Source organism: Antrihabitans auranticaus (assembly GCF_016481275.1).
In the GTDB taxonomy this organism is placed as follows: domain Bacteria; phylum Actinomycetota; class Actinomycetes; order Mycobacteriales; family Mycobacteriaceae; genus Antrihabitans.
In genome coordinates this window covers 55,144-169,131 of sequence record NZ_JAEMNW010000003.1, presented here as the reverse complement: position 1 = coordinate 169,131, position 113,988 = coordinate 55,144, and the positions used below count along the sequence as shown (strand labels likewise).

The window sequence follows — 113,988 nt, the reverse complement described above, 5'->3', positions numbered from 1 at the left end:
GAACTTGCCCGGCTCGAGGTCCTTGTAGCGCTCGAAGAAGTGCTTGATCGCGGCCAACTCGTGCGCCGGGACATCCTCGAGTTCCTGGATGTGATCCCAGCGGTAGTCGCCGGCGGGGACTGCGAGGACTTTGTCGTCGCCACCCTTTTCGTCGACCATTTTGTACATGGCAACCGGGCGCACGAGGATCAGCACACCGGGGAAGACCGGTTCCGGCAGCAGGACCAGGACGTCGAGCGGGTCGCCGTCCTCGCCGAGCGTGTTCTCGATGTATCCGTAGTCGGCGGGGTAGACCATCGACGTGTAGAGGAAGCGGTCGAGGCGAACCCGGCCGGTCTCGTGGTCGATCTCGTACTTGTTGCGCTGCCCCTTCGGGATTTCGATAGTGACGTCGAACTCCACGCCGTACCTCTCTCTGTTCTCGTCTGTCTGCCACTCTCGGCAATTCGCTGAGGGAAGGTTAACTGGTCGAGGATATTGTGGGCGCAAAGGAGCGGTCGGGCGTTACTCGAGCGGAGGGTCGTTGACGGGCCAGGGCAAGAAGAATATCGGCGGATTGGCCGCCCGGCGTCAGCGAAAAGTACGAATCACGCTCATCGTCCTGGTGGTCGTCGCGTTGGCGGCCGCGTCCGTTCTCTGGCTTGCCCAGCGTCCGTGGGAAGCCGATGCCTCCGGCGCCAAGGTGACGACGGTCGCCGAACCACCGCCGGTCACTCCCGCACCGAACGTGGTCGCTGTCCCGGACAACGGACCGATTCCGTCGGGTGCCGCCATCGGCGCGGCGCTCGGTCCGGGTCTGGCCAATCCCGATCTCGGTCAGTTCACCGGTTCAGTGTCGGATGCGCTGACCGGAACGGTCCTCTGGAGTGCGGCAGAAGAGCGGCCGATGACGCCGGCGTCGACGACCAAGCTGCTGACCGCCGCCGCCGCGATGCTCGCACTGCCCATGGGGCACCGGGTGCCGACGACGGTCGTCGCAGGTCAGTCGCCGAACGAGTTGGTACTGGTCGGTGGCGGGGATGTGACGCTCACCGCGCAACCGGTCGGCGAGCCGAGCTTCTATCCAGGATCGCCACGCATCGACGACCTCGTCGAACAGATCCAGCGCAGTGGTGTCAAAGCCGACACGATCATCGTCGATACCGGTGCATTCACCGGACCGGGTCTCGCGCAGGGCTGGTCGCCGGGCGACATCGCCGGTGGCTACATCGCGCCGATCGAACCTGTGATGCTCGACGGCGGCAGGTTGAATCCCCTGCAGGACGAGTCCCCGCGGACCGCGACGCCCGCACTGGACGTCGGCCGCGTGCTCGCGTCGCGGCTCGGCATCGATCCGGCGAACGTCCGCATCGGAAATGCACAGTCGGGCGCGGCACCGATTGCGGGCGTACAGTCGGCGCCGTTGCGTGATCGGCTCGGTCAGATGATCGGTCGGTCCGACAACGTGCTCGCAGAAGCAATCGGCCGGGAGGTGGCTATCAAAGCGAACGCGGATCCGTCGTTCGCCGGCGCTGTGTCGGCTGTGAGTGACGCCCTGCGCGCGAACGACTTCGACCTCGCCGGTGTACTCCTCCACGATCTCAGCGGACTTTCGGTCGACAACAGAGTGCCGGCCCGCGTGCTCGACTCGATCCTGCTCGCCGCTGCAGGCGAAACGCAGCCGGCATTGCGACCCATGCTCGACTACCTGCCTGTCGCCGGTGGGACGGGCACACTCGAGGACCGTTACGCCGACGGCGACCGCGCGGGCGCCGGCTGGGTGCGCGCGAAGACCGGCACGCTCGCCGATACGAGCGCACTGGCCGGTTACGTGGTCGACGTGAGCGGACGCGTTCTGACGTTCGCCTTCATGTCACACGGCAGACCTCCTGAAGCGAGTCGTCCAGCATTGGACGCCCTCGCCGCAACCCTTCGATCGTGTGGATGTGTATGACAAGCAACGACAAAGCAGATACCGACAGCGCTGACAGCTTGGACGCGGAGGAGCAGGAGCAGGAGCACCGCAACAGCTTCGCGGGCGCGGTCGACTGGGGACTGGCCGCAAAGACCGGCGTGAAGCTGTCACCGCGTGGCCCGACGGCCTCCCGGTACACCGCCGAACAGGTGGTCAAGGAACTGTCCGAGGCTTCGATCCGCGCCGAGGGACCCGTTCGCGATGTGACGAAACTTGCTGATGGACTGCCGATTCCAGCCGCGCAGGTGGTGGACCGTGCAGGCTGGATCAGGGCGGCCGCGCAGTCGATGGCACACGTCACCGGCAGCGACGGCGAGAATGCCCCCAGTGGGCTGCTCGCGGGAAAGCCCGCCGGTGTTCAGGCAGGCGCGATGCTCGCCTATCTATCGTCGGCGATTCTCGGTCAGTACGACCCGTTCACGGGCGAGCACGGCACGTTGCTCCTCGTTGCACCGAACGTGGTCATGGTCGAGCGGGCATTGAAGGTGTCGCCCAGCGATTTTCGGCTCTGGGTGTGCTTGCACGAGGTGACGCACCGAGTGCAGTTCTCGTCGTCGCCGTGGCTCGCGCAGTACATGCAGGACGCGGTCGCCGTGCTCGGTGAGGTCGGCGAAGAGTCTGTCGCCGAATTGATCTCGCGCCTCGGCCAGGCAGTGAAGGCACGACGGCAGACGCCCGAGTCGGAGCAGTCGATGGAACAGCGCGGCATCGTCGGCCTGTTGCGCGCGACCCAAGCTCCGGCTCAGCGTGAGGCACTCGACCGCCTGCTGGTGCTCGGCACGCTGCTGGAAGGCCACGCCGACCACGTCATGGACGCGGTAGGTCCGGCTGTCGTTCCGACGGTCGATCAGATCCGGCAGGCATTCGACAACCGCCGCAAGCGTTCCGCCAACCCGCTGCAGCGAGTGTTGCGGGCACTGCTCGGCATCGACGCGAAGATCGACCAGTACGTCCGTGGCAAGAAGTTCGTCGACGCGGTCGTCGGCGAGGTCGGCATGCAGCAGTTCAACACCATCTGGACGAACGCCGAGACGCTACCGCTCCTGACCGAGATCGAGGCGCCCGACAAGTGGATCGCACGGGTGCTCGGGTAGGTGCTGTTTCCTGAAACGCCTGCGGTGCTGCGGCTTCGGCACGCGGTTCGGGCGTGGCTCGGGAGCTATCCCAATGCCGAAGTGGCCGTTGCCCTTTCCGGCGGTGCCGATTCGCTTGCGCTGACCGCGGCGGCGGTCGCCGAGGTGGGTGCGGTCCGGGCGTTCGTCGTCGATCATCGGTTGCAGGACGGGTCGGCCGGTGTCGCGCTCGAGGCAGTGCAGCGTGCGACGGCGCTCGGCTGTGTATCCGCGGAAACCCTGACTGTCCATGTCGACGGGGTCGGCGGTGTCGAGGCATCCGCGCGGCGCGCGCGATACGAGGCGCTCGACAATGCTCGCGGCAACGTCCCAGTGTTGCTCGGCCACACCCTGGACGACCAGGCCGAGACGGTTCTGCTCGGGCTGGCGCGTGGCTCCGGAGCTCGGTCGATCTGGGGTATGCGGGCGTACGACGCGCCGTGGGGCCGGCCGCTGCTGACCGTGGACCGCTCGACCACCCGGCAAGCCTGTGCCGACCTCGGGCTGACTCCACACGACGACCCGCACAACCAGAACGCGGACTTCACGAGGGTCCGCCTGCGGCTGGAAGTGCTGCCGCTCCTCGAGGATGTCCTCGGCGGAGGTGTGGCACAGGCGCTGGCCAGGACGGCCGAGCAGTTGCGTGACGACGGTGCCGTGCTCGACGACCTCGCCGACTCGCTGGTCGCGCGAGCGACGGTGCACGAAGCTCTGAATATCGAGATCTTGGCAGGTGAGGCGCCTGCGCTTCGGCGCAGGGCGATCCGTGCGTGGCTACTCCGAAGTGGCGCGAAAGCGGTCACCGAGAAGCATCTACGGGCGATCGACGAGCTTGTTGTAGCCTGGCACGGCCAAGGCGGGGTCGCCGTCGGTGGCGGTCGGCCGGGCACCAGATTGGTCGCAGCACGTCAGCATGGCAAGCTGACCCTGTCCTTCGCGAAAGCTGGGTCGGGAGAACTCGAGAACCAATGAAGGGACCGCAAGGCGTGTACGGAGACGACATCGCATCGGTTCTGTTGACCGAGGCCGAGATCCAGGTCCGCGTCAAAGAACTCGCCGCCGAGATCACCGAGCGATACCCAGCGGGTTCACCGCAGGGCGACCTACTTCTCGTCGGTGTGCTCAAGGGCGCGATCTACTTCATGACGGATCTGTCGCGCGCGATCGCGATTCCCACCCAGATGGAATTCATGGCGGTCAGTTCGTACGGCTCGTCGACCTCGTCGTCGGGCGTCGTGCGCATTCTGAAGGACCTCGACAAGGACATCGCCGGTCGCAACGTTCTCATCGTCGAAGACATCATCGACTCGGGTCTCACGCTGTCCTGGTTGATGCGCAACCTCTCGAGCCGCAACCCTGCGTCGCTCGCGGTCGTTACCTTGCTGCGCAAGCCCGACGCCGTCAAGACTGACGTCGAAGTCGCGCTGGTCGGTTTCGACATCCCGAACGAGTTCGTTGTCGGCTACGGCCTCGACTATGCGGAGCGCTACCGTGACCTCGCCTACATCGGGACGCTGGACCCGAAGGTCTACGAGGCCTGAGTCGCTAGGACGCGCGGACCGGCACCCAGCGCGCGCATGTCGGCTTCGGCGAGCCGGAACAGCGCGTAAGACAGCAGGAACGCGGCGATGCTACCCACGCACAGGATCCGCAGCGGCACGATGACGAGCTCGATGTCCCCTGCGTTGAGGAACGTCACGCCCGCGACACCGAACAACGGCACACCCGCCGCGACCGCGAGGTAGAAGTTTCCGCGGCGACGCCAACTTTCGAGGCGCCGTGCGTCGTCGTCGGTCACCTGCCCGTACGGCAGGAACGTCGGATACAGGCAGCGAATCGAATAGAACGTCAGAAGGAAGAACGGGTACGCGACAGCCATCGACGCAGACACGAATTGTGCGATCAGCGTGTGGACGAGCGCCGTCGGCGGAATCGATCCGACCCCGATCCGCTGGACGATTGCCGAGACGATCCACAGTGACAGGCAGACCGCGACAATCCGGTCGGCGAGCAGGACCGCGTCCGCCCGAGCCCGAGCCAGGACCTCGGGGCTGTACGTTCTCCCTCTGCGCAGCCCGATCGACACCCTGATCAGATATCGCGACAGATAGGCGATCAGCAGGCTGCCCAGCGAGAAGCCGACCACGTTGGTGATCATGTTCAGCATGTCTGTGCGCTGCTGAACTTTCTCCGACAACCTGCTCCAGATAAGTAGCTGGGTCTGCCCGATGATGTACAGGCTCGCGAGGCTGTTCGGAATCGCCACGCACGCTGCGACGATCGGAACGATCCACGGCCGCAGTCGGTAGCGCCAACTCTGGGGCGAAGGGTCGACGAGGTTGCGCGTCGGTGGGTTGAGACAGATTTCGAATTGCTTCGCCAGTTCGGCGCCGCTACTCCAGCGGTCGTCGCGGTCGGGCGCGAGGCAGGTCAGCAGGATGCGCCGCAGAGTCGGCGGCGTGTCCGGTGGCAGGTCGGCGAGCGCATCGTCGGTGATCCCGGCCAGCCGCAACGCGAGCATCTCGTCGAGTGTTGTGTGCTCCAGTGTCGGGAACGGCTTGCGACCGGTCAGCAGCTCCCACAGCAGCACGCCGAGAGAGTAGATGTCGCTGCGGGTGTCGAGTTTGGCAGCGGATTCTCTGTCGACCGCAGCGAGTTGCTCAGGCGACATGTAGGCCAGCGATCCGCCGAAATATGCGACAGGGTTCGTACCGGCAAGGTTGCGGGCGAAACTGATGTTGAAGTCGGCGAGTTTGGGGACACCTTCGGCGGTGAGCAGCACGTTGGCGGGTTTGATGTCGCGGTGCAGCACCCCGGCCTTGTCGGCGTAGTCGAGGGCTTCGGCGAGGCGTCGGCCGAGCCAGGCGACGGTTTCGGGCCAGGTCAGGCCGGCGAGTTCGGCGCGGACGCTGGAGTCGGTGGGGCGGATTTCGCCTTTGGCTTCCATCGCTTCGTCGATGGCGTCGAGGAGGAGTTGGCCGCTGCGCTGTGGGGTCCAGGTGGTCTTGCGGGCTTTGCGAAGGACGTCGAGAAGGGTGCCGCCGGGGAGGTACTGCATGTAGAGCAGGCGCAGATCGCGTTCAGGGAGGAGGCGTTGGTCGAAGACTCGGACGATGTAGTCGTGGTCGAGTTGGGCGAGGGTTTGTGGTTCGGTGCCGTGGTTCTCGCTGATCTTGACGGCGACGAGTCGTTGCATGGAGGTTTGGCGGGCGAGGAAGACGCGGGCGAAGGCGCCGCTGCCGAGGTTGGTCAGCAGTTCGAAATCGTCGAGTCGCTGCCCGACGTCGATCACGTCCAGCGGATCGAATGATGCTGCCGCCGTGACTGTTTGCTGATGCGTCGAGTCGAGGTCGTGGACGGTCGGGTCGTCGTTCCACACGAGGGCTGCCAGCTCCGCGACGGCCGGCAGCTCAGGGAATTCGGCGCGGTATGCCGAAAGCGGTTTGGTCAGTTCCGGCCGCTTGGCGCGCTGCTGCACATCCAGGCGAATGAGTTCGATCAAGATCTCCCGCCGCTGCGCGACCGCATCGGGTAGATAGGCAATCAGATCGGGTACTGATGCGTCTGTCGCGTCGGCGTTCTGCCATGCGGCCGCGAAGTCTGCGACTGCTCGAGCGGTCATCCGGTGGCAGTCACCGCGTGATCGGAACCGTGCGCGACAACCCGCTGCAGGGCGCGCAGATCATCCTCGAGCAGGCGGAAGAGCCAGTACGCGAGAACGAACGCGATGATTGCACCGACGCACAGAACGCGGACCGCAACGATCACCTTCGGGATGTCGTCCGGCGGGATGAACGTGACGCCTGCGACGCCAAGTAGCGGTACCGACGCGGCAACGGCGAGGTAGAGGTTGCTGCGCCGGTCCAGTTCGCGCAGCTGGCGGCCGTCGTCCGGGCTGGTTTCGCCATAGGGCAGGAATGCCGGATACACGCACCGCACGATGTAGAAGTTAACCAGGAAGAACGGGTACGCAACTGCGATCGCACCGCAGACGACCAGTGAGCCGACGAAGTGAACATAGGCGTCCGACGGCAGCGATCCGGAGACGATCCGCAGCGTGATCGGAAATGCGATACCCGAGATCACCCACGCGCTGAAGGCGACGAACACCGCACGATCGCATATTCGGAGCGCGTCGGCACGTGCGCGTGCCATCGTCGCAGCATCGAACGTCTTGCCCTCGCGCAACCCGCGCAGCACCCGGAAGACGTAGCGGGACAGGTAGATGATGAGCCCGGCGCCGAGCGGGAAGAACGTGAAGTTGATGACCTGCGTGATGATCCCGAACTGCAGCTGCGCGTCCGAGGACAACCTGCTGATGATCAACGTCTGGTTGTGGTGGATGTTGTAGATGCTGGCCAAGATGTTCGGTATGCCGATCGCCAGCGCTGCGATCGGCAGAATCCAGCGCCGTAGGCGCAGTCGCCAGCTGTTCGGCGGCGGGTCGACCAAGTTGCGTGCGCGTGCATCGAGGCACAGATCGAGCTGCTGAGCCAGCTCGGTGCCGGTCGACCACCGGTCTTCGCGATCGGGTGCCATGCAGGTCGCCAGGACCCTCCGCAAGGTTGCGGGGCAGTCGGCAGGCAGATCGGCGAACGCTTCCGGCGCGATGCCTTCGTGCCTGCGCTCGATCATCGAATCGAGCGTTGTCGTGTCACCCGACATCGGTGCGCCCGCGCCGCGGCTGACGCCCTCGCTGCCGAACGGTTTCACCCCGGTGAGCAGCTCCCACAGCACGACGCCGAGCGAGTAGATGTCGCTGCGGGTGTCCAGATCCGCGGCATGGGCCGCGCGATCCGGATGGCAAGCCTCGAGCTGCTCGGGTGACATGTAGGACAGTGATCCGCCGAAGTAGGCGACCGGACTCGTGCCTGCGATGTTGCGCGCGAAGCTGATGTTGAAGTCGGCCAATTTCGGCACGCCCTCAGCCGTCAGCAGGATGTTCGCGGGTTTGACGTCGCGATGCAGCACTCCGTGGTCGTCAGCGTAATTGAGCGCATCGGCGAGGCGAAGCCCAAGCCACGCAACGGTTTCGGGCCACGTCAGGCTCGCGAGCTCGGCTCGGACGCTCGAGTCGGTCGGCCGGATCTCGCCTTTTTCCTCCATTGCGGCGTCGATCGCCTCCAGCAGAATCTTTCCGCTGCGTTGCTCGACCGGCGTCGCACGGACCCACTTGAGAACCGAAAGCAACGTTCCGCCGGGCAGGAACTGCATGTACAGCAACTTCAGGCCACGCCGCGACAGGCGGCGCTGATCGAAGATCCGGACGATGTAGTCGTGATCGAGTTGGGCCAGGGTCTGCGGCTCGGTGCCGTGATCCGCGGAAACCTTGACCGCCACCAGACGCTGCATCGACCGCTGTCGAGCTAGGAACACACGCGCGAACGCACCGCTGCCGAGTGTCGTCAGCAGGTCGAAATCGTCGATCCGTTGGCCGACTTCGATGTTGTCGAGCGAAACCTCTGCTGTCGGCGATAGTGGGTCCGTGGCCGATGCTGTCTGCATGGTCGACGACGCTTGCGTCATGGTGGCGGATTCGTCCGCGTAGCCGGTGTCGTCGAGGGAGAGTGCAGTCTCCTCATCGGCGTAAGCGGTGTCGTCGATGCTGTACGCGGTCCGGTCGCCGCCCGCCTGGGTTTCATCACCGCTGTATTCGGTCTCGTCGTCGATGTCATGGATCGCCAGGGCGGTGGCCTCGTCGTCATCGTTCGCAGCGAGTGCGGTGGCCTCGTCGATATCGCCGACGTGGAAGGCGGCCAGCTGAGTGCTCGGATCGTCGTCGGTGTTCAGCAACGTCTGCAACTGGCTGGCTTGTTCGGGAAATTCGACCAGGTAGTCCCGCGCGTCGACCGATTCGCCGCTGTGGCGTCGAATGACGAATTCTTCGTAGATCAGCCCCGCAGGTAGGTCCGCCGGTGCGAGTTCGGGAAACTCGGCGCAATACTGTGCCAGCCGTTTGCCTAGACCTGCTCGCAGCCAACGATGCTGCATGTCGACCCTGATCAGGTGTAGCAGGGCCGCCCGGCGGATTGTCGTGGCGTCGGGAACGAAGGTCGCAAGCTCGGGTGGTGTATCCGAGTCTTGCCAAGCCGCGATGAAATCGTCGACGACCGAGGTGTCGACAGCTCGGTCGCCGAGTTGATCCGCGCTCATGGTTCCCTTATCGGCTGAGACCTGTTGGACGTCACGCCCTCGAGCGTCGTGAGGTCGCTCTCCACTTTACGGAAGAGCCAATACGCGCCCATGAATGCGACAACACCGCCGATACACAAGATGCGTATTGCGACGATAACCGAACCGATCTCGTCGAGCGGGATGAACGTCGCGCCGGCAACACCGATCAGCGGCACCGCGGCCGCCACGGCGAGGTAGCGAACGCTGCGATCGTGCAGCCGGCGCATCTGCTCGGAGTCGGCGCCGGTGACCTCGCCGTGCGGCAGAAACGTCGGATACAGACAGCGAATCGCATAGAAGGTGACCAGGAAGAACGGGTACGCGACGGCGACGGCGGCACAGACCACCACGGATGCGAAGAAGTACAGATACCCGCGCGCAGGTATCCCGCCGATGTCGATTGCCATGGCCACCGCCCACGCTGCGCCGCAGACGAGCCAGATCCCGGACAGAACCACGAACACTCGGTCGCCGAGGAGGATGGCATCCGTTCGGGCCCGGGCGAGGATAGCGGCGTCGTAGGTCTTGCCTTTGCGCAGGCCATATGGAACGAGGACGAGGTAGCGGCGGATGTAGAGGATCAGCAGCGCGCCGACCGGGAACGAAACCAACGTGACTATCAACCACATCAAGTCGAAGCGCTGCTGCGCCTGGCGGCTCAAATCGTCGATCACGAGCGACCGCACGTTGTAGTAATTCAGATATGCGGCAAGCAGATTCGGCACGACGACGCCCAGTTCCATGATCAGTATCGACCACGGCCGCAATCGGTACCGCCAACTCCCCGGTGGCGGATCGACCAGATTGCGGGCTGGTGGATTGAGGCAGATGTCGAATTGCTGTGCGAGCTCGGCGCCCGTGCTCCAGCGGTCGTCGGGGTTCGGCGCGAGACAGGTCAGCAGAATGCGGCGCAGCGTCGGCGGAGTGTCCGGTGGCAGGTCGGCGATCGCGCTTGCAGTGATCCCTGCGGTGCGATGCGCGAGCATCGTGTCGAGCGTCGAGTGCTCGCCCTGCGTGGTCTGCTGGGAGGTCGGCGTCGCGCCCGCGGAATCGATCGAGCTCGCGCTCGGGAACGGCTTGCGGCCGGTCAGCAATTCCCAGAGCATGACGCCGAGGGAGTAGATGTCGCTGCGGGTGTCGAGATCGCCAGGAGTTGTCGCGTCCGCCGGATGGCAGGCGGCCAATTGTTCCGGGGACATGTAGGACAGGGAACCGCCGAAGTAGGCAGTGGCCGCACGGTCGGCATCCGGGCTCCGCGACGCGAAGCTGATGTTGAAGTCGGCGAGTTTGGGGACACCTTCGGCGGTGAGCAGCACGTTCGCGGGTTGGATGTCGCGGTGCAGGACGTGGTGTCTGCCCGCGTAGTCGAGAGCTTCGGCGAGGCGTCGACCGAGCCAGGCGACGGTTTCGGGCCAAGAAAGGCCGGCGAGTTCGGCGCGGACGCTGGAGTCGGTGGGGCGGATTTCGCCTTTGGCCTCCATCGCTTCGTCGATGGCGTCGAGGAGGAGTTGGCCGCTGCGCTGTGGGGTCCAGGTGGTCTTGCGGGCTTTGTGAAGGACGTCGAGAAGGGTGCCGCCGGGGAGGTACTGCATGTAGAGCAGGCGCAGATCGCGTTCAGGGAGAAGGCGTTGGTCGAAGACTCTGACGATGTAGTCGTGGTCGAGTTGGGCGAGGGTTTGTGGTTCGGTGCCGTGGTTCTCGCTGATCTTGACGGCGACGAGTCGTTGCATGGAGGTTTGGCGGGCGAGGAAGACGCGGGCGAATGCGCCGCTGCCGAGGTTGGTGAGGAGGTCGAATTCGTCGAGTCGCTGCCCGACATCGACGGCATCGAGCGCGTCGACCTTCCGCGGGAGTGCGGGTACGGTCTCGCTCTCGTCGCCGTGTCTTTGGGTGACGAATTCGTCGGCTGCAATTGCCCGACCAGCTTGGTGTCCGGGAGGCATGCGAAAACGATAACTCGCGAGGGCGGACTGGACGTCGCCCCTGATATCTGATAGCCATTAGCTATGGAGCCGCACCTGAGAGACCTGAGGTACTTCGTCGCGGTCGCCGAGGAATTGCATTTCACGAACGCAGCAGAGCGCTTGCATATTGCGCAGCCCACCTTGTCGCGCCAGATCCGCCAGCTCGAGCAGCAACTCGGCGCGACGCTCTTCGACCGCGACCAACGGACCGTCGCACTCACGGTCGCCGGCAAGGAGCTGCTCGAGGGAGCGCGCCTGATTCTGGCCCAGTGGGCCGAGATCCGGGCCGGACTGCTCGTCGCCAGCGAGACGCTGCGCGTGGGTCTGCAGACGGCGATCAGTGCCGGCGTCCTGACCGACCTCGAGGCTGCGAGCGGGCAACGGCTCGAATTCCACTCGACGGCCTGGAGCGACCCGACGTGCGGTCTCGCAAGCCGCGAATCGGATCTCGCCCTTCTGTGGCTGCCGCTGCCCGACGCCGACCGGTACCGCTGGCACGTCCTGCGCACCGAGCCGCGGTGGCTGTTGCTGCCCGAAGCGCATCCACTCGCCGAGAAAGACACGATTCTCTTCGCGGACCTCCTCGACGAGCCCTTCATCGCGCTCCCCGGCGAGGGTGGACCGGCGCGGGACTTCTGGCTCGGAAACGATGCGCGTGCGGGTCGGCGGCCTGTCATCGGCGCCGAGGTCGCGACCGTCGAGGAGAAGGTCGAGGAGATCGGTCTCGGTCGCGGCGTGTGCCTGGTCGCGGAGGACAACGTTCCGCTCTACCGCTGGCCGGGAATCACTGCTCGCAAGGTGAACGGTCTGAGCCCGTGCCAGCTCGCGCTTGCCTGGCGTGCAGACGACGACCGGGCGACCGTGCGAGATTTTGTCGCACACGCCGCCCGGCCGTAGTCGGAACATTCAGTTCTGGGTGATGCCCCGAGCTCGCTCTTCGTACGCGCGGCGGGCTTCGGTATCCACGTCTTCGAGGAAGACGTGTTCGAGGCCCAATGTCTTGCCCATGTACTCCGACGCCGCACGCGGCATGAACTTCTGCGACGCCACCAGGAAGCCCGCAAGCTTGGTCACGGATACTCTGCGGCGCGGCTTTTCGAGAAGGCTGACGATGGCATTCGCAATGTCTTCGGGCTCGGCGTTCTTGAGGCCCTTTGCGCCCTGAGTGCCGGAGACCAGTTCGGTATTTGTGAAGGTCGGCAGCACCGTCGAGAAGTGAACCCCGGTGTCCCGGTACTCGATTCGCGCGGAGTCGGTGAATCCGACGACGGCGAACTTGCTGGCGCAGTACGTGGCCAGCCCCGGCGTTGGGGTCTCGCCGGCCAGCGATGCGATGTTGATGACGTGCCCGCTACCGCGCTTCACCATCCGCTGCGCCGCAATCTTGCTGCCGAGGATCACGCCGTAGACATTGATGTCGAGGATGCGCTTCGTCACCGCATCGGATTCTTCGATCACCTTGCCGGCGGGCATGATTCCGGCGTTGTTGACCAGCACGTCGACCGGGCCGAGCTGGCGCTCGACGTCGTCGAGAAACGCGGTGAACGAATCGGAGTCCGTGACGTCGAGCTTGCCGTAGACCTGCAAGCCGAGCTCGGTAGCCGATTCCTTCAGCTTCGCTTCGTCGACATCGCCGATCGCAACCTTTGCACCCAGCTTGTGCAGGGTTGTGGCAGTTGCCAAGCCGATACCGCGCGCGCCGCCGGTGATGACGACGACTTTGCCTGTGACTGTCATATTCGTGCCCCTACTTACCGAGACCGAGACGACGGAGAACGCCGCGAGCGGCGGCCGCGCGCATGACGCCGATCGCGAATTTGAACTTCGGCGGTGAGTACGGGAACCAGATCAGTTCCTTCTTCTGCGTCGGCATGCGCGGAGTGGTGATGGCCTGCGTCCGGCAGTACTTGCGCACGCCGTAAGCGCCGCCCCAGCGTGACCCGACGCCGGATTCTTTCCAGCCGCCGTGGGGGAGGGCGTAGGAGAAGAGGTTGACCAACGCGTCGTTGATGTTCACTGCGCCGGCGTCGAGTTGGCGCGCGATGCGGTCACCGCGCTCCTTGTCGCCGGTCCAGACCGAGGCAGACAGGCCGAAGGTCGAGTCGTTCGCGAGCCGGATCGCCTCGGCCTCGTCGGCAACCTTGATCACGGGAATCGTCGGTCCGAACGTCTCCTCCCGGATGCACGACATCGAGTGGTCGACGTCGACCAGCACTGTCGGCTCGAAGAACGTTCCGACACCGGTCGGCTTGCCGCCGGTCAGTGCCCGCGCACCGGCCGCGATGGCCTCGTCGACATGGCGTTTGACCAGGTCGCGCTGTGCTTCGGTCGCGAGCCCGCCCTGATCGAATTTGAACCCGCGGTCGTCAGCGCCCTGCCGCAGTTCGTGCACGTTCGAGGCAAGCTTCGCGACGAATTCGTCGTATACCGGCGCTTCGACGTAGACCCGCTCGATGGACACGCACACCTGGCCGGAGTTGAACAGGCCACCGAAGGTGATGCCGTTCGCGGCGCGGTCCAGATCGGCGTCGGCGAGCACGATGGCCGGATCCTTGCCGCCGAGTTCCAAGCTGTACGGCACGAGGCGCGAAGCGCACGCCATCGCAACGAGCTTGCCGGTCTTGGTCGAGCCCGTGAACTGTACGTAGTCGACGTGGTTCACGAGGGCGGCCCCCGTTTCGGCCCGACCCGTCGCGACGGCGAAGATCGGCGGTGCGCCGATTTCTTCCCAGCCCCTGGCGAGTTCGACTGCGGAGAGCGGCGTGACCTCGGAGGGCTTGAGGAGCACCGCGGCGCCTGCCGCCAGTGCCGGGATCACGTCGAGGCCGGGCATCGCGAGTGGGAAGTTCCACGGCGTGATAACGCCGACCACCGGGTAGGGCCGGAACAGAGTCGTGAGGCGCTTCACCTTGCCGAGCGGGCTGTGCGGCGTCGGGTGTTCGTCGGCGAGGAACTTCTCGGCATTGCCGGACCAGTATTTGAGGAGGTCGGCAACCATGGGCGCTTCGATCGACGCGTCCGCGCGCGGCTTCGAGGTCTCGGACTGCAGGACATCGGTGAGTCGATCGGTGTTGTCGAAGATCCAGTCCTGGAACTTGAGCAGCCATTCCCTCCGGCCCTTGGGGCCGAGTGCTTCCCATTCCGGTTGTGCGGCACGCAGAGCGGCGATCTTTGCCACTACCGCTTCGGTCGATTCGTCCGGCACAGTGCCGACGATGCGGCCATCCGCCGGATTGTGTACCTGAACGTCCTCGCGCTGAACTGCTGGGGCCTCATCTAATGCGGTCAACGTCGACCTTCCTGCTACTGCCTTAGGGCATGTGTGAGCGATTGCACTAACTATGATGTTGGCACAAGGTTATTGTGCGCGCTTGGCCTGTTTGTTCAAGGATTCGGACGCGACTTGTATCTCGAGTACAAATCGAACGGGGTGGACGTGACGCAACCCGACGAAGGGGACCTCCGGGGCTGGCTGCGCGACTTCGTGATCGCAAATCTCGATCCCGAACAGGCCGGTGCGCTGGTCGAAACCCTGAACTCGATGATCATCGAGTCGGTACCGGAGCTGGCAGACGAAGAATTGGTGCGCGACCTCCGGGCGAGTACGACCGCGCAGCTACGGGTGTTCCTCGCCGGGTTGGTCGAGAACGATATTCCGGTGCCGCCACCCGCAGAAGCGCGCGCGCTGGCGCGAACCATCGCGCGCCGCGGGCTCGACCTTCGGGTTCTCATGCAGGTGTACCGGGCCGGGCAGCACGCGGCGATCCGCTATCTCAGCCAGACGGTCGCCGAGCAGGAACTGGATCAGGATTTCGAGCGCGCGCTCACCAGCCGGATGTACACGCAGGCGACGATGTGGATGGGCATTTCGCTCGAAGAACTGACCGACACCTACACCGAGGAACGTGAGATCGGGCTGCGCGACGTCTTCACGCGCCGCAGTGAGACGGTGCGCGCAATCCTCGGCGGTGACCCGATCGAGCCCGATGCCGCGTCGGTTCAGGTGAGCTACCGGTTGTCCGGTCGGCATCTCGGGTTCGTCCTATGGACCGACGGACCAGGCGAGGAGGACGTCATCGGTGTTCTCGACCGCTTCGCTCACCGAATCGCGGCCGCATTGGGGAGTGCAAAGGCACTGACCGTGCCGTCCGGCGCGCGCGGTATGTGGGCGTGGCTGCAGGCCGGTTCCGTCGCGGATCTCGGCAAGTTGGATGCCCTGCGCGCCGATGCCGCCAAGGACGCCCTGCGGGTGGCGTTCGGTGCTCGGGGTGACGGCATCGACGGTTTCCGGCGGAGCCATCGCGAGGCGCTCGCTGCCAGGCAGGTCGCTCAGAACAGCGGCACGGCCGAGTGGCTCACCGACTACCTCGACGTGGAACTCGTGCACCTCGTCTCTGCGGACGCAGAAGGGATGCGAGCACTCGTCGGGCGCGAACTGTCGGGTCTGCACGGGAACGATGCGAACGCCGCGCGACTACGCGAGACGTTGCGGACCTACCTTCGGTGTCAGCGCAGTCCCGAGGCCGCAGCGCGTGAATTGGGTGTGCACAAGAACACGGTCCGTTACCGGATTCAGCGGATCGAAGAGTTGCTCGGGCACGACATCGACAGTCGTCGGCTGCACCTCGAACTAGCACTCGAATGCGCGGACGCCTTTCCTGCTCAGGCCTTTCCGCGTAACCGCTGATCAGACGTGCGTGTGGGGGTGTGCGTGATCGTGGGTGTGCGGGTGCTCGTGACCGTGGATGCGACGCAGCGGCGGCAAGTTCTTCGGCGGCACCCGGCGCTCGGGGAGTTCGTCGAGCAACCGCGCCGTGATGGCCGCGATTTCGGCGACTGCTGCTTCCACCGCAGGCCGCGTGCTTGCGGAGATGCTCGACAGGCCGCCGACCTTGCGCACGTACTGCAGCGCGGCGGCGTCGATCTCTTCCTGGGTTGCGGCCGGCTCGAGGCCGCGGAGGGCGGTGATGTTTCGGCACATGAGATTCAGCGTACGACGGTCTTTGCTTCGGCGACGGCGTCCAAGTCGTACCCGGCCACCCGAAGCAGGGCCCGTACATCCTCTTCGAGGCGCCGGAACAGCCAATATGCGCCGAAGAACGCGAAGACGCTGCCGACACACAACACGCGAATCGGAATGATCACGTCCGCGATGTCGGCCGGCGAAATGAACGTTGCGCCTGCGACTCCGATCAGCGGCACCGCAGCCGCGCCGGCGAGGTAGAGCGTGGCCCGCCGGTCCAGCCGGGCAAGCGCAACCACGTCGTCTCGGCTGATCTCGCCGTGCGGCAAGAAGATCGGATACAGGCAGCGAACCGCGAAGAAATTGACCAGGAAGAACGGGTAGGCGAGTGCGATCGCGCCACAAACCAACTGCGCCGCGATGAAATGAACGTAGGTTCCGAAGGAGATCTCGGACCCGGAAAGTTGCAGCGTAAGCGGAACGCCTATGCCTGCCACCACCCACAACCCGAAACACATTGTGGCGCAGCGTTGCCCGAGCAACAGCGAATCGCGCCTGGCACGGGCGAGCGCGGTGGCGTCGTAACTCTTGCCGTGCCGAAGTCCGCGCGAAACCCAGAACAGATAGTTGACCGCGTAGGTCGTCATGGCGAACCCGAGCGGGAAGGCCACCGCATAGGTGATCACGGTGAGTAGCTCGAAGCTGTGCTGGGCCGAAGCGTCGAGCTTGTCGATGATCAGCGTCTTGTTGTGGTGATAGCTGTAGAGAATTGCGAGGGCATTCGGCACGGCGATCGCAAGGAACATGATCGGATGCACGAAGGGCCGCACCCGAAGTCGCCAGCTCTCTGGGGGTGGATCGACGAGATCGCGGGCATGCGCATCGAGGCACACGTCGAGTTGCTGGGCCATCTCCCCACCGCTCGCCCACCGATCGGCAGGGTCTGGGGAGAGTGCTTTGAGCAGCACTCGTCGCAGTGCGGTCGGGCAGTCGGCGGGCAGTTCGTCTTCGACGGGCTGGTCGCCGGCACGGCGGCGTTGCAACATCGCATCCAGCGTTGTGCGGTCACCCGCGTCTGTGGCACCGGCGTCGTCGAACGGCTTTCTTCCGGTGAGCAATTCCCACAGCACGACGGCAAGTGAATACAGGTCACTGCGGGTGTCGAGATCCTCGGCGTTCACCGCGCTGTCGGGGTGCAGGACCGAAAGTTGTTCGGGTGACATATAAGCGAGCGACCCACCGAAGTAAGCGACCGGACTCGACCCGGAGATGTTGCCGCTGAAGCTGATGTTGAAATCGGCAAGCTTCGGAATGCCCTCGGCGGTGAGCAAGACGTTCGCCGGTTTGACGTCGCGATGCAGAACCCCTTGGCGCCCGGCGTAGTCGAGTGCGTCCGCGAGTCGACGGCCCAGCCACGCAACGGTTTCCGGCCACGAGAGACGGGCGAGTTCGGCACGCACACCGGACTCGCTGGGGCGAATCTCGCCCTTGTCCGCGAGACCGGCGTCGATGACGTCGAGAACCAGTTGGCCGGAGCGGTCCGTTGCCGGCGTGTCCACTGCGCGCTTGAGCAGATTGAGCAGAGTGCCGCCGGGGACATACTGCATATAGAGCAGCCGGAGCTTGCGGCCCTCGAGAACGCGCTGATCGAAGACCCGGACGATGTAATCGTGATCGAGTTGCGCGAGCGTCTGCGGCTCCGTTCCATGATCCTGCGAGATCTTCACGGCAACCAGACGCTGCATCGAACGTTGCCGGGCCAGAAAGACTTTCGCGAACGCGCCGCGGCCGAGGTTCATCATCAGGTCGAAGTCGTTGACGCGCTGACCCACATCCACATCATCGAGCGCAATCGGTTTGCCCGAGTGCGCGACGAGTGTTCCCTCGTGCTCGTCGGTGGTGAGAATCGACGAAAGTTCTTCCGCCTGCTCGGGGTATTGGGCTGTGTATTCGGCCGCGTCGACATCGTGACCGGTCCGGCGGCGGACCTGAAACTCCTCGTAGATCAGGTCGGGCGGCAGTGGCCAGAGGCGTAGCTCGGGCAGTTCGTCGCAGTACTGCGTCAGGCGCTTGGTCTCGTGGCCGCCTGTCCAGCGGTGCTCCAGATCGATCTTGATCAGCTCGACCATCGCCGCGCGCCGCACGACCGGCGATTCCGGCAGGTAAGCAACAAGGTCCGGCGGGTCGTCCGCCGCGCTCCAGGCAGCAGCAAATTTCTCGACGACGTCAGCGAGCACGGTCCGCGCCGGTGCGCCGTCGCCCGGTGTCGCTGCCGTGGCGCCGATAGTTGCGACCTGTTGCGTCCCCCCAACTGGGACCATGTCGGAATCCTAGCCCGGCCGCGCCCGGCGGCCGGGGAGCTGGAGGGCCTCAGGATTTCGTGTGGTCGCGCAGCGCCTGACCGATCCGCGCTGCCTGCAGCGTGAGGTGATGCCGCTCGGCGAGGTTCTGGGCGGCCTCGGCGGCCTCGGCATACAACCGCGCAGCGACGGCTGTGTCGCCTGCCCTCTCGTGCAGGTACGCGGCGGCGGCGGTGTGGCGCGGCACGCCGGGATCCACGGTCGCCAACGCCGCGAGACCGGCCGCTGGGCCGTCTGCCTCGCCGATCGCAATGGCCCGATTGAGCTGCACGACAGGGCTGTCGTTGCGCCGGTGCAGCTCGTCGTACCAGCCGACGATCTGCACCCAGTCGGTCTCCTCGGCGCGCTGCGCGTCGGCATGCAAAGCGGCGATTGCGGCCTGTGCCTGGAACTCGCCGAGCCGGTCGCGAGCGAGCGCTGCCTGCAGTATCGCGACGCCCTCCGCGATGAGCGAGGTGTCCCAGAGAGTGCGGTCCTGCTCGGCGAGGGGAATCAGAGTGCCGTCGTGGTTGGTCCGCGCGGATCGGCGCGCGTGGTGCAGCAACATCAGCGCGAGCAGCCCCGCTGTCTCTTCGTCAGCGGTCATCGACGCCAGTTGCCGGGTGAGCCGGATCGCCTCGGCCGCGAGGTCGACGTCACCGGTGTAGCCCTCGTTGAACACCAGGTAGAGCACGCGCAGCACGGTCGCGAGGTCGCCGCGCTCCTCGAACCGCACGTCACGAACCGTGCGTTTGGCGCGGCTGATCCGCTGCGCCATCGTTGCCTCCGGCACGAGATAGGCCTCCGCAATCTGGCGTGTGGTCAAGCCGCCGACGGCGCGCAATGTGAGAGCAACCGCGGACGCCGGGGTCAGCGATGGATGCGCGCACAGGAAGAAGAGCTGCAACGTGTCGTCGGCTGCCTCCGTCGGCCCCTGCGGCGGTTCGGCCTCGGCCCGCTGTTCGCGGTCGCGCCGGGCAGCCTCCGAGCGGTGGGTGTCGACGAACTTGCGCCAGGCGACCGTGACCAGCCAGCCCTTCGGGTTGGCGGGCTGCTCGTCCGGCCAGGTCAGCGCGGCTTGGATGAGCGCTTCCTGCACGGCGTCCTCGGCAGTCGCGAAGTCGACACCGCGATGCACGAGGACACCGATCACGGCGGGAGTCAGCTCCCGTAGCAGCAATTCGTCCATTCCAGATCCGGCCCGGCCGCTCCTCTGACTATGTGTTGGATACGCAATGACCTGACCACTCGGTGTCGGTCGGCGCTGCCCCCATGAACGGGCGGATCTCGAGCCACTCGTGGATCGGCTTGCCGCCGGCGCCCGGCGCGGCCGACAGCTCGCCGGCGAGCTCGAGCGCGCGCTCGTAGGTGTCGACGTCGATCACCATCCAGCCCGCGATCAGGTCCTTGGTCTCCGCGAACGGCCCGTCGGTGACCGGCGGCCTGCCTGCGCCGTCGAAGCGGACGAACGTGCCTTCCGCCGAGAGCGCCTTGCTTTCTACGAACTCGCCCGTGTTTTCGAGCTTGGCCGCGAAGTCCGACATGTACTGGACATGGGCTTCGACCTCCTGCGGGGTCCACTGGTCCATCGGAGCTGCATTCACCGGCTCGGGTGCGCCGCGGTAGTGCTTGAGAAGCAGGTACTTCGCCATGGTGGATCTCCTCTCGATTGCACGGCCGCTGTGGCCGTATCTGCCCCTGGGACGGAGGCGCCGGACCGTTCTCGACATCACCGCCACAATATTCTTCGAAATTCTCCCGAAGCAGCACTCATCGCGGGCCCGCGCGTCCGGGAACCTCACCGCCGATGTCGGCGTTGTCCCATTAAGTCGTCAGTTCCGTCGCACGGCTGCCAGCTATCTGCGATAAACGCCCGCGCGGTAACCTGGTTTGTCCGGCGGGAAGACGAAGCACTCGAAGGACCTCAGTCTCGAAGGACCGAGTCACCGAAAGGACTGGCCATCGCGGCCGACGCTGTATGAACCGCAAGTCTGTTTTTCGCAACCTGGCCATCGTTGCCGGCATCCTGCTGGTGATCTTTGCGTTCAATTACTTCAGCAACGACACACGCGACTGGAAGAACGTCGATACGTCGGTTGCCCTGACTCAGCTGCAGGACAAGAACGTCGAAAAGGTTCAGATCGACGACCGCGAACAGCAGTTGCGCCTCACGCTGAAGAACGGCACCGACGCAACCGACGGCGACAAGCAGATCATCGCGAAGTACCCGACGGGAACCTCCGACGAGATCTTCCAGAAGGTCGAGAACTCCGGGGCCGAGAAGTACGACACGAACGTCACCAAGGACAGCTGGGTCACCTCGGTTCTCGTATTCGCCCTCCCGATGATCATCTTGCTCGGCCTGTTCATCTGGGTCATGGGCCGCATGCAGGGCGGCGGCCGCGGCGGGGTCATGGGCTTCGGCAAGTCGAAGGCCAAGCAGCTGTCCAAGGACATGCCGAAGACGACGTTCTCCGACGTCGCCGGTGCGGACGAGGCAGTCGAAGAGCTGTACGAGATCAAAGACTTCCTGCAGAACCCGACGCGCTACCAGGCGCTCGGCGCGAAGATCCCCAAGGGCGTGCTGCTCTTCGGCCCGCCTGGAACCGGTAAGACGTTGCTCGCCCGTGCCGTCGCCGGTGAGGCAGGCGTGCCGTTCTTCACGATCTCGGGCTCCGATTTCGTCGAAATGTTCGTCGGCGTCGGCGCGTCGCGCGTCCGCGACCTGTTCGAGCAGGCCAAACAGAACAGTCCGTGCATCATCTTCGTCGACGAGATCGACGCGGTCGGCCGCCAGCGCGGCGCCGGCCTCGGTGGTGGCCACGACGAACGCGAGCAGACGCTCAACCAGCTCCTCGTCGAGATGGACGGTTTCGGCGAACGGACCGGCGTCATCCTGATTGCCGCAACCAACCGACCGGACATCCTGGACCCGGCATTGCTGCGTCCGGGCCGTTTCGACCGGCAGATACCGGTCGGCAATCCGGACCTCGCAGGCCGACGCGCGATCCTGAAGGTGCACTCCAAGGGCAAGCCGATTGCTGCCGGCGCGGACCTCGAAGGTCTGGCGAAGCGCACGGTCGGCATGTCCGGCGCCGATCTCGCGAACGTCATCAACGAGGCCGCGCTTCTCACCGCTCGCGAAAACGGGTCACTGATCACCGGAGAGGCGCTCGAAGAAGCGGTCGACCGTGTCATCGGCGGTCCGCGTCGGAAGAGCAGGATCATCTCCGAACACGAAAAGAAGATCACCGCTTACCACGAAGGCGGGCACACGCTTGCTGCGTGGGCGATGCCGGACATCGAGCCCGTCTACAAGGTCACGATCCTTGCGCGCGGTCGCACCGGCGGTCACGCGATGACCGTGCCGGAAGACGACAAAGGCCTGATGACGCGATCGGAAATGATTGCCCGTCTCGTCATGGCCATGGGTGGCAGGGCTGCCGAAGAACTGGTCTTCCACGAGCCGACGACGGGTGCGTCGTCGGACATCGATCAGGCGACCAAGATTGCGCGCGCGATGGTGACCGAATACGGCATGAGCGCAAAACTCGGCGCGGTGCGCTACGGCTCGGATCATGGCGACCCCTTTCTCGGTCGCACGATGGGTACGGCACCCGATTACTCGCACGAGATCGCGCGCGAGATCGACGAGGAAGTGCGCAATCTGATCGAGGCGGCGCACACCGAGGCGTGGGCGATTCTCAACGACTACCGCGACGTGCTCGACTCCCTCGCCACCGAGTTGCTCGACCGTGAAACGCTGCACCGCAAGGACCTCGAAGCCATCTTCACCGACGTCGAAAAGCGTCCTCGCATAACGGCTTTCAACGACTTCGGTGGACGCACGCCGTCCGACAAACCGCCGGTGAAGACGCCGCGCGAGCTCGCCGTCGAGCGTGGCGATCCGTGGCCTCCCGAGGACGAGGACGTCGAGGACGTGCCGCCGCAGCAGCACCAGCCGGCCAACGGCTACCACGTGCCTGCACAGATTCCAGCGGGCCCGCCGCGCTCGACGGTGCCGCCGGGATCCCGGCCGGACTACGGTGCTCCGGCAGGCTGGTCGGCACCGGGTTGGCCGCCGCAGGAATCGGCCGGCCAGCACGCCCGCCCGGCCGATCCGGATTCGAGTCGCCGCGCTTGGAGCCCACCCCCGCGTTCCGGCGGCGGACCTCGCCACGGTGGTTCCGACCACTACGGCGATCCAGACCAGGAATGGGAAGGCCCCAACGGGCGTCGTTGATGGTGTCGTGAGCAAGTCGTAGTTGCCGTCAGGCCGACGGCCCCTGTGAAACTTCGGAGGTATGTCGTTGGCGATCGACTTTAGCGACAGTGATGGGTTGTTTCCCGGACCCTTGAGCCGGACGGCTCTCGCGACCGACGCACCGTTCGATCAAGAGCGTGCTGAAGCAGCTGTGCGCGAGTTGCTCATCGCGGTCGGCGAGGATCCGGACCGGCCAGGTCTGATAGATACTCCCGCGCGCGTTGCGCGGTCGTATCGGGAGATGTTCGCCGGTCTGTACATCGAGCCCGATTCGGTGCTCGATACGACCTTCGACGAGGGGCACCAGGAGTTGGTGCTCGTCCGCGACATCCCGCTCTACTCGACCTGCGAGCACCATCTGGTCGCGTTCCACGGTGTCGCCCACGTCGGCTACATCCCTGGGACCACCGGCCGCGTCACCGGGCTGTCGAAGATCGCACGGGTGGTCGACCTCTACGCGAAGCGCCCACAGGTGCAGGAACGCCTGACCAGCCAGATTGCCGATGCGTTGATGCGTAAGCTGTCGCCGCGCGGTGCGATCGTGGTGGTCGAGGCAGAACATCTGTGCATGGCGATGCGCGGAATCCGGAAACCGGGCGCGAGCACGACGACGTCGGCTGTGCGGGGCATCTTCCAGACGAGCCCAGCCTCGCGTTCCGAGGCTCTGGACCTGATTCTGCGCAAGTGAGCACGTTGCCGCGCGCGGACCCGCGCCGTCGGCTGGTGGTCATGGGTGTTCTGAATGTCACCGCGGATTCCTTCTCCGACGGTGGTCGCTATCTGAACCACGATGCCGCAATTGCGCACGGAATCGAGATGCATCGCCAGGGTGCCGACATCATCGACGTCGGTGGCGAGTCGACCCGGCCCGGTGCGGTCCGCATCGATCCCGCAATCGAGGCCGCACGGGTGGCCCCCGTGATCGCGGACCTCGTTGCGGAAGGCATCGCTGTGAGCGTCGACACGATGCGTGCGCCTGTCGCGGCTGCTGCGATCGAGGCCGGTGCGGCTGTCGTCAACGATGTTTCCGGCGGGCGTGCTGACGCCGACATGGCGGCAGTTGTTGCGGCAGCCGGTGTTCCGTGGATTTTGATGCATTGGCGCGGCGAGCCCGCAGATGGCCGTTACCTGCATTCGGGTGCGGCCGATTCCTACGATGACGTGGTCGACAACGTGTGCGCGGAATTGATGACGCAGGTCGAGCTGGCCGTCGGAGCGGGTGTCGACTCGGAGAACATCGTGCTCGATCCCGGCCTCGGCTTTGCCAAGAACGCGAAACACAACTGGACTTTGCTCGCCGCGCTGCCGGAACTGGTCGCACTGGGGTTCCCGATCCTCATCGGAGCCTCGCGTAAGCGGTTCCTCGGCACGTTGCTCGCCGACGGCGACACCGCGCGACCACCCGACGGTCGTGAGTTCGCGACTGCCGCCGTATCGGCGCTGGCTGCGGCGAACGGCGCCTGGGGAGTTCGCGTTCACGACGTCCAGGGGTCGGTCGATGCGCTGACCGTCACCGAGGCGTGGCGGCGCGGATCCAGTGCGGCGGTGCCGCATGGCTGATCGAATCGAGTTGATCGGGCTCGAGGTTTTCGGGCGGCACGGCGTCTTCGAGCACGAGCGCCGCGACGGGCAGACCTTCGTCATCGACATCGTTCTGTGGGTCGATTTCGCCGCGGCGGCGGCGTCGGACGACCTTGCCGACACTCTCGATTACGGCCGCCTCGCCGACCGTGCGGTTGCGATCGTTGCAGGTCCAGCGCGCAATCTGATCGAGACTGTCGCCGCGGAAATCGCTGCGGACGTGATATCCGACGCGCGCGTCCAGGATGTGGAGGTCACGGTGCACAAGCCGGGCGCGCCCATTCCGCACACATTTGCCGATGTGCGGGTCATTGCCCGGCGCACCCGAAGCGCCGACGACGCGAATATGGACCAGTGACGCGCGCCGTCTTGTCGATCGGTTCGAACCTGGGGGATCGGCTGGGACATCTGCAGTCGGTGCTCGACTCGCTCGGTGCGAATGTAAGTGCCGTCTCGGCCGTGTACGAAACGGCACCGTGGGGCGGCGTCGATCAACAGGACTTTCTCAATGCCGTTGTCGTAGCCGAAGATCCGGATAGGGACTGCGGGGGTTGGCTGCGCTTCGGGCAGGAGTTGGAGGCGGCTGCCGATCGCGTCCGCGAAGTTCATTGGGGTCCTCGAACGCTCGACGTCGACGTCGTCGACTGCGATGGGATTCGCAGCTCTGATCCGGTGCTCACGCTGCCGCACCCCCGCGCGCACGAACGGGCATTCGTGTTGGTTCCATGGCTGGACGCCGATCCTGCTGCCGAATTATTCGTCGGGGAGGGCTCTGTGCCGGTAGGGACGCTGGTCCAGAAGCTCGCCGACGTGGATCGGGCCGGCGTACGGAAGACAACGTTCACTTTGACCAGGAAGCCGATCGAATGAAGCCGACGCGGGTGTGGGATCTCATCGCGTTGTTTCTGTTCGCCGCGCTGGCGGCATGGTTGTTGGTCCGCGGCTTCTACGGTCAATTGCCACCGGTGCATATCTACGCCGGCGCGTCGCTCTACCCCGTCGCAGTGATCGAGTTCATCGCCGCATTCATGATCCGTTCGCGTATCAATAATCACGAAATTGGTCTCGGACCGCGGCAGTTACACCCGCTGACGGCGGCCAAAGCGGTGGCTCTTGCGAAGGCATCGGCGTTGGTCGGTTCGGCGAGCGCGGGAGTGTGGCTCGGCTTTCTGCTGTTCGTTTTCCCGCAGCGATCTACGCTCCAAGCTGCGGTTTCCGACAGCCCGGGTGCGATCGTGGGCCTCATCGCGGGCGTGGTCCTCGTGGCCGCGGCGCTCTGGCTCGAGCACTGTTGCAGAACTCCGGACGAGCCACCCGACGAACCCGCACACTGAGGTTCCATACGGGGAATCGCCGCCCGGGATGCCGCAGTCGCACTGGGTGGCCGGGTTAGGCTGGGTTTCATGACGTCTGCTGTCCGCACCAAAAAGCCGCGCCGAGGGCGCCGCAGTGCGGAGGAGATAGTCGTCGGAGGGCTCGTCGTTCTCGGCGTGATCTCGAGCGTTTTCCTGATCTTCAGTGAGAGTGTTCAGCTGCTTCGCCTCGGTCTCGTCGCCGCGCTGTGGGCCGCAATCGTCGGCGCGATCGCGATGACGAAGTACCGGCGGGAGTCGGCCGTCGACAAGGTCAAGGCCCGCGACCTCCAGAAGGTCTACGAACTGCAGCTCGAGCGTGAGATCTCCGCGAGACGCGAATACGAACTGAGCGTAGAAGCGCGCGTCCGGCACGAGGTCCGCGCGGATGCCGAAGAACTCGCCGGCCTTCGTGCAGAGCTGGTCGCGCTGCGTGCGAACCTGCAGGTGTTGTTCGACGGACAGCTACCCGTCGATCGAATTGCGCTACGCGCGGATTCGACCAGGATCGGCGAGATCGGCGCATCGCAGGGCCCGACCCCGTTGCCCGCGTACGCGACCGACAATCTTCATCGGCCGCGCTTCGCGACACCCTACGACGAACCGGTCACCGCTGAGACGTCGATCATTCTCGAACCGATCGTCCCGCCGTCGGCCGCGCAGCCGGAACCTGAGCCGAAGCCCGAACCCAAGCCGGAACCACGGCCCGAACCGGTGACCGAGATTCTGCCGGTCATTTCGGACGCGGCACCCGAAGAAGCGGCACCGGACGAGGACGAACCCAGTGACATCGAGCCTGAGCTGCCCGAACCGCGTCGCCGCCGACGCGCGGGTACAACGATCGAGGGCGCTGACGGGTCCCATTCTCAGGGCATGTCGGTCGCCCAGATTCTCGCGAACTTGAAGTCCGAATCCGAGGCGGACGCCGGCGCACACGGCCGGTGAGTGAGCGCTATCACCCCGCTCCGCCATAGATCGCACTGAACCCAACCGATATTCTTGTCCCAGGACGTCTGGTACCCGCACAGCGGGACTGGAACGAACGAGAGGACAGTGTTGACCTCCACAGGGTTGCCCTCACAGGGGTTTTCTGGTGGACCAGCGCCCGCGCGACTGACGGTAGGAATCGTCTCGGCGGGACGCGTCGGTACCGCCATCGGTGCCGCTTTGGAGCGGGTCGGTCACGTCGTATTCGGTGTTTCGGCAGTATCCGAGGCTTCTGTACGTCGTGCACACACGCGTCTTCCCGAGTCCGAGATTCTTCCGGTCGACGCCGTCGCCGCACGCAGCGAACTGCTCGTTCTCGCTGTTCCCGACGCTGAGCTGGCGTCGATCGTCAACGGCCTCGCATCGACGGGTGCGGTGCGCCCCGGCACACTCGTTGCTCATACCTCCGGCGCCAACGGCATAGGGATCCTCGCGCCGCTGACCGCGATAGGCGCGACGCCGCTCGCTATTCATCCCGCAATGACTTTCACCGGGCACGACGAAGACACGAAGCGCCTCGCGAATGCCTGCTTCGGAGTGACCGCCGCCGACGAGATCGGCTATGCGATTGCACAGGCCCTCGTCATAGAGATCGGCGGCGAGCCGATTCGCGTCGAAGAACAGAACCGGACGCTCTATCACGCCGCGCTCGCGCACGGCAGCAATCACCTCGTCACCCTCGTTGTCGATGCCGTTGCAGCATTGCGCGAGGCGTTGGCCGGCCAAGAGCTGATCGGCCAGCCGCACGTCGACGACCAGCCGGGTGGCATCGCGGAACGCATGCTCGAGCCGCTGCTGTCAGCAGCACTGGACAACGCGCTTCGTCGCGGGCCGTCTGCACTGACCGGTCCGGTCGCGCGGGGTGACGTCGATGCCGTGGCAGCTCACCTGGCTGTGCTGAACGAGGTCGACCCCCGGATAGCGGCCGGGTATCGCGCGCTTTCGCTGCGTTCCGCGCAGCGCGCGGGAGCCAGGCCTGCACTCATCGAATTGTTGGAGGGCCCATGGACATAGGTCGTATGAAAGACATGCGCGGGGCGTTCAAGCCCGGCGAACTGACGGTGCACCACGACCCGGCGGTCTTGAACTCGGTGTCGAAAGCGCTGCGCGGCGTCGGCCGGTCGGTTGCGCTTGTACCAACGATGGGCGCGTTGCACGACGGCCACCTCGAGATCGTGCGTCGCGCGCGCCGCAACCATCAAGCCGTCATCGTGTCGATCTTCGTGAACCCGCTGCAGTTCGGCGCAAACGAGGATCTCGACGCCTACCCGCGGACACTGGATGCCGACGTCGAGTTGTTGCGTGCCGAGGGTGTGGAGTTGGTGTTCGCGCCGACGGTCGCCGACATGTACCCGGACGGTCAGCGAACGACCGTCCACGCGGGCCCGCTGGGCGCCGAACTCGAAGGCGCAAGCAGGCCGACGCATTTCGCCGGGATGCTGACCGTCGTCGCGAAGCTCCTGCAGATTGCGGTTCCGACAACGGCGTTCTTCGGCGAGAAGGATTACCAGCAGCTTGCGCTGATCCGCCAGATGGTGCGCGACCTCAATTTCGACGTGAAGATCATGGGGGTCCAGACAGTTCGGGAACCCGACGGCCTCGCGAAGTCGTCGCGCAATCGGTACCTCGACGAGCAGGAACGCGAAACTGCGGCAACGCTGTTCGCGGCTCTGCTTGCCGGCGCACACTACGGGCCGCTCGGTGCCGACGAAGTACTGAAGGCCGCACGCAGCGTGCTGGCCGACGTATCCGGACTCGACCTGGACTACCTCGAACTACGCGGTGCCGACCTCGGTCCCGTGCCTGAAAATGGCGGCAACGCACGGTTGCTCATCGCCGCCCGCGTCGGCAGCACCCGGCTGATCGACAACGTCGGAGTCGCATTGGGTGCGACCTCCGACGAAACTACAACGTTGCGTCCACAAGACGCGGCGACCCGTTAGGAAAGGGCCAAAGATGTTCCGGACCATGATGAAATCGAAGATCCATCGCGCGACTGTCACGCACGCCGACCTGCACTACGTCGGTTCGGTGACGGTCGACCGTGAGCTGATGGAGGCCGCCGACCTCATCGAGGGCGAGCAGGTCTGCATCGTCGACATCACCAACGGCGCGCGCCTCGAGACCTACGTCATCACCGGCGAGCCGGGCTCGGGTGTCATCGGAATCAACGGCGCCGCAGCACATCTCGTGAATCCTGGCGACCTCGTCATCCTCATCGCCTATGGCGTCATGAACGAGCAGGAGTGTCGCGACTACAAGCCGCGCGTCGTGTTCGTCGACGAGGCGAACAAGCCCGTCGAGTTGGGCTCGGACCCGGCGTACGCGCCCGAAGGTTCCGGACTCATCACGCCCCGCAAGCTTTCCGTCGTCTAGCAGGCACCCAGTGTTGCTCACGATCGATGTTCGGAACACGAACATCGTCCTCGGACTGTTCACCGGCAGCGGCTCTCACTCGAAGCTGGTGCGCGACTGGCGAATGCACACCGATCCGCGCATGACTGCCGACGAATTGGCGTTGACCCTGCGTGGCCTGGTCGGCTCGAATGCGGACCAAATCACCGGTGTATCAGCGCTTTCCACCGTGCCCTCGGTGCTGCGCGAATTACGGGTGATGCTGGGCAGGTACTGGGCCGAGGTTCCGCACGTCGTCGTGGAACCCGGTGTGCGCACAGGAGTTCCGCTGCTCGTCGACAACCCGAAAGAGGTCGGCGCGGACCGGATCGTGAACAGTCTTGCGGCGCACCATTTCTACAAGGCTCCCGCGATCGTCGTCGACTTCGGCACGTCCACCTGCGTAGACGTCGTATCCGAGCGCGGCGAGTTCCTCGGCGGAGTCATCGGACCCGGCGTCGAGATTTCCATGGACGCGATGGCCTCGCAGGCTGCCGCGTTACGCAAGGTCGAACTGACGCGCCCGCGTTCGGTCGTCGGTAAGAACACTGTCGAATGCATGCAGTCCGGTGCTGTGTTCGGGTTTGCCGGAATGGTGGACGGCCTGGTCAACCGGGTGCGCGACGAACTCGAAGCGTTTTCCGGTGACGACGTCGTCGTCATCGCAACCGGCGACAGCGCAGGGCTGATCATGCCGGAATCGGAAACGATCTCCCACCACGAACCCGACCTCACCCTCGAAGGTCTGCGGCTCGTGTATGAGCGAAATCTCGCGAAGGGCCGTTTGCGTCTCGGCTGATACAAGCTATGCTTGCAAGCGTGTCTATCCGCATGAGTGCTCAGGAGTGTTGTCGAGGCTGAGGTCTGCCTTGACCATCCAACTCTGCTGCGGAGATCTCTCTCATGCTTGCTGTGCATTCTGCTTCTTCTGCCGTACTCCCATATCGCCCGGTGTCGTCGGTTCTGCCGACCAGACTGCGGCCCGCTGACCTCCTCCGCATAACCGATCAAGGTGCGGTCGACGTCCTCAACGGCCTCTACGACCATCTCCTCCCATCCGACGGAACGTGGCCGGTAGACAACCGGTGGGCCGTCCGGCTCAGCTCCGACGACGACGTCGACGTGTGGCTGATCAGCTGGGTGCCCGACAAATCGACAGAGTTGCACGACCACGCCGGCTCACTCGGTGCGCTGACCGTCCTCAGCGGCGCGCTCGCCGAATACCGTTGGACCGGTGCCGAATTGCGGCTGCGCACACTCTCCGCCGGAGACCAGGCGTCCTTCCCGATCGGCTGGGTGCACGACGTTATGCGAGCACCTGACCGGCCTTCCGAACCGGCAGAACCCACCCTCAGCGTCCACGCCTACTCGCCGCCGCTGACAGCGATGTCCTACTACGAAGTCACCAAAGAATCGTCCCTGCGCCGTACCCGCACCGAGCTCACCGACCAGCCCGAAGGGGACCCGCGATGACCACCATCGACCAGATGCTCGCCGACGCCCGCGCAACCCTCGATCGGCTGTACGCGTTCCAACTGCCCGACGCCGTTGCGCGAGGCGCAATCCTCGTCGACATTCGGCCGCAGGCCCAGCGCCAGCGCGAAGGTGTCCTGCCCGGTGCGCTGGCCATCGAGCGAAACCACCTCGAATGGCGTTGCGATCCAACAAGTTCGGCACGCATCGCCCTCGCCGTCGACCACGAAGTCGAGTGGATCATCGTCTGCTCCGAGGGCTACACCTCCAGCCTCGCAGCCGCAGCGCTCAAACAACTGGGCCTGCACCGCTCCACCGACCTCGTCGGCGGCTACAAAGCCCTGCAGGCCGCAGGGCTCCTCAACGTCGCCATCGGGAAGAAGCACTTCTCCCAACTCTCCGAAGTTGCAGCCGCGCACTGAGTGAATGGATCGCTGGGTGGGCCCTGTAGCGCGTGGCGACACGCCGAAGGCCCGCGCAGCCGCACCCCGACTCGGCAGTCGCACCCCGACTTGCCGAGCGACACGCCGAGGCCGCCCCGAAAAGGGGTGCGACGGATTGCAATTGGCTCAGTCGAGCGGCCGTCGAGTGCATAGTTTTCCTGGCCGAATCTAGAAAATCCGCCAGTAAAACCGTGCACTCGACGAGTTCCGCTCAGTGACGCGAGAATCGCGATTTCGATCTCGCGTCCAATTCATCCCCGCCCAGCCGTGATTCAGCTCAGGCCGGCGAAGAACTTGCGCACGTCGGCGACCAGTAGGTCCGGGGTTTCCAGGGCCGCGAAGTGCCCGCCCTCGTCGATGTCGGACCAGTGCACCACGTTGTACAACTGCTCGGCGTAGCGGCGGATCGCCACATCCTCCGCGAACACCGCCACACCTGTCGGCACCTGTGAAGGGGTGGGCCAGGCCCCGCCGTGCGTGCTCTCGTAGTACATGTTGGCCGACGAAACCGCTGTGCCCGTGAACCAGTAGATCGAGACGTCGGCCAGCAACTCTTCGCGCGGAACCGCGTCCTCGGGAAGGTCTTTGGCCGAGTTGGTCCACTCCTTGAATTTCTCGACGATCCACGCCAGCTGCCCGACCGGGGAGTCGTGCAGGCCGTACCCGACCGTCTGGGGCCGGGTGCTCTGGACCTTGAAGTAGCCGGTCATCTCCTCGTTCCAGCCGCCCAACCGACCCAGCCGGGTCAGCTCGACCTCGGACATAGTCGCCTGCTCCTCGTCCGACACCGGACCGAGCGGGATGAACCCGAAGCTGGCCGCATTGACGTGTACACCGATCACGTTTTCCGGCGCAACGCGACCCATGTCCGGGCCGACGAACGCGCCGTAGTCGCCACCCTGGACGCCGTACCGCTCGTAGCCCAGGGCCGCCATCAGGGTCGCGAATGCCTGTGCGTTGCGCATGCTGCCCCAACCCGCGTCCGACAGCGGCGCGGAGAACCCGAAGCCTGCCATCGACGGAATGACCAGGTGGTAGGCCTGGGCCGGATCCAGCCCGTGCGCTCGGGGATCGCTGAGCGGCCCGATGACGTTCAGGAACTCGACCACCGAGCCCGGCCAGCCGTGCAGCAGGATCAGGGGAGTGGCGTCGGGCTCAGGTGACTCGACATGCAGGAAATGGATCGTCTGCCCGTCGATCTCGGTCAAGAATTGCGGGTAGGCGTTGAGTCGCTGTTCCGTTGCGCGCCAATCGAACTCGGTCTCCCAGTACTTCGCCAGTCCGCGCAGGTAGTCGACCGGCACGCCGCGCTCCCATTCGGCACCCGGTAGCTGCTCGGGCCAGCGGGTGTTCGCCAGGCGCGACCGGAGGTCCTCGATCGCGCTGTCGGAGACCTCGACGCGGAACGGGCGGAACTCGAGCTTGGGTGTGCTGCTCATGTCTGCGAGCCTCTCGTTTGATCGGAACGTTCTGTTCTGTTCAAGAATAACTGAACGGATTGTTCTGTTCAAGGTCTACAATCCAAATATGTCGGAAACTTCTGCACCGCTGCGGCGGGGACGGTTCGCGGAGGCGCAGCGCAACGACGCCGTGATTCTGGACGCCGCGCGCGAGGTCTTCGTTGCCGATCCCACCGCGCCCATCTCTGCCGTGGCCAAGCGTGCCGGCGTCGGGATCGGCGCTCTGTACAACCGCTACAAGAATAAGGAAGACCTCCTCGGCACGCTGTGCGCGCACGGGCAGGACGTGTACCTCGAGGAGGTCGAGCGCGCGTTGGCGAGTGAACTCGAGCCGTGGCCGGCCTATGTGGAATTCCTGGAACGGATCGTCGAAGCCGATACGCACTCGCTGACGGTCCGACTTGCCGGCACGTTCGTCCCGACGGCCGAGCATGCCGCCAAGGCCGAGCGAATGCGGGAGCTTGGCGTCGCGCTCTTCGAAAAGGTCTCTGCCACAGGCAAATTACGTGCCGGTGTCACTTTCCTGGATGTGAGCTACCTACTGGAGTTGATCGCGAAGAGCACTCTGGGCGGACCCGCGCGCACTGCCGAACTACGCATGCGGCAGCTTGCGATAATTGTCGACGGGTTGCGAGCCGACGGGCACGATCCGCTGCCTGGAAGCGCGCCTACCTGGGCCGAGCAAACCGCCCGATGGAGCCGTGGGTAGCTAACGATAGGCTTGACGGTCGTGAGTGAAGCGACGGCTGATGTAACTGGTGCGACCGGGCTGACGCCGGAAGATGCCGCGGCAGACAACGAGCAGATTCGAATCCGGCGGGGCAAGCGGGACCGCCTACTGGAGCAGGGCCGTGAGGCCTATCCGGTGTCGGTGGGCCGAACGCACACGCTGGCGCAGGTGAGGGCGAAGTATCCCGAACTGGTTGCCGATACCCAGACCGGTGAAAAAGTCGGCGTGGCGGGGCGCGTGATTTTCTTCCGGAACACTGGGAAGCTGTGTTTTGCGACCCTCCAGGAAGGCGACGGGACGCAACTTCAGGCGATGCTGAGCCTTGCGAACGTGGGCGCAGAATCGTTGGCCGCGTGGAAATCCGATGTCGATCTCGGTGACTTTGTCTATGTATACGGCGAAGTGATCAGTTCGCGCCGCGGGGAATTGAGCGTTCTCGCGGACTCTTGGGAGATGGCTGCGAAATCGTTGCGGCCACTTCCTGTTGCGCACAAGGAGATGAACGAGGAATCGCGCGTGCGGCAGCGCTATGTCGATCTCATCGTGCGGCCCGATGCCCGGGAAATGGCACGCAAGCGCATTGCCGTTGTCCGTGCATTGCGAAATGCGCTCGAGTCTCGAGGTTTTCTCGAGGTTGAGACTCCGATGCTGCAAACCTTGCACGGCGGTGCGGCCGCGCGACCGTTCGTAACTCATTCGAACGCGCTCGACATCGACTTGTTCCTTCGTATCGCACCGGAGCTGTTTCTCAAGCGGTGTGTTGTCGGCGGCATCGAGAAGGTCTTCGAGATCAATAGGAACTTCCGAAACGAAGGTTCCGACGCGACGCATTCGCCGGAATTTGCAATGCTCGAAACGTACGAGGCCTACGGCACCTACGACGATTCGGCCAAGATGACCCGCGAATTGGTACAAGAGGTCGCGCAAGAGGCGTTGGGCACTCAGGTGGTCACGCTCGCGGACGGCACCGAATACGATCTCTCCGGCGAGTGGACGACCGTCGAGATGTATCCATCTCTGTCGGAATGTCTCGGGGTGCAGGTCACGCCGGAGACATCAGTCGCAGAATTGCTCGAGCTGGCGGACAAGGTCGGTCTCGAGATTCCGCCTGGCAAGGGCTACGGTCACGGCAAGCTGGTCGAAGAACTGTGGGAGCACCAGTACGGCGAGAAGCTCGTAGCGCCGACTTTTGTGCGTGATTTCCCAGTGGAGACTTCACCGTTGACACGCCAGCATCGTTCGAAGCCGGGCGTGACGGAGAAGTGGGACTTATACGTGCGTGGATTCGAATTGGCAACTGGCTATTCGGAATTGGTCGATCCCGTTGTTCAGCGTGAGCGTTTCGTCGATCAGGCTCGGCTCGCATCGGCCGGTGACGACGAAGCGATGGTGCTGGATGAAGACTTTTTGGCGGCAATGGAGTACGGTATGCCACCGACAACTGGCACTGGGATGGGAATCGATAGATTGTTGATGGCCCTAACCGGACTTGGAATCAGGGAAACCATCTTGTTCCCAATTGTGCGCCCGTTCACACGCTGATCGGGGCGCCATTCTTCCGGTATTTCCTTTATATTGAAAAATCACTTATTGGGGTACGCTTGGCGGCGAGTAGTGGGTCGATGTTAAAGAGGCCACTCCATTCGAGAGGAAAGCAAACACATGGCTAAGAAGGTCACTGTCACTCTCATCGACGATGTGGATGGGGAGGCGCCTGCCGACGAGACCGTAGAGTTTGGTATCGACGGTGTTTCGTACGAGATCGACCTCTCGGCGAAGAACGCCGAAAAACTGCGCTCGCAGCTCGAGATCTGGGTTTCGAGTGCTCGCAAGGTGAGCGGTCGCCGGCGTGCGGCCAAGCCTGCAATTGTGGTTGCCGGCACAAAGGCGCGCGTCTCTGTCGATCGTGAACAAAGCGCCGCAATTCGCGAGTGGGCCCGCCGAAACGGACATAAGGTATCCGCGCGTGGTCGGATCTCTGCGGAAATCACCGAGGCTTACAACAAGGCAAAGAAGTAACAGCCCCGCCTACGAGAAATCGAGCGCTTCGCTCACTGCTGTCGATTGTGCGTGGGTCGGTTTAGTCGCACCACCGATCGCGTAAACGGTATTTCCCACCGCCGCCACTGCCAGGCCATGCCTGGCAGTGCGCAACGACGGGAACGCTGCCCACGTTCCCGTACCGACGTCGAAGGCCTCCACAGTGTCGAGGACTCGCGTAGGTTCCTCGCCACCTACCGCAACTATGCGGCCATCCAGATACACCGCTCCCAGGCCGCCGCGCGCAGTTGGCATGTCGGCCAACGTCGTCCAGGTCGATGTCGCCGCGTCGAACCGCTCCACAGCTGCAGAGTTCTTGTCGGCAGACAGATCGCGGCCACCCAGCGCGTATACGAACGTACCGTCGGCCGTGGCCGCAAGATGTTCCCGTGGACTGGCAAGGCCGGCGGACGTGCGCCACGCGGTTCCGTCGAAAATGACGGTCGTCGTCGAGAGTTCGCCGTTGTTCTGTCCGCCCATCACGACGATCTTCTCGTCGACGACAGCCGCAGCACCTGCGGCGCGAGGCTCCGGCAGCCTCGGTAAATCCACCCACGCCCCGTTGCGGAGCGCGAGCACGCGGTCGGATGTCTTGGCTGTGAGATTCGGGCCCTCCGGCTCCCAGCCACCGATCACGATCAACTCGCCCCTGTACTCGACGGCCATCGGATGATTAAGGGCGGAAGGCAGATCAGGACCCGATTTCCAGGTGTCGATCGCCGGGTCGTAGCCCTGGACCTTCGATGTCGAACCGGCGTTGTCGAGGCCGCCGAAGACCCAGATTGTGCCGTCGGCCATCGTGGTCGCCGATTGCTGCCGGGCAATCCGGGCGTCCTTGAGCGGCCGCCAATCCGCCGCAGGCTGCGGTAAACGCGCCGGTAAAGCGAGTGCCTCCGCGGTGGCGGTCGATTCGGCGTGCGTCGGCCGGGTCGCGCCGCCGAAGGCGTAGATCCAGTTGCCGACCGCCGCGACGGAAAGTCCGTGCCTCGGGGTGTGCAACGGCGGCAATTCGCTCCAGGTGCGGCTGGCGATGTCGTAGGCCTCGGCAGTGCCGAGCACGCGCGTGGGCTCCTCGCCGCCGACAGTCACGATCCGGCCGTCCGCATACGCCGCACCGAGGCCGCCGCGCGCGGTCGGCATGGGTGGCAGGACGGTCCAGGCGTTCGTCGTCAGGTCGAATGCTTCCAGCGCAGCGGTGTTCTTGTCGGCGGACAAATCGCGGCCGCCGACCGCGTAGACGAACTTGCCGTCGGTGGCGGCGGCGACGTGCTCACGCGGGGTCGGCATCCCGGGCACGGTTGTCCATGTGGTGCCGTCGAAAACGTCGGCCGAGACCGACAGCTGCTTGTCCTGGTTCTGGCCGCCGAGTACGACGATCTTGTCATCGATGACGACCGCTGCTCCCGCCGCACGCGGCTCGGGCAGCTTCGCGAGGTCGACCCAGACGCCGTTGCGCAGCGCCAGCACACGGTCGGATGTCTTGCCGGTGAGGTTTGCGCCCTCGGGTTCCCAACCGCCGAGGACGACGAGTTCACCGCGGTATTCGACGGCCATCGGGTGGTTGAGCGCGAGCGGCAGGTCCGGGCCGGATTTCCAGGTGTCCAGCGCAGGATCGTAGCCCTCGACGATGGGCGTCGAGCCCTCGTTGTCGAGCCCGCCGAAGACCCAGACGACCCCCGAAGAGACGGTTGTCGCCGACTGCTGGCGGGCGATCGGTGCGTCGTCGAGCTGCCGCCAGTCCGCTACTTCGGGCAGGGTCGGCGTCGACGGATCTGCTGCGGGAAGAGCGCGCGGGTGGGTTCCGTTGTCGCGAAGCAGAACCAGACCGCCGACGCCCGCAAGCACCAGCAGAGCCGCGATAGCGAGCGCTCCGATGACGAGTCCTTTGCGATTGCGCGTATCTCGCTGGACCGGGCGCGGACTGGAATCGGACGGTGAGTACTGCACATGCTGCGGCCATTGGCCCGGACCCGAGGTTGCCGCCGCATGCCGACCGTACGGACCCGACGCCACCGCGATCGGATTGGACGACGAGCGGTCCGGTCGGAGGGCATAGTGCTCTGTCGGGGGCTCGGGTTCCGGGGGCAACGCCATGTCCTCGACCTTGAGCCCGTGCTGGCGTTCGGCTTCCCGCAGCACGTTGCCGAACTCGGCGGCGGATTCGTAGCGATCTTCGGGCTCGCTCGCCATCGCTTTTTCGATGGCAGCGCAAATGTCGTCGGGTATTCCGCTCGGTCGCAGGTCAGGGATCGCGGTTGTGCTGATGCGGATGAACTGGGCGATCAGTTCCTCGTCGGTGCGGCGCTCGTAGGCAGCGCGCCCGGCGATCAGGGCGAAGATCGTAGCGCCGAGGCCGTAGATGTCGGCGGCGACCGTCGGGGGCTTTCCTTTCAGCACTTCGGGTGCCGTGTAGGCCAGAGATCCGGTGAAGGCCCCGGTCGTCGTTTCGAAACCGCCTGCAATGCGGGCGATACCGAAGTCGCTCAATTGTGGTTCGCCGTAGTCGCCGACAAGGACGTTGCCCGGCTTGACGTCTCTGTGCAGCGTCCCCGAACTGTGTGCGGCCTGCAGCGCGCCGGCGAGCTTGACACCGATGCGGATCGCTTCGGGCCATTCGAGGTTGCCGTCCCGCCGAATCCGGCTTGCGAGTGAGTCTTTCGCGAGGTACGGCATCACGATGAACGGCCGACCGGACGACGTGACGCCGACCTGCAGGATGTTGACGATGTTGGGGTGGCCGGACAGCCGGCCCATCGCATAGCCCTCACGCAGGAACCGTTCCCGGTTCTCCCGATCCAGGTCCGAGGAAAGCACTTTGATCGCTACCGTGCGCCCGAGTGCTGGCTGCCAGCACTTGTAGACGACGCCGAAACCACCCCGTCCGACCTCGGTGGCGCCCTCGAAACCCGCCGCGGCCATCTCGACCGACAGACCCAGTGTCGAAGGGTGTGAATCACTCATCCCAGACACCTCTCGAGCGGCGGACAGTCAGCGTATCGCCTTTCGAAGATGGCCTTACGACATGAAGCGACGTTTCTATTGTGGCTGGTAAAGGGGTTGCGTGGGGGTGAGTATTTACTCCCCCTGGGGTGCCTAGTTCATTACGCCGGGGCCAACAAGGATCAGTTGTGTCAGGAAAGGCAATCCACCGAGGAGAAATCGAAATGCCAGTCGCACTGCAAGCCCCGCTCACCGCAAACGCCGCCGCTGGCGACGACGTCAACGATGACGACCTTGCCCGGCTGCGCGCAGAGATCGATCGCCTCGACGCAGAGATCCTCGACAACGTCCGCCGCCGCGTGGAAATCACCCGCCGTGCAGGTAAGGCACGCGTCGGCGTCGGCCTCCCGCAGGCAACCCGGCACGCCGAAATGGACGTTCTGCGCACCTTCGAAAAGCATCTCGGACGGGACGGTGTGAGCCTCGGAATGGTGCTCCTTCGCCTCGGCCGGACCGGCGTTCCCGGCCGTCAGAAGTAGTGCCTGCGCGACACGAAGTCTGACTATTTGCTGTTATAGCTGGTACACGGCACGATTGACCCCGACAAGAGAGGTCGATGTGTCTGTACTTGATGGGCCGTGCCTGCGATTTGCAGACGAGCAGGGGCGGCAGCAGGAGATTGTTCTTTCACCCGACGCGCCGCGTGTGACGGTCGGGCGATCGCCGCAGGCGGATGTTTCGTTGACATGGGACGACGAGGTGTCGCGTCTGCACGCTGCGATCGAATGGATCGGGACGAACTGGACGATCGTCGACGACGGGCTTTCACGCAACGGCACGTTCGTCAACGGTGAACGACTCGCGGGCCGTCGTAGATTGCGGGCAGGCGATCGAATCCGCATTGGGGGCGCGCTGCTCACATTCCACGAATTCGGAGCCGGATTCGACGATGTGACACGAGTTTCGTCCAATGCCGTGCCGACGCTTCGTTCGCTCACAGAAACGCAGCGTTCGGTGTTGATTGCATTGTGCCGCCCGTACAAGCACAGCGCCGCATTCGCGAGTCCGGCATCGAATCAGCAAATTGCCGGCGAGTTGTTCCTCAGTGTCGACGCGATCAAGACGCATTTGCGGGCGCTGTTCGCGAAATTCGGTGTGGAGGATCTGCCGCAGAATCAGAAGCGCGTGCGGCTCGCCGAATTGGCGCTGCAGAGCGGAGTCATCAACGAACGGGACCTCTAGGGTTCACGCACCGAGTCGGTGTTCGCGTGGGCTCACGCCGTGCTCCCGTTTGAATGCTGTGCTCAATGCGAAGGCGCTGCCGTAGCCGACCTGTCGTGCAATGGATTCGATCGGTGCATCGGATTCCCGCAGTAGGTCGGCTGCGAGTGCCAGCCGCCATTCGGTGAGGAAAGCCATGGGTGGTTCGCCGACGAGCTCGGTGAAGCGCTTCGCCAGCGCGGCGCGCGAGACGCCGACCTGTGCTGCGAGGCCCGCGACCGTCCATTGCTGCGTCGGGTTGTTCTCCATGAGTCGAATGGCTTTGCCTACCAACGGGTCCGCGTATGCGTGGTACCAGCCGGGCGCGTCGTCGCGGGAGAACCACGCGCGAAGCGCGGCAATCAGCAGGAGGTCCAACAGGCGGTCGAGTACGACGCCCTGTGCGGGATCGTCCTTGACCACTTCGCTTTCGAGCAGCGCCGGCAGCGGACCGCTCACCTGTCCTTCGTGCAGCACGATCAGCGGCGGAAGGGCGCGCAGCAGACGTGAACTCACCGCACCGGCCACCTCGTAGGTGCCGGTGATGAACATGGCAGCGCCGTCGGGATTGGTTCCCCAGCTGCGGACGCCGAGGTTGAGTGTCTCGCAGAGCACTTCGCCGTCGGGGGTCGTCGTGACCTGGCCCGGATGCAGGATCACATCGGGAGCGGTGTCCGGGTCGTCTGCAACCGTGTAAGCGTCTGGCCCGCGGAAGATTGCGATGTCACCGGCAACCAACTTCGTGGGTTCGCCGATATCGGGCACTACCCAGGCGTGGCCGCGAAGCGCTACCAGCACGGTGAGGGGCGCCTCGTCCTGAATCCGGATCGACCACGGCGGATCGAGAATCGAACGCATCAAGAACGCGCCGCGGGCCCGGGGGCCCTCGAGCAGGCTGGCGAGAACGTCCATGTGAAGAGGCTAGACGATCGAACATGAAATGAAGCGTTTCAGCGATGGATCGTCCAGCAAATTCCGACTGTACTGGTGTCACCGGAAAACAAAGACACTCGAAAGGCAGAAGGAAATGACTGTTCTGGTCGTTGGAAGCACAGGCAAGACGGGCCGGCGTGTGGCGGAGCGGCTTCAGGCAAAGGGCGTGGCGGTTCGCGAAGGATCGCGCAACTCTTCGATCCCCTTCGACTGGGAGAACCGCGAGACCTGGGGGCGGGCTCTCGACGGCGTCGACTCCGCGTACGTCACCTACTTTCCCGACCTCGCGGCGCCGGGTTCCATCGACGCGATGACGGCGTTCACGGCTCTCGCTGCCGCTAGCGGTTTGCGGCGACTCGTCCTGCTCGCGGGTCGCGGCGAGGAAGACGCCGAGGCATGCGAGCGGATCGTGCAAGGTTCGGGACTCGAATGCACGATCATCCGTGCGACCTGGTTCGCGCAGAACTTCAACGAGTCCTACTTCCTCGAGCCGATCCTTGCCGGCGAGATTGCCCTTCCGGTCGACGGAGTCCTGGAACCGTTCGTCGATGCCGACGACATCGCCGACGTCGCCGTTGCTGCCTTGACCGAGGACGGTCATGTCGGCAAGGTGTACGAACTCACCGGACCGCGGCTGCTGACGTTCGCCGACGCGATCGCCGAGATCGCACAGGCTGCCGGTCGGCACATCGAGTTCGTCTCGATCACGCCGGACGATTTCGCCGCGGGCATGCGTGAGCAAGGTGCCCCCGACGACGTCGTGGAGTTACTCGTCTACCTCTTCACGACCGTGCTGGACGGCCGCAATTCGGTGCTCGCCGACGGTGTCGCGCAAGCCCTCGGACGGCCACCGCGCGATTTCTCGGAGTTCGTCCGCGGCGCCGCCGCCGCGGGTGCTTGGACACCGGCAACGAGTCGGGTTGGGTGAGGGCATGAACACGCTCCGGACGATCGCGTTGCTCTTGGCAACGCTGACCAGCGGATTGCTTGCGGGTCTGTACTACGGCTACGCGAACTCGGTGATGCCCGCGCTCGGACAAGCCGACAACAAAACGATGATCGACGTGATGCAGAAGATCAACGTGGCGATCATCAACCCGGTGTTCATGCTGTCGTTCCTGGGTGCACCGGTCATCACGATCGGTGCGGCGGCGATGTTTCTCGGTAAGGACATGCGCAGCGTGCTCGGCTGGGTTGTGGCCGCAGCAGTACTCAACATTGCCGGCACCGTCGTCACGTTCGCGCTCAACATTCCGTTGAACGACCAACTCGACGCGGCCGGTGATCCGAATCAGATCACCGACCTCGCCGGTGTACGTGGCGACTTCTTCGACGCGTGGGTGCGGTGGAACATCGTCAGGTTGCTCCTCCACACTGCTGCGTTCGGCGCACTCGCGTGGTCGCTGATCCTGCTCGGACGGCGCACGGTCTAGGCGACGAGTGCGAGACGAGCGGCTCCGGCACAGTCGGGGCCGCTCGCTCGTGTGAGCATCCGGACGAGTGCGTCTGCGACCTGTGCAGGCTGCTCGAGGATGACCGAGTGCCCGGCACCGTCGACCATGACCAGGTCCGAGTACTCGACCTGCGCGGCCATGGCGACCGAATGCGAAGGCGGGGTCATGAGGTCCGCGGTGCCGCAGAGGACCAGCGTCGGGATCGCAGACAGCGACGGCATGGTCGCCGTCTCGTCGTAGGTCATGAACGAGCTCAGGAACGTCGCCATCGTCACGATCGAGGTTGCGTTGTGCATCGCGTTCGCCAGGGCCAGGACGCGGGGGCTGACCTTGCGATTGCCGAATTCCGCGGACCGGACGACGGGTGCGAACACCTTGCATGCGGCCAACTTGGCGCGACGCATCGCAGCAGGCGACTTGCGAACTGCGGCCTGGAACCAGGAGACGATCGGGTTCTGCAGCAGGCGGCCGTAGCCGGCTTCGGCAAGGCCGTTCGCGGCGGTCGCGATCAGTGCGATGCCGACGATCCGGGTGCCGATCTCGTGCGCGTACAGGCCTGCGTAGGTGATCGCGGTCATGCCGCCCATCGAGTGTCCGACGAGGACGACCGGACCGGTCGGCGCGACTGCCGCGAGGACGTCGTGCAGATCATGCCCGAGCTGGGTGATCGTGTAGGTCGCCGCTGCGGCTTCCTGCGATTCACCGTGGCCGCGGTGGTCGTAGCTGACGATCTTGGCTGCGGGGTACTGGGCTGCGAGCGCCTCTGTGACGAATGTCCACGACTCGGTGCTCAGGCAGTGTCCGTGCAGGAAGACGACGGTGACCGCGGCGTGCTGCGGGCCGGATTCACGGATCGCGAGGGCGACGCCGTCCCGAGTCGATACCCTCGCACGACGTTCCCCCAGCTTGGCGGTGGTGCTCGAGATCGACATTGCGGGCTCCGGTCGGAAGTGGGGTTGGTATGCACCACTCTTCGCTCAATGGCCGCGGCTGATAAGGGACCCGAGTGTTGGGCCGTCGACACCGCAGGGTGCACAGTTCGCACACCTTGGTGGGCCTGGTGGACGGCTGTTCGCTGCGGGCGTACAAGTAGGGGAAACGAATCCCTACGCTGCGACGTTATTCACGTAAGCCGGCAAAGACCGCCCAGGTAAATGGGTGGACGCGCGGCGGGTCGTACCCTGGCCAACTAGAGTAGTGGCGGGGGACTGGAACCTTGGCTGGGTTCCACCGGATCCGGAGCTGTGTGACGAACACCGAGGCCGGGCTAGGAGTGAGGGAGAGCGATGTTCGAGAGGTTTACAGACCGCGCACGGCGCGTCGTCGTCCTGGCCCAAGAAGAGGCCCGGATGCTCAACCACAACTACATCGGCACCGAGCACATCCTGCTCGGCCTCATCCACGAGGGCGAGGGTGTAGCGGCGAAGTCGCTGGAATCCCTTGGTATTTCTCTCGAGGGCGTGCGAAGCCAGGTCGAGGAGATCATCGGTCAGGGCCAGCAGGCGCCGTCCGGGCACATCCCGTTCACACCGCGTGCGAAGAAGGTCCTCGAGCTGAGCTTGCGCGAAGCGCTGCAGCTCGGCCACAACTACATCGGTACCGAGCACATCCTGCTCGGCCTGATTCGCGAGGGCGAGGGCGTCGCTGCCCAGGTTCTGGTGAAGCTGGGCGCCGACCTCAACCGGGTCCGGCAGCAGGTCATCCAGCTGCTCTCGGGCTACCAGGGCAAGGAGCCCGCCGAGTCCGGCAGCAGCCGTGGCGAAGCAGGCACTCCGTCGACCTCGCTGGTCCTCGACCAGTTCGGCCGCAACCTGACGCAGGCCGCGCTCGAAGGCAAGCTCGATCCGGTCATCGGCCGCTCGAAGGAAATCGAGCGCGTGATGCAGGTGCTGAGCCGCCGCACCAAGAACAACCCTGTGCTGATCGGCGAGCCCGGCGTCGGTAAGACGGCAGTCGTCGAGGGTCTCGCGCAGGCGATCGTCAACGGCGAGGTTCCCGAGACGCTCAAGGACAAGCAGCTCTACACCCTCGACCTCGGTTCGCTGGTCGCCGGTAGCCGGTACCGCGGTGACTTCGAAGAGCGCCTGAAGAAGGTGCTCAAGGAGATCAACACCCGCGGCGACATCATCCTGTTCATCGACGAGCTGCACACGCTCGTCGGCGCGGGTGCCGCCGAGGGTGCCATCGATGCGGCGTCGATCCTCAAGCCGAAGCTGGCTCGTGGCGAACTGCAGACGATCGGCGCGACCACGCTCGACGAGTACCGCAAGTACATCGAGAAGGACGCCGCCCTCGAGCGCCGGTTCCAGCCGGTGCAGGTCGGCGAGCCGACCGTCGAGCACACGATCAACATTCTGAAGGGCCTGCGGGACCGCTACGAGGCACACCACCGCGTATCGATCACCGACAGTGCTCTGGTGGCTGCGGCGACGTTGGCCGACCGGTACATCAACGACCGGTTCTTGCCCGACAAGGCGATCGACCTGATCGACGAGGCAGGCGCCCGGATGCGCATCCGCCGGATGACCGCACCGCCGGACCTGCGCGAATTCGACGACAAGATCGCCGACGCGCGCCGGGAGAAGGAATCCGCGATCGACGCGCAGGACTTCGAGAAGGCTGCATCGCTGCGAGACAAGGAGAAGACGCTGGTCGCCCAGCGCGCCGAGCGTGAGAAGCAGTGGCGTTCGGGTGACCTCGACGTCATCGCTGAGGTCGACGACGAGCAGATCGCCGAGGTGCTCGCCAACTGGACCGGAATTCCGGTGTTCAAGCTCACCGAGGAGGAGACCACCCGTCTGCTCCGCATGGAAGACGAGCTGCACAAGCGGATCATCGGCCAGGAAGACGCCGTCAAGGCCGTCTCGAAGGCGATTCGCCGTACGCGCGCCGGTCTGAAGGATCCGAAGCGGCCGTCGGGCTCGTTCATCTTCGCCGGGCCGTCGGGTGTCGGTAAGACCGAGCTGTCGAAGGCGTTGGCGAGCTTCCTGTTCGGCGACGACGATGCGCTCATCCAGATCGACATGGGCGAGTTCCACGACCGGTTCACCGCGTCGCGCCTGTTCGGTGCCCCGCCCGGATACGTCGGCTACGAAGAAGGCGGCCAGCTCACCGAGAAGGTGCGCCGGAAGCCGTTCAGCGTGGTGTTGTTCGACGAGATCGAGAAGGCGCACCAGGAGATCTACAACACCCTCCTGCAGGTGCTCGAAGACGGCCGCCTCACCGACGGTCAGGGCCGGACGGTCGACTTCAAGAACACCGTCCTGATCTTCACCTCGAACCTCGGTACGTCCGACATCTCGAAGGCCGTCGGCTTGGGCTTCTCGCAGAGCGCGGAAGGCTCGAACTACGAGCGGATGAAGCAGAAGGTCAACGACGAGCTCAAGAAGCACTTCCGTCCTGAGTTCCTCAACCGTATCGACGACGTCATCGTCTTCCACCAGCTGACGACTCAGCAGATCGTCCAGATGGTCGACCTGATGATTGCCCGTGTCGGCCGCCAGCTGGCGAGCAAGGACATGGCGATGGAGCTGACCGAGCAGGCCAAGGCATTGCTGGCCAAGCGCGGCTTCGATCCGGTCCTGGGTGCGCGGCCGCTGCGTCGCACCATCCAGCGCGAGATCGAGGACCAGCTGTCGGAGAAGATCCTGTTCGGCGAGATCGGTGCCGGCCAGGTCATCGAGGTCGACGTCGAAGGCTGGGACGGCGAAGGTGCCGGCGAGGATGCCAAGTTCACCTTCAAGGGCAAGCCGAAGGCTTCGCTCGTCAAGGTTGCCGCCGACGACGTTGCGACACCGGTGCTAGCCAAGGAATAAGAGTCACAACAAAACGGGCGGCCAGGGAAACCTGGCCGCCCGTTTTGGGTTCACCCGATTCGAGCCAGCACTTGCGCAAAATCGTCCGCCAATTCACCTGGGACGACCAGCTCGTCGATGCCCAGCCGGTCGCGCAGGTTGTACAACTCGGCGATCGCGGTATCCGGATCGGCGCTGAGCACGCCGGCCGCACCGGCTTCGCGCAAACCCGCCGCAGTGTGACCGAACTTTGTCGCCGTGAAGTACGGCAGTCTGTCGCCGATGCCGACGAGCTGGTAGGTGATCGGCAGCTCCCGCACCGACCGGACGGCGTCGGCCATCGGTAGGAGGTCGGCTTCGGTCGCCGCGGGCGGGGCTGCGAGCGAGACACGGTCGGCGTACCCGGCGGCGTCGGCAAGCAATCGTGGACCCGAGGCTGCGACGATGACCGGCGGCACCGGGTCGACGCTCTCGCGAACAGCCGCAACGGTTTCCGCAACCTTCGCGCGCCGCTCGCCGGGCGTTCCCCATGTCATGCCCAGCTTCGCGGCCTCACCGTCGCCGCCCGGGCGACCGGCACCGATGCCGAGTTCGAACCTGCCGTCGGAAAGCAACTGAAGGGCCGAAACTTCGCGAGCGGTCGCTGCGCGATGCCGCAACGGCGCGGACAGCACCCACGGCCGCAGTTTGATCGTCGACGTAACGGCCGCCGCGGCTGCCAGCGCCGGGAACGGCGACGGCGTGAACATGGTGTCCGGCAACAAGATTGCTGAGAATCCCTGGTCCTCCGCGCGTCGGACCTGCGCGATCCAATCCTTACCGCCGCGCGGCGTAATGATGACCGCGAAGGCGAAGTCGCTCATCGCCGCGTCTCCTGCAAGACCTTCAGCCGCGCACGATAGTCGGCCTCGCTGATCTCCCCGCGGGCGAACACGTCGCGCAACGTCCCCTCACCGGACCGCGCGTGGAATCGGCGGCGCGCGAAAATGACGACCGCGACGATCGTGATCCAGAACAGCAGCGGGATCAGGAAGAAGGCCGGCCACGGCGGGCCGACGCGGTCGTAGTGGTCGGCGAGGAAGTTCAGGGTTTCTGGTTGTGCGTGAATGTTCATGGCTCCAACCCTGCCGGGACGCGGATCGCCGCACATCGGTCGCGCGGCGCGATCCCGCATACGTCGCGACGCGTACTACTCCTGCCAGCCCGGGCGGACCAGGCCGAATTCGTACGCCATTACGACGAGTTGAGTGCGGTCACGAGCGTTGAGCTTCAACAAGATTCGACTGACGTGCGTGCGTGCCGTCGCGGGGCTCATGAAGAGCCGCTCACCTATTTCGGCGTTCGTCAGGCCCTCGGCGACAAGGCACATCACTTCCCGTTCACGATCGGTGAGGTCGTCGAGCACGGGGGAACGAGGGGCCTGTTTGGCATGCGCGGCAAACTCGGCAACGAGGCGCCGAGTCGCGCCGGGCGACAACAGCGCTTCGCCGGCTGCGACGACGCGGACCGCTCGAACGAGGTCCGCCGGCTCGGTGTGTTTGACCAGAAAGCCGGTGGCACCGGCACGCATTGCCTCGAAGACGTACTCGTCGAGTTCGAACGTCGTCAGGACGACGACCCGCACGTCGGCAAGCTTGGGATCATCGGCGATCAGCCGAGTGGCACCGAGCCCGTCGAGGACCGGCATCCGGATGTCCATCAGTACGACGTCCGGCGAGAGCTGCCGGGTCAGCCGCACTGCCTGCTCGCCGTTGTCTGCTTCCCCGACGACCTCGATTCCGTCCTGCGCGTCGAGCAGTGCGACGAATCCTGCTCGCACGAGCGCTTGATCGTCCGCAACGACCACGCGAATTGTCATCGATCGTCCTCTCCACCGTCGATGGGCAATCTGGCGTCCACCCGAAAACCGCCACCGCTGCGCGGCGCTGCGGACAGTTCACCGCCGAGCGCGTGCGCTCGCTCGATCATGCCCCGGATACCGGACCCGCCGGAAGTCGCAGGCGCGGGGTTTCCGCGACCGTCGTCGTCGATCCGCAACGTCAGATGGTGTGCCGAATACCGCACGTGGACAGCAGCACTCGAGCCCGGCGAATGGCGGGCGACGTTCGTCAGTGATTCCTGCACGATCCGCGCCGCCGCGACGTCGACGACGCTCGGCAGCCGCCGGACCTCTCCCTCGACGTCGGTACGCACCTCGATCCCCGCGCTTCGGGCGCGCGCCACAACGGCATCGAGGTCGGCGATGCTCGGGGCGGGAGCGGTCGGTGCACGGTCGGTGCCGCTGCGGATCGACGTGAGCAAGGAATGCACTTCACCGAGCGCATCACGGCTCGCGGCCTTGATGGCAGCGAGGGCGGTTGCTGCCTGTTCGGGCTTGGTGTCGATCAGTTCGAGAGCGACCGAAGACTGCACGTTGATCATCGAAAGGCTATGTGCAAGAACGTCGTGTAGTTCCCGGGCGATGGCGAGACGTTCGTCGCTGGCACGCCTGAGTCGATCCTGTTCCGCGGATTCGCGGGCAGCCTCGGCACGTTGCTTGCGAGCTTCGACGACGGCACGGCGTTGGCGAATTCCTTCGGCCGCGGACACGAGAACAGTCAGCCACGCGGCCATGCCCAACGCCGCCCACCACGTCGGCGCTCCATGGCCCAGTAGCGCGGGTACCGGCCAGATGAAGCCGAGATAGCCCAGCGGAATGAGTGCGTAAGTCGGCCACCGTGAACCGAGCGTCGCGGCTGTGAGGAACGCGATGACGAGCGAGATGAAGACAGGTCCGTAGCCGTAGCGCACGACGTAGGCGGCGGTCACGGCCAGGACGACCAGCAGAACGGTCATCGGGTAGCGGCGCCGGAAGAGCAGTGCGATGGGACCGACGAGGAGAAGGAGGTAGCCGTACGCATCGAGCGGCGCTGCGAACGACTGATTGGGGTTGGCGCCCCGGCTGCCGCCGAGTTGAACGACGGCAACGAACAGGGCCATTCCCCACTCCCACGGCCTGATAGTTCGCATATTCGCAACGTAGTCCGCGCGTACGGGAAGTGTCGTCGGCCTGCGTACGTAGTCGAGGTGTCGCCGCGCGACGGATGTGGCTTGGACGACCGCGCGGGAGGGTCGACGCATGAGAAATCAGATTGTGGTCACCGACGGGCTGACCAAACGTTACGGCGAGCAGTTGGCGGTCGACTCGGTGAGCTTGAGTGTTCGTGCGGGGGAGATCTACGGCTTCCTCGGGCCGAACGGTGCAGGCAAGACGACGACGTTGCGCATGTTGGTGGGGCTGATCCGCCCGACCAGCGGGTCGGCGTCCGTGCTCGGACGCGACCCAGGCGATCCGGAATCCGCGCACAAGACAGGGGTCCTGATCGAGGGTCCGGGCTTCTATCCGTATCTCTCGGGACGTGACAACCTGCGCGTGATGGCGCGCTATCGCGGACTTGCCGACAGCCACGTCGAAGCTGCGCTCGAGCGAGTTGGACTCCGCGGACGCGGTGACGACAAATTCAAGACGTACTCGCTCGGTATGAAGCAACGCCTCGGGGTGGGGTCCGCGTTGCTCGGCGAGCCGGACCTGCTGATCCTCGACGAACCGACCAACGGGCTCGACCCGGCAGGCATGGCGGAGATGCGTGAACTGATCGTCGACCTCGCCGCAAGCGGCCACTCGGTCCTGCTCTCCAGCCACATGCTGAGCGAGGTCCAGCAGATCTGCGATCGGGTCGGCGTTATCTCGAACGGGGTGCTCCTCGTCGAGTCCACGGTGGCGGAGCTGCGTGGCGCGTCGACGTTGTTCGTCCGGGCGGAACCGCTCGAGATCGCACTCCAGGTCGTTCGGCACGTCGTGGGGGATCGTCGAGCGATAGTGGCAGCCAACGGGATTCGGGTCGATATGAGCGCCGACCACGCACCCGCGCTTGCCCGCGCCATCGTCGAGTCCGGCGCGGATCTCCTGGAACTGCGATCCGACGAGCGGTCGCTGGAAGAAGTCTTCTTCGAAATGACGACCACCGAAAAGGAGCTGTCGAAATGAACGCAATTCTTGTGAGCGCACGCGCGGAGGCTCTCCGACTGCGCAAGTGGCCGGCCTTCTGGGTTCTTCTGGGAACGTGGATCGCAATGAATCTCGCGTTCGTCTACGTCTTCAACTACATCGCGTACAAGACCGGTGATTCCGGCGAAATGTCGAACGGTCTGCCGCCGGAACTCCTTCTTCGCCAGATGCTTCCGACCGCCGTGCCGGAAGTGTTCACCCAGGGTATGGCAATGTTCGGCGGCGCACTGATGCTGATTCTGGGTGCGCTCGCGGTGGGCAGCGGCTACGGCTGGGGGACGTGGAAGACGGTTTTCACCCAGGGTCCGCGTCGGGTTTCGGTCATCGGTGGAACAGCGTTGGCCCTCGGCGTCGTGGTTGTCGCCCAGGTTCTCGCGGCGTTCGTCATCGATTTCTCGATCGCATGCCTCGTCGCCGTCAGTGAATCGCAGCCGATCGTTCTGCCGTCGCTTTCGCACACCGCGACGGGAATCGGCACCGGTATTCTCATCCTCGGCATGTGGACGCTGTTCGGCGTCCTGATCGGCACACTCGCCCGCGGCCCTGCACTCGCGGTCGGTCTCGGTCTCGTGTGGGTGCTGGTCATCGAGAATCTGCTCCGCGGCGTCGCGGCCATTTTGGGCCCGATGCGCGTCGTCACCGACTATCTACCGGGTACGGCGGCGGGTTCGCTTGCCGGTGCGATGCGCACGGTGCCGGGCGAGCCGACGCCCGGTGTGCTCGACATTCTGCCGCGGTCGGAATCTGTTGTCGCACTGGTTGCATACCTCGCGGTGTTCGCAGTGGGTACGGTTTGGTTGGTGCAGCGACGCGACCTCGTCTGACTGCGCAGACCGATTCGACGACCTGAAAGGACAGCACAATGCCGACTCGTACCGCGGTCACCCGTTGGACCGGAGGACTGCAGGATGGTGCAGGCCGCACGGAGTTCGTGAGCTCGGGCCTCGGAACATTCGACGTCTCCTTCCCGAAACGGATCGCGGATGCCGCAGACGGCACGACGAGCCCGGAGGAACTGATCGCCGCTGCTCACGCGTCGTGCTTCGCGATGGCGCTGTCCGGCGGTATCGCTGCCGCAGGTGGTACGCCCAAGTCGTTGGACGTCACCGCCGACGTGTCGATCGGCCCGGACCCCGCAGGCGGTCTGCGGCTCACCGGCATCAAGCTGACGGTCCGCGGTGAGGTCGACGGCCTTGACGAGGCGGGCTTCGTCCAGGCAGCCGAGGATACGAAGGTCGGTTGCCCGGTCAGCAAGGCGCTGACCGGTGTCGAGATCACTGTCGATGCAGCGTTAGGGGCGTAGCCCGAGCACGAAGTACCTCCTCGCGTCCACCCGATACATCGAGATCAGCGCGGCGACCACCGCGAAGATGTGCAGCACGCGGACCAGCGCCAGCAGCACGGAATCGAGCGTGATCCCGTCGAACAGGCCGGGATTCGACGAAAGGACGGCCGCCATCGGCTCGATGGTCAGTGATGCCAACCCGACCGTGCCGAGCCCGACGGTGAGCGTTGTTCGCGCCCAGCGTCGCCCGCGATGCATCAAAACGGCGATCCCGACCACGGCGGCATAGATGGCCGCGCGGACCGCGAGGCCGAGCGCGAGGGCGCCGACATCGGCATCGGGCCGCTCGAGTGCGATCGCCGTCCGGAGAATTGCTTCGACGGCGCCCGCCGCAACAGCAATCGCGATGAGGATGAGGGCTCGGTCGACCGATGGCGGCGCAACATCTGCGGTTGTCGTCATGGATCGATCCTGCGAGACCGAAACCGACCGCCGCATCACCCCGCGGTCGTGTTGCGCCCCCTACCGGGGTACTACGAACGCAATACAGGGGGCCGCCTAAGCGACCCCCTGTATTGCGATGTCTACGTCAGCGCGATGCGAGCGTCTGTGTCGCGGACTTCTGCCGGTCGGCCAACTCGGTAAGGAACGCGAAAGCGATGCCGAGGCTGATCCACAGTGTCGCCTGCGTCGCGAGCGATGACAGCCTGAACTCCCACAACAGGGTCGCAGGGAAGTCATCGCCGACCTCGTTCACGCCGGGTAGCAGGACATAACCCAGGCCGACAACGACAAGGAACGCGCCGAGCGGAGCTGCCAGGCGAACGGTAAATTGCTGCGCCTGAACAACTTTGGACACATAAGCTGCGATGGCTACCGCTGCCAAACCAAGGAGCACCGCCGAGAGCCAGAGCAGTGTTCGTTTGTTGATCGTGTCCGGATCACCGACAGCGGGCGGATTGGCGGGGTACTTGAAGAAGGGCACCGCCTCTATCGCGAGCCATCCCGCCGTTGCCAGGCTGATAGCCAGGATCGGCCCGGACAGACCCATGAACCGGCGTGCGTAATGCGCGACCGCCGCGAAGATCGCGCCGAGTGCCAGTCCCGCGAGAGCGGTCGCAAGGAACAGGCCGCCCTTCTGGCCGTCCCGGCTGACGAGGGCGTCCTCTTCGTCGTGCGAGTGGCCACCAGTGGCTTCGGCGGCGTGGTCGTGCGCCTCGGCGGCAGCGTTCTGCTCTTCGATCGCGATCGCTGCGTCGACGTGCGGTTCACCGAGCAGGAATGCGACGCCTCCGGCCAGCAATCCGGCGATGAGACCTGCAAGCAAGCCGCGAATCAACAGGGTTTTGAGGCTCCCCGAAAGTGGTGTCAGTGGCACGGTAGCCCCAGCAGATGACGACCGTCGTGCATCAACTCATGCATGTACATTCCGCTACGCGAAATGGCGCCCTGGTCGAAGCCGACCAGGTACAGCGTGAGCATCGCAAGCAGTACGACGCCTACCGTGACGAGCAGTGCGCCCAGTCGACTGTCGACCTGACTGGGTGAATGAGCGAGTGCCATCGAACCTCCTGGGATTACGCGTCCCGTTTAGCGGTGTGATGGCAAGAAGGGTCTGGCTACCGGCGAATGGTCGCCGGATCACAGTGGCGCGACCGCTCCGGAATCACACCGGTATTCCCGCATCACCATCACGTTGTCTCCGGCACTTTCGCACCCGCCGGCGGGCGCTGTCAATCCGCTGGTCAGGCGGTTGCGGTCGACTTCACGTCGAGCACGACCTCGAATTCGAGCAGTGCCGCGCCGGTAGCAACCGGTTTCGCGCGCTCACCCGAATGCGCTTCTCGTGCAGGACCGTTCGCCCACGCCTGGAACGACTCCTCGGAATCCCAATGCGTGACCACGAAATACCGGTCGTCACCCTTCACCGGGCGCAGCAACTGGAAGCCCAGAAAGCCGGGCGAATTTTCCACCGCGTGCGCGCGGTGCGCGAACCGCTTCTCCAACTCGGGACCGGCGCCCTCGGGCACCGAGATTGCGTTGATCTTCACGACTGCCATAGAGGCAACATTAGCTCGCTCCGCTCGCGAGTTCGCGGGCCCGTGAGGTGGCGCCCCGCTCTATCCACCTCGGCTGACGCAGCCGAACCACGCCGCTGCCGGTTTCGAGTTTCGCTCGCGTTATAACGCGAGCAAAGCGCAAAGCGGCGAGCCGGGGAGATCGGCCTGTACCGTCGGTCCCGTGCTCCATGACGAAGGCGGCACCGGCCGACCGATTCTGCTGCTGCACGGGCTGATGGGGAGTGCGCGCACGTGGCAGCGCCAGGTCCCCTGGCTTCGGGACTTCGGGCATGTGTACACGTTCGACGCCGCAGGCCACGGCCGACCGATCCTGCCGAGCTTGGCGACCGAGGCATTCGTCGCCGACCTCGCCGCTGGGCTGGAAGAGGTTCGCGAGCCCGTCGTCGTGATCGGCCATTCGATGGGTGCCCTGCACGGGTGGTGTTTCACCGCGGCGCACCCGGAGCGGGTCCGGGGGCTCGTCGTCGAAGACATGGCGCCGGATTTTCAGGGCCGCACCGCGGCGAATTGGGCCGCGATGATGAAGGCGTGGCCGCAGCCGTTCAAGACCACCGAGGCAATGTTCGAGTTCTTCGGACCCGTTGCGGGCCAGTACTTCCTGGACTCTTTCGAGCAGCGGTCCGACGGGTTTCATCTGCATGGCGACGTCGACACGTTTCGCGCGATATCCGAGGAATGGGGGACGCGGGATTTCTGGGACCAGTGGCGATCGATCACTGTTCCCGCGCTTGTGATCGAGGGCGAGCACACGATCACACCTCCGGGCCAGATGCAGAAAATGGCGCAGCTGCATCCCGCTTCGGAGTATGTCGTGATTCCCGAGGCGGGGCACCTGGTGCACGACGATCAACCCGAGCGCTATCGCGAGGTCGTCAGCAAGTTCCTGCGGGCGCTCAACTCGTAGGTGCGCCGCCTTCGCCTGCGAGAGCGAAGAGTCCGTCGTCGGTCTGTTCGACGAGGCCGTCGAGTAGAAGTGAGTCGAGCGCGCGGTCGCGTTGGGCCGGATCGCTCTCCCAGACGATGTCGAGGCGTGCTCGTTCGACCGGCACCGAGCTGTCGCGCAGTACGTCGAGCAGCCGACCGCGCACCTGCCGATCGGTTCCGGTGAACTTCTGCACTCGACGCGGTGGCGCGGTGGACGCGGGTCGTCCGGCCTGCACCCATGCGCAACCGCTCAGGGGGCAGCGCGAGCAGTCCGGATTGCGCGCAGTGCAGATCGTCGCTCCGAGTTCCATCAGTGCCGCCGAAAAGACCGCAGCCTCGGCGACGTCGGCCGGAAGCTCGGCCGACACATCGGCCATGTCGCGCGTCATCGACGGATTGCCCGCCTCCGCCCGGCCGTGCACCGCGCGCGCAACCACCCGCCGGACATTCGTATCGACTACGGGAACCCGCGCACCGTAGGCGAAGCACGCGACCGCGCGTGCTGTGTAATCACCGATGCCGGGCAGGTCCAACAGGACGGAGACGTCAGCCGGAACGACGTCGTCGAAGCGTTCGGCGAGCACCCGGGCGCACTCGTGCAGCCGTAGTGCCCTGCGCGGATAGCCGAGCTTGCCCCAGGCGCGCAGGACCTCTGCCTGCGACGATGCGGCCATCGCCGACGGCACGGGCCACCGTTGCACCCACTGTTCCCAGATCGGTGCCACCCGGACGACGGGTGTCTGCTGGAGCATGATTTCGCTCATCAGAATGTGCCAGCCGGTCACACCGGGGCGTCGCCACGGCAGGTCGCGCGCGGCGCTGCGATACCAGTCGCAGAGCGGGTCGAAATTGCTCCTCACAGTGTGTTCCCCAAGACGGTCGGATGTAGTTTCCGCATGATTAACGCGGTGAACTCGCTGGTAACCTTTGTTTTGTGCACAATGGCACAATGCCGAATTCGAGTCCGATCGCCGCGTGGAAATCCCTCCGTGAGGGCAACGAACGCTTCGTTGCCGGCAAGCAGCTTCATCCTAGCCAGGGAGTCGAGTACCGGGCGCAGCTCGTCAACGCCCAGCATCCGACGGCGGTGCTTTTCGGTTGCGGTGATTCCCGTGTTGCCGCCGAGATCATTTTCGACCAGGGTCTCGGCGACATGTTCGTCGTTCGCACCGCCGGTCATGTGATCGACAGTTCTGTGCTCGGTTCGATCGAATACGGCGTGCACATTCTGGATGTGCCGTTGATCGTGATTCTCGGTCACGACGGTTGTGGTGCGGTCAAAGCCGCACTCGACGCAATCGATCATGGAAACATTCCGGACGGATTCATCCGCAGCGTTGTCGAGCGCGTCACGCCATCGATTCTCAAAGGCCGCAACGAAGGCTTGTCCACCGTCGACGAGTTGGAAACCCGCCACGTCATCGAAACGGGTTCGCTGCTCATGCAGCGGTCGCGAATCATCAACGACCGGATCAAAGACGGCAAATTGGCGATCGCGGGCGTCACGTACAAGTTGGCGGACGGACAGGTGCAATTGCACGGGTCGGTCGGCGATATCGGCGAAGTGGTCTGACGAATAGGCCTGTGTGACGGGTTCGACGCCGACACGCCGAGTCGGCTCAGCCGCTGGTGAGGCATCGGCCCCTACCGTGGAAATGTGCACCATCCAACCGGGCCGCTCCCACCTGAAATCTATTGGCGCCGCCGAGCGCTTGCCATCGGCGTGGTTTTGGTTGTGCTGATCCTCCTCGTCTGGTTCGTCAGCTCACTGGGTGGTGGCGACGATTCGCCGGCGGCGGAATCGGCTGCCTCGACGGGAACCCTGACCGCGCCGACCACGTCTGCCGGCGCGACCACGTCGGCGATCGATACCGGTGATCCGGGCAGCGCCGGCGGCGGCGGTGGGGGTCCCGCGACGCCTGCGGGTGAGCCGTTGACGTCAGCGGTCCCGGCCCCGCCCGGTCAGTGCCCCGACCAGGCTCTTGCCATCACGGTTTCGGCCGACAAACCGACCTACGTTGCCGGTGAAGAACCCGGCTTCGCAATCGTGATCACCAACATTTCGACGACGCCGTGCGAGCGCGACCTGGCGCCGGGCCTCCAACAGGCGATTGTGTACACACTCGACGGTCAGACCCGGGTGTGGTCCAGCGCGGACTGCTACCCGAACGATCAGACGGACGTGAAGCGTCTCGAGGGTGGCAAGCAAGAGGTCTACACGGTCAAGTGGTCGGCCAAGACGTCCGAACCCGACTGCGCAGGCGAACGCTTACCCGTTCCGCCGGGCGCTTACCACGTGGTCGGTCGGCTGGGGACCCTCAACAGCGCCCCGGTGCCGTTCAACATCGGCTAGTCGTGCGGTCCCGTCAGGCTGCTTTCGGCAAGGCGGGACAGGCCTTCCCTGATATGGCGTGCCCATGATTGGCCGACGCCGTCGACATGCTGGAGGTCGGCAGCGGACGCGGTGAGTAGGCCCTGCAGTGTCCCGAACGAGCCGACCAAGCGGTGAATCTGGTGGAACGACAGCCGGGGCACGCGCGTGAGGACTCGATAACCGCGCGGCTGCATCGGCAGTTCCAGCGCTTCGATTGTCGGCGGAAAGCCGTAGACCCCGGCGAGCACAGTCAGATCCAGCAGATCGACGTCGGTGAGGGTGTCGAGGGTCTCGAGGGTCTTTTCGATCGCGACGCCGCTCGCGGGTTCCTCGCCGACGAGGTAGTCGCGGACGAGAAGCTGCCGGGCAAAGTCGTTGTCGCCCACCAGTTCTTCCAGCTGCAAAGCGAGCTGGCGACCGTCGGTACCGAGTTCCAGCACGTCCTGCTCGATTTCGAGCGAGATCCGGCGGACCATCTCGAGCCGCTGCACAGCCGTCAGAGCGTCGCGCAGAGTGACGAAGTCTTCGATCTCCTCGACCGACAGCTGCCGGATCACTTCGTCGAGGCGAGCCTTGTAGCGTTCCAACGTTGCGACCGCCTGATTGGCTCTGGAGAGGATCGTCGCGGACCCGGCCATCACGTGGCGGACGCCGTCGACGTAGACGCTCACGATGCTCATCGACTGGCTTACCGATACGACCGGCACTCCGGTCTGGATCGCGGTCCGTTCGGCAGCGCGATGGCGAGTGCCTGATTCGACCGTCGGAATCTTCGGGTCCGGCACCAATTGCACGTTGGCGCGGACGATCTTCTTGCCGTCGCTCGACAGCACCACGGCACCGTCCATCTTCGACAGTTCGCGCAGGCGCGTGGGAGCGAACTCGACGTCCAATTCGAATCCGCCGTCGCAGATCGCTTCGATTTTTTCGTCGTAGCCGAGCACGATCAATCCGCCTGTGCGGCCACGCAATATTCGTTCGAGGCCTTCGCGGAGCACAGTTCCAGGAGCCAGCCGGGCGATCGCGTCCCGGAGAGCTTCCGAAGAACGGGGGTCCTCCATCCGCCCTACTCCTTTTGATACAAATTCGCTGATTTCGAAACGATCGATATCGCCCTACCTGCATATACTCACAGATAGGCTACCGATCCGGTGAGTCTCGCATCACAATCATATGGATGCGGGGCGCTTTCCCATTCATGTGGAGGGTCTAGTGACGTCGCAAGAGGTGCTTTCCGAGTACGGGACATTCGTTTGGCGCGTTGTTTTGGTCCGCGGAATTCTGGGGATCTTGTTCGGAATAGTCGCTCTCGCCTGGCCGGATATCACCGTCTGGTCTTTGGTGATCGTGTTCGGCGTGTACGCGATTGCGGACGGCATTGCGGGCGTATCGCGGGCCATCGCCAACCGCGAGACGATGTCCACCTGGAAGTGGATGCTGGCGATGGGCATCGTCTCGATCGCGGCAGGCATCGGCGCATTCGTGTGGCCCGCCATCACCGCCCTGGCGCTGCTCTACCTGATTGCATTCCACGCCATCGTGTTCGGCGTGTTCTGCATCCTCGGCGCCCGGCAGGCGCGAGCGGTGCCCGGCTCGGGTTGGGGCTGGATGCTCGGCGCAGGTATTGCCGCGGTCGTGTTCGGCTGGTTGCTCATCGTCTTCCCGGGAACGGGAATCATCAGTCTGATTTGGCTCCTCGGCTGGTACGCGATCGCATTCGGTGTCGTCATGGTCGTTGCCGCGCTGCACTTCCGGCGCTTCACCCGCGACGTCAGCGCAGGTGACCCATCGCTTCTCCCACCGTCGACACCTGCGTGATCTTCATTCCCGCGGGAACCGGTCCCGGGTCCCGCGGGACGAGCGCGTGGTCGAACCCGAGCCGCTGGGCCTCGGCGAGACGCCGCCCGATCCCTGACACTCGCCGCACTTCGCCTGCGAGGCCGACCTCGCCGAGTGCGACGACGCGTCCAGGCAGGACCTTCTTCTTGTCGGCGGAAATCAGCGCGAGCGCTATCGCGAGATCGGCGCACGGTTCGGTCACACGCATCCCGCCGACCGTTGCGGCATAAACCTCCCGAGTGCCGACGGCGATGTTGCAGCGGCTCCCCAGGACGGCAAGAACCATCGCCACACGGTTGTAGTCGAGTCCACTGACAGCGCGTCGCGGGATCGTCGCCTGGGTCGGCGCCAACAGCGCTTGAATCTCGCCGAGCAGTGGCCGTTTGCCGTCCATCGCGACGGTGACCGCGGTGCCCTCGACGTTCGCGCCCTTGTGGTGGAGGAACAGCCCGGACGGGTCGGAAATCCCGTCGATGCCGTCGCCGCGCAGTTCGAAGCAACCGACCTCGTCCGACGGGCCGAACCGATTCTTGACGCCCCTGACCATGCGCAGCGTGGAATGTCGATCGCCTTCGAAGTGCAGGACCACGTCGACCAGATGCTCGAGGGTCCGCGGGCCGGCGACCGCGCCGTCCTTGGTGACGTGCCCGACCAGCAGGACCGCGACACCGGACGCCTTGGCCAGCGAGGTCAGCGCGGTTGTCACCGCCTTGACCTGGGTGACGCCGCCGATCACGCCGTCCACGTCGGACGCGAACATCGTCTGGACCGAGTCGACGATGAGCAAAGTCGGCTGGACCTGTTCGACGTGCCCGAGCACTGTCGCGAGGTCGGCTTCCGCCGCGAGGAAGACGCGATCGTGAACCGCACCCGTGCGATCCGCGCGCAGCCGGACCTGGCCTGCCGATTCTTCGCCGGTGACGTACAGCGAACGATCGGTCGCGGAGCGCCGCGCCCACTGGTGGACGACCTCCAGCAGCAATGTCGACTTTCCGACGCCCGGCTCGCCGGCCAGCAGAACGACCGACCCTGGTACGAGCCCGCCGCCCAGCACTCGGTCGAGTTCCTCGATGCCGGTCGGGTTCGCCTTGGTCGCGACCCCGTCGACCTGCGAAATCGGCACGGCGGCAGTTGTCGGCAACATCGGTACGCGCCGCCCACCGCTCCCGCTCGGTAGCGCGGCGAGGGCGGGTGCCTCGGCGACCGAGCCCCACGCTCCGCAGTCCGGGCACTTGCCGACCCATTTCGGCATGGTGTGCTGGCACGACTCGCAGCGGAAGCTCGATTTGGGTTTGGCCACGCGGCGAGCCTAGTGACCCGTACCGACAGCATCGACGAAAAACTCCGCCGCACCTGGAAACGGTGCGGCGGAGTCGGTTCGACGCGTGCTTGCGGCTAGTGGCCGCCGTCCTCGTGTTCGCCGCCCTGGTGCTCGGCGTCGGAGCCGGAGCCGCCATGGCTGCCGCTCAGCTCGCGGTCGGCGATGATCGTGGACGCCTCGCTGCGCGGTGTTTCACCCGCGTCGATCGGGGCGTGCATCTTGATCTCGCCCGCGCGCTCGAACTTGAAGGTGACGTCTACGGTGAGGCCCGGGGAGAGGTCGCGGGTCAGGTTCGTGATCTTGACCGACGCCAGCTGGAGGGCGGGTGTGATCTCGCGGAGTGCCGCAGCATCTTTGTCGTCGGTGATGTTCTGCTTCTGCACGGCGTAGATGCTGTGCTGCGGCTTCAGCTCCGCTGCCGTGGCCGGCGTCAGTTCGGCCTCACCGATGACCTCGCCCTCGTACATGATGGGCGCGATCTCCAACAGTGTGTCGTCGTACTCTTCGCTCTGATTGATCGCCAGGAATGCGAGGACCGCTTCGCCGTTCTTCTTGTTCAGCTTCGGATCGGCGGGGTCGGCGTAGGCAATGTGCACGTTGCGCAGTGCGATCGCGCCCTTGTTCGCGGGTGCGCCGTTCACCGCGGCAACCTGCGTGGACATCTGCGACACCTGGCCGGAGCTGCATCCGGTCAGCGCGAGCGTCACACCAGCAACGATGCCGACCGCGGCTACGATTCGACGTTTCGGCGCAACGGTTATCACGGGTGTCCTCCATCGAGTCCAATGCGAACTTGAATACGAGCGTGGCTGTACGAGCGTGCGCTCCACGAGGGAGCGTAGTAGTTATCTGAAAAGGGTATGCGCCCGGGCGCGCCCAATAGGTAAGAACGCCACCATTTGTCGTCCGAACGGGTGATGTTCGACACGTCGCAATGCACGAATTGCCGATCCTGTCAACCCCTAGAATCGATCAACGATGCCCCTGACCTGCAGCGTTGATCCCACTGCCCTGCTGGAGCATGTTAAACTGGGTTTATCGAAAGGGGCACGGGACACATGATTTTCAAGGTCGGAGACACCGTCGTTTACCCCCATCACGGAGCGGCGTTGATCGAGGCAATCGAAACTCGCACCATCAGAGGTGAACAGAAGGAGTATCTCGTTCTCAAGGTCGCGCAAGGCGACCTCACTGTTCGCGTTCCCGCGGATAATGCCGAATATGTCGGCGTTCGCGATGTAGTAGGGCAAGAGGGTCTCGACAAGGTCTTCCAGGTATTGCGCGCACCGCACACCGAGGAGCCGACCAACTGGTCTCGTCGTTACAAGGCAAACCTCGAGAAGCTCGCTTCGGGTGATGTCAACAAGGTCGCTGAAGTTGTTCGCGACCTGTGGCGTCGCGAACAGGATCGCGGACTTTCCGCGGGTGAGAAGCGCATGCTGGCCAAAGCGCGTCAGATTCTCGTCGGAGAGCTTGCGCTCGCCGAGGGCACTGACGATGCAAAGGCTGAAGTAATTCTCGACGAGGTTCTTGCCGCCGCCTCCTGATCTCGATCGGGAGACGAGTGAATCCGGAGTCCGCCGCTGACGGCGGACGTGTTGTTGCGCTGGTTCCGGCGGCTGGCCGAGGCGTCCGCTTAGGTCAGTCGACGCCGAAAGCTTTCGTGCAAGTTGGTGGAACGTCAATGTTGCGGCGTGCCGTCGATGGGCTCGTCGAATCGGGCGTCGTCGACGACGTCGTGGTTATGGTGCCTGACGAGTTCGTCGGCGCCACCGCGGAACTTTTGCCGCCGGGTGTTCGGATTGTGGTGGGTGGTGCCGAACGGATCGATTCGGTCCGTGCTGGCATCACCGCATCTCCGGACGCCGATATCTATCTCGTTCACGACGCTGCTCGCGCGCTCACGCCCCCGGCGTTGATCGCCCGGATAGTCGCCGAACTGCGCTGTGGCCGTGCCGCAGTCGTTCCCGCGCTCGAAGTTGCCGACACGATCAAGAGTGTCGACATCATGGGCGGCGTTACCGGGACTCCCAAGCGCGCCGAGTTGCGCGCAATTCAAACTCCGCAGGGCTTCGATGCGGCACTGCTGCGTCGCGCGTACGAGTCCGCCGGTCCCGGCGATGCTGCGACCGACGATGCCGGACTGGTCGAGCGACTCGGCGAACGCGTGCGCACGATTCCGGGCGAGCCACTGGCATTCAAAATCACGACCCCGCTCGACCTTCTGCTTGCCGATGCGGTCGTTGGTGCACGTGAGTCTTGATATCCGCGTCGGTGTCGGCACCGATGTACATCCGATCGAACCAGGTAGGCCGTGCTGGATGGCCGGTCTGCTGTTCGCGGACGCAGACGGGTGTGCCGGTCACTCCGACGGCGATGTCGCCGTCCACGCGCTGTGCGACGCGCTGCTGTCGGCTGCGGGGCTGGGCGACCTCGGTTCCGTGTTCGGCACCGGTCGGCCCGAGTGGGCCGGCGTCAGTGGCGCCGCGATGCTCACCGAGGTGCGCCGGTTGCTGGAGACCAACGGCTGGGCCGCGGGGAATGCGGCTGTGCAGGTAATCGGGAACCGTCCTAAGATCGGTCCGCGCCGCGGCGAAGCCCAGGAATTGCTGTCGTCCCTCCTCGGTGCGCCGGTTTCGGTAACGGCGACGACGACCGACGGCCTCGGCCTCACAGGGCGTGGCGAGGGTATTGCAGCTGTCGCATCTGCCCTGGTCAGGGCGATTTAATCACCGCTTCTCAGGCGCATCGGTCCGGCATCGTTCCGGCACCGTTATGAAATAGATGCAAAGTCGTGATGTTGGGTCTACGATCTGTGGTGCCTGTCGTGCGCTCGCGCCATGACGGGATGCTTGCGGAACAGGCCGCCAAGTACCAGTGCAGGTCTTACACCTGCTTTTCGATCGGGTGGTTTCCCAATGGTTGCTCTCGGCCCAAGCGTCGTGGAGGGTGCGCCAGCCGGTACGTCCAAATGGACGCCGGCCGCGTGGCCGCTGCGATGGAAAGTCGCCGCCATCATGGTTTTGCCCGTCGCGCTCGCGATGACCTTCGGTGCGCTACGCATTCAGAACGAACTGTCCGCCGCTTCCAACCTCACAATCGCGTCCAACAATGTTGCCCTCGTCGGTCCTGCGGTCGCGCTGGTCGATCGCACTGACAATCTCGCTTACGCAGCGGCGTCGAACAGGGGGATCGACGACGCGCTCGCGCAGTTCGACGTAAGTGCGGCCGATTTCGAGACGCTGATCAAGTCGGGCGAGTTCGACGCCTCGGTCGCTGCCGACCTCGCCTCCGCGAGTGCGACCGCTGCAGCGCTTCGTACCGAGGTTGTGGGTGGCCGCATATCGGAGGCCGGGCTGGCCGAGAAGTCGGCAGAGGTCACGAACAAGGTGTCGTCGGCCATCGCAGCAACGATGGGCGGAGTCGACGACGACCGAGTGCAGGACCTCGCGGACGGCCTCGTCCTCGCGCTGGCTGCCCAGGGTTCCTTGACGACCGAGCGGGTCATGGTCCAGTCGACCGATTTTGCCGATGACATCGCCCTCCGGCTCGAAGTTGCTGCGGCCCTCGGCGCCGAGTCGGCTTCCCTCGATGAAGTTGCGCGCCAACTGGATTCGTCTGTCGTCGACGTTGCGTCGTTGCGCGCCGGCATCGATTCGCGGACTGCCGGCTACCGCGCCTCGGGTCCCGGCGTCGTCACGTCGGGAACGTTCGTCGATTCGTTCAACGCCAACGCTGCCCAGTACAGCGAAGTCGCGCAGCAGCTTGTGACGGACCTGAACGACACCGTCAACGCGCAGGCCATTTCGCTTCGGTCTGCGGCACTGCGCGATACGGCAATCATTCTCGGTTCGGTTCTCGTCGCGCTGGCACTTGCGCTCGCGGTCGGCCGGTCGCTGGTGCGGTCCATCAGTCGCCTGCGACATGGCGCGCTGCAGGTTGCGCGCCTGAAGTTGCCCGAAGAGATCGAACGGTTGCGGACCAGCGAGGGCGTCCCGGAGATCGAGGCAATTCCGGTGCACACGACCGAAGAAATCGGTCAGCTCGCGCGCGCTGTCGACGACATCCACCTCCAGGCACTCAGGTTGGCCGGCGAACACGGCGAGCGACTTCGTATCGGCGACATGTTCGAGACGCTGTCCCGGCGCAGCCGCTCGCTCGTCGAAGAGCAGCTCGCACTGATCGACACGCTCGAGCGCGACGAGGACGATCCCGTCCGTCTCGAGCACCTCTTTCGCCTCGATCACTTGACGACGCGTATGCGCCGAAACGGCGACAACCTGCTCGTTCTGGCCGATACGACCGAGCGTCGCGGCCGCTTGGACCCTATTCCGCTCGCCGACGTGCTGCGGGCCGGGATGTCGGAGGTCGAGGACTACCGGCGTGTGAAGATCGGGTCGACGGTGGAAGGGTCGCTCACCGGCGCGGCGGCGGCCGATATCGGCCACCTGATCGCCGAGCTGATCGACAATGCGCTGCGGTTCTCGCCGCCGGACTCGACGGTGTCCGTCGCGGTTGCGCGAGCCGTGGATGCGGGCTTCCTGATCGAGGTCATCGACCGCGGACTCGGCATGTCGGAAGAAGAACTGCGCGCCGCGAACGAGCGGCTTGCATCCGGTGGTGAGGTCACGGCCGAAACTGCCCGCCGCATGGGTCTTTTCGTCGTCGGACGACTCGCGCGCCGGCACGAGGCGACCGTCCGGCTGCGCAGTACCGACGCGCGGACCGGCAAGTCCGGTGTCACCGCGAGCGTCCACGTTCCCGGTGCCCTCATCGCCGCACCGCGTGAGTTCGACAGTGAGACAACCGAAACCGAGGCCGCTCCGCTGCGCCGATCGGCTGCGGCCGATTTCGCGCCACGCCAGGAATCTCGCCGGATCCCTGTCACACCGCTGAACAGCGCGTTGCCGGCACACGGCGACCTGGTCGGCACGGGACCTGTGCAAAACGGCACCGCGCAGAACGGCACCGCGCAGAACGGGACCGCGCAGAACGGGACCGCGCAGAACGGGACCGTGCAGAACGGGACGCATCAGAACGGCACGCACAGTGCGGACCTCGGTGGTCTGCGTGGATTGCCGCGCCGTTCTCCCGGCGCGAGCGGTGTCAGCACCGAGGGACGCATTCAGGCACCGAACGGTCGTCCGCCGGCCGTTGCTCCCGAACGTGCCGAAGCAGTCCGACCGGCACCGTCGAATACGTCGGCGTTCTTCAGCGCTCGCACCAACCCGGACGTGACGGCTGCGCGCGAGTCGTGGCCGCCGCCGCAGTTCCCCGTCCCACGGGAGGTGCCGAGACAACCGGCGCCGGAGCCCGCAGATTCGCAGAGCACCGAACCGCTGCCGATCTTCGCGCGGCTGACCTCGGAGTGGTTGATGGATCCCGCTTCGGCCAGTCCTGACAAGCCGTGGACATCGGCTGCCGACGCGGGCTGGACGGCCGCAGAGCAGGCCGGCGAAGCAAAGGTCGAGCGCCACACGGACAAGGGGCTGCCGGTGCGAACGCGCGGTGCCCGCCTCGTTCCCGGTGGCGCAGAACCGAATTCGCCGAGCAACGGTACCCGTCGCGATCCCGAAGCGGTTCGCGCAAATCTCAGTAGACAGCTTGCCGGTGTCCGCAATGGCCGGGCACGTACCGAAGAAGGCCGACACAGCCGCGAGGGAGATCGATGAACACGAGTATCCAGTCGACAACGGACCGCACGCTGGACTGGTTGGTGTCGAACTTCGTTCGAGACGCGGCAGGTGTGTCCCACGCGGTCCTGGTGTCTGCCGACGGCCTGCTGATGGCCGCGAGCACGCATCTGCCTGCCGACCGAGCCGAGCAGTTGGCGGCGGTCACGTCCGGTTTGGCGAGTCTCTCCAGCGGGGCGGCGCGGCTCTTCGACGGCGGCACAGTTCTGCAGTCCGTCGTGGAAATGGAGAACGGTTACCTGCTCCTGATGAGCGTCGGGAACGGTTCGCATCTCGCGACGCTCGCGTCCACTTCCTGCGATATCGGTCAGGTCGGCTACGAGATGGCAGTCCTCGTGGACCGCGTCGGGAAGACCGTGCAGGCCACGGCGCGCACCGCGCAGGATGTGCGGTGACGGCCACCATGAGTCGCTCGGCAGGCGGAGGCAGCTCGAACATGGCGCGGCCCTACACGCTGACCGAGGGGCGTACCCGACCGATCGTCGACCTCCCGCTGGAAGCAGCGATCGAAACTTTGGACGACACAGTCCGGCCCGAGTGGACGCCCGGCGATGTCCGCGTCGACATCGTTGCGATGTGCCACGAGCGTCCCTCGGTCGCCGAGATCGCCGCGCAACTGGGCCTACCGCTCGGTGTCGCGCGCGTACTCGTCGGTGACCTCGTTGCAGGAACCCAATTGCGCGTGCACGCCACCCTCGGCGGTTCGTCCGCAGCAGAGCGTCGCGGGCTGATCGAAAGGACGCTCAGTGGCTTACGTGCACTCTGACAGCTCCCGGGCCGTGTCATCGACGAAGATCGTGATCGCGGGCGGCTTCGGCGTCGGCAAGACGACCTTCGTCGGCGCAGTATCGGAGATTGTGCCGCTTCGCACCGAAGCGCTCGTCACCGACGAGTCCGACGGTCACGACGACCTCGCGGCAACGCCGCACAAGGCGACCACCACCGTCGCAATGGATTTCGGGCGTATCACGATCGCCGACGATTTGGTGCTGTACCTGTTCGGAACGCCCGGGCAGCGCCGCTTCTGGTTCATGTGGGACGACCTGGTCCTCGGCGCGATCGGTGCGATCGTCCTCGTCGACACCCGCCGACTCGACGACAGCTTCGCGGCTGTCGACTTCTTCGAGGCGCGCAAGCTGCCCTTCGTCGTCGCGGTCAACGAGTTCGACGGCGCGCCGCGGTATCACACCGAAGACCTGCGCGAGGCACTGGCCATTTCGCCGACCGTGCCGATCATCAACGTCGATGCCCGGGAACGGGAATCGGCAAAACAAGCACTGATCGCGGTGACCGAGTACGCACTCGACCACCTCGCATCGATGGCTCGCTGACCAGCCCACCCAAGGATTTCGCAATGAACGCTCTGCCAGCCCAACTCGCGGCCGCCAACCACGTGCACCATTTCGAAATGGGCATCTGGCTGCTCTTCCTCGCCTACATCGTCTCGGTGATCGGGTCGGTCGTCGGTCTTGCCTGCACGCGTCGCTCGAGCGACGCGGTGGTCGAGAAGGATCGGCTCAGATGGCTCGCGATGGCCGCCGTCGCTATCGGCGGTGTCGCAATCTGGCTGATGCACTTCATCGCGATGCTCGGCTTCGCGGTGCCCGGCAGCGTGATCCGGTACGACCTCGGCTGGACCTTCGCGTCGGCGGTGATCTCGATCGTCGCGACCTTCGCGGGGCTTGTCACCATCGGCCGGACGGTCGACTTCAAGCGGCTGCTCGCCGGCGGCATCATCATGGGGCTTGCGGTCAACCTGATGCACTACACAGGCATGTGGGCCGTGCAGTTGCAGGGTGAGATCACCTACAACAAGACGCTGGTCGGTCTGTCGATTCTTATCGCCGTCGTCGCGGCTACGGTTGCGCTGTGGTTCACGCTCGTTCTGGAATCGCTGGCGCTGCGGATCGTGGCCGGCTTCGTCATGGGCGTTGCCGTCGTCGGTATGCATTTCACCGGCATGGCTGCCGTGAGCGTGGACCTTGAATCGGGCAAGGCGGTGCCGGGCGGTCTCGAGGTGTTCTCCTTCCTGTTCCCGGTCTTCGTCATCGGCCTTCTCGCGCTGGCGATTCCGATCACGGCAGTCATGATGTCGCCCGACCGCGGCGCCGTCGCACTGGAGGCCGAAGCGGACCAACTCGCCGCTGACGCAGCGGCTGCACGCGACGAGGATTTGGTAGCCGTCGTCCCCGCGCACTCCCAGGCGGCGCGTAACCGGGCGGCGTTCACACTGCCGACGTCGGTCTGACCGCGCCCGACAGGCTCCCGACCGGCCAGGTGGTCCGAAACGTCCAGGTAGGATGGCCGGTCGTGACACCCCCCGTCCGTACGCCCGCCCCGCTGTCCTTGCGGCTGTTCGATACAGAGTCGCGCACCCTGCGTGATTTCGAACCGCTGATACCCGGCCATGTGTCGGTGTATCTGTGTGGGGCGACCGTGCAGGGCGACCCGCATATCGGTCATGTACGCAGCGGTGTCGCGTTCGACGTGCTGCGCCGCTGGCTGCTCGCGCACGACTACGACGTCGCCTTCATACGCAACGTCACCGACATCGAAGACAAGATCCTGGTGAAGGCGGCCGAGGCCGGCCGTCCCTGGTGGGAATGGGCCGCGACTTACGAGCGTGCGTTCGACTGGGCCTACGACAAGCTGGGCGTCCTCCCACCGTCGATCGAACCGCGCGCGACCGGACATGTGCCGCAGATGATCGAAATGATGCAGCGGCTGATCGACAACGGTCACGCGTACGCGTCGGAGGGCAACGTCTATTTCGACGTTCGCAGCTACGCCGACTACGGCAGCCTCTCGGGTCACAAGCTCGACGATGTGCACCAGGGCGAAAGCGCGGGGGAGGGCAAGCGCGACCCGCTCGACTTCACGCTGTGGAAGGCCGCCAAGCCCGGTGAGCCCACATGGGCGACGCCCTGGGGGCGCGGCCGCCCCGGTTGGCACCTCGAATGCTCCGCGATGGCCGAGTTCTACCTCGGCTCTGCATTCGACATTCATTGCGGCGGTATGGATCTGGTGTTTCCGCATCATGAGAACGAAATCGCTCAGGCCAAGTGCTCGGGCGACGACTTCGCGAACATCTGGCTCCATAACGGCTGGGTGACGATGGGCGGCGAGAAGATGTCGAAGTCGCTCGGCAACGTGCTCTCGGTCCCGAACATGCTCGAACGTGTTCGGCCCCAAGAACTTCGGTACTACCTCGGCAGCGCCCAATACAGGTCGATGCTCGAATATTCCGACGAGGCACTGCAAGTCGCGGCAAAGACCTATCAGGGCATCGAAGCGTTCGTGCTCAAGACGCGCGATCGTGCGGGGGACGTCCCGGTCGGCACGTGGACCGCTGCATTCGCAGCCGCACTCAACGACGATCTGGGTGTCCCGAAAGCGCTTGCGCAAGTGCATGGTTGCGTGCGTGAAGGTAACTCCGCGCTGGACGCGGGCGATCTGAGCGCGGCGGTCCAGATCGCCGGAACCGTGCGCGCGATGCTGCAAGTGCTCGGAATCGATCCGCTCGATCCGCACTGGGCAGGCCAGGTTGCAGATACATCGGCGATTTCGGCGGCGCTGGACGTGCTGGTCAAGGCTGAGCTGGACCGCCGGCAGCAGGCGCGCAAAGACAAGAACTGGGCAGTGGCCGACGAGGTCCGCGACCGAATGGCCGCGGCAGGCATCGAGGTCACCGATACACCGAATGGCCCCGAGTGGTCACTGAAGGGACACTGATGGCTGGCAACTCCAGCAGGCGCGGCGCAATCCGCAAGGGCGGAACGAAGAAGGGTCAGGTCGTCGGATCCGGCGGTCAGCGTCGTCGCGGCCTCGAAGGTCGCGGCGCGACCCCGCCCGCCGAGGCTCGTCCGGCGCATCCGGCGCACAAGCGCGCTCGCGCAGCGGCAAAGCATGCGGGTCAGGGCCGGACAACGCGGCCTGCGGGGCGCAAAGCCGAAGACGGTCCGGAGACAGTGCTGGGCCGCAACCCGGTTCTCGAATGTCTGCGTGCGGGTGTTCCCGCGACCGCACTGTGGGTGGCGACCGGCACGGAAAGCGACGATCGCCTGAAGGAGAGCGTCCAGCGCGCGGCCGACGCCGGTATCTCCATTCTGGAGGTCCCGCGCACGGATCTGGACCGGCTCAGCGCCAACGGGCTGCATCAGGGGATTGCGCTGCAGGTACCGCCGTATCGGTATGCCCACCCCGACGACCTGCTGACGACCGCGCGGTCGGCAGCGCAGCCGGCGCTGCTGGTTGCGCTCGACAACATCTCCGACCCGCGCAACCTCGGCGCGGTCGTGCGCTCGGTGGCTGCGTTCGGCGGACACGGCGTCGTGATTCCGCAGCGCCGCAGTGCAAGCATCACGGCGGTTGCATGGCGAACCAGTGCCGGCGCCGCGGCTCGGCTGCCAGTCGCGCGGGCGACCAATCTGACTCGGACGCTGAAGGATTGGCAGAGCAAGGGCGTTCAGATCGTCGGACTCGACGCGGAGGGCACGGTCACGCTCGACGAATACGACGGCAGTGGTCCCGTGTGTGTCGTCGTGGGATCGGAGGGCAAGGGCTTGTCGCGCCTTGTCCGCGAGACGTGCGATGCCGTCCTCAGTATTCCGATGGCGGGTCCGGTCGAGTCGCTCAACGCGTCGGTCGCCGCGGGCGTAGTCTTGGCCGACATCGCTCGGCAACGCCGGAGTTCTTGAGCCGCTGTAGGAGTGGAGGGTGCAATGAGTAATCCCTACGGTGACCCGTATCAACAGCCCGACCAGCCGGGCCAGCAGCCATACGGCCAGCCGCAGTACGGCCAACCACAGTACGGCCAACCACAGTACGGCCAACCGCCGTACGGGCAACCGGCGTACGGCGGCGGCTATTTCCCGCCGCCGGACCATCCGAACGCTCTGCTGATCCTGCTCCTCGGAATCGTCGGCCTGGTGTTCTGCCAGCTCGCCGGCCCATTCGCTTGGATGATGGGCAAGAAGGCGCTCGACGAGATCGACCGGTCGGGCGGCACGATCGGTGGTCGCAGCCAGGTGCTGGTCGGTTACATCACAGGCATCATCGCGACGGCAATTCTCGTGCTCGCCCTTCTGATACTCGTCGGCGTGCTCGTCGTCATCTTGCTGGCGGCCGCTTCCTGAGGTCCGGCGTCAGCGCAGCAGCTGGCGCCCGATCGCGAACTTGTGGACCTCGGTCGGACCGTCGTACAGCCGGAACGCACGCATGTCCCGGAAAATCATTTCGACGACGGTTTCGTCGCTGATCCCCTGACCGCCGAGAACCTGAACGCAACGGTCCGCGACCTTGAACAATTCCTCGGAGACGAACGACTTCGCCATCGAGCTTTCGTGCCTGCCCTTGGCGCCCTGATCGAGGATCCAACAGGCGTGCCAGATCGTGAGGCGGCACTGGTGCAGGGCAATCTCGTTGTCGGCCAGCATGAACGAAACGCCCTGGTGGTCGCCGAGTGTCTTGCCGAATGCGGTCCGCGTCTTCGCGTAATCGATCGCGATGCTCTGCGCGCGTGCCGCGGCGCCCAGCCAGCGCATGCAGTGCGTCAGCCGAGCGGGTGCCAATCGCAACTGCGCGTAGCGGAGTGCCTGTCCGGGTTCGCCGAGCAGCGCGCTCTTCGGTAGCGCAAGGTTGTCGAATCGAACGACGCCATGACCCTCGACGTAGTTGCGGTCCATCGTGTTCATAATGCGTTCGATCACGATGCCGGGCTGATCGCCGTCGGTCAGAAAGAGCGTCGGACCGGCGGGCATGTGCGGATTGTCTTGGAGGTTGGCCATGATGATCCACGTCTTCGCGCCGCGGGCGCCGGTGATCAGCCACTTCAGCCCGTTGATGACGAACTGGTCGCCGTCGAACGTCGCACTGGTTGCCAGCTGAGCGGGGTCGGATCCTGCGCCACCCGGTTCTGTCATAGCGAACACCGACCGCTGGTGACCTTCGATGACAGGCCGCAGGTAAGTGTCCGCCTGTTCCGGTGTTGTGATTTCGTTCAGCAGGAACATATTGCCCTCGTCGGGGGCGGCGCAGTTCATAGCGATCGGGCCGAGCGTGGACCAGCCGGAAGCCTCGAAGATGATGGCCTGCTCTGCGTGGGTCGGTTCCCAGCCGCCGTACGAGGCCGGTGCCTGAACGGTGAGCAGGCCTGCCGAACGGGCGTGTTCGACCAGCTCTTGGCGTAGTTCGTCGGTCGGGCCGTGCTGCGTCAGGCGGGGGTCGCGCTCGTAGGGGATCACCGTTTCTTCGACGAAACTCCGGATGCGGACGCGCTTGGCTGCAAGATCCTCGGGAACGGCGAAATCGATCATGTTTCTCTGTACCTCTCACCCACGTCGGCGCACCATAAGTTAACGGTGATTCGCATCGCACCTTACGCTATTGCGCCGGAGCGCCGTAACCGCCGCCACCGGGCGTCTCGATGACGAGCACGTCACCTGCCTCGAGCTCGACCGAATCCGATCCCGCCATATCCGTGATGGTGCCGTCCTTCCGTTCGACGCTGTTGCGTCCCAGCGCGCCCGGCTCACCGTCCGCCATGCCGTAGGGCGCAACCTTTCGATGATTGGACAGAGTGCTCACCGTCGCGGCCTCGGTGAACCGGATGCGCCGAATGGCGCCGTCCCCGCCCCGCCACTTTCCGGCGCCGCCGCTGCCCTTGCGGATCCGGAACTCCTCCAGCACCACCGGAAGCCGCCATTCGAGGACTTCCGGATCGGTCAATCGTGAGTTGGTCATATGGGTCTGCACCACGGGTGTTCCGTCGAAACCGTCACCCGCGCCCGATCCGGAACTCACTGTCTCGTAGTACTGGTGATTCGCATTCCCGAACGTGATGTTGTTCATCGTTCCGGAACCTTCGGCCTGGATCCGAAGGGCGCCGTACAGCGCACCCGTAATCGCTTGCGACGTTTCGACATTGCCCGCGACGACCGCAGCCGGATACACGGGAGCGAGCATCGAGCCCTCGGGGATTACCAGCTTCAGCGGAACCAGGCAGCCGTCGTTGAGCGGAATGTCATCCGCGACGAGGGTCCGGAACACATACAGCACAGCGGCATTCGTCACCGACGACGGCGCGTTGTAGTTCGTGTCGCGCTGTTCGGAAGTGCCGGTGAAGTCGATCGTTGCACTGCGCTCGTCCCGGTCCACCGTGACGCGCACGCAAATCTTTGCTCCGGAGTCCATCTCGTACTCGAACTCGCCGTCGGGCAGGTCGTCGATCACGCGCCGGACCGATTCCTCCGCGTTGCGCTGAACGTGAGCCATATACGCGTGCACGACGTCGAGTCCATAGTGCTCGATCATGGCGGCGATCTCGTCGACGCCTTTCTGATTCGCCGAAATCTGTGCGCGCAGGTCGGCGATATTGGTCGTCGGATTTCGTGACGGGTACTCCGCGTCACCCAGGAGGTCCAGCGTCTCGTCGATCCGGAAATTGCCTTCGCTGACCAGCAACCAGTTGTCGAAGAGCACACCTTCCTCGTGGACGTTCTTGCTGTGCGCCGGCATGGAACCTGGTGTCAGTCCGCCGATCTCAGCGTGGTGACCGCGTGACGCGACGTAGAAGATGATCTCCTCGTCCGCGCTGTCGAAGACCGGCGTGATGACCGTGACGTCGGGCAGATGGGTGCCGCCGTGAAACGGATCGTTCACCGCGTACACATCGCCAGGCGACATCGCTCCCTTGCGTCGTTCGATCACCTCTTTCACGCTGGGGCCCATCGACCCGAGATGGACCGGAATATGCGGAGCATTCGCGATGAGGTTGCCCGCGGGATCGAAGAGCGCGCACGAAAAGTCCAGCCGCTCTTTGATGTTGACAGATTGTGCGGTCGACTCCAGTCGGGTACCCATCTGTTCGGCGATCGACATGAACAGGTTGTTGAAGATTTCGAGGAGTACCGGATCCGCTTCGGTCCCCACATCGGCACTCGCGCGCGGCTTCGCCCGCTCCACGATGAGGTGTCCGGCATCGGATGTGCGCGCACGCCATCCGACGTCGATCACCGTGGTCGAATTCGCTTCGGTGACCAGCGCCGGACCCATAAGCTCTTCGCCGGATTGCAGGCGCTCCCTGACGTAGAGCGGGGTCTCGTGCCACTCTCCGGCGGAATACATTCGCACAGTGTCGATCTGCCCGTCGTCACTACTGCGCGATTCGACCAGGTTGTCGAGGTCGGGTTGCTCGGTCAGCCCGGTCGCCTCCACCGCCAGCGCTTCGACCACCAGCGGGCGATCCATGAGGAACGAGTACGTGTGCCTATGTGCTTCCTCGAAATCAGTGACCATCTCGTCGTGGTCGGCGAGGTCGATCGGGATGGCAGTGTCCGTGCCGTCGTAGCGGACATGCGCGCGCTCGGTGATCCGAATGCGGTCCTCTGCAACTCCTTCCGAACGCAGCTCGTCCCGTACCGCGTCGACGAGTTCATCGCAGCGCTCGCGTAATTGGTCCATCGAATCCGGTTCGAGGGTCAGTTCCACCGACTGCTCACGCATTGCCGTCGTATCCGCGAGGCCGATTCCGAGTGCGGACAGCACGCCGGCGAACGGTGGCACCAGCACGGTGTCGATGCCGAGCGAATCGGCAACGGCGCAGGCATGCTGGCCGCCTGCGCCACCGAAAGTCGTGAGGGCATAGCGGGTTACGTCATGACCTTTCTGCACCGATATCTTCTTGACCGCACTGGCCATGTTCGCAACGGCAATCTGCAGGAACCCATTGGCGACCTCCTCGGGGGAGCGACCGTCGCCTATCTCGTGTGCCAGCGCGGCGAATTGTTCCCGCACGGAGTCGACGTCGAGCGGCTCATCGCCGTCGGAACCGAACACATGCGGAAAACACTGTGGCGCAATGCGGCCGAGCATCACGTTCGCGTCGGTGACGGTCAGTGGACCGCCGTTGCGGTAGCTGGCGGGTCCGGGATCTGCGCCCGCGGAATCAGGACCGACGCGGTATCGGCTGCCGTCGAAATGCAAGATCGAACCACCGCCCGCCGCAACCGTATTGATCTCCAGCATCGGTGCCCGCAACCGCACGCCGGCGACCTGAGTATTGAAAACGCGGTCGTACGAACGTGATTCCTTCGACCGCCGCGCATAGTGGGACACATCGGTCGATGTTCCGCCCATGTCGAATCCGATCACACGGTCGAAGCCCGCGAGTTCGGACATGCGCACCATGCCGACGATGCCACCGGCCGGGCCGGAGAGGATCGCATCTTTGCCCCGAAAGTGGTCCGCCTCCGCCAACCCGCCGTTCGACTGCATGAACATCAAACGCACGCCGGGCATTTCGTCGGAAACCTGGGAAACGTACTTGCGCAACACAGGAGAAAGGTAGGCGTCGACGACGGCAGTATCGCCGCGCGGCACGACCTTCATCAGCGGACTCGCTTCAGCCGAGCGCGAGACCTGGTCGAAGCCGACATCCTCGGCGACACCCGCGATCTGCGCCTCATGATCCGGGTACAGGTGGCTGTGTAGGCACACGACCGCAACTGCCCGCGCGCCGTCGTCGTAAGCCTTCTGCAAATCGTCGCGAACCCGATCGAGATCAGGCTCACGAAGCACCGTACCGTCCGCCGCGACGCGTTCGTCGACCTCGATCACCCTGTCGTACAGCGGCTCCGGCAACACGATGTGCCGGTCGAAAATTCGCGGCCGGTTCTGATACCCGATCCGCAACGCATCACCGAACCCCTTGGTGATGACGAGCGTCGTCGACACACCTTTGCGCTCGAGAAGCGCGTTGGTTGCGACAGTCGTACCCATCCGGACAACTTCGACACGATCCGCCGGAATCGGCTCGTCCTCGCCGAGCCCCAACAATTCCCGGATCCCCGCCACGGCAGCGTCGCGGTATCGACTCGGATTCTCCGACAGCAACTTGTGCGTCACCAACCCGCCATCGGGCGGGCGCGCAACCACATCCGTGAACGTACCCCCGCGGTCGATCCAGAATTGCCAGCGCACTGTGTCATTCTGCCCGCCGCGAGGAGAATGTAGGAAAAGCCCCGGAAAACGGGGCTTTTCCTACATTGATCGGCAATCGGAGGCCGGCACCCCGCGTCGCAGGTCGTAGGCTTTCCACATGTTGGCATCGAGTGCGTTGGTGGGGTTCGTGGGGGTGTCGGATCTGGCGCGGGCCGCGGAGTTCTACGGCGACATTCTGGGCTTTTCGCTGCGTGACGAGTCGCCGTTTGCACTGGTTGCCGACGTGAACGGCACCGACCTCCGCATTACGGCTGTCGAGACGCCGGCCGCGGCGCCGTACACGGTCCTGGGCTGGAGAGTCGACGACATCGAGACGATGGTGGACGCACTCGTGGATCGGGGAGTGGTGTTCACCCGCTACGAGGGCATGGACCAGGACGATCGCGGAATCTGGACGGTTGCCGAAGGCACCCGGATTGCGTGGTTCCTCGATCCGGACGGCAACGTCCTGTCCCTGGGCGAGTCCGCTACGCCGTAACGCCGACTCTGCGGCCCGCTTGGTTCCGGCGCCGCGACCCGATCACGCGGCAGACCAGGTAGATCGTGAACGAGATCGTCGTGACGAACGTCGAGACCGGCGCACCGGGCGCGAGCGACAGCAGGATGCCCCCGACCGCCGCGACCTCCGCAAACAGAATCGTCAGAATCGTCGCGTGCAGCGGACTCGCCGTGACCCGCGCCGCGGCAGCGGCGGGGGTGATCAGCAGCGACAAAACCAAAAGTGCACCGACGATCTGCACGCCCAGCGCCGCCGTAATTCCGACGAGCACCGCGAAGACGATCGACAACGCACGCACCGGAACGCCACGGGCGAGAGCAACTTCGGGATCCGTACTGGCGAACAGCAGCGGTCGATAGACGAATACGAGGACGGCCAGAACTATCACGGCGCACACCAAAAGCAGTGTCAGACCACTGTTTCCGACGCTGACGATCTGCCCGATCAGAAGTGAGAACGCCGTACCGGTGCGACCCGGATACAACCAGATGAGTAGCACCGAGAGCCCGAGACCGAACGACATCACGACGCCGATCACCGAATCACGTTCTCTCGCTTTGGTACCGAGCAGTCCGAACAGTATTGCGGCGACGACAGATCCGGCAATTGCGCCCACGCCGACGCTGATGCCGGCGAGCAGCGCCGCGGCCGCGCCGGTCAGGGAGAGCTCGCTCGTGCCGTGTACCGCGAACGACATCTGCCTGCTGATGATCAACGGACCGACCGCACCGGCGAGCAAGCCCAGAATCGCCGCGGCGATCAGTGCCTGCTGGACGAAGTCGTAGCCGAGGAGGTGTTGGGTCTTGTCGAAGTCGAACAGGTTCGACCAGAGGTCGGACAGTTTGTCGTTCATGCCCAGTCCTCGTGCACGTGGTGCCCACCGGCGGACCCGAGCGCATCGACCGCGTCACCGGTTCCGATCACGACAAGCCTGCCGCGAACCTTCAGCACGTCGACGTCTGTTTGGTAGAGCTCGGACAGCACGGCGGACGTCATCACTTCGCTCGGTGGCCCGATCCGGAACTGGCCGTCGACCAGGTACAACACCCGGTCGACGATCGGCAGAACCGGGTTGATCTCGTGGGTCACGAACAAGACAGCGGTGTTGTGCGTGCGCCGCCGCCGGTCGATGAGGCCGGAGACGAGGCGTTGATTGGCGAGGTCCAGGCTGAGGAGCGGTTCGTCGCAGAGCAGGACCTTGGGATCGCCGACCAGCGCCTGCGCAACCCGCAACCGCTGCTGCTCGCCGCCGGAGAGCGAACCGAGGGGAGCGTCGGCGAACGCGTACGCGCCGACCTGACCGATGGCCTGGTCGACGAGTTTGTGCCGCTTGGCACGGTTGCGGAATCCGATGCCCCACTTGTGCCCGTCGACGCCCAGGCCGACGAGATCGCGGCCGCGCAGAGGAAGTCCGTCGTCGACGGCTTTCTGCTGCGGTATGTAGCCGACGTCGGCGTTGCCCGCCCGCGCGTCGGCGCCCGCGATCTGTGCGGTACCGGACGTCAGTGCGAGTTGGCCGAGCAGAACTTTGAGCAGCGACGTTTTACCCGAACCGTTCGGTCCGAGGACTGCTACGAATTCGCCTGGTGCGACGTCGAGGTCGAGGCCGTCCCATAGGGTTCGATCGCCGAACGAAAGCCGCGCACCGGCGAGGTTGACCGCCGGTGCGCCTGCGTTGCCTGTATCGCGCTCTACCACAGGATGTTTGGCTTCACTGTTCGGGTACGGCGCGACCTTGGTCAGGCCGTACGTCAATTGAGTGCCTCGGCAAGCGCTTCGGCGTTCTGCGTCTGCCACTGAATGTAGTCGAGCCCGTCAGGAAGCGTCTCGCTGACTTCGACGATCGGCACGCCGGCTGTTTCCGCGGTCGCCCGGACGTCGTCGGCGACCTTGCCTTCGGTCTGGACGTTGAAGACCAGTGCACGGACCTGTTTCTGCGAGATCAGGTCACGGGTGGCGGCGAGTGCGGACGGCGACGGGTCGTTGCCCTGCTCGATTGCTTCTTCGAACTCGCCCGGGGTTACGTCGTCGGCGCCGGCTGCAAGCAGGAGGTAGTGCGCGATCGGTTCCGTCTGTGCGACAGGGCTGTTGGGGTGGTCGGTTTTAATCTTGGCAGTTACGTCTGCAATGCCGTGCAACTTTTCGTGGAAGGCCTCTGCACGTTCGGTGTAGGCGGCGGCATTGTCGGGGTCGATCTTCGACAGCTCGTCCGCGATCTTGTGAGCGACCGCGTCGACGGTCGGGATGTCGTACCACACGTGCTCGTTGACGCCGCCGTGTTCGTGGTCGTGCCCGTCGGCAGGCTCGGTGACCGAATGGTCGTGGCCGTCTTCGGTGCCGAGATCGCCCTCGGCGCCGAGGAGCGCAAACGCTTCGACGGTCGGCTTGCTACCGGTATCGGCGAGGATCTTTTCGACGAACTCGTCGTAGCCGCCGCCGTTGAAGACGACCAGGTCGGCGTCGGTGACCTCGGCTGCGTCGCTCGGCGTCGACTCGTAGGAGTGCGGGTCCGCGCTCGGGTCCTGGATCAGCGAAGTGACGGTCGCAGAGTCGCCCGCGACCGCCTCCGCAACGCTGCCCCAGACGTTCGTCGATGCGACGACGGTGATGCCCGAGGCCTTGGCGTCATCGGCGGAACCGCACGCGGTCAGCGTGAGCGCGGTAGCGATCGACAGGCTCAGCGCAGCGGCGGCCACACGCGGGGTGCGGGTTGCAGACACAAGGACTCCCCAGGGACTGTTGTTAATGGAAACCATTTCCGTTGTACTGTAGCGGCGATTTCGGCGGACCACATATCGCAAATTCCGCATGGGTCGCAAAACGAAATCAGCAGCACCCGAGACGGATGCTGCTGATACGTACTGTGCGGAAGGGTCAGGTTGCGCTGAGCAGTTGGGCGCAGCGCAGAAGTCCGAGATGGCTGTAGGCCTGCGGATGATTGCCGAGCGACCGCTCGGCGACGGGGTCGTACTCCTCGCTGAGCAGTCCGGTCGGGCCCGCGGCGCTCACCAACTGGGCGAACAGCGCTTCGGCATCGGACCGCTTGCCGGTCAGCAAGTACGCCTCGACCAGCCACGCTGCGCACAGGTGGAAGCCACCTTCGCCGCCGGGCAGGCCGTCGTCGTGGTGATAGCGATAGACGGTCGAGCCGCTGCGCAGTTCGGCCTCGGTCGCAACGACCGTGGCGGCGAAGCGTGGGTCGGACGGATCGATGAGGCCGCTGAGCCCGATGTGCAGCGATGCCGCATCGAGGTCGGTTCCGTCGTATGCGGCTGTGAACGATTGGACGTCGTCGTTCCAACCCTTGAGCAGTACTTCTTCGGAAATGGTCTGGCGCAGTGCCTGCCACGAATCCGGCACTTCGCGGCCGAACGTTTTCGCGAGCGCGAGCGCGCGGTCGATCGTGACCCAGCCCATCACCTTCGAGTACACGTGGTGCCGCGGTGCGCCGCGGATCTCCCAGATGCCGTGGTCGGGTTCGCGCCAGCGGCGCTGAACCGCGGAAACCATGGCCTGCACCAGTTCCCAGTCGACATCGGGAAGCGCTGCGCCTGGCTCGCTGATTCCGGCGGCGAAACGCGCGTGTGCCAGCGACGAGATCAGGTCGACGATCGGACCGAACACGTCGAGCTGGACCTGCATGTTCGCGGCGTTGCCGACGCGGACCGGTCGGGAACCGGCGTACCCCGGGAGGTTGTCGATGACGGCTTCCGGCGGGAGTCCGGTGCCATAGATCGTGTACAGCGGGTGCAGACGCTCCGGGCCCGGGATCGTTTCGAGGACCTCGTGCACCCAGGCGAGGTACTCCTCCGCCTCCTGCAGCGAACCGACCGAAACGAGCGCGGCTGCGGTGAGCGCGGCATCGCGAAGCCAGCAGTAGCGGTAGTCCCAGTTGCGGACCCCACCGATCTCTTCCGGCAGCGACGTCGTTGCCGCAGCGAGAATCGATCCGGACGGTGCGTGGACAAGTCCGCGCAGCGTCAACGCCGAGCGCCGCATCAGGTCGGGCTTGAGCGGCGGCAGGGTCAGTGTGTCGGCCCAGCTGCTCCAGTAGTGTTCGGCGGCCTGCCGACGTTCGGCCTCGAGATTCGTCGAGGGGGCCAGATCCCAAGTGCCGCAGCGTAGTTCCAACGTGACCGGACCGGTCGACGGGTCGACGACAGCATAGGCACTTTGGTGCACGCCGTCGGAAGTGATGTCCCATTCCACGCCGGGCGAGCGCAGGACCAGCGGGTCGTTGGGGCCGAAGACCCTGAGCCCGAACGTCTCTCGTTCGATCTGCACGGGAACCTGGCCGAATTCCGGACGCGGTGCAAAGCTGACGACCGCCTTCGCGTCGCCGGTGATCACGCGCGTGAGGTCGGTGCGGTCGAGGCCGACATCGTGGGGCAGATAGTCCGTGACTTGCAAACTGGCCCATCGAGTTTCGACGGTCATCGTGCGATCGACGTAACGCTGAGACAGCGGCAGAGCCTCCCGCTGCGGACCGATGGAGAAATGGCCGGCATCGGGTCCGCCGAGCAGGTGGGCAAAGACCGCACCGGAGTCGGGCTCGGGGTGGCACATCCACGTGATCGTGCCGTCGGGTGTCACGAGCGCAACCGACCGGGGGCTGGCGAGCATCGTCAGGCGCTCGATCGGCGGCGCGCTGGCGCCGGACAACCATCTGCGCCGCTCGTCGAGCAAGAAGGCGAGTGCGGTGGACACGTCCTCGGTCGAGTCGACGCAATACTGCGCGAGGCTTTCGCCGCCGCCGACCTTGATGCCGATGTCAGGGCCGTGAAGGCGCTTGAAGGCCTTCTCGTCGGTCACGTCGTCGCCGATGAACACTGCGGCGGACGCCGACTCCTGATGGCGGAGGATGTCGAGCGCCTCGCCCTTGTCGGTGACGATCACGGCCAGCTCGATAACAGCTTTGCCCTCGGTGACCTGGACGCCGACCCAGCTTGCGGCACCCTGTCGCACCTTCTTCAGCGCCTGGCGCGCGATGGCGGGCTCCGCGTTCCGCACGTGCAGTGCGACGCTGGCAGGTTTGTGCTCCACGGTCGCGCCCGCATGGGACGCAGCGATGTGCTCGAGTTCGACCACGAGCTCGTCCAGCAACTGTTTGGCGTCGTTGTCGATGGCGTGCACGAAGCCGACGTCGAACTCCGAACCGTGGCTGCCGACCAGCTGGACCTCGACGGGAAGGCGAGAGAGCGCCGCCAGATCGCGCAGCGCGCGGCCGGAGATCACTGCCGCCGTCGTACCGGAAAGTCCGGACAGCGCGCGTAGCGCCCGCACAGACTCCGGGTGCGGAAATGCCTTCGTCGGGTCCGACACGATCGGCGCAACTGTGCCGTCGTAGTCGGATGCGACCAGCAATCGCGGCGTACGCGCAATGGTGGCCAATGCGCGGCGCAACTCGAGCGGAAGATCCTGAGCACTCACCAGACAAACCTAAGTGATCAGCCCGCCTGACGACGCATTAGGGAGGCGATATCTGCTCAGATCACAGTGTTTCGCGACTCACAGCGGAATCGTCGCCGAGCAGGAGGTCGACGGTCAGTTCGAGGCGCGCGGTGACGTCGGTCGCGGACGATCGGCGGGTAAGCCAAGCAACCAGATTCGACAGCCAGACGTCGCTGATAACGCGGGAAATGGCGAGCTGGCGGTCGGTGGGTTCGCCGTCGCTCATGGCCCGCGCAAACAGTCGGTCCATCACGACGCCGACCCGGTCGACCTCTGCCGCAGCCGACGCGTCGGCGAACATGAACGCGCGCGTCATGGCCTCGGTGAGTAGCGGATCCCGCTGCATGGCCTTGGTGATCTGGCCGAGCATCAGGTGCATGCGCTCCTGTGCGGTGTCGCCCGGCGGCGTCTTCCGGCGGCTTTCGATCCGCTCGAATTCCCGCGCGAGCGCGGACACCAAGAGGTGCACCTTCGACGGGAAATAGCGGTAGAGGGTTCCGACGGCGACGTCTGCCTTCTCGGCGACGGCGCGCATCTGCACTGCGTCGTAGCCGCCCTTCGAAGCCAACGCCAGAGTTGCATCGAGGATGCGTTTGCGCCGCTCGCGCTGGGCGACGGAACTCAGGTCGTCTTCGGACAGCGTCGCGACGGCACCGTTGCTCGCGTTACGCGGTCTGGAGGGGGATGCCATTGGACAATCCTCTTTCTCGGTATCGGCGCTGACTGCACTGTCTTGACCAGGTATTTGTCGTCTCACTTGACGTGGGACCGGAACACACATTAGAACACGTTCTATAGGAAACTGTCATACTTTGAGAGGCGGCTTCGGCTGTGACTATCGCCACCACCGATGAGCAGAGGGCCGCCGCGCAGTCGCTACACGCGTGGGCGCGCAGTGTCGGGCCGGTCCAATCCCTGCGCTCGGACGAACCCGATTTTTGGCGCTCCCAACTGCGCGGAGTCGCCGACGTCGGACTCACGTCCGTCGCTCTACCCGAGGATGCCGGCGGCGTCGGCGGCACTGTCGTCGACCTCGCGGCGATGCTCGAGCAGGCAGCTTACGACCTCGTGGGCGGTCCCGTCCTGTCGACCGCGCTGGCCGGCCTGGTCCTGGGGCGCGGCGGAGATGTCGCGGCGAAGCTGTGGGGACCGGGCCTTGCCGACGGCACGACGCCGTGTGCGGTCGTACTCGACGTAGGTGATGTTCGGGCGGTCCGGCAACCTGACGGCGACCTCGTACTGGACGGCATCGCAGGTACCGCGATCGGTGCGGCGAGCGGCGTCAGCGTGCTGCTCGGCGCCGACGTCGACGGCGAGACCGTGTGGTGCTTCGTCGCTTCCGACACGCCCGGATTGGCGGTCGACGCACTCGAACCGGTCGATCGAAGCGTCGGCCTCGCCACTATCCGGTGCGAAAACCTGACCGTCGCGGCCGACAGGGTCGTGTCGGGTGTCCGGCCAGGCTTGGTTACGGACCTCGCCGCGACGCTCGTAGCAGCCGAGGCGGCCGGGGTGGCGGGTTGGTGCCTCGATACCGCCGTCGAGTACGCCAAGATTCGTGAGCAGTTCGGGCGCAAGATCGGTTCGTTCCAAGCGATCAAGCATCTGTGCGCCGAAATGCTCTGCCGGGTCGAGGGCGCGCGTGCGGTGGCCTGGGACGCGGCCGTTGCGGCCGAGGACGATCACGAGCTGCCGATCGCTGCCGCAGTTGCCGCAGCTGTAGTGCTCGATGCCGCAGTCGAAAATGCAAAGGACTGCATGCAGGTTCTCGGGGGTATCGGCTTCACCTGGGAGCACGACGCGCACTTCTACCTACGCCGCGCCATCGCTTTGCGGCAACTTCTCGGCGGCAGCGCGCACTGGCGGGCCCGCGTCACCGAACTGACTCGCTCCGGCGCACGGCGGCGGCCGGGCGTGGATCTTTCGGGGGTCGAGTCGTCGCGTGCCGAGATCCGCGCGTCCGCTGAATCGATCGCACAACTGCCGGCAGCCGAGCGACGCGTGGCGTTGGCCGACAGCGGACTCCTCGCGCCACATTGGCCGCAGCCCTACGGTCGGTCGGCGGATGCGGCCGAGCAACTGCTGATCGCGGAGGAGTTGGGTCGTGCCGATGTCACACGCCCGGACCTCGTGATCGGCGGTTGGGCCGTTCCGACGATCCTCGAGCACGGCACACCCGAGCAGATCGAACGGTTCGTAATGCCCACGCTGCGCGGCGAAGTGGTCTGGTGCCAACTCTTCAGCGAGCCGGGAGCGGGCTCCGACCTCGCCTCCCTGCGGACGACGGCGACCCGAGTCGACGGTGGCTGGTCGCTGCAGGGCCAGAAGGTCTGGACATCGGTTGCACAGAAGGCGCACTGGGGAATCTGCCTGGCTCGCACGAATCGCGAAGCGGCCAAACATCGCGGTATCACGTACTTCCTGGTCGATATGCGCAGTGCGGGGATCCGGATTTCGCCGCTGGTCGAGATCACCGGTGAGGAGCGGTTCAACGAGGTGTTCCTCGACGACGTCTTCGTCCCCGACGAGTGCGTTGTCGGACCGGTCGACGGCGGTTGGCGGTTGGCGAACACGACGCTGTCGAACGAACGAGTAGCGATCGGTAAGGGTTCGCCACTCGGCGACGAAATGGAGGCCCTGCTCGCGTCTGCGCCCGCTGCCGATCCGGTCGCCGTCGACAGGCTCGGCGCGTTGATCAGTGACGCAATGGTCGGCTCGTTGCTCGAGGTGCGGACTGCGGTGCGGCAGTTGGCCGGTCGTGGGCCGGGGCCCGAATCGAGTGTGCGAAAGCTGCTCGGCGTGCGGTACCGGCAGGACGTCGCGGAGTTCGAGATGGAAACCGCCGGCCTTGCGGGTGCGCTCGAGAGCCCCGCTACCTTCGGCTTCCTCTTGACGCGCTGTCTTTCCGTCGCGGGCGGTACGACACAAGTCCTGCTCAACGTCGTCGCGGAACGACTGCTGGGGCTGCCCCGGGAGTGACTTTCGCAGCGGGCGGATTGGTGATAGAACTAGAACACGTTCTAAAAACGTAGACGGGACGAGGCGTGGACTTCAGCAGGGACCAGACCCAGGACGCGGTAGCCGAAGTGGCTGCCGGGCTACTCGAACGCGGTGCGGGGAAACCTACCGGCGAGATCTGGACGAGCTTCGTCGCAGCCGATCTCACGACGCTCGCGTTGCCTGGCCGATTGGGCGGCGCCGAACTGGGCCTGCCCGCGATCGCGACCCTGCTGACCGAAATCGGCCGCGCTGCGGCGCAATTGCCTGCCCTCGCGACCTTCGGGCTGGGCGTCCTGCCGCTGCTCGAACTCGCAGACGGCACCGAGCACGACGCATTGCTGGAGCGGGTCGGCAAGGGTGCGGTGCTTACCGCCGCCTTGAGCGAGCCCGGCTCGCCATTTACGCTGCGGCCCGCGACAACTGCTGTCGCCGAGGGTGACCTGCTGATCGTCGACGGCCTCAAGGTAGGGGTTCCGTACGCGGACCGCGCGGAAGCGATCCTCGTCCCGACCGACGCAGGTGTCGTACTCGTCGACCCGTCAGCCGATGGCGTCACGCTCACGCCGACGCCGACCTCGACAGGCGAGCCGGAATTCGCGGTCCGCTTCGACGAGGTCCGAGTGCCCAATACGGCGCTGCTGCACGGTGACCTCGTAGCACTTCACCGCATCGCGCTCGCCTGCGTCGGGGCGTTGTGTGACGGATTGCTCAGTGGTGCAACACAACTCACCGCGAGTCACGTCGGCACCAGGCACCAGTTCGGGAAGCCGCTCGCAACGTTCCAAGCGGTCGCGCAGGAGATCGCCGACGTATACGTCATCTCGCGGACCCTGCACGTCGCTGCGCTGTCGGCCGTCTGGCGGCTGGGCGAGGGGCTCGACGCCGCAAGCGATCTCGACGTCGTCGCGTATTGGATCGCCGCCGAGGTGCCCAAAGCAATGCAGGTCTGTCATCACTTGCACGGCGGAATCGGAGTCGACGTGAGCTATCCGATGCACCGCTATTCCTCGCAAGTCAAGGATCTCGCTCGCATGGTCGGTGGGACGTCGCATCGACTCGATCTTCTGGGGGCCCGGTGTACATCGATCTGACAGACGAGCAGCGTGCGCTGCAGAAAGAACTGCGTGAGTACTTTTCGGGGCTGATCAGTCCCGCGGAGGCGCAGATCATGATGACCGAACGGCATGGGCCGACGTACCGGCAGGTCATCAAGCGCATGGGTGCGGATGGCTGGCTGGGCGTCGGGTGGCCAAAAGAATACGGCGGCAGGGGCTTCGGCGAGATCGAGCAGCAGATCTTCGCGAACGAGGCTGTGCGCGCCGATGTTCCGTTACCCGCGGTCACGTTGCAGACCGTGGGGCCGACGTTGCAGACTTACGGCACCGACGAACAGAAGCGGCGCTTCCTACCCGCGATCCTTGCCGGTGAAGTGCATTTCGCGATCGGCTACACCGAACCGGACGCCGGCACTGACCTCGCCGCCCTGCGCACCACCGCGGTCCGCGACGGTGACCACTACATCGTGAACGGTCAGAAGACCTTCACCACAGGCGGTCATGACGCCGACTTCATCTGGCTTGCCTGCCGCACCGGAAGGCCGGACTCGCGGCACCGTGGCATCTCCATCCTGATCGTCGACACCACCGATCCGGGCTATTCGTGGACGCCGATCATCACGTGCGATGGTGCGCATCACGTCAACGCCACGTATTACTCCGACGTCCGAGTACCAGCAGAAATGCTTGTCGGCGAAGAGAACTCGGGCTGGCGGTTGATCACCACCCAGCTCAACCACGAACGCGTGATGCTCGGTCCGGCCGGTCGCATCGGTGGCCTGTACGACAAGGTCAAGGACTGGGCGGGCCGCCACGATCTGCTCGGACGCAGCGATGTCGCCCGCATCCTCGGCGAGATGTTCGCGGTGTACCGGATGAACGAACTGCTCAATTGGCAGGTTGCGTCGAGCGAGCAGGACGCCGTCGACATCGCCGACGCGTCCGCAACGAAAGTGTTTGCCACAGAGCGTATCCAGCGGATGAGTCAGCTGGCCGAGGAGGTCGTCGGCACGCACGGCGATCCGTCCGATCCTGACACGGCGCATCTGTTGGACTGGCTCGACAAGCAGGCGAAGCGAAACCTCGTGATCACCTTCGGTGGCGGCGTCAACGAGGTGATGCGGGAACTGATCGCCACCGCCGGTTTGAAACTGCCACGCGTACCGCGATAGGAGTGGTGTGACCGAATCAATTCTCGCTGCAGCGCAACAGATCCGGGCTGCGGGGGCGAGCAAGCCGCGTACGGGTCGCGACCCGGTGAATCAGCCGATGATCAACAACTGGGTCGAGGCGCTCGGTGACGAGAACCCGATCTATGTCGATGCCGATGCCGCGCGTGCCGCAGGCCACCCAGGCGTCGTCGCACCGCCGGCGATGGCGCAGGTGTGGACCATGGGCGGGCTGCACTACTCGCGCACCAGCGACGACCCGCTCGGCAAGATAATCGAAGTACTCGACGAAGCCGGGTTCACCTCGATCGTCGCGACGAACTGTGAGCAGACCTACCACCGCTACGTCCAGCTCGGCGAAGAAATCTCGCTGTCGGCCACGCTGGAAGAGGTTGTCGGGCCCAAGAAGACAGGCCTTGGCGAAGGATGGTTCGTCACAGTCAAGAATATCTGGACGGTCGATGACGAGCCGGTCGCGGAAATGCTGTTCCGCGTCCTCAAGTTCGCGCCGAAGGGTCAGGCCACAGGACCGGAAGGTATCGATCCGGCCCTCGCCATTCGACCCGCTGTTTCGCTCGACACCGAGTTCTTCTGGGAAGGTGCGAAAGTCGGCGAACTTCGTATTCAACGCGTCGAGGACGGCTCGCTTCGGCACCCGCCGATTCCAGCGATCTGGCAGGACAAGAGTGTGCCGACCGACTACGTCGTCGCGTCCGGGCTCGGCACCGTTTTCAGTTTCGTCGTCCACCACGCGCCGAAGGTCCCGGGCCGCTCGCTGCCCTTCGTCGTCGCACTGATCGAACTCGAGGAAGGTGTGCGGATGCTCGGTGAGTTGCGCGGAATCGATCCCGCCGCAGTACATGTGGGGCTACCCGTCGAAGTCGAGTTCGTTCGAATCGACGACGATCTGACGTTGCCCGCCTGGCGGCCGGCGGACGCTAAATGACCGCCGTAGCAGTCGGGGACACACTGCCCGAGTTCACCGTCACGGCCACACCGACCTACATCGTCAGTACGGCGTTGGCCACCAGGGATTTTCAGGACGTGCACCATGATCGCGACAAGGCGATCGCGCGCGGGTCCAAGGACATCTTCGTGAACATCCTTACCGACACGGGACTTGTCGAGCGGTTCGTGACCGATTGGGCGGGTCCGACCGCGTTCGTCAGGTCGATCAAGCTGCGGCTCGGGGTTCCCTGGTATGCCTACGACACGCTTACGCTCACCGGCAAGGTCGGCGATGTGGCTGACGGCGAGGTTCGGGTCGACGTTGTCGGCAAGGACTCACTCGGCGACCACGTCACTGCCACAGTAACTTTGACAATGGCAGGAACTTCAACAACGGCAGGAACTTCAACAACGGCAGGAACTTCAACAACGGCAGGCACCCAGTGACCGGCCTGTCGCGCAAAGCGGCGATCGTCGGAATCGGCGCCACCGACTACTCGAAGGATTCGGGCCGCACCGAACTGCGCCTTGCTGCCGAAGCAGTGTCTGCCGCGTTGCAGGATGCCGGCCTGGAACCCTCCGACGTCGACGGCTTGACGTCCTTCACGATGGACACCAATTCCGAGTCTGCCGTTGCGCGTTCGGTCGGTATCCCGAGCCTGAAGTTCTTCAGCCGCATCCATTTCGGTGGCGGAGCGGCCTGCGCAACGGTGCAGCAGGCTGCGATGGCTGTGGCTACCGGTGTCGCAGACGTCGTCGTCGCGTATCGGGCGTTCAACGAACGGTCTGCAACGCGGTTCGGACAATTCTCCACGGCACTCGCGGGTGCGCCGACCTCGTCAGGTGTCGACGCGAGTTGGTCCTACCCGCACGGCCTGGGCACGCCTGCGGCTCAGGTTGCGATGGTCGCGCGCCGCTATATGCACGTATACGGCGCTACGAGTGCGGATTTCGGACGAGTAGCCGTTGCCGACCGTAAGCACGCCGCCGTCAACCCGGCTGCGTTCTTCTACGGTAAACCGATCACCCTCGAGGACCATCAGAACTCGCGCTGGATCGCCGAGCCACTACATCTGCTCGACTGCTGCCAGGAGTCCGACGGTGGCATCGCGATTGTTGTGACGTCGGCAGAACGAGCCAAGGACCTCCCGCAGAAGCCTGCGGTGATCGCAGCTGCCGCATCGGGTGCCGGCGCGGACCAATACATCATGACCAGCTACTACCGCGACGGTCTGACCGGTCTGCCCGAGATGGGCCTTGTCGGCGACCAGTTGTGGGCGCAGTCCGGGCTTGGACCGACAGACATGCAGACCGCTGTTCTCTACGACCACTTCACGCCGTTCGTGCTGATGCAACTCGAGGAACTCGGCTTCTGCGGCCGCGGCGAAGCGCGCGACTTCATCGCCGACGGTGCAATCGAAATCGGCGGCAGATTGCCGATCAATACGCATGGCGGCCAGCTGGGGGAGGCATACATCCACGGTATGAACGGCATTGCCGAGGGCGTTCGCCAGATCAGGGGAACATCGGTCAACCAGGTCGACGACGTGGAGAACGTGCTGGTGACCGCCGGGACCGGCGTTCCGACGTCAGGGCTGGTCCTGACTGCCTGACGCGACCTTTCAGGGCAACTCGATCTCGTGTAAGCATGGAGTAAAGCCCCGCAATGAGGTTGGGTCGATCCGATGGGTGGTCTCCGCACTTCCGGTCTGAGCAGTCCCCTTGTTCGCACGGCAGCGCTGGTTGCTCTCGTGGTGCTCGTCGCTGTCGCGCTGCGCGGCTATCTGCCCGACGCTGAGCCGACGCCTCGGCGCGAGCCTGAGTCCGGGCTCGGTTCGATCATCGCCGTGCACGTCCTGCTGCTGATCTCGGTCGGAATCCTCATCGTCGGGATCGTGACGACGTGGCGTGAGAAGAAGGACTCCCCACGGCCGGTGTCGGACGAAAGCTCGGATCGGTTGCGGTTCCGGCTGGGGCGCAAGTTCGTGCTTTACCTCGCCGCGATCGCAGCGGTTTTTGCGCTGTTCGCCGTTGTCGCGTCGTTCGTGACGGTCGGAATCGACAGACCCGGCGAGAGCCGCGAATCCGCCGAATCGGAGGGCGGCTCGACCGGCAATCAGCGCGCGCCGCAGCCGGTGCAACCCGAAGAACCCGAGCCCCCACAGGCCATGCTGACGCTCGTCGTTCTCGGTGCCGTGTTGCTGCTGGTCGCCGGAGCGGGCGTTGCCCTGGCCGTCGCACGAAGTAGGCCGTCGGCCGCGACGATGGCCGTCGAAGACAGTGCGGCACCCGATCCAGACTCCGTCTCGGACTCGCTGGCCCGGGCCGCCGAACTGGGGCTTGCGGAGATGAGCGAGCCCGGTCGGGATCCGCGCGAAGCGATCATCGCGTGCTACATCGCCATGGAGAAAGAATTCGCAACGGCACCCGACGCCGCGCCGCATGCGTCCGATACGCCGTCCGAGGTGCTGGCCAGGGCGGTCGACCACGGTGTGCTGCATTCCGATGCGGCCGCGGAGTTGGTCGGACTGTTCGCGGAGGCCCGGTTCAGCAGTCACGAAATGTTCGAGTCGCAACGTGACACCGCTGTCAGGCTGCTGCGCATGGTTTCCGACGATGTGCGGAGTTCGTCATGATTCGCGTCGTCCTCTTCGGAACAGCCGTCGTCCTCGCGGTGGAGTTGTTCTCGCTGACGGTCGACCGGCGCTCGTTCCTGCTGCTTGCGTCCGGAGTCGCGGTTGCGCTTGTCCTGATCGGGTTCCTGGTCTGGCTCGCTCCCGCACCGGAGAGCGGGGACAAGGAGCAGGTCGACCTGTCGCCCGTCGAGAGTCTGCAACGATGGCGCGTGCGCACAGAGACCATGCTCAGTTGGTCCGACGGAACCCGCGGGGAATGGGACCGGCACCTGCGGCCGATCCTGGCTCGCGAATTTCAGATGGCAACCGGTCACAAGCAATCCAAGGACAGGGCCGCGTTCCACGAATCCGGCAAGGTGCTTTTCGGTCCCGAGTTGTGGCCCTGGGTCGATCCGATGAACGTGTCCTACGCGGATCGCTCGGCGGCCGGCCCTGGCCGCGAGGCGTTGGAAGTCATCCTCGAGCGCTTGGAAAAGCTATGAAGGAGAACCGATCATGATGGCATCCGCGGAACTCACGACGTCCAACGCGAACGCCGTGCTGACCGAAATCGAACGTGTCGTGGTCGGCAAGCGAGACGCGCTCACGATGGTGTTGCTGGCCGTGCTGGCAGGCGGCCATGTCCTGATCGAGGATCTCCCGGGCCTCGGCAAAACGCTCATCGCCCGGTCGTTCGCGGGTGCTCTCGGGCTCGACTTCAACCGGGTCCAGTTCACGCCCGACCTCCTACCTGCCGACCTACTCGGCTCGACGATCTACGAAATGCACACCGGGCGTTTCGAATTCCGGCCAGGGCCGATCTTCACGAACCTGTTGATGGCGGACGAGATCAACCGCACGCCGCCGAAGACGCAGGCCGCGCTGCTCGAGGCGATGGGTGAGGGCCAGGTCAGCATCGACGGTGAAACGCGGCGGCTGCCGGAGCCGTTCGTCGTACTGGCGACCGACAATCCGATCGAATACGAAGGCACCTACCCGCTTCCGGAAGCCCAGCTCGACAGGTTCGCGATTCGGCTCCGGCTCGGTTACCTGAAGGAAGCGGACGAGGAGAAGATGTTGCAGCGGCGGCTCGACCGCGGCAGCGAGGCACCGGTCGTCCGGCAGATCGTCGATGCTGCCGACCTCGTCGCGATGCGGCAATCGATCGAGCAGGTGTCTGTCCATCGTGATGTGCTGAAGTACGTTGTGGCACTGGCTAATGCGACCCGAAATCACCCGCAGGTAGAGGTCGGAGCGAGCCCGCGAGCCGAGCTCGATCTCGTCCAGCTGTCGCGGGCGCGAGCAGTCATGCTCGGCCGGGACTACGTGATTCCGGAAGACGTCAAAGCACTTGCCGTCGCCGCAATGGCGCACCGCATCAGTCTGCGACCGGAGATGTGGGTCAGGCGGATCAGAGGCGAGGACATCGTCGACGAATTGTTGCGGCGCATACCCGTGCCGAGGACTCCGGTGTGAGTACCGACCCGGTCGAAAGCGGCCTCGACTGGCGACCATCGCCGATGGCATTGGTCATCGCAACGTGCGCTGCGGCGGCGCTCGCGATTGCCGTCGTCGGATCACGGTGGCAGCTGGTCGCTTTCGCTGCACCGCTGCTCGGCGTGCTCACCTCGGTCATGTGGCAGATACCGTCACAGCGCGTTCGTGGATTCGCGGAGCCACGAACCGTGCGGTGCTTCGAGAACGAAGAGGTCGAGCTGGCCGTTGTCGTCGAACCGGTCGGGGCACCGACAGCTCTGACGGTGACGCCCCTGCCGATCGGCGGAATGACGGCGGACTCGACGCAGAAGACGTTGCGGCTCTCCGCAGAACGCTGGGGCCGCTACCTCGTGCCCGTCCGGGTGGAGGCGATGGCACCGAACGGACTGCTGGTGGGATCGGCGACGTTGACGGTGGGGGAGGTGCACGTCTATCCGCTCGCAGCGCCACAGGCGACACCGATCCCGCGGACCGAGTTGCCCGACCGGATCGGCACACACCTGACGCGCCGGATCGGTCCCGGCGTCGAATACGCCGACATCCGCGAATACGTACCGGGCGATCAATTGCGCACGGTGAACTGGCCGGTCAGTGCGCGTCGTGGCCGCTTGCACGTGACCGAGCGGATGACCGACCGGGCCGCCGATGTCGTGGTGCTGATCGACACGTACCCACAGGCTCCCGGCCCTGCGACCGATGCGGTCGAGCGATCGGTCCGCGGTGCAACGCAGATCGTGCAGAGCGCGTTGCAACGCGGTGACCGCGCGGGGATAGTCGGTCTCGGCCGATCGCCACGTTGGCTCGGCCCTGATATCGGCCGTCGGCAGTTCTATCGGGTGCTCGACACCGTCCTGTGTGTCGGAGACGAATTCGCCACGACCACTGGAACATTGGCGCCACGAGCGGCACTGCCCGCGGGCGCGATCGTCATCGCGTTCACGACGCTGCTCGATACCGAGTTCGCACTCTCGCTCATCGATCTGCGCCGGCGCGGACACACGGTCGTGGCGGTCGACATTCTGCGTGGGGCGCCGTTCCAAGACGAATTGGCACCTGCCATCAGGCGCATGTGGCGCCTCGAACGCAAGGCGATGTACAGGGACATGGGCACGATCGGTGTCGACGTGGTCGCCTGGCACGAAGACATCACGCTCGAGATGGCAATGCGGCTGATCCCCGATCATTCCGGACGACGACGGAGCCGACGATGAATCCAGCACTGCCGCTCAAGGCTTTTGCCGCGTCCGCGGGTATGTGTATGGTCGCCGCCACGCTCCCCGGGGCGCCGACGATCGCGTTGGCCGCGGCGGCACCCGCCACGCTGCTCGTGATTGTCAGCCTCTGGCTACGGGCCGCATCGACGGCGGCAGTACTCGCAGCCGTCGCTGCCCTTGCCCTCGGCTATCCGACGGCAGTCCTCGCTGGACTGTCCGGCATTGCCGCTACGGCCTATCTACTGTTGATCTTCGGTGCAGGCGCCCCGGCCGGTGTGGTGACGACCTCACGTCAAACGATTGCGGCGGCAGCAGGTTTCGCATTCGTCGGTCTGGCCGCCGTCACCTTCCCAGTCGAGTTCGCGTGGTTACCGGTCGTCGCACCGATCGCGGTCGTTCTGCTGTTCGCGCTCGCAATTCACCCGTACACGCAGTCGCAATTGCAATCAGACGATGGTGAGCACAACGTCGGCCAGCGCGGGTGAATCGCGCTCACTGACGGACGCATTGATCAGCAATCCGTCGTCGGTACGCCACATGCGGGTCCGCAACGTCTCGCCAGGAAAGACGACGCCGGCGAACCGGCCACGGAAGCCGGCCACCGCAGTCGCATCGCCGTCGAGGACCTCGTCGACTACCGTCCTGCAGACGAGCCCGTATGTGCACAGCCCGTGCAGGATGGGTGCGGGAAACCCTGCGGCCTTGGCGAATTCGGGGTCCGAATGCAGTGGGTTGCGGTCGCCGCACATGCGGTACAGCAGTGCCTGCTGCGGCAACGTCGCCGTCGTCACGTCGTAGTCCGGTTCGCGGTCCGGCAGCGGCAACGATTCCGACGGGCCGCGCTCGCCGCCGAACCCGCCCTCGCCGCGAGCGAAGATCGACGACCGAGCAGTCCACAACGGCGTTCCGTCAGAATCGACCGTGCTCGACTCCTGCACGATCACCGCCGCTTTGCCCTTGTCCCAGACCTCGGCGATCCGAGTGGTGGTCGTGGCGGTTCCGGCTGCGGGCAAGGGTCGGTGGACCCGGACTTCCTGGCTGCCGTGCACCACTTTCGCAAGGTCGATCTCGACGCCCGGAAACGAGACGCGAGGTGCTTCGGTCGCATGGAACGTGGCTGCGACCGTCGCGAAAGTCGGCAGGACCTGCGGCGACTTGTCGTCGAGGTAGCGGAGGTCGCGCGGATCGGTCGGGCGGCCACCCGCACCGACGGCGAGGTGATAGAGCTGGACGTCGGAAGGTTCCCAGCCGAAGGTGCTCGAACCGAGTTCGGCGCCGATGGCGAGGGCGGGATCGATCGGCATCGTCGGGTGTCCTATCCGTTCGTAACGCGTTCGGTGGCAGGCGCTTTGGATCGTTGCTCGATGTCGAGCACAGCCAGGTAGCCGAAGGTCATCGCGGGACCGATCGTCGCTCCGGGTCCGGCATAGGTGTGGCCCATCACCGGCGCGCTCGAGTTGCCGACCGCGTACAGGCCATCGATCACACTGCCGTCCTCGCGCAGCACTCGAGCTGCTGTGTCGGTCTTGAGTCCGCCCTTCGTGCCTAGGTCGCCGGGCACCATCTTGATCGCGTAGAACGGACCCTTTTCCAGGGCACCCAGGTTCGGGTTGGGCTTATTGCGGGGGTCGCCGTAGTAGTGGTCGTAGCCGCTTTCGCCGCGGCCGAAGTCCTCGTCTTTGCCGGTTCGCGCGAAGCCGTTGAAGCGCTCCACGGTTGCGACGAGGTTGTCGACCGGGAGGCCCACCTTTTCGGCGAGCTCGGCGATCGAGTCGCCCTTGGTGACGATTCCGGCTTCGATCCACCGCTTCGGAAAGCGTTGTTCGGGAAGGAGGCCCGCGAAGATGTACCGATCGCGGTAGCGCTGGTCGATGACCATCCACGTCGGAATGTTCTCGCCGGGGCCGTCACCGATTCCGTACTCGCCGCCGTACATCTTGTGCACGGCCTCGACATAGGGTGCGGATTCGTTGAGGAAGCGTTGACCGCGGTCGTTGACCATGATGCTGCCGGGCAGATTGCGCTCGGCGAGGCAGAACCACGGACCTCCGGTCAGCGGAATCGACGGTCCCCACCAGGCGTCGTCCATCAAATCGGTTGCACCACCGAGCTTTTGGCCAGCAACGATGCCGTCGCCGGTGTTCGCCTTGGCGCCGACGGTCCATTCGGTGCCGATCGGTGCCCGCTGGTACTTCTTACGCATCTCCTCGTTGTGCTCGAAGCCGCCCGATGCCAGCACGACGCCGTGCGTTGCGCGGATCAGTTCGGGCCTACCGTCGATCTCGACGAGCACACCGGTGACCCGGCCGTCCTCCACGAAGAGGTCCTGCATCGGGGTGTCGAGCATGATCGGGACGCCGGCGTCGAGCAGACCCTTCCGCAGGGCCGCTGCGAAAGCCTGGCCGCGGGCGAGCAGATGCTTGCCGGTGAGCTTCGCGAATGCCCAGCGCGCGCCGACGCGCATGACACGAAGCTTGCCCTTCGGATGCCGCTTCCTGAGGTTGAGCCACTTGTAGTCTGCCTGCGTCACAACGAAATTGAGGGGGGCCTTGCCGTAATCGGGTTCGAGGTTGGCCAGTTCCGCGCCGAGTTTGTGCCCGTTGAACGGTTTGGGTTCCATGGTCCGGCCACCGACTCGGCCGCCGGGTGCCTCAGGGTAATAGTCGGCGTAACCGGGCACCCAGCTGAACTTCAGCGGTGAATGCCGGAGGACGAACGAGATCATCTCGGGTCCACGGTCGATGTAGGTGTCGATCCGTTCGGTGGGAACGACGTCGCCGATGATGTGGTGCAGGTACTTGCGCGCCGACTCGAGGTCGTCGGTCACGCCGTCCGCAACGAGCGCTTCGTTCGTCGGAATCCACACCCCGCCCCCTGATCGGGCCGTCGATCCGCCGTAGTGGGGCGCCTTCTCGACGACGACAACGGTCAGTCCGCGATGCGCTGCCGTCAGCGCGGCCGTCATGCCGCCGGCGCCACTGCCGACGACGACGATGTCATATTCCTGCTCGCTCATGTAGAACACGTTATAGAATGAGGGGCCTGTCGGTCCATTCATTGTGTGAAGAAACCCTAAAACTCGCGGTAAGGTTCTACCTAGAACGTGTTCCAGTTTGATCGAGATTGATGCAGGTAGCGGGAAGGACCTGGGATGTTGTCGACGCAACTCCGTAACGAGATAGCCGAGCGGCTCTGGGTCGCCGAGCAAGACCGGTCGCCGATCGAGCCGCTTACGGGGACCTACGACGGCATCGACGTCGTCGACGCATACGAAATTCAACTGATCAACATCAGGCGCCGACTCGACGCAGGTGCGCGGGTCGTCGGCCACAAGGTCGGGCTGTCGTCGAAGGCGATGCAGCAGATGATGGGCGTCGACGAACCCGATTACGGGCATCTGCTCGAAGACATGGGGGTCTCGCAGCGCGAGCCTGTGCCCGCGGCGAAGTATTGCTTTCCGCGGGTGGAGGTCGAAGTCGGGTTCGTGCTCGGCGCGGACCTGCCGGGCGAGGACTGCACCGAAGCCGACGTACTCGCAGCGACGACCGCATTTGCACCGTCCATCGAATTGATCGACAGCCGGATCAGCGACTGGAAGATCAAGTTGCCCGACACAATTTCCGATAACGCGTCGTCTGCCGGTTACGTGCTCGGCGACGAGCGGGTCGCGCCCGGCGACATCGATATCAAGAACATCGACGCCGTACTGACTCGTAACGGCGAGGTGGTCGCGAAGGGTCGCAGCGACGCGGTCCTCGGCGATCCGGTGATAGCTGTTGCGTGGCTCGCCCGCAAAGTCGCAAGCTTTGGTGTGCGACTCAAAGCCGGCGACATCGTCCTGCCCGGATCGTGCACCCGCGCGATCGACGCCCGTCCGGGCGACAACTTTCATGCCGACTTCACCGGCCTCGGCACAGTCTCGCTGCAGTTCGTATAGGAGATTCCAGATGGCAAAAGCAAGCGTCGCAATCGTCGGCTCCGGCAACATCAGCACCGACCTGCTCTACAAGCTGCAGCGGTCCGACGTGCTGGAACCCCGCTGGATGATCGGCATCGATCCGGACAGCGACGGCCTCGCGCGCGCCCGCAAGCTGGGCCTCGAGACATCCGCCGAGGGCGTCGACTGGCTGCTCGCGCAGGCGGAGAAGCCGGACCTCGTCTTCGAGGCCACGTCGGCATACGTCCATAGGGCGGCGGCGCAGAAGTACGCCGACGCGGGAATCCGGGCGATCGACCTGACGCCGGCCGCGGTCGGTCCGGCGGTGGTGCCGCCTGTGAACCTCGGTGCCCACCTCGACGCGCCCAACGTCAACATGATCACGTGCGGCGGTCAGGCGACGATCCCGATGGTCGCTGCTGTCTCGCGAGTGGTCGAGGTGTCGTACGCCGAGATCGTTGCGTCCGTCGCCTCGGTTTCCGCTGGTCCCGGTACGCGCGCCAATATCGACGAGTTCACGAAGACGACCTCCCGCGGCGTCGAGACGATCGGCGGTGCGGCACGCGGTAAGGCGATCATTGTGCTGAACCCGGCGGATCCGCCGATGATCATGCGCGACACCATTTTCTGCGCCGTTCCCGAGGATGCGGATCAGGACGCAATTACGGCGTCGGTCCGCGCAATGGTTGCTGATATTCAGGAATACGTGCCCGGCTATCGCCTGCTCAACGACCCGCAATTCGATCCGCCGTCGATGGTCTCCGGCGGGCTCGCGAAGGTGTCGATCTTCGTCGAAGTCGAAGGGGCAGGTGACTATTTGCCGCCGTACGCGGGCAATCTCGACATCATGACCGCGGCCGCCGCAAAGGTCGGCGCAGAGGTCGCAAAGCAAATTCTTTCGGCGCGGGTGTAAGGGGTAATCATGGCTTTCTCGGATCAACTCGACATTCGCATCACCGATACGTCCCTGCGAGACGGCAGTCACCACAAGCGGCACCAGTTCACCGCCGACGACGTCGCGAACATCGTCGCCGCGCTCGACGAGTCCGGTGTGCCGGTCATCGAGGTCACGCACGGTGACGGGCTTGGCGGGTCGTCGTTCAACTACGGCTTCTCGAAGACGCCTGAGCAGGATCTGATTTCCATCGCCGCGAAGACGGCCAAGAACGCCAAGATCGCGTTTCTCATGCTGCCCGGTGTCGGAGTCAAAGAAGACATCATGATCGCGCAGGACAACGGTGCGTCGATCTGCCGAATCGCCACGCACTGCACAGAGGCAGACGTGTCGATCCAGCACTTCGGGCTCGCGCGTGAACGCGGACTGGAGACGGTCGGGTTCCTGATGATGGCCCACACCCAGCCGCCGGAGAATCTCGCCAAGCAGGCCCGGATCATGGCCGATGCGGGCTGCCAGTGTGTGTACGTAGTCGACTCGGCCGGCGCACTGGTTCTCGAGCAGGTCACCGATCGCGTGGCAGCAATCGTCGCGGAACTCGGTGACGACGCGCAGGTCGGCTTCCACGGCCACGAGAACCTGGACCTCGCCGTTGCGAATTCCATCTGCGCCGTGCGTGGCGGTGCCAAGCAGATCGACGGAAGTACCCGCCGATTCGGAGCAGGCGCAGGCAATACGCCAGTCGAAGCGTTCGTCGGAGTCTGCGACAAACTCGGTATCAAGACCGGAATCGACTTCTTCAAGATCGCTGATGCCGCCGAGGACGTGGTCCGCCCGGTCATGCCGCAGGAGTGTCTGCTCGACCGGCAGGCCCTGATGATGGGCTACGCGGGCGTGTACTCGAGCTTCCTCAAGCATGCCGAGCGCCAGGCCGAGCGGTATGGGGTGTCGTCGGCCGAAATGCTGGTCCGGGCAGGTGCCCGCAAGCTGGTCGGCGGGCAAGAGGACCAGCTCATCGATATCGCACTCGAATTGCAGCGCGAGGCCGCTGTCTCATAAGAGACGCTTTCCCGCCCCGCGCCGCACCCCCTTTCTGGATCCGCACCGGAAATAGGGCCCAAATCTCGGTGCAAATCCCGAGAAAGGGTGCGACTCACGGGTCGGTTCACCGTGATACGCCCGTTATCTGCGCGCTGTGCATAGTGACCGCCATCTCATTCCACCGGTGATCCGAGTTACATCGAGCTGTCCATGTGCCGCGGTGTATTCGCAGGTAAACACGCTTTGACGTGCTCATATATTGCGAAACCAATTGGTATTTAGCCACTCTAAACAAAGTCCGCTAAACCTGGTTCGCGATGACATTCCGGCAACGACTATGTAGGGTAGTTTTCAGTTCGAAAGCCGGAAACGACCAGAGAATTCAAATACTTGCCCGCAGGGTCGATGACAACATTCCCCGGGCACCGCGAGGAGCGAATTACCAAACGCTTTGTGTGCGCAATTTTGGCGCGCCTTGACTCGCGAAACTATGTGGAAAGGTTCTACTTACATGAGCGCCATCTTCTCCAACGTCAAACGCACCGCTACCCTCGTCGCCGCTGCAGGTGCCGTAGTCGTAGCCCCGATCGCCTTTGGCAATGGAACTGCGTCGGCCGCGACGGTCGAGCAGTGGGACGCCGTCGCACAGTGTGAGTCGGGCGGCAACTGGGCAATCAACACCGGAAACGGCTACCACGGCGGCCTGCAGTTCTCGCAGAGCACCTGGGAAGCCAACGGTGGCTCCGGCTCGGCGAGCAATGCCTCGAAGGCCGAGCAGATCCGCGTCGGCGAGAACGTCCTGCACAGCCAGGGCAAGGGCGCATGGCCGACGTGTGGTGGCCCGCTGAGCACCGAGTCGAGCCCGAACCTCGCACCGGCGCCTGAAGAACTGCCCGCCGCACCGGCCCAGCCGGTCGACCCGGCCATCACGGCCGCGGTGCAGTACAGCGAGCAGCTCGACCAGGCAGCCACCGGCGCCGGCATCCCGTCGGACCTGTCGGCACTCGTCGAGAGCGCGGTCTGATCCAGTCGTAAGAGAAACGACCCGCGGCACACGCCGTGGGTCGTTTTTTTATGCCTCCGTCCACCCCGGCGCAGGGGAGACCTCGCCCTCCCAGACGTACCACTTGTAACCCCACGGGTCGGTGACGTTGAACGACTGCGGACCGTACGGCTGTCTCTCGATATTGCTGACCGGTACGCCGGCTTCCTCGACCGCCCGCCTATGCCTGGCATCTATGTCGTCGACGTGCACGATCAGCAGTGCCCCGCGACCGTCATCGGGACCCGGCGCACGTGCACTGATGCTGATGTGTGCGTTGCCGACGTCGATGTCGGCCTCCTGTAGGACCCCGTCGGGGTCGAGCCAGCGCTTCGCCGGACCGAAACCGAGGACCCGTTCGAGCCAGCGCAACGCCGCGTCGGCTTCTTCGTAGTAGAGGTAGGGGGACAGGCCGGTGATGCTCATGATCACCAGTTTCCCGCTACACGTCGGTCGTTGACTTGTACTTTCGGGAACCAGGAACTCTGCCGTCGACGTCGGTGAACCCGTAATCGTCGGCCAACTCGCCGACGGGCCATGCCCGCCCGGACCGTGCGCCAACCTCAGAATCCTGGGCCAAAGCCACAACCGCCCGACCGACGAATCGCGGCGACTCTGCCTTGTCGAGGTCGAACTCGCCTTCACCGGGAAGTGTTACGACGCGGCGGCCGTCTTGACCGCGCGGCACCATCTGCAGTAGTTCGGTGTTGACGATTCCTGGCCAGAGCGACACGACCGAAACTCCTGTGCCGACGAGGTCGTGTGCCATGTCGGCGGTCATGCGGTCGACCGCGGTTTTGCCGACGCCGTAGACGACATTGTGCATCCGGCGGACTGCGCCTGGTGAGGAGATGTTGACGATCAGGCCGCTACCGCGCTCGATCATCAGGGGCGCCGCCAGCACGGACGCGGCGTAGTGGGACCGCACTCCGATGTCGAAGGTCTCGTCCCACGCTTTGACGGGGACTTTCCAGAACGGTTTCCCGAGCCAGCGCGCCGCCGCCGGACTGTTGTAGACGTTGTTGACCAGCACGTCGAGCCGACCCGACTCGGTACGAATCCGCTCGAAGACGGCAGCCACCGCGTCGTCGTCGCTGTGATCGCAGGGCAGTGGTATGCCGGTTCCGCCCAAGGCATCGATCTCGGCGGCCGTGCCACCGACCGTCCCCGGCAACCGTCCTGCCTCGACGCTGCGTGCCGTGACGTACACGGTCGCACCCGCTGCACCCAGTTCGAGCGCGATGCCCTTTCCGATGCCACGACTGGCGCCGGTGACGAGTGCAATCTTCCCCTTCACAGCGCACTCAAGAATTCGAGGAGATGCTTGCTGACCTCGTCGCTACGTTCCATTTGCACAAGATGCCCTGCACCGGGAATCATCACGACCTCGCGCAGATCCGGAACCTTCGTGCGCATCGCGCCGATCGGATCGGGACCACTGAAACCCTCCATGTCGCAGTCCCGTTCGCCCCAGAGGAAGAATGCCGGCACCTCGACTTTCGTGTCGGTCAAGTGCTCGGTCAACTCCCAGTTGACGTCTAGTGCGCGGTACCAACTGAGTCCGCCGGTGAACCCAGTTCGCTCGAATTCTGTTGCAAGGATGTCGAACTCATCTACTGATAGCCACTTCCAGGGCAGCGGTGGCGCTTTCGGGAGAGCGTCGAGATAGCCGGTGCCTTCCGACGGGTGTTTCCAGACATCGAGATAGTGATAGTCGCCGCTCAGTGCGTAGTACACCCGGGCAAGAAAGTCGCGAGGATCTTCCGCGAGTTCCTTGTCTGCCACGCCCGGCTCTTGGAAGTAGTGCAAATGCAGGAAGTGCTTCTCCGCGATTCGACGCCACATGTCGCTCGGCCGTCGTGGCGCGCGACCGAGATAGGGGTTGTTGCAGACGATCACAGCCTCGACCCGCTCGTGCGCGCGTAGGGCGAGCTCCCACACGAGCACCGCGCCGAAGTCGAGGCCGACGAACACGGCCTTCTCCGCACCGATGTCGTCGAGCAATCCGAGCAGGTCGGCAACGCTTTCGGCGTTCGAATATGCGCTGACGTCGTCGGGGGCGCTGCTGCGTCCGTAACCGCGCAGGTCGGGTGCGATCGCGTGGTACCCGGCCGCCGCTACTGCTTCCAGCTGGCGATGCCACACGAACGACGTGTGCGGGAAGCCGTGGCAGAACACCACGGGCTTTCCGGATCCGAGTTCGGTGACGTGCAGGGTAATGCCGTTCGTCTGGACAAATCGCTCGCTCACGGTGCCTGTTGTTCGCTCGCTCACGGTGCCTCTCTGTCGAGTATGTGGACCATGCCCTCGAGGACCGCGTGGTCGATGCTGCGCCGCAGTTGCGGACACGACATCCCGACCGGGCGACCGCCGTTCGTGTTCGCAAACTCCGGGCACGAACTGGCCGGATCGGTTGTCCATTGAATGCTGGTGTGCTTGACGCTGTTCTTGCGGACGAGCACTTCTGTCCCGCACTGACCACACGAGACGGGGGTCATCCCGTCTTCGAGATAGGTGTGTTTGTCGACCAGGGTCTGGGAGCGGACGGCCTCGGCCCGGGCGGCGTTGCCGCTGAAGTCCGGCGCTTTCGCCCAGCCCGACGCGTCCACGTCTACACCCCGGCCCGGTTGTCGGACTCCGCTTCGGTTTCCTCGTGCTGACGGGCAAGGTTCTCGTCGACTTCGCGCTGCCATGCCTCGATGGCTCGCGTTGTGTCGATCTCGAACTCGAACCGCCCGGTCATCTTCTCCGTGACGTCGGCGGCGTCGACGTAGAACTGGTCGTACCAACGACGCAGCTGATACACCGGACCGTCCTCGTCGCACAGCAGCGGATTGTCGATCTTGGTCTTGTGCTTCCAGATCGCAACGTCCTGTTCGAACCCCATGGTGACACCCTGGGTGAATTTGCGGGCCAGCTTCTCGCTCGTCGCGTCGTCCAAGCCCTTCGGTTTCTCGACGGAGACACCCCACTGCAACATGAACGAGTTGTGCGTAATCGGGTAGTGGCAGTTGATGAGAACGCTCTCGGCCTTGTACCCGCTGTAGTCGTTGTGCAGCCAGTTGATCATGTACGACGGACCGAAGTACGACGCCTCCGAGTCGAGGACCGAGTTTCCGTACTGCGTGCCCATGCTCTTCACGTCCGGGCGGCCGTGGTTCTGCAGGTACTGCGTCGCAACGTGGCCTTCGAAGACGTTCTTGAAGTACTTCGGAAACCCGTAGTGCACGTAGAAGAAGTGCGCCATGTCGACCACGTTGTCGATGATCTCGCGGCAGTTGGAGCCCTCGACGAGGAGCGTGTTCCACGTCCAGTCGGTCCAGTCGTCGGAGAACACCTCGGGCAGTCTCGGGATGATCACGTCGTCGGGCGGGGGATTGCCCTCGACGTCGTGCCACACGAAGAGCTGCTTGTTCTCCTGCAGGGTGATCCACGACCGAGTCCGCGCGAGTGGCGGAACCCGGCGGGCATACGGAATCGCGCTGCACTTGCCGTTGCCGCCCCAGCGCCAGTCGTGAAACGGGCACGCGACCGAGTCGCCCTTGACCGAGCCCTCGCTCAAGTCGCCACCCATGTGCCGGCAGTACGAGTCGAGAACGTGCAGCTTGTTCTGGCTGTCTGCAAAGACGACGAGCTTGGTTCCGAACGCTTCGACACCGTGCGGTTTACCGTCGAGGAAGTCGCGCTCCAAGCCGAGGCAGTGCCACCCGCGGGCGAATCTGCTCGGGGTACTGCCGACGTCAATCTCGCGAACTCGCGTCATGCGACCTCCCTGCTCCGTTTGCGCTACTAGAACACGTTACAAAAAACCCACCGTTTGCGCTAGTCGAATCGGTTGCTCGGTTCCGTAACGCTCGACGTGGCCAGGACTTTTGCAGTGTGCTCGACACAAATGGGAACGTGTTCTAGTCTCTGAAAGGAGAATGAACAGACGCAGACAGACAGGAGTGTCCAGTGGGTGGCCACGACAGTCATGAGGTGACGCAGCGGGTCGAGGCCCTTCTGCCCAGTTTGCGCGAACGCGCACAGGAAGCCGAGGATCTTCGCCGTATTCCGGACGAATCGATCAAGGCTATTCAGGAGACGGGCTTCTTCCGGCTCCTGCAGCCGTCGCAGTGGGGCGGCTACGAAGCCGATCCCACTTTGTTCTACGAGGTGGTCCGCCGGATCGCGAGCGCGTGCGGGTCGACCGGTTGGGTGTCGTCGATCATAGGCGTTCACAACTGGCATCTCGCGCTGTTTCCGCAGGAGGCGCAAGAGGACGTGTGGGGCGCCGACACCGACGTCCGAATCTCGTCGTCCTACGCCCCGATGGGCGCCGGCGAAGTTGTCGACGGTGGCTACAAGGTCAACGGTGCGTGGGCCTGGTCGTCGGGATGTGACCATGCGTCGTGGGCCGTGCTCGGCGGTCCGGTGATCAAGGACGGTCGCCCGGTCGACTTCGTGAGCTTCTTGATTCCCCGCGAGGATTACCGCATCGACGACGTCTGGAACGTGGTCGGGCTGCGCGGCACCGGCAGCAACACGGTCGTCGTGAAGGACGTGTTCGTACCGCGACATCACACCTTGAGCTTCCGTGCGATGAGCACGCTCACCGCTCCCGGACTGGAGCGCAATACCGCTCCTGTCTACAAAATGCCCTGGGGCACAATTCATCCGACGACGATTTCGGCTCCGATCGTCGGCATGGCATACGGTGCGTACGAAGCGCATGTCGAGCATCAGGGCAAGCGGATCCGTGCCGCGTTCGCCGGGGAGAAGGCGAAGGACGATCCGTTCGCCAAGGTCCGTATCGCCGAGGCCGCCAGTGACATCGACGCCGCGTGGCGTCAGCTGTCGGGCAACGTCGCCGACGAATATGCGCTTCTCCTTGCGGGGCAAGAAGTTCCGTTCGAGATGCGGTTGCGGGCACGGCGTGACCAGGTCCGTGCGACGGGTCGCTCCATCTCGTCGATCGACAAGCTCTTCGAGAGCTCGGGAGCAACTGCGCTCGCGAACGGTACTCCGCTGCAGCGGTTCTGGCGTGATGCACATGCCGGTCGCGTGCACGCAGCGAACGATCCCGAGCGCGCATACCAAATGTTCGGCTCAGGAGAATTCGGCCTGCCGATCTCGGACACGATGGTCTGACAGTGACAGCCGTCGACGAACTGACATACGAATCGACCTCTCGCTTCGCGCAGGTCCGTCCCGACTTGAAGTTGCACTACCACGAGGCCGGTGTAGGCAACGGTCCGACGATCGTGCTGTTGCACGGCGGCGGACCCGGCGCGTCGTCGTGGTCGAACTTCGCGCGAAACATTCCCGTTCTCGCGCAACGGTTTCACGTGCTTGCGGTCGATCAGCCCGGTTTCGGCGCGTCCGACAAGCCGACCGATCACCCGCAGTACTTTGTCCACAGCGCGTCTGCGCTGAACGATCTGCTCGACTCGCTGGAGATCTCGGGCCGCGTGCACCTGCTGGGCAACTCGCTCGGCGGGGGAGCAGCGGTTCGTTTTGCGCTCGATTATCCCGACCGCGCAGGCAAGCTCGTGCTCATGGGCCCAGGTGGGTTGAGCGTCAACCTCTTTGCGCCCGACCCGACCGAAGGCGTCAAGAATCTGGCGAAGTTCAACTACGAACCGACGCGCGAGCGGCTAGAAGCATTTCTGCGGATCATGGTGTTCGACCAGTCACTGATCACACCGGAACTGATCGACGAGCGTTTCGAGAATGCGAGTACCCCAGAAGCACTGGGTGCGGCGCGGGCGATGGGAAAGTCGTTCTCGGGTAAGGACTTCGAGAAGGGCATGCTCTGGCGTGACGCCTACAAGCTGCGCCAGCGGGTGCTGTTGATCTGGGGTCGCGAGGACCGTGTGAATCCGCTCGACGGCGCATTGGTTGCGCTGAAGATGATTCCGCGCGCGCAGCTGCACGTCTTCGGCGGCTGCGGACATTGGGCTCAGCTGGAGAAGTTCGACGAATTCAACAGGCTCGCAGCAGAATTTCTACTCGAAGGAGGCAAGTAATGGGACTTCGATCACTCGGCTATATGCGTATCGAGGCAACCGACATGGCTGCCTGGCGCGAGTACGGCCTCAAGATTCTCGGCATGGTCGAGGGCAAAGGCTCCGACCCGAATTCGCTCTACCTGCGGATGGACGATTTTCCCGCCCGCCTGGTAATTTCGCCCGGCGAGCAGGATCGGCTCACAGTATCCGGCTGGGAGACGGCCAATGCCGCTGAGCTGCAGGATATTCGGGACCGTCTCGACAGCGCAGGCGTCCCGCACAAGGAGGGCACCGCGGAGCAATTGCGCGACCGCCGGGTCGACGAACTGATCACGTTCGAGGACCCGTCCGGAAATGTGCTGGAGGCCTTTCACGGTGCGGCGCTCGAGCATCGGCGCGTGGTGAGTCCGTACGGCCACAAGTTCGTGACCGGTGAGCAGGGCCTCGGCCACGTCGTGTTGTCGACGAAGGACGACGCGGCGGCGCTGACGTTCTATCGAGATGTACTGGGCTTCAAGCTCCGCGACTCGATGCGATTGCCACCGCAGATGGTCGGACGGCCCGCCGACGGCGCACCCGCGTGGTTGCGCTTCTTCGGCTGCAATCCGCGGCACCATTCCCTGGCGTTCCTGCCTATGCCGACCCCCAGCGGGATAGTCCACCTGATGATCGAGGTCGAGAACTCCGACGACGTCGGGCTGGCTCTCGACCGTGCACTACGCAAGAAGGTCAAGATGTCGGCAACGCTGGGCCGGCACGTCAACGACCTCATGCTGTCGTTCTACATGAAGACACCCGGCGGTTTCGACATCGAATTCGGCTGCGAAGGAAGGCAAGTCAAGGACGAGTCGTGGATTGCGCGTGAGAGTACGGCCGTCAGCCTGTGGGGTCACGACTTCAGCGTGGGGATGCGCGGTGACTGAAACTGGGGGAATCGACCCACGCACCTTCAGAGCGGTGCTGGGTCAGTTCTGCACAGGCGTCACCATCATCACGACCATGGACGGGGACGAGCCGATCGGGTTCGCCTGCCAGTCGTTCGCGGCGCTCTCCCTCGACCCGCCGCTGGTGCTGTTCTGCCCGACCAAAGTGTCGCGGTCGTGGGCGGCGATCGAGCGGTCGGGGCGGTTCTGCGTCAATGTGCTCGGCGAGGATCAGCAGAGTACGTGCGCGCGCTTCGGCTCCCGCGAGCCCGACAAGTTCGCGGGGATCGATTGGACGCCATCGCAATTGGGTTCCCCGATTATCGATGGATCCCTCGCGCACATCGACTGCACAGTCTCGACGGTGCACGACGGCGGCGACCACTTCGTCGTGTTCGGGAGCGTGTCGTCACTGTCGGAGATCGTCGGGGAGTCCGGTCGGCCACTGCTGTTCTACCGCGGTCAATACACCGCCATCGAGCCGAAGAAGACCGTTCCCGCACCGTGGCGCGACGACCTCGAGTCGTTCCTCACCACGACGTCATTGGACACCTGGCTGTAGCACTCGGGGCGTCCGCATCCCGCCGAGTGTGCACCTGTCGTCGCATCGGTCGAGTAAACGCGACGACAAGTGCACTTTCGTGACGGTTGCCACGTTAATAGTTAATGCACTAACTATTCGTGCTAACCTCAATCCGTGGTTACGACGACAGACGACCCCCTCCAGCTCGAGCGTCAGGTCTGCTTTGCCCTCGCTGTGGCGAATCGATCGGTGCTCGGCATCTACCGGCCCCTCCTCGAACCTCTCGGCCTCACGCACCCGCAATACTTGGTGATGCTCGCGCTCTGGGGCGAAGCGCCGATGTCGGTGAAGGCGATCGGCGAGGCGGTCCAGCTCGATTCCCCCACGCTGTCTCCGCTGCTCAAGCGCTTGGAATCGGCCGGCTACATCACCCGCCGCCGCAGCGACAGCGACGAGCGAAATCTCCAGATCGACCTGACCGATTCAGGCACCGCCCTCCGCGAGAAGGCTCTCGAAATCCCGCCGGCAGTAGTCGACCGACTCGGCGTCAGTCTCGCGGACCTGGAAGAGCTGCACGCGGTCCTCACCCGCGTCAACAACGCCGCATTAGGAAGGACCCCGAAATGAGCAAGCGCCCGAACCCGATCCAATGGCTCGGCTACGCCTGGGGGAGAAAGTTGCCCGACGAGATGCGCGACTGGGTCCGCAACGACCTGACCGGCCGGTTCGCGATCACCAAACACCTCGTTCGCGGCATGGTGCCGTTCGCGCCGATCTTCGTGGTGTTCATGCTCTTCCCGGGGCCGCTCGCGCTCCGTGGTGCGATGACCCTACTGGCCCTGCTGCTCGCCCTGTTCTATTGCGGTGCGTATCGAAACCAGAACCGGGCGCATCGACTTGCGCTGCATGGACTTCCGGTCGATCTCGAAGACGCGACCACCACCGCTCGGCGAGCGTCCGAGCGCGCCGTCTACGAGGCGCAGCACCCGCGTCAGCAGGCTGCCTGACCGACCGCGGGTACGGTGCAACCATGGACGCCACAGCGGTCGGACGCTATGCCAAGCCACTCGATGCACTGCACGCCGTGTCCTATTTCGCCCCTGAGGTGACGGACAGCCTCGTCGACGCCGGGCTCGAAAAGAGCGGGATGTGCTACTTCGCGTCCCGCTCGGCCGCGATGGGCAGGGTTGCGCCGAGCGTCGTGGCGGCTACGTTCTACAACTTCAACCCGGAGCTGATCAGGGGTTTCATCCCGCGCGCGTGGGACCTTGCCACGCCGGAACGCATCATCGAAGCGAGGTATCGCGGCGTCGATGCCGTGCTCCGACGAGTGCTCGGTGACAAGATCGAATCTCCCGACCTCGCCGAGGCTGCCGACCTCGCCGCTATCGCAGCGCGCGCCGCCCAACCCGAAGGCCGGCCACTTTTTGCCGCGCACGCGGACCTCCCGTGGCCGGACGAGCCCCACCTGCAGCTGTGGCACGCCATGACGCTCCTGCGCGAGCATCGCGGCGACGGCCACATCATCGCTCTGAATGTGGTTGGGCTGTCGGGCATCGAAGCGCTCATGACGCACATTTCGACCGGCAAGGGCTTCACGGCGAAGTTCGGCCGCACGCGTCGCGGTTGGTCGCAGGAGCAGTGGGACGACGCCGCGGCCGGGCTCCGCGATCGCGAGATTCTCGACGAGTCCGGCGATCTCACCGAACTCGGCACCGAGATTCGCGCCGCGGCTGAGGACCTCACCGACGACCTCGGCCTCGCACCCTGGGAAGCATTGGGCGAGTCCGGCTTCGACCGACTGCTCGAGATCGCCGAGCAGCTTCACACTGCCGTCATCGATTCGGGAGTGTTCCCGCGTGATGCGTTCGGTCAGACCTGGGCGGCCGGCACCTGGCCGAGCTGATGTGCGCGGACGAACTGCTCGGGCTGCCCGAAAAGTTGCGAATCGCCGTGTGCCCGTTTGAAATACAGGTGTGCGTCGTGTTCCCAGGTGATCGCGATTCCGCCGTGTAGTTGGATCGAGTCCGCGGCAACCTGCGTGAATGCCTCCGAGCAGTAGACCTTGGCGACGGTAGCGTCCTCGTGTGCGGTCGGCGAACCGTTCGCGAGCGACACCGTCGCCGCATAAGACGCAGAGCGTGCCGTCTCCACGAGCGTGTAGAGGTCGGCCATCCGATGCTTGAGGGCTTGAAAACTTCCGATGGGTCGTCCGAACTGGACGCGAGACTTCGTGTACGCGACTGTCTCGTCGAGGCACCGTGCCGCCGCGCCGACCTGTTCGGCGGCCAAGGCGGTGACGGCAACGTCGCGTATCCGGTCGAGCACCGCCCCCGGATCTGCGGTGCTCAGTCGACGACCTTCGGCCGAGTCGAACGAAACGACACCGAACCGCCGGGTCGGGTCCATCCCGCGCGCGGTTCTGCGGGTCACGCCCGAAGCTGCCGGGTCGACTTCGAAGAACACAATCTCAGCGCCGTCTCGCGCAACAGTGACAAGGACATCCGCATTCTCTGCATCGAGCACGAAATGAGCAGCACCCGAAAGCTTTCCGCCCACAATCTCGACCCCCGGACGCGACCAGCCATCCGGCCCCGCCCAGCACAGGGCAGCGATCGTCGTGCCGTCCGCAATGCCGGGTAGCAGCCGTTCGCAACATTCGTGGTCGCCGATGGCCAGAATGGATTGCGCGCCGAGGATTACCGAGCCGAGCATCGGTGTCGGCGCGAGGGCAGCGCCGAGTTCTGCCATGACGAGGTCGGATTCGATCTGCCCCGCGCCGATACCGCCGAACTCCTCCGGAATCGCCAGCGCGGCGACTCCGACCTGGCGGCACAGCAGGTTCCACAGCTTCTCGTCGTAGCCGAGATCGGAATCGATCGTGGCCCGTACTGCCGCGTGCCCGCAGTGCTTCGCCAGCAAGCCGCGGACGGTAGTGGCGAGTTCCAACTGCTCTTCCGAGAAGATGCTCATGACACACTCCGCAGCGATTCCGCCACGCGTGCCCGGTGCACGGACGCCGTGCCCCACGCAGCCTGAAGTGCGCGGACCTTCGTCAGCCAGAGTGAGAGGTCGTACTCGGCTGTGTAGCCGATGGCGCCGTGCACTTGCAAGGCCTTGCGCGCTGCCAGGTATGCGGCGTCGCTGCAAGCAATTTTCGCCGAGGACACATCTCGGCTGGCATGGGGATCGTTGTTGCCCAATGCAATTGCCGCGCCGTAGAGAAGCGGAGTGGCCATCTCGATGCCGACCAGGGCATCCGCGAGATGATGCTTTACCGCCTGGAACTGCCCGATCGGCCGACCGAACTGCACGCGGTTCTTCGCGTAGTCGGTCGTCATGTCCAGCATGGCGTGCCCGGCGCCGAGGAGTTGGGCAGCGCAGGCGAGGACACCCATGTCGAATGCGGGTGCGCTGTCGACTCCTTCGGCGACGGTGCGGGCTCCGGTTACCGTAAAGACCCGCCGCGCCGCATCGACCGACCGCTCCAACAGGTCGGGTTCGACCTCCTCCAGCTGCTCGCCCTCGACACGGAAGACGACGTCGGCGACGTCGGCATCCAACGCCCGCGGGACGTGGGGCGGTAGCGCAACAGAAGCGACCGCGCGCCCCTCCGCGATCTCAGGAAGCCAGCGCTGGGCCAGCGTGTCGTCTGGAAGCTGTTGCAACAGAGTAGGTATGACGGCAGCTGTCTCGATCAGCGGTCCCGGAGCACCGCTTCGGCCGACCTCGATGAACGCGACCGCGAGATCGACAGCAGTTGCGCCGAGGCCACCGAGTTCCTCGTTGACGGCAAGCCCCGTCACGCCGGCATCGGCGAGTTGGCGAAGCAAAGTTCGCCCCGGTCCGGAGTCGCCGCCGCCCCACGCACGAATCACCTGCGGCGTCTTTGCGCCCTCCAGGAGGTCGCGCAGGCTTGCGGCGAAATCACGTTGTTCGACGCTGAGCGCAAATCTCATCGGTCCGCCTTCGGTAGTCCGAGTAGCCGCTCGGCGATGATGTTTCGTTGAATTTCGTTGGTACCCGCGTAGATCGGTCCCGAGAGCGAGAAGAAGTAGCTGCTCGACCACGCCGTCGCGAGTTCTGCATCCGGACCCATGAGGTCGAGCGCGGTTTCGTGCAGGGCGACGTCGAGTTCAGACCAGAAGATCTTGTTCACCGACGATTCGGCACCGAGTTGGCCGCCTTCGCTGAGCCTCGTCACCGTTCCCAGGGTGTGAAGTCGATATGCCTGCGCGCCGATCCACGCGTCGACGACTCGATCGCGCATCCCGGTGTCGCTGGGATCGGCTGTCTCTCGCCATAATTCGACGAGGCGGTCTGCCGCGGCGTTGAAGCGTCCCGGACTGCGGAGGGACAGGCCGCGCTCATTGCTGGAAGTGCTCATGGCGACGCGCCAACCGTTGTCGACGGCGCCGATCACGTCCGAATCCGGAACGAAGACGTTCTCGAAGAAGAGTTCAGCGAAACCGGGCTCGCCGTCGAGCTGCGGAATCGGCCGTACGGTAACGCCTTCCGCCGTCAACGGGAACATGAAGTATGTGAGGCCGCGATGGCGCTCGGCCGCGGGGTCGCTGCGAAACAGGCCGAATCCCCAGTCCGCGTAGCTCGCTCGTGAGCTCCACGTCTTCTGGCCGTGCAGCAACCACCCGCCGTCGGTTCGAGTCGCGGTCGACCGGATACCGGCGAGGTCGCTGCCGGCTTCGGGTTCGGACCACGCTTGTGCCCAGATGTCGTCGGCGCGTGCCATGCGGGGCAGGAATCGCTCGAGCTGCTCAGGTGTGCCGTGCTCGAAAAGCGTTGGTGCGAGCAGAAAGATGCCATTCTGGCTCACTCTGCCCGGTGCCTGCGCGGCGTAGTACTCCTCCTCGAACAGCACCCATTCGAGCAGTGAAGCGTCTCTGCCGCCGAGTTCGCTCGGCCACGAGACGACCGACAGCCGAGCTTCTGCGAGAGTGTGTTCCCATTCGCGGTGCGCCTCGAACCCCGCCCGGGTGTCCATCGACGGGAGCGGCGTGGCTGGCTTGTGCTCGGCAAGGAACGCGCGAACCTCGCTCCGAAACGCGGCGGTTGACTCGTCTAGATCGAGATTCATTATTTTGCAGTATCTTTCATCGACTTGGCGTTCATGCCGCCGAGGGAATCGGCGCCTGTTTCCGCGTTGTGCGCATGCGCGAGATGGTGCAATCCGAATACCGAATCCATTCCGTTTCGCATGCCCATCTGGTCTTCGCACTGGTTGACGGCGCGTTTGGTCAGGGCGAGCCCGAATTGCGGCATGGCGGAGACTCGCTCCGCGATCGCGAAGGTCTCGGTTTCTAGATCATCCCGTGGCACAACACGATTGACCATGCCCCATTCGTACGCCCGTTGGGCCGAGAATCGATCGCCGGTGAAGAGAATTTCCTTGGCTGCGCGCGGACCCAGCACCCAGGGGTGCGCAAAATATTCGACACCCGGAATACCCATCCGTACAACAGGATCGGAGAAGAAAGCATCGTCGGATGCGACGATCATGTCGCACACCCACGCGAGCATCAGCCCCCCGGCTATACATGCGCCCTGAACCATCGCGATCGTAGGCTTCGGCAATTCCCGCCAGCGGCGGCACATTCCGAGGTAGACCTCCATCTCGCGGGCGTACCGCTGATCGCCGCCGGGGCGGTCGACGTGGTCCCACCACATGACCGCCTTGTTGTCGTAGTGGACGTGATGATCGCGTCCCGGCGTGCCGATGTCGTGGCCAGCGCTGAAATGCTTTCCGTTGCCCGCCAGCACGATTACCGCGACATCGGAATCGTCGACGGCGCGTTGAAATGCAGCGTCCAGCGCGTACGTCATCACCGAGTTCTGCGCATTTCGGTAGTCCGGCCGGTTCAGCGAAACGAGAGCGATCTTTCCCCGCTTCTCGTAGGTGACCACTTCGCCCTCGTCGGGGACAGTCATGATGCTTCCTCTCGCAGTTGACGTTTGAGGACCTTGCCGCCGGCGTTTCGCGGCAGTGCGTCGATGAACTCGACGGCCCGGGGAATCTTGTAGTTGGCGAGCGTTTGTTTGGCGAAGGCGACCACCTGTTCGGAGGTGACAGTGCTCCCAGACTTCCGGACGACGAACGCCTTGCCAACCTCACCTAGCCGCTCATCGGGAACTCCGATGACAGCAGACTCTGCAACGCCGTCGAGTCGAGCGAGTGCCTGTTCGATCTCTGCCGGATAGACGTTGAAGCCGCCGCAGATGTACATATCTTTGAGTCGATCGGTGATGGTGAGATTGCCGCGATCATCGAGTTTCCCGATGTCTCCGGTGTGCAGCCACCCGTCGGAATCGATTGCTCTCGAGGTGTTTTCGGGGTCGTCCAAATAGCCGATCATGACATTGGGTCCGCGCATCAGGACCTCGCCGCTCTCGTCGATCCGCACCTCGAAATCGGCGATCGGGCGCCCGCTGGTGGTTGCGACCGTCACCGCGTCGTCGTCGGCTCTGCACATGGTGCCGAAACCGGAGCCCTCCGACAGCCCATACGCCGTCAGTACGACGTCGATATCCAATTCCTGCTGCATTCGCTCGATGAGAACGACGGGAATGACCGCCGCGCCGGTTACCGCGAAACGCATTGAACTGAGATCGAACTCGCCACGGCGCGGGTGGTCGAGGATCGTTTGATAGATCGTCGGGGGACCGGGCAGCACAGTAATCTGCGCCTCTTGCACGGTTCGCATCGCTTGCTCGACGTCGTAGACGAGCTGTGGGTACAGCGCGGCTCCGGTCTGGAGACACGCGAGAATGCCTGCCTTGTAGCCGAAACTGTGGAAGAACGGGTTGATGACGAGGTAGCGGTCGTTGCCGTCGAGAAGGCCGCATTCGGCCCATGCCTTCGATGCCCCGAGCGACTGCCGGTGTGCGCACATCGCGCCCTTGCTCTTCCCAGTGGTGCCGGATGTGAACAAGATGTCGGCGATGTCGTCAGGCGACACCTGAGCGGCGCGGGCATCCGCGTCGGTCGGCGAGACAGCG

General features: G+C 64.7%; 113 protein-coding genes (2 of these 113 cut by a window edge). 68 read left to right on the top strand and 45 right to left on the bottom strand.

Annotated features, from left to right (window positions below):
* Positions 1–402 carry the 5' portion of an inorganic diphosphatase gene (locus JGU72_RS15050; protein WP_199684786.1) on the bottom strand. Its footprint begins 90 nt before the window's first position, so only the first 402 of its 492 coding nucleotides appear in the window; its start codon is at positions 400–402; the stop codon falls past the left edge of the window.
* Between the two features lie 121 nt (positions 403–523).
* Here JGU72_RS15050 and dacB point away from each other — a divergent pair, with 121 nt between their 5' ends.
* The 4 genes from dacB to hpt are packed head-to-tail and all read left to right on the top strand — an operon-like array spanning position 524 to position 4,607.
* Complete coding sequence (dacB, locus tag JGU72_RS15045) at positions 524–1,933, top strand: D-alanyl-D-alanine carboxypeptidase/D-alanyl-D-alanine endopeptidase (RefSeq protein WP_233532482.1); 1,410 nt, start codon at positions 524–526, stop codon at positions 1,931–1,933.
* On the top strand, positions 1,930–3,048 hold the full coding sequence (locus tag JGU72_RS15040) for a zinc-dependent metalloprotease (RefSeq protein ID WP_233532481.1): 1,119 nt from the start codon (positions 1,930–1,932) through the stop codon (positions 3,046–3,048). The genes dacB and JGU72_RS15040 overlap by 4 nt, the downstream gene beginning before the upstream one ends.
* The gene (gene tilS / locus JGU72_RS15035) at positions 3,049–4,038 is read left to right on the top strand and encodes a tRNA lysidine(34) synthetase TilS (protein WP_199684784.1); all 990 of its coding nucleotides are present in this window, start codon (positions 3,049–3,051) and stop codon (positions 4,036–4,038) included.
* Between the two features lie 14 nt (positions 4,039–4,052).
* Positions 4,053–4,607, top strand: a complete 555-nt coding sequence (gene hpt, locus JGU72_RS15030) for a hypoxanthine phosphoribosyltransferase (protein ID WP_199685326.1) — start codon at positions 4,053–4,055, stop codon at positions 4,605–4,607.
* On the opposite strand, the gene JGU72_RS15025 is transcribed toward hpt, so the two are convergent.
* From JGU72_RS15025 to JGU72_RS15015, 3 genes are read right to left on the bottom strand one after another with little or no spacing between them, the layout of a single operon-like run.
* Entirely contained in the window at positions 4,595–6,688 is a 2,094-nt protein-coding gene (locus JGU72_RS15025) for a serine/threonine-protein kinase (RefSeq protein ID WP_199684783.1), read from the bottom strand. The two genes, hpt and JGU72_RS15025, sit on opposite strands and share 13 nt — an antisense overlap.
* Positions 6,685–9,219: a serine/threonine-protein kinase gene (locus JGU72_RS15020; protein WP_199684782.1), complete on the bottom strand. Its 2,535-nt coding sequence runs from the start codon at positions 9,217–9,219 to the stop codon at positions 6,685–6,687. Before JGU72_RS15020 ends, JGU72_RS15025 begins: the two co-directional genes overlap by 4 nt.
* Positions 9,216–11,183 (bottom strand): serine/threonine-protein kinase, encoded by a 1,968-nt coding sequence (locus JGU72_RS15015; RefSeq protein ID WP_199684781.1) that lies wholly within the window; start codon positions 11,181–11,183, stop codon positions 9,216–9,218. Before JGU72_RS15015 ends, JGU72_RS15020 begins: the two co-directional genes overlap by 4 nt.
* 63 nt (positions 11,184–11,246) lie before the next feature.
* Here JGU72_RS15015 and JGU72_RS15010 point away from each other — a divergent pair, with 63 nt between their 5' ends.
* Positions 11,247–12,101 (top strand): LysR family transcriptional regulator, encoded by an 855-nt coding sequence (locus tag JGU72_RS15010; protein ID WP_199684780.1) that lies wholly within the window; start codon positions 11,247–11,249, stop codon positions 12,099–12,101.
* A 9-nt stretch (positions 12,102–12,110) separates the two neighbouring features.
* Here the strand turns inward: JGU72_RS15010 and JGU72_RS15005 are convergent, their stop codons facing one another.
* Together JGU72_RS15005 and JGU72_RS15000 are read right to left on the bottom strand one after the other, a co-directional pair.
* Complete coding sequence (locus tag JGU72_RS15005) at positions 12,111–12,941, bottom strand: SDR family oxidoreductase (protein WP_199684779.1); 831 nt, start codon at positions 12,939–12,941, stop codon at positions 12,111–12,113.
* Between the two features lie 10 nt (positions 12,942–12,951).
* Positions 12,952–14,493 (bottom strand): aldehyde dehydrogenase family protein, encoded by a 1,542-nt coding sequence (locus JGU72_RS15000; protein ID WP_199684778.1) that lies wholly within the window; start codon positions 14,491–14,493, stop codon positions 12,952–12,954.
* Between the two features lie 147 nt (positions 14,494–14,640).
* Between JGU72_RS15000 and JGU72_RS14995 the strand changes: the two genes are divergently transcribed.
* Positions 14,641–15,891, top strand: coding sequence for a helix-turn-helix domain-containing protein (locus tag JGU72_RS14995; protein ID WP_307828455.1), 1,251 nt, complete (start codon positions 14,641–14,643; stop codon positions 15,889–15,891).
* Here JGU72_RS14995 and JGU72_RS14990 read toward each other — a convergent pair whose 3' ends face one another.
* The 4 genes from JGU72_RS14990 to JGU72_RS14975 are packed head-to-tail and all read right to left on the bottom strand — an operon-like array spanning position 15,892 to position 20,158.
* Positions 15,892–16,185: a DUF2277 domain-containing protein gene (locus tag JGU72_RS14990; RefSeq protein WP_199684777.1), complete on the bottom strand. Its 294-nt coding sequence runs from the start codon at positions 16,183–16,185 to the stop codon at positions 15,892–15,894.
* 5 nt (positions 16,186–16,190) lie between these two features.
* Positions 16,191–18,488, bottom strand: a complete 2,298-nt coding sequence (locus JGU72_RS14985) for a serine/threonine-protein kinase (RefSeq protein ID WP_199684776.1) — start codon at positions 18,486–18,488, stop codon at positions 16,191–16,193.
* Positions 18,489–18,537: 49 nt separating this feature from the next.
* Positions 18,538–19,695, bottom strand: coding sequence for an RNA polymerase sigma factor (locus JGU72_RS14980; RefSeq protein ID WP_199684775.1), 1,158 nt, complete (start codon positions 19,693–19,695; stop codon positions 18,538–18,540).
* Positions 19,696–19,723: 28 nt separating this feature from the next.
* Positions 19,724–20,158 (bottom strand): YciI family protein, encoded by a 435-nt coding sequence (locus tag JGU72_RS14975; RefSeq protein ID WP_199684774.1) that lies wholly within the window; start codon positions 20,156–20,158, stop codon positions 19,724–19,726.
* A gap of 326 nt (positions 20,159–20,484) precedes the next feature.
* Between JGU72_RS14975 and ftsH the strand changes: the two genes are divergently transcribed.
* The 13 genes from ftsH to JGU72_RS14910 all read left to right on the top strand — a co-directional run bounded on the left by ftsH (position 20,485) and on the right by JGU72_RS14910 (position 30,979).
* The gene (gene ftsH / locus JGU72_RS14970) at positions 20,485–22,749 is read left to right on the top strand and encodes an ATP-dependent zinc metalloprotease FtsH (protein ID WP_199684773.1); all 2,265 of its coding nucleotides are present in this window, start codon (positions 20,485–20,487) and stop codon (positions 22,747–22,749) included.
* Positions 22,750–22,846: 97 nt separating this feature from the next.
* Positions 22,847–23,458, top strand: a complete 612-nt coding sequence (gene folE, locus JGU72_RS14965) for a GTP cyclohydrolase I FolE (protein WP_199685323.1) — start codon at positions 22,847–22,849, stop codon at positions 23,456–23,458.
* A gap of 41 nt (positions 23,459–23,499) precedes the next feature.
* Positions 23,500–24,330, top strand: coding sequence for a dihydropteroate synthase (gene folP / locus JGU72_RS14960; protein ID WP_199685324.1), 831 nt, complete (start codon positions 23,500–23,502; stop codon positions 24,328–24,330).
* Positions 24,323–24,709, top strand: a complete 387-nt coding sequence (folB, locus tag JGU72_RS14955) for a dihydroneopterin aldolase (protein ID WP_199684772.1) — start codon at positions 24,323–24,325, stop codon at positions 24,707–24,709. The genes folP and folB overlap by 8 nt, the downstream gene beginning before the upstream one ends.
* Entirely contained in the window at positions 24,706–25,221 is a 516-nt protein-coding gene (folK, locus tag JGU72_RS14950; protein ID WP_199684771.1) for a 2-amino-4-hydroxy-6-hydroxymethyldihydropteridine diphosphokinase, read from the top strand. The genes folB and folK overlap by 4 nt, the downstream gene beginning before the upstream one ends.
* Positions 25,218–25,685, top strand: a complete 468-nt coding sequence (locus JGU72_RS14945; RefSeq protein ID WP_199684770.1) for a DUF3180 domain-containing protein — start codon at positions 25,218–25,220, stop codon at positions 25,683–25,685. The genes folK and JGU72_RS14945 overlap by 4 nt, the downstream gene beginning before the upstream one ends.
* A 69-nt stretch (positions 25,686–25,754) precedes the next feature.
* Complete coding sequence (locus tag JGU72_RS14940) at positions 25,755–26,648, top strand: DUF6779 domain-containing protein (protein ID WP_199684769.1); 894 nt, start codon at positions 25,755–25,757, stop codon at positions 26,646–26,648.
* A gap of 126 nt (positions 26,649–26,774) precedes the next feature.
* The gene (locus JGU72_RS14935; RefSeq protein WP_199685322.1) at positions 26,775–27,704 is read left to right on the top strand and encodes a Rossmann-like and DUF2520 domain-containing protein; all 930 of its coding nucleotides are present in this window, start codon (positions 26,775–26,777) and stop codon (positions 27,702–27,704) included.
* Positions 27,705–27,709: 5 nt separating this feature from the next.
* Positions 27,710–28,633 carry a pantoate--beta-alanine ligase gene (panC, locus tag JGU72_RS14930; protein ID WP_199685321.1) on the top strand — a complete coding sequence of 308 codons (924 nt, stop codon included), beginning with the start codon at positions 27,710–27,712 and terminating at the stop codon, positions 28,631–28,633.
* Positions 28,634–28,646: 13 nt separating this feature from the next.
* Positions 28,647–29,066, top strand: coding sequence for an aspartate 1-decarboxylase (gene panD, locus JGU72_RS14925; RefSeq protein WP_199684768.1), 420 nt, complete (start codon positions 28,647–28,649; stop codon positions 29,064–29,066).
* Between the two features lie 10 nt (positions 29,067–29,076).
* Positions 29,077–29,883 (top strand): type III pantothenate kinase, encoded by an 807-nt coding sequence (locus JGU72_RS14920; RefSeq protein ID WP_199684767.1) that lies wholly within the window; start codon positions 29,077–29,079, stop codon positions 29,881–29,883.
* A 104-nt stretch (positions 29,884–29,987) separates the two neighbouring features.
* Positions 29,988–30,557 carry a cysteine dioxygenase gene (locus JGU72_RS14915; RefSeq protein ID WP_199684766.1) on the top strand — a complete coding sequence of 190 codons (570 nt, stop codon included), beginning with the start codon at positions 29,988–29,990 and terminating at the stop codon, positions 30,555–30,557.
* Positions 30,554–30,979 carry a rhodanese-like domain-containing protein gene (locus JGU72_RS14910; RefSeq protein ID WP_199684765.1) on the top strand — a complete coding sequence of 142 codons (426 nt, stop codon included), beginning with the start codon at positions 30,554–30,556 and terminating at the stop codon, positions 30,977–30,979. Before JGU72_RS14915 ends, JGU72_RS14910 begins: the two co-directional genes overlap by 4 nt.
* Before the next feature lie 293 nt (positions 30,980–31,272).
* On the opposite strand, the gene JGU72_RS14905 is transcribed toward JGU72_RS14910, so the two are convergent.
* Complete coding sequence (locus tag JGU72_RS14905; RefSeq protein ID WP_199684764.1) at positions 31,273–32,439, bottom strand: epoxide hydrolase family protein; 1,167 nt, start codon at positions 32,437–32,439, stop codon at positions 31,273–31,275.
* A gap of 88 nt (positions 32,440–32,527) precedes the next feature.
* On the opposite strand from JGU72_RS14905, the gene JGU72_RS14900 reads away from it, so the two are divergent.
* The 3 genes from JGU72_RS14900 to JGU72_RS14890 all read left to right on the top strand — a co-directional run bounded on the left by JGU72_RS14900 (position 32,528) and on the right by JGU72_RS14890 (position 35,209).
* The gene (locus tag JGU72_RS14900) at positions 32,528–33,169 is read left to right on the top strand and encodes a TetR/AcrR family transcriptional regulator (RefSeq protein WP_199684763.1); all 642 of its coding nucleotides are present in this window, start codon (positions 32,528–32,530) and stop codon (positions 33,167–33,169) included.
* A gap of 60 nt (positions 33,170–33,229) precedes the next feature.
* Positions 33,230–34,732, top strand: coding sequence for a lysine--tRNA ligase (lysS, locus tag JGU72_RS14895; RefSeq protein WP_199685320.1), 1,503 nt, complete (start codon positions 33,230–33,232; stop codon positions 34,730–34,732).
* A 120-nt stretch (positions 34,733–34,852) separates the two neighbouring features.
* On the top strand, positions 34,853–35,209 hold the full coding sequence (locus tag JGU72_RS14890; RefSeq protein ID WP_199684762.1) for a histone-like nucleoid-structuring protein Lsr2: 357 nt from the start codon (positions 34,853–34,855) through the stop codon (positions 35,207–35,209).
* 9 nt (positions 35,210–35,218) lie between these two features.
* On the opposite strand, the gene JGU72_RS14885 is transcribed toward JGU72_RS14890, so the two are convergent.
* Entirely contained in the window at positions 35,219–38,191 is a 2,973-nt protein-coding gene (locus JGU72_RS14885) for a Kelch repeat-containing protein (protein ID WP_199684761.1), read from the bottom strand.
* 203 nt (positions 38,192–38,394) lie between these two features.
* Here JGU72_RS14885 and JGU72_RS14880 point away from each other — a divergent pair, with 203 nt between their 5' ends.
* Positions 38,395–38,709 (top strand): chorismate mutase, encoded by a 315-nt coding sequence (locus JGU72_RS14880; RefSeq protein WP_199684760.1) that lies wholly within the window; start codon positions 38,395–38,397, stop codon positions 38,707–38,709.
* Between the two features lie 79 nt (positions 38,710–38,788).
* Complete coding sequence (locus tag JGU72_RS14875; RefSeq protein WP_199684759.1) at positions 38,789–39,412, top strand: FHA domain-containing protein; 624 nt, start codon at positions 38,789–38,791, stop codon at positions 39,410–39,412.
* Between the two features lie 3 nt (positions 39,413–39,415).
* Here JGU72_RS14875 and JGU72_RS14870 read toward each other — a convergent pair whose 3' ends face one another.
* Entirely contained in the window at positions 39,416–40,342 is a 927-nt protein-coding gene (locus JGU72_RS14870; RefSeq protein ID WP_199684758.1) for an AraC family transcriptional regulator, read from the bottom strand.
* A 115-nt stretch (positions 40,343–40,457) separates the two neighbouring features.
* Between JGU72_RS14870 and JGU72_RS14865 the strand changes: the two genes are divergently transcribed.
* Both JGU72_RS14865 and JGU72_RS14860 read left to right on the top strand, forming a co-directional pair.
* Positions 40,458–41,291, top strand: a complete 834-nt coding sequence (locus JGU72_RS14865) for a Rossmann-fold NAD(P)-binding domain-containing protein (RefSeq protein ID WP_233532479.1) — start codon at positions 40,458–40,460, stop codon at positions 41,289–41,291.
* Between the two features lie 4 nt (positions 41,292–41,295).
* Entirely contained in the window at positions 41,296–41,796 is a 501-nt protein-coding gene (locus tag JGU72_RS14860) for an anthrone oxygenase family protein (RefSeq protein ID WP_199684756.1), read from the top strand.
* Here JGU72_RS14860 and JGU72_RS14855 read toward each other — a convergent pair.
* Positions 41,793–42,749, bottom strand: a complete 957-nt coding sequence (locus tag JGU72_RS14855) for an alpha/beta fold hydrolase (RefSeq protein WP_199684755.1) — start codon at positions 42,747–42,749, stop codon at positions 41,793–41,795. The two genes, JGU72_RS14860 and JGU72_RS14855, sit on opposite strands and share 4 nt — an antisense overlap.
* Positions 42,750–43,103: 354 nt before the next feature.
* Here JGU72_RS14855 and JGU72_RS14850 point away from each other — a divergent pair, with 354 nt between their 5' ends.
* Positions 43,104–45,632 carry an ATP-dependent Clp protease ATP-binding subunit gene (locus JGU72_RS14850; RefSeq protein WP_199684754.1) on the top strand — a complete coding sequence of 843 codons (2,529 nt, stop codon included), beginning with the start codon at positions 43,104–43,106 and terminating at the stop codon, positions 45,630–45,632.
* A 50-nt stretch (positions 45,633–45,682) separates the two neighbouring features.
* Here JGU72_RS14850 and JGU72_RS14845 read toward each other — a convergent pair whose 3' ends face one another.
* The 4 genes from JGU72_RS14845 to JGU72_RS14830 form a co-directional block, all read right to left on the bottom strand.
* A complete protein-coding gene (locus tag JGU72_RS14845) occupies positions 45,683–46,474 on the bottom strand; it encodes an LLM class flavin-dependent oxidoreductase (protein WP_199684753.1) in 792 nt (263 codons plus the stop codon).
* Entirely contained in the window at positions 46,471–46,725 is a 255-nt protein-coding gene (locus JGU72_RS14840) for an SHOCT domain-containing protein (RefSeq protein WP_199684752.1), read from the bottom strand. The genes JGU72_RS14845 and JGU72_RS14840 overlap by 4 nt, the downstream gene beginning before the upstream one ends.
* Positions 46,726–46,800: 75 nt before the next feature.
* Positions 46,801–47,469 carry a response regulator transcription factor gene (locus tag JGU72_RS14835; RefSeq protein WP_199684751.1) on the bottom strand — a complete coding sequence of 223 codons (669 nt, stop codon included), beginning with the start codon at positions 47,467–47,469 and terminating at the stop codon, positions 46,801–46,803.
* Positions 47,466–48,620, bottom strand: coding sequence for a sensor histidine kinase (locus tag JGU72_RS14830; RefSeq protein WP_233532478.1), 1,155 nt, complete (start codon positions 48,618–48,620; stop codon positions 47,466–47,468). Before JGU72_RS14830 ends, JGU72_RS14835 begins: the two co-directional genes overlap by 4 nt.
* A 109-nt stretch (positions 48,621–48,729) precedes the next feature.
* On the opposite strand from JGU72_RS14830, the gene JGU72_RS14825 reads away from it, so the two are divergent.
* Genes JGU72_RS14825 through JGU72_RS14815 form a run of 3 tightly spaced genes read left to right on the top strand, consistent with a single transcriptional unit; the run spans position 48,730 to position 50,962 of the window.
* Positions 48,730–49,638 carry an ABC transporter ATP-binding protein gene (locus JGU72_RS14825; RefSeq protein WP_199684750.1) on the top strand — a complete coding sequence of 303 codons (909 nt, stop codon included), beginning with the start codon at positions 48,730–48,732 and terminating at the stop codon, positions 49,636–49,638.
* A complete protein-coding gene (locus tag JGU72_RS14820; RefSeq protein ID WP_199684749.1) occupies positions 49,635–50,483 on the top strand; it encodes an ABC transporter permease subunit in 849 nt (282 codons plus the stop codon). The genes JGU72_RS14825 and JGU72_RS14820 overlap by 4 nt, the downstream gene beginning before the upstream one ends.
* A 38-nt stretch (positions 50,484–50,521) precedes the next feature.
* Positions 50,522–50,962: an OsmC family peroxiredoxin gene (locus JGU72_RS14815; protein WP_199684748.1), complete on the top strand. Its 441-nt coding sequence runs from the start codon at positions 50,522–50,524 to the stop codon at positions 50,960–50,962.
* Here the strand turns inward: JGU72_RS14815 and JGU72_RS14810 are convergent.
* From JGU72_RS14810 to mhuD, 4 genes are all read right to left on the bottom strand, one after another.
* Positions 50,951–51,406, bottom strand: coding sequence for a hypothetical protein (locus tag JGU72_RS14810; protein WP_199684747.1), 456 nt, complete (start codon positions 51,404–51,406; stop codon positions 50,951–50,953). The two genes, JGU72_RS14815 and JGU72_RS14810, sit on opposite strands and share 12 nt — an antisense overlap.
* A gap of 127 nt (positions 51,407–51,533) precedes the next feature.
* Positions 51,534–52,322 carry a CbtA family protein gene (locus tag JGU72_RS14805; protein ID WP_199684746.1) on the bottom strand — a complete coding sequence of 263 codons (789 nt, stop codon included), beginning with the start codon at positions 52,320–52,322 and terminating at the stop codon, positions 51,534–51,536.
* Positions 52,313–52,507 (bottom strand): CbtB domain-containing protein, encoded by a 195-nt coding sequence (locus JGU72_RS14800; RefSeq protein ID WP_199684745.1) that lies wholly within the window; start codon positions 52,505–52,507, stop codon positions 52,313–52,315. The genes JGU72_RS14805 and JGU72_RS14800 overlap by 10 nt, the downstream gene beginning before the upstream one ends.
* A 182-nt stretch (positions 52,508–52,689) precedes the next feature.
* Positions 52,690–53,004, bottom strand: coding sequence for a mycobilin-forming heme oxygenase MhuD (gene mhuD / locus JGU72_RS14795; protein ID WP_199684744.1), 315 nt, complete (start codon positions 53,002–53,004; stop codon positions 52,690–52,692).
* A gap of 181 nt (positions 53,005–53,185) precedes the next feature.
* On the opposite strand from mhuD, the gene JGU72_RS14790 reads away from it, so the two are divergent.
* Positions 53,186–53,929 carry an alpha/beta fold hydrolase gene (locus JGU72_RS14790; protein WP_199684743.1) on the top strand — a complete coding sequence of 248 codons (744 nt, stop codon included), beginning with the start codon at positions 53,186–53,188 and terminating at the stop codon, positions 53,927–53,929.
* Here the strand turns inward: JGU72_RS14790 and JGU72_RS14785 are convergent.
* Positions 53,919–54,809 carry an HhH-GPD family protein gene (locus JGU72_RS14785; RefSeq protein WP_199684742.1) on the bottom strand — a complete coding sequence of 297 codons (891 nt, stop codon included), beginning with the start codon at positions 54,807–54,809 and terminating at the stop codon, positions 53,919–53,921. The two genes, JGU72_RS14790 and JGU72_RS14785, sit on opposite strands and share 11 nt — an antisense overlap.
* A gap of 89 nt (positions 54,810–54,898) precedes the next feature.
* Here JGU72_RS14785 and JGU72_RS14780 point away from each other — a divergent pair, with 89 nt between their 5' ends.
* The gene (locus JGU72_RS14780) at positions 54,899–55,522 is read left to right on the top strand and encodes a carbonic anhydrase (protein ID WP_199684741.1); all 624 of its coding nucleotides are present in this window, start codon (positions 54,899–54,901) and stop codon (positions 55,520–55,522) included.
* Between the two features lie 84 nt (positions 55,523–55,606).
* Entirely contained in the window at positions 55,607–56,302 is a 696-nt protein-coding gene (locus tag JGU72_RS14775; protein WP_199684740.1) for a hypothetical protein, read from the top strand.
* Here the strand turns inward: JGU72_RS14775 and disA are convergent.
* Complete coding sequence (gene disA, locus JGU72_RS14770) at positions 56,299–57,384, bottom strand: DNA integrity scanning diadenylate cyclase DisA (RefSeq protein WP_199684739.1); 1,086 nt, start codon at positions 57,382–57,384, stop codon at positions 56,299–56,301. The genes JGU72_RS14775 and disA overlap by 4 nt on opposite strands.
* Positions 57,385–57,535: 151 nt before the next feature.
* Between disA and JGU72_RS14765 the strand changes: the two genes are divergently transcribed.
* Positions 57,536–58,141 carry an HdeD family acid-resistance protein gene (locus JGU72_RS14765; RefSeq protein WP_307828454.1) on the top strand — a complete coding sequence of 202 codons (606 nt, stop codon included), beginning with the start codon at positions 57,536–57,538 and terminating at the stop codon, positions 58,139–58,141.
* Here JGU72_RS14765 and radA read toward each other — a convergent pair.
* Both radA and JGU72_RS14755 read right to left on the bottom strand, forming a co-directional pair.
* The gene (gene radA, locus JGU72_RS14760; protein ID WP_199684737.1) at positions 58,095–59,462 is read right to left on the bottom strand and encodes a DNA repair protein RadA; all 1,368 of its coding nucleotides are present in this window, start codon (positions 59,460–59,462) and stop codon (positions 58,095–58,097) included. The genes JGU72_RS14765 and radA overlap by 47 nt on opposite strands.
* Before the next feature lie 95 nt (positions 59,463–59,557).
* Positions 59,558–60,247 carry a hypothetical protein gene (locus JGU72_RS14755; protein ID WP_199684736.1) on the bottom strand — a complete coding sequence of 230 codons (690 nt, stop codon included), beginning with the start codon at positions 60,245–60,247 and terminating at the stop codon, positions 59,558–59,560.
* 294 nt (positions 60,248–60,541) lie between these two features.
* On the opposite strand from JGU72_RS14755, the gene carD reads away from it, so the two are divergent.
* The 11 genes from carD to JGU72_RS30720 all read left to right on the top strand — a co-directional run bounded on the left by carD (position 60,542) and on the right by JGU72_RS30720 (position 70,311).
* Positions 60,542–61,030 (top strand): RNA polymerase-binding transcription factor CarD, encoded by a 489-nt coding sequence (carD, locus tag JGU72_RS14750; RefSeq protein WP_199684735.1) that lies wholly within the window; start codon positions 60,542–60,544, stop codon positions 61,028–61,030.
* Positions 61,031–61,047: 17 nt separating this feature from the next.
* Positions 61,048–61,746, top strand: a complete 699-nt coding sequence (gene ispD, locus JGU72_RS14745) for a 2-C-methyl-D-erythritol 4-phosphate cytidylyltransferase (RefSeq protein ID WP_199684734.1) — start codon at positions 61,048–61,050, stop codon at positions 61,744–61,746.
* A gap of 1 nt (position 61,747) precedes the next feature.
* Entirely contained in the window at positions 61,748–62,212 is a 465-nt protein-coding gene (gene ispF / locus JGU72_RS14740) for a 2-C-methyl-D-erythritol 2,4-cyclodiphosphate synthase (protein ID WP_199685318.1), read from the top strand.
* 189 nt (positions 62,213–62,401) lie between these two features.
* Complete coding sequence (locus JGU72_RS14735) at positions 62,402–65,155, top strand: sensor histidine kinase (protein WP_199684733.1); 2,754 nt, start codon at positions 62,402–62,404, stop codon at positions 65,153–65,155.
* On the top strand, positions 65,152–65,571 hold the full coding sequence (locus JGU72_RS14730) for a roadblock/LC7 domain-containing protein (protein ID WP_199684732.1): 420 nt from the start codon (positions 65,152–65,154) through the stop codon (positions 65,569–65,571). The genes JGU72_RS14735 and JGU72_RS14730 overlap by 4 nt, the downstream gene beginning before the upstream one ends.
* A gap of 8 nt (positions 65,572–65,579) precedes the next feature.
* A complete protein-coding gene (locus JGU72_RS14725) occupies positions 65,580–65,942 on the top strand; it encodes a DUF742 domain-containing protein (RefSeq protein WP_199685317.1) in 363 nt (120 codons plus the stop codon).
* Positions 65,943–65,955: 13 nt separating this feature from the next.
* Positions 65,956–66,507: a GTP-binding protein gene (locus JGU72_RS14720; RefSeq protein WP_199685316.1), complete on the top strand. Its 552-nt coding sequence runs from the start codon at positions 65,956–65,958 to the stop codon at positions 66,505–66,507.
* 23 nt (positions 66,508–66,530) lie between these two features.
* Positions 66,531–67,424, top strand: a complete 894-nt coding sequence (locus tag JGU72_RS14715; protein WP_199684731.1) for an MHYT domain-containing protein — start codon at positions 66,531–66,533, stop codon at positions 67,422–67,424.
* Between the two features lie 92 nt (positions 67,425–67,516).
* The gene (cysS, locus tag JGU72_RS14710; RefSeq protein ID WP_199685315.1) at positions 67,517–68,908 is read left to right on the top strand and encodes a cysteine--tRNA ligase; all 1,392 of its coding nucleotides are present in this window, start codon (positions 67,517–67,519) and stop codon (positions 68,906–68,908) included.
* The gene (rlmB, locus tag JGU72_RS14705) at positions 68,908–69,873 is read left to right on the top strand and encodes a 23S rRNA (guanosine(2251)-2'-O)-methyltransferase RlmB (protein ID WP_199684730.1); all 966 of its coding nucleotides are present in this window, start codon (positions 68,908–68,910) and stop codon (positions 69,871–69,873) included. The genes cysS and rlmB overlap by 1 nt, the downstream gene beginning before the upstream one ends.
* A gap of 24 nt (positions 69,874–69,897) precedes the next feature.
* Positions 69,898–70,311 carry a DUF4190 domain-containing protein gene (locus JGU72_RS30720; RefSeq protein ID WP_233532477.1) on the top strand — a complete coding sequence of 138 codons (414 nt, stop codon included), beginning with the start codon at positions 69,898–69,900 and terminating at the stop codon, positions 70,309–70,311.
* Positions 70,312–70,320: 9 nt separating this feature from the next.
* Here JGU72_RS30720 and JGU72_RS14695 read toward each other — a convergent pair whose 3' ends face one another.
* Together JGU72_RS14695 and JGU72_RS14690 are read right to left on the bottom strand one after the other, a co-directional pair.
* Complete coding sequence (locus JGU72_RS14695; RefSeq protein ID WP_199684729.1) at positions 70,321–71,490, bottom strand: acyl-CoA dehydrogenase family protein; 1,170 nt, start codon at positions 71,488–71,490, stop codon at positions 70,321–70,323.
* A 67-nt stretch (positions 71,491–71,557) separates the two neighbouring features.
* Complete coding sequence (locus tag JGU72_RS14690; RefSeq protein WP_307828453.1) at positions 71,558–75,154, bottom strand: hydantoinase B/oxoprolinase family protein; 3,597 nt, start codon at positions 75,152–75,154, stop codon at positions 71,558–71,560.
* A 118-nt stretch (positions 75,155–75,272) separates the two neighbouring features.
* Between JGU72_RS14690 and JGU72_RS14685 the strand changes: the two genes are divergently transcribed.
* Positions 75,273–75,653 carry a VOC family protein gene (locus JGU72_RS14685; protein ID WP_199684728.1) on the top strand — a complete coding sequence of 127 codons (381 nt, stop codon included), beginning with the start codon at positions 75,273–75,275 and terminating at the stop codon, positions 75,651–75,653.
* On the opposite strand, the gene JGU72_RS14680 is transcribed toward JGU72_RS14685, so the two are convergent.
* From JGU72_RS14680 to kstR, 5 genes are all read right to left on the bottom strand, one after another.
* On the bottom strand, positions 75,643–76,527 hold the full coding sequence (locus tag JGU72_RS14680; protein ID WP_199684727.1) for a metal ABC transporter permease: 885 nt from the start codon (positions 76,525–76,527) through the stop codon (positions 75,643–75,645). The genes JGU72_RS14685 and JGU72_RS14680 overlap by 11 nt on opposite strands.
* The gene (locus JGU72_RS14675) at positions 76,524–77,372 is read right to left on the bottom strand and encodes a metal ABC transporter ATP-binding protein (protein ID WP_199685312.1); all 849 of its coding nucleotides are present in this window, start codon (positions 77,370–77,372) and stop codon (positions 76,524–76,526) included. The genes JGU72_RS14680 and JGU72_RS14675 overlap by 4 nt, the downstream gene beginning before the upstream one ends.
* A gap of 53 nt (positions 77,373–77,425) precedes the next feature.
* Positions 77,426–78,394, bottom strand: coding sequence for a metal ABC transporter solute-binding protein, Zn/Mn family (locus JGU72_RS14670; protein ID WP_307828452.1), 969 nt, complete (start codon positions 78,392–78,394; stop codon positions 77,426–77,428).
* Positions 78,395–78,548: 154 nt separating this feature from the next.
* Positions 78,549–81,104 carry a trehalose-phosphatase gene (otsB, locus tag JGU72_RS14665; protein WP_199684725.1) on the bottom strand — a complete coding sequence of 852 codons (2,556 nt, stop codon included), beginning with the start codon at positions 81,102–81,104 and terminating at the stop codon, positions 78,549–78,551.
* Between the two features lie 61 nt (positions 81,105–81,165).
* Positions 81,166–81,816: a cholesterol catabolism transcriptional regulator KstR gene (kstR, locus tag JGU72_RS14660; protein ID WP_199684724.1), complete on the bottom strand. Its 651-nt coding sequence runs from the start codon at positions 81,814–81,816 to the stop codon at positions 81,166–81,168.
* A gap of 140 nt (positions 81,817–81,956) precedes the next feature.
* Here kstR and JGU72_RS14655 point away from each other — a divergent pair, with 140 nt between their 5' ends.
* From JGU72_RS14655 to JGU72_RS14605, 11 genes are all read left to right on the top strand, one after another.
* The gene (locus JGU72_RS14655; protein ID WP_199684723.1) at positions 81,957–84,104 is read left to right on the top strand and encodes an acyl-CoA dehydrogenase; all 2,148 of its coding nucleotides are present in this window, start codon (positions 81,957–81,959) and stop codon (positions 84,102–84,104) included.
* Positions 84,105–84,169: 65 nt separating this feature from the next.
* Entirely contained in the window at positions 84,170–85,216 is a 1,047-nt protein-coding gene (locus JGU72_RS14650) for an acyl-CoA dehydrogenase family protein (RefSeq protein WP_199684722.1), read from the top strand.
* Positions 85,201–86,352 (top strand): acyl-CoA dehydrogenase family protein, encoded by a 1,152-nt coding sequence (locus tag JGU72_RS14645; protein WP_199684721.1) that lies wholly within the window; start codon positions 85,201–85,203, stop codon positions 86,350–86,352. Before JGU72_RS14650 ends, JGU72_RS14645 begins: the two co-directional genes overlap by 16 nt.
* A gap of 7 nt (positions 86,353–86,359) precedes the next feature.
* Positions 86,360–87,295: a bifunctional MaoC family dehydratase N-terminal/OB-fold nucleic acid binding domain-containing protein gene (locus tag JGU72_RS14640; RefSeq protein ID WP_199684720.1), complete on the top strand. Its 936-nt coding sequence runs from the start codon at positions 86,360–86,362 to the stop codon at positions 87,293–87,295.
* On the top strand, positions 87,292–87,744 hold the full coding sequence (locus JGU72_RS14635; protein ID WP_199684719.1) for a MaoC family dehydratase: 453 nt from the start codon (positions 87,292–87,294) through the stop codon (positions 87,742–87,744). Before JGU72_RS14640 ends, JGU72_RS14635 begins: the two co-directional genes overlap by 4 nt.
* Entirely contained in the window at positions 87,741–88,910 is a 1,170-nt protein-coding gene (locus tag JGU72_RS14630; protein ID WP_199684718.1) for a lipid-transfer protein, read from the top strand. Before JGU72_RS14635 ends, JGU72_RS14630 begins: the two co-directional genes overlap by 4 nt.
* 72 nt (positions 88,911–88,982) lie before the next feature.
* Positions 88,983–89,933 (top strand): DUF4129 domain-containing protein, encoded by a 951-nt coding sequence (locus tag JGU72_RS14625; protein ID WP_199684717.1) that lies wholly within the window; start codon positions 88,983–88,985, stop codon positions 89,931–89,933.
* Complete coding sequence (locus tag JGU72_RS14620; protein WP_199684716.1) at positions 89,930–90,415, top strand: hypothetical protein; 486 nt, start codon at positions 89,930–89,932, stop codon at positions 90,413–90,415. Before JGU72_RS14625 ends, JGU72_RS14620 begins: the two co-directional genes overlap by 4 nt.
* A 13-nt stretch (positions 90,416–90,428) precedes the next feature.
* Positions 90,429–91,388 (top strand): AAA family ATPase, encoded by a 960-nt coding sequence (locus tag JGU72_RS14615; RefSeq protein WP_199684715.1) that lies wholly within the window; start codon positions 90,429–90,431, stop codon positions 91,386–91,388.
* A 44-nt stretch (positions 91,389–91,432) separates the two neighbouring features.
* A complete protein-coding gene (locus JGU72_RS14610; protein ID WP_199685311.1) occupies positions 91,433–92,620 on the top strand; it encodes a DUF58 domain-containing protein in 1,188 nt (395 codons plus the stop codon).
* On the top strand, positions 92,617–93,108 hold the full coding sequence (locus JGU72_RS14605; protein WP_199684714.1) for a hypothetical protein: 492 nt from the start codon (positions 92,617–92,619) through the stop codon (positions 93,106–93,108). Before JGU72_RS14610 ends, JGU72_RS14605 begins: the two co-directional genes overlap by 4 nt.
* Here JGU72_RS14605 and JGU72_RS14600 read toward each other — a convergent pair.
* On the bottom strand, positions 93,070–93,927 hold the full coding sequence (locus JGU72_RS14600) for a MaoC/PaaZ C-terminal domain-containing protein (protein WP_199684713.1): 858 nt from the start codon (positions 93,925–93,927) through the stop codon (positions 93,070–93,072). The two genes, JGU72_RS14605 and JGU72_RS14600, sit on opposite strands and share 39 nt — an antisense overlap.
* Positions 93,928–93,938: 11 nt before the next feature.
* A complete protein-coding gene (gene kstD, locus JGU72_RS14595; protein ID WP_199684712.1) occupies positions 93,939–95,639 on the bottom strand; it encodes a 3-oxosteroid 1-dehydrogenase in 1,701 nt (566 codons plus the stop codon).
* 135 nt (positions 95,640–95,774) lie between these two features.
* Between kstD and JGU72_RS14590 the strand changes: the two genes are divergently transcribed.
* The 4 genes from JGU72_RS14590 (at position 95,775) to JGU72_RS14575 (ending at position 99,520) form a co-directional block, all read left to right on the top strand.
* Positions 95,775–96,560 (top strand): 2-keto-4-pentenoate hydratase, encoded by a 786-nt coding sequence (locus JGU72_RS14590; protein WP_199684711.1) that lies wholly within the window; start codon positions 95,775–95,777, stop codon positions 96,558–96,560.
* 10 nt (positions 96,561–96,570) lie between these two features.
* Positions 96,571–97,473, top strand: coding sequence for an acetaldehyde dehydrogenase (acetylating) (locus tag JGU72_RS14585; RefSeq protein ID WP_199684710.1), 903 nt, complete (start codon positions 96,571–96,573; stop codon positions 97,471–97,473).
* Between the two features lie 9 nt (positions 97,474–97,482).
* On the top strand, positions 97,483–98,514 hold the full coding sequence (gene dmpG / locus JGU72_RS14580) for a 4-hydroxy-2-oxovalerate aldolase (protein ID WP_199684709.1): 1,032 nt from the start codon (positions 97,483–97,485) through the stop codon (positions 98,512–98,514).
* Positions 98,515–99,007: 493 nt separating this feature from the next.
* Positions 99,008–99,520, top strand: a complete 513-nt coding sequence (locus JGU72_RS14575; RefSeq protein ID WP_233532476.1) for a transglycosylase family protein — start codon at positions 99,008–99,010, stop codon at positions 99,518–99,520.
* A gap of 48 nt (positions 99,521–99,568) precedes the next feature.
* Here the strand turns inward: JGU72_RS14575 and JGU72_RS14570 are convergent, their stop codons facing one another.
* The 5 genes from JGU72_RS14570 to JGU72_RS14550 are packed head-to-tail and all read right to left on the bottom strand — an operon-like array spanning position 99,569 to position 103,301.
* Positions 99,569–99,964 (bottom strand): VOC family protein, encoded by a 396-nt coding sequence (locus JGU72_RS14570; protein WP_199684707.1) that lies wholly within the window; start codon positions 99,962–99,964, stop codon positions 99,569–99,571.
* Between the two features lie 16 nt (positions 99,965–99,980).
* Entirely contained in the window at positions 99,981–100,835 is an 855-nt protein-coding gene (locus tag JGU72_RS14565; protein ID WP_307828451.1) for an SDR family NAD(P)-dependent oxidoreductase, read from the bottom strand.
* On the bottom strand, positions 100,832–101,812 hold the full coding sequence (locus JGU72_RS14560; RefSeq protein WP_307828450.1) for an alpha/beta fold hydrolase: 981 nt from the start codon (positions 101,810–101,812) through the stop codon (positions 100,832–100,834). The genes JGU72_RS14565 and JGU72_RS14560 overlap by 4 nt, the downstream gene beginning before the upstream one ends.
* Positions 101,809–102,147 carry a hypothetical protein gene (locus tag JGU72_RS14555; protein WP_199684706.1) on the bottom strand — a complete coding sequence of 113 codons (339 nt, stop codon included), beginning with the start codon at positions 102,145–102,147 and terminating at the stop codon, positions 101,809–101,811. The genes JGU72_RS14560 and JGU72_RS14555 overlap by 4 nt, the downstream gene beginning before the upstream one ends.
* A gap of 2 nt (positions 102,148–102,149) precedes the next feature.
* A complete protein-coding gene (locus JGU72_RS14550) occupies positions 102,150–103,301 on the bottom strand; it encodes a Rieske 2Fe-2S domain-containing protein (protein WP_199684705.1) in 1,152 nt (383 codons plus the stop codon).
* Between the two features lie 191 nt (positions 103,302–103,492).
* Between JGU72_RS14550 and hsaA the strand changes: the two genes are divergently transcribed.
* The 7 genes from hsaA to JGU72_RS14515 all read left to right on the top strand — a co-directional run bounded on the left by hsaA (position 103,493) and on the right by JGU72_RS14515 (position 108,880).
* Entirely contained in the window at positions 103,493–104,668 is a 1,176-nt protein-coding gene (gene hsaA / locus JGU72_RS14545; protein WP_199684704.1) for a 3-hydroxy-9,10-secoandrosta-1,3,5(10)-triene-9,17-dione monooxygenase oxygenase subunit, read from the top strand.
* Positions 104,669–104,670: 2 nt separating this feature from the next.
* Entirely contained in the window at positions 104,671–105,546 is an 876-nt protein-coding gene (hsaD, locus tag JGU72_RS14540; RefSeq protein ID WP_199684703.1) for a 4,5:9,10-diseco-3-hydroxy-5,9,17-trioxoandrosta-1(10),2-diene-4-oate hydrolase, read from the top strand.
* On the top strand, positions 105,546–106,451 hold the full coding sequence (gene hsaC, locus JGU72_RS14535; RefSeq protein ID WP_199684702.1) for an iron-dependent extradiol dioxygenase HsaC: 906 nt from the start codon (positions 105,546–105,548) through the stop codon (positions 106,449–106,451). The genes hsaD and hsaC overlap by 1 nt, the downstream gene beginning before the upstream one ends.
* Positions 106,444–107,013: a 3-hydroxy-9,10-secoandrosta-1,3,5(10)-triene-9,17-dione monooxygenase reductase subunit gene (gene hsaB, locus JGU72_RS14530; RefSeq protein WP_199684701.1), complete on the top strand. Its 570-nt coding sequence runs from the start codon at positions 106,444–106,446 to the stop codon at positions 107,011–107,013. The genes hsaC and hsaB overlap by 8 nt, the downstream gene beginning before the upstream one ends.
* Before the next feature lie 135 nt (positions 107,014–107,148).
* Positions 107,149–107,601 (top strand): MarR family winged helix-turn-helix transcriptional regulator, encoded by a 453-nt coding sequence (locus JGU72_RS14525; protein WP_199684700.1) that lies wholly within the window; start codon positions 107,149–107,151, stop codon positions 107,599–107,601.
* Entirely contained in the window at positions 107,598–107,981 is a 384-nt protein-coding gene (locus JGU72_RS14520; protein ID WP_199684699.1) for a DUF5313 family protein, read from the top strand. Before JGU72_RS14525 ends, JGU72_RS14520 begins: the two co-directional genes overlap by 4 nt.
* A 23-nt stretch (positions 107,982–108,004) precedes the next feature.
* A complete protein-coding gene (locus JGU72_RS14515; protein WP_199684698.1) occupies positions 108,005–108,880 on the top strand; it encodes an SCO6745 family protein in 876 nt (291 codons plus the stop codon).
* Here JGU72_RS14515 and JGU72_RS14510 read toward each other — a convergent pair.
* The 5 genes in view from JGU72_RS14510 to JGU72_RS14490 are tightly spaced (each overlapping or abutting the next) and all read right to left on the bottom strand, a layout consistent with a single transcriptional unit that may run on beyond the window.
* Positions 108,847–109,947 carry an acyl-CoA dehydrogenase family protein gene (locus tag JGU72_RS14510; RefSeq protein ID WP_199684697.1) on the bottom strand — a complete coding sequence of 367 codons (1,101 nt, stop codon included), beginning with the start codon at positions 109,945–109,947 and terminating at the stop codon, positions 108,847–108,849. The two genes, JGU72_RS14515 and JGU72_RS14510, sit on opposite strands and share 34 nt — an antisense overlap.
* A complete protein-coding gene (locus JGU72_RS14505) occupies positions 109,944–110,933 on the bottom strand; it encodes an acyl-CoA dehydrogenase family protein (protein WP_199684696.1) in 990 nt (329 codons plus the stop codon). Before JGU72_RS14505 ends, JGU72_RS14510 begins: the two co-directional genes overlap by 4 nt.
* Positions 110,930–112,069: an acyl-CoA dehydrogenase family protein gene (locus JGU72_RS14500; RefSeq protein ID WP_199684695.1), complete on the bottom strand. Its 1,140-nt coding sequence runs from the start codon at positions 112,067–112,069 to the stop codon at positions 110,930–110,932. The genes JGU72_RS14505 and JGU72_RS14500 overlap by 4 nt, the downstream gene beginning before the upstream one ends.
* Positions 112,069–112,920 carry an enoyl-CoA hydratase gene (locus JGU72_RS14495; RefSeq protein WP_199684694.1) on the bottom strand — a complete coding sequence of 284 codons (852 nt, stop codon included), beginning with the start codon at positions 112,918–112,920 and terminating at the stop codon, positions 112,069–112,071. Before JGU72_RS14495 ends, JGU72_RS14500 begins: the two co-directional genes overlap by 1 nt.
* Positions 112,917–113,988, bottom strand: partial view of a FadD3 family acyl-CoA ligase gene (locus JGU72_RS14490; protein WP_307828449.1) — the 3' portion only. 497 nt of this gene lie beyond the right edge of the window; the window shows 1,072 of its 1,569 coding nt (coding positions 498–1,569); its start codon lies off the right edge, out of view — the gene reads right to left on this strand; its stop codon occupies positions 112,917–112,919. Before JGU72_RS14490 ends, JGU72_RS14495 begins: the two co-directional genes overlap by 4 nt.

Bases quoted from the DNA above. Each gene is read 5' to 3' on its own strand.
- folP (WP_199685324.1), top strand. From the start codon at position 23,500: ATGGGTGTTCTGAATGTCACCGCGGATTCCTTCTCCGACGGTGGTCGC.
- JGU72_RS14600 (WP_199684713.1), bottom strand. From the start codon at position 93,927: ATGCCGATCGATCCCGCCCTCGCCATCGGCGCCGAACTCGGTTCGAGC.
- JGU72_RS14585 (WP_199684710.1), top strand. From the start codon at position 96,571: ATGGCAAAAGCAAGCGTCGCAATCGTCGGCTCCGGCAACATCAGCACC.
- JGU72_RS14980 (WP_199684775.1), bottom strand. From the start codon at position 19,695: ATGGACGAATTGCTGCTACGGGAGCTGACTCCCGCCGTGATCGGTGTC.
- JGU72_RS14505 (WP_199684696.1), bottom strand. From the start codon at position 110,933: ATGAGATTTGCGCTCAGCGTCGAACAACGTGATTTCGCCGCAAGCCTG.
- JGU72_RS14990 (WP_199684777.1), bottom strand. From the start codon at position 16,185: ATGTGCCGAAACATCACCGCCCTCCGCGGCCTCGAGCCGGCCGCAACC.
- folB (WP_199684772.1), top strand. From the start codon at position 24,323: ATGGCTGATCGAATCGAGTTGATCGGGCTCGAGGTTTTCGGGCGGCAC.
- JGU72_RS15005 (WP_199684779.1), bottom strand. From the start codon at position 12,941: ATGACAGTCACAGGCAAAGTCGTCGTCATCACCGGCGGCGCGCGCGGT.
- JGU72_RS14855 (WP_199684755.1), bottom strand. From the start codon at position 42,749: ATGTCGATCTCGAGCACCACCGCCAAGCTGGGGGAACGTCGTGCGAGG.
- JGU72_RS14615 (WP_199684715.1), top strand. From the start codon at position 90,429: ATGATGGCATCCGCGGAACTCACGACGTCCAACGCGAACGCCGTGCTG.
- kstD (WP_199684712.1), bottom strand. From the start codon at position 95,639: ATGAGCGAGCAGGAATATGACATCGTCGTCGTCGGCAGTGGCGCCGGC.
- JGU72_RS14835 (WP_199684751.1), bottom strand. From the start codon at position 47,469: ATGACAATTCGCGTGGTCGTTGCGGACGATCAAGCGCTCGTGCGAGCA.
- JGU72_RS15025 (WP_199684783.1), bottom strand. From the start codon at position 6,688: ATGACCGCTCGAGCAGTCGCAGACTTCGCGGCCGCATGGCAGAACGCC.
- JGU72_RS14575 (WP_233532476.1), top strand. From the start codon at position 99,008: ATGAGCGCCATCTTCTCCAACGTCAAACGCACCGCTACCCTCGTCGCC.
- JGU72_RS14620 (WP_199684716.1), top strand. From the start codon at position 89,930: ATGATTCGCGTCGTCCTCTTCGGAACAGCCGTCGTCCTCGCGGTGGAG.
- JGU72_RS14735 (WP_199684733.1), top strand. From the start codon at position 62,402: ATGGTTGCTCTCGGCCCAAGCGTCGTGGAGGGTGCGCCAGCCGGTACG.
- panC (WP_199685321.1), top strand. From the start codon at position 27,710: ATGAAAGACATGCGCGGGGCGTTCAAGCCCGGCGAACTGACGGTGCAC.
- JGU72_RS14820 (WP_199684749.1), top strand. From the start codon at position 49,635: ATGAACGCAATTCTTGTGAGCGCACGCGCGGAGGCTCTCCGACTGCGC.
- JGU72_RS15040 (WP_233532481.1), top strand. From the start codon at position 1,930: ATGACAAGCAACGACAAAGCAGATACCGACAGCGCTGACAGCTTGGAC.
- JGU72_RS15020 (WP_199684782.1), bottom strand. From the start codon at position 9,219: ATGAGCGCGGATCAACTCGGCGACCGAGCTGTCGACACCTCGGTCGTC.
- JGU72_RS14515 (WP_199684698.1), top strand. From the start codon at position 108,005: ATGGACGCCACAGCGGTCGGACGCTATGCCAAGCCACTCGATGCACTG.
- JGU72_RS14975 (WP_199684774.1), bottom strand. From the start codon at position 20,158: ATGGCGAAGTACCTGCTTCTCAAGCACTACCGCGGCGCACCCGAGCCG.
- JGU72_RS14910 (WP_199684765.1), top strand. From the start codon at position 30,554: ATGACCACCATCGACCAGATGCTCGCCGACGCCCGCGCAACCCTCGAT.
- JGU72_RS14905 (WP_199684764.1), bottom strand. From the start codon at position 32,439: ATGAGCAGCACACCCAAGCTCGAGTTCCGCCCGTTCCGCGTCGAGGTC.
- JGU72_RS14850 (WP_199684754.1), top strand. From the start codon at position 43,104: ATGTTCGAGAGGTTTACAGACCGCGCACGGCGCGTCGTCGTCCTGGCC.
- JGU72_RS14500 (WP_199684695.1), bottom strand. From the start codon at position 112,069: ATGAATCTCGATCTAGACGAGTCAACCGCCGCGTTTCGGAGCGAGGTT.
- JGU72_RS14840 (WP_199684752.1), bottom strand. From the start codon at position 46,725: ATGAACATTCACGCACAACCAGAAACCCTGAACTTCCTCGCCGACCAC.
- kstR (WP_199684724.1), bottom strand. From the start codon at position 81,816: ATGGCATCCCCCTCCAGACCGCGTAACGCGAGCAACGGTGCCGTCGCG.
- JGU72_RS14815 (WP_199684748.1), top strand. From the start codon at position 50,522: ATGCCGACTCGTACCGCGGTCACCCGTTGGACCGGAGGACTGCAGGAT.
- JGU72_RS14900 (WP_199684763.1), top strand. From the start codon at position 32,528: ATGTCGGAAACTTCTGCACCGCTGCGGCGGGGACGGTTCGCGGAGGCG.
- JGU72_RS14800 (WP_199684745.1), bottom strand. From the start codon at position 52,507: ATGGCACTCGCTCATTCACCCAGTCAGGTCGACAGTCGACTGGGCGCA.
- JGU72_RS14945 (WP_199684770.1), top strand. From the start codon at position 25,218: ATGAAGCCGACGCGGGTGTGGGATCTCATCGCGTTGTTTCTGTTCGCC.
- hsaC (WP_199684702.1), top strand. From the start codon at position 105,546: ATGGGACTTCGATCACTCGGCTATATGCGTATCGAGGCAACCGACATG.
- JGU72_RS14685 (WP_199684728.1), top strand. From the start codon at position 75,273: ATGTTGGCATCGAGTGCGTTGGTGGGGTTCGTGGGGGTGTCGGATCTG.
- JGU72_RS14570 (WP_199684707.1), bottom strand. From the start codon at position 99,964: ATGAGCATCACCGGCCTGTCCCCCTACCTCTACTACGAAGAAGCCGAC.
- panD (WP_199684768.1), top strand. From the start codon at position 28,647: ATGTTCCGGACCATGATGAAATCGAAGATCCATCGCGCGACTGTCACG.
- JGU72_RS14870 (WP_199684758.1), bottom strand. From the start codon at position 40,342: ATGGACGTTCTCGCCAGCCTGCTCGAGGGCCCCCGGGCCCGCGGCGCG.
- JGU72_RS14730 (WP_199684732.1), top strand. From the start codon at position 65,152: ATGAACACGAGTATCCAGTCGACAACGGACCGCACGCTGGACTGGTTG.
- JGU72_RS14985 (WP_199684776.1), bottom strand. From the start codon at position 18,488: ATGGTCCCAGTTGGGGGGACGCAACAGGTCGCAACTATCGGCGCCACG.
- JGU72_RS15010 (WP_199684780.1), top strand. From the start codon at position 11,247: ATGGAGCCGCACCTGAGAGACCTGAGGTACTTCGTCGCGGTCGCCGAG.
- JGU72_RS14915 (WP_199684766.1), top strand. From the start codon at position 29,988: ATGCTTGCTGTGCATTCTGCTTCTTCTGCCGTACTCCCATATCGCCCG.
- JGU72_RS14495 (WP_199684694.1), bottom strand. From the start codon at position 112,920: ATGACTGTCCCCGACGAGGGCGAAGTGGTCACCTACGAGAAGCGGGGA.
- JGU72_RS14680 (WP_199684727.1), bottom strand. From the start codon at position 76,527: ATGAACGACAAACTGTCCGACCTCTGGTCGAACCTGTTCGACTTCGAC.
- JGU72_RS14590 (WP_199684711.1), top strand. From the start codon at position 95,775: ATGTTGTCGACGCAACTCCGTAACGAGATAGCCGAGCGGCTCTGGGTC.
- JGU72_RS14715 (WP_199684731.1), top strand. From the start codon at position 66,531: ATGAACGCTCTGCCAGCCCAACTCGCGGCCGCCAACCACGTGCACCAT.
- JGU72_RS14830 (WP_233532478.1), bottom strand. From the start codon at position 48,620: ATGCGAACTATCAGGCCGTGGGAGTGGGGAATGGCCCTGTTCGTTGCC.
- JGU72_RS14810 (WP_199684747.1), bottom strand. From the start codon at position 51,406: ATGACGACAACCGCAGATGTTGCGCCGCCATCGGTCGACCGAGCCCTC.
- JGU72_RS14860 (WP_199684756.1), top strand. From the start codon at position 41,296: ATGAACACGCTCCGGACGATCGCGTTGCTCTTGGCAACGCTGACCAGC.
- JGU72_RS14845 (WP_199684753.1), bottom strand. From the start codon at position 46,474: ATGAGCGACTTCGCCTTCGCGGTCATCATTACGCCGCGCGGCGGTAAG.
- JGU72_RS14520 (WP_199684699.1), top strand. From the start codon at position 107,598: ATGAGCAAGCGCCCGAACCCGATCCAATGGCTCGGCTACGCCTGGGGG.
- JGU72_RS14865 (WP_233532479.1), top strand. From the start codon at position 40,458: ATGACTGTTCTGGTCGTTGGAAGCACAGGCAAGACGGGCCGGCGTGTG.
- JGU72_RS14880 (WP_199684760.1), top strand. From the start codon at position 38,395: ATGCCAGTCGCACTGCAAGCCCCGCTCACCGCAAACGCCGCCGCTGGC.
- rlmB (WP_199684730.1), top strand. From the start codon at position 68,908: ATGGCTGGCAACTCCAGCAGGCGCGGCGCAATCCGCAAGGGCGGAACG.
- JGU72_RS14605 (WP_199684714.1), top strand. From the start codon at position 92,617: ATGAATCCAGCACTGCCGCTCAAGGCTTTTGCCGCGTCCGCGGGTATG.
- JGU72_RS14940 (WP_199684769.1), top strand. From the start codon at position 25,755: ATGACGTCTGCTGTCCGCACCAAAAAGCCGCGCCGAGGGCGCCGCAGT.
- JGU72_RS14610 (WP_199685311.1), top strand. From the start codon at position 91,433: ATGGCATTGGTCATCGCAACGTGCGCTGCGGCGGCGCTCGCGATTGCC.
- JGU72_RS15015 (WP_199684781.1), bottom strand. From the start codon at position 11,183: ATGCCTCCCGGACACCAAGCTGGTCGGGCAATTGCAGCCGACGAATTC.
- JGU72_RS14885 (WP_199684761.1), bottom strand. From the start codon at position 38,191: ATGAGTGATTCACACCCTTCGACACTGGGTCTGTCGGTCGAGATGGCC.
- disA (WP_199684739.1), bottom strand. From the start codon at position 57,384: ATGGAGGACCCCCGTTCTTCGGAAGCTCTCCGGGACGCGATCGCCCGG.
- JGU72_RS30720 (WP_233532477.1), top strand. From the start codon at position 69,898: ATGAGTAATCCCTACGGTGACCCGTATCAACAGCCCGACCAGCCGGGC.
- ftsH (WP_199684773.1), top strand. From the start codon at position 20,485: ATGAACCGCAAGTCTGTTTTTCGCAACCTGGCCATCGTTGCCGGCATC.
- JGU72_RS14890 (WP_199684762.1), top strand. From the start codon at position 34,853: ATGGCTAAGAAGGTCACTGTCACTCTCATCGACGATGTGGATGGGGAG.
- JGU72_RS14725 (WP_199685317.1), top strand. From the start codon at position 65,580: ATGAGTCGCTCGGCAGGCGGAGGCAGCTCGAACATGGCGCGGCCCTAC.
- mhuD (WP_199684744.1), bottom strand. From the start codon at position 53,004: ATGGCAGTCGTGAAGATCAACGCAATCTCGGTGCCCGAGGGCGCCGGT.
- JGU72_RS14695 (WP_199684729.1), bottom strand. From the start codon at position 71,490: ATGATCGATTTCGCCGTTCCCGAGGATCTTGCAGCCAAGCGCGTCCGC.
- JGU72_RS14825 (WP_199684750.1), top strand. From the start codon at position 48,730: ATGAGAAATCAGATTGTGGTCACCGACGGGCTGACCAAACGTTACGGC.
- JGU72_RS14780 (WP_199684741.1), top strand. From the start codon at position 54,899: ATGCCGAATTCGAGTCCGATCGCCGCGTGGAAATCCCTCCGTGAGGGC.
- carD (WP_199684735.1), top strand. From the start codon at position 60,542: ATGATTTTCAAGGTCGGAGACACCGTCGTTTACCCCCATCACGGAGCG.
- JGU72_RS14625 (WP_199684717.1), top strand. From the start codon at position 88,983: ATGGGTGGTCTCCGCACTTCCGGTCTGAGCAGTCCCCTTGTTCGCACG.
- JGU72_RS14510 (WP_199684697.1), bottom strand. From the start codon at position 109,947: ATGAGCATCTTCTCGGAAGAGCAGTTGGAACTCGCCACTACCGTCCGC.
- JGU72_RS14550 (WP_199684705.1), bottom strand. From the start codon at position 103,301: ATGACGCGAGTTCGCGAGATTGACGTCGGCAGTACCCCGAGCAGATTC.
- JGU72_RS14635 (WP_199684719.1), top strand. From the start codon at position 87,292: ATGACCGCCGTAGCAGTCGGGGACACACTGCCCGAGTTCACCGTCACG.
- dmpG (WP_199684709.1), top strand. From the start codon at position 97,483: ATGGCTTTCTCGGATCAACTCGACATTCGCATCACCGATACGTCCCTG.